At 68.9% G+C, this 115343-nt stretch carries 98 protein-coding genes and 5 pseudogenes (2 of these 103 only partly in view); 63 read left to right on the top strand and 40 right to left on the bottom strand.

The window, feature by feature from the left end; genetic code table 11:
* The 3 genes from FKR81_RS45555 to FKR81_RS01995 form a co-directional block, all read right to left on the bottom strand.
* Window positions 1-11778: the 5' portion of a non-ribosomal peptide synthase/polyketide synthase gene (locus tag FKR81_RS45555; RefSeq protein ID WP_268891514.1), read on the bottom strand. Its footprint begins 5505 nt before the window's first position; 11778 of the gene's 17283 nt are visible here — the first part of the coding sequence; it begins with the start codon at window positions 11776-11778; the stop codon falls past the left edge of the window.
* Window positions 11721-12242 (bottom strand): AMP-binding protein, encoded by a 522-nt coding sequence (locus FKR81_RS44820; protein WP_235921224.1) that lies wholly within the window; start codon window positions 12240-12242, stop codon window positions 11721-11723. Before FKR81_RS44820 ends, FKR81_RS45555 begins: the two co-directional genes overlap by 58 nt.
* A gap of 81 nt (window positions 12243-12323) precedes the next feature.
* A complete protein-coding gene (locus FKR81_RS01995; protein WP_146349125.1) occupies window positions 12324-13625 on the bottom strand; it encodes a serine hydrolase domain-containing protein in 1302 nt (433 codons plus the stop codon).
* A 658-nt stretch (window positions 13626-14283) separates the two neighbouring features.
* Between FKR81_RS01995 and FKR81_RS01990 the strand changes: the two genes are divergently transcribed.
* Together FKR81_RS01990 and FKR81_RS01985 are read left to right on the top strand one after the other, a co-directional pair.
* Complete coding sequence (locus tag FKR81_RS01990; RefSeq protein WP_186762696.1) at window positions 14284-14853, top strand: Clp protease N-terminal domain-containing protein; 570 nt, start codon at window positions 14284-14286, stop codon at window positions 14851-14853.
* A 58-nt stretch (window positions 14854-14911) separates the two neighbouring features.
* The gene (locus FKR81_RS01985) at window positions 14912-15244 is read left to right on the top strand and encodes a fasciclin domain-containing protein (RefSeq protein ID WP_235921204.1); all 333 of its coding nucleotides are present in this window, start codon (window positions 14912-14914) and stop codon (window positions 15242-15244) included.
* A 440-nt stretch (window positions 15245-15684) separates the two neighbouring features.
* Here FKR81_RS01985 and FKR81_RS01980 read toward each other — a convergent pair whose 3' ends face one another.
* On the bottom strand, window positions 15685-17691 hold the full coding sequence (locus FKR81_RS01980) for an NACHT domain-containing protein (RefSeq protein ID WP_146349123.1): 2007 nt from the start codon (window positions 17689-17691) through the stop codon (window positions 15685-15687).
* A 248-nt stretch (window positions 17692-17939) separates the two neighbouring features.
* Window positions 17940-19004: a hypothetical protein gene (locus FKR81_RS01975; protein WP_146349122.1), complete on the bottom strand. Its 1065-nt coding sequence runs from the start codon at window positions 19002-19004 to the stop codon at window positions 17940-17942.
* A gap of 751 nt (window positions 19005-19755) precedes the next feature.
* On the opposite strand from FKR81_RS01975, the gene FKR81_RS01970 reads away from it, so the two are divergent.
* Window positions 19756-20745, top strand: a complete 990-nt coding sequence (locus FKR81_RS01970; RefSeq protein WP_146349121.1) for a BtrH N-terminal domain-containing protein — start codon at window positions 19756-19758, stop codon at window positions 20743-20745.
* Between the two features lie 286 nt (window positions 20746-21031).
* On the opposite strand, the gene FKR81_RS01965 is transcribed toward FKR81_RS01970, so the two are convergent.
* The 3 genes and pseudogenes from FKR81_RS01965 to FKR81_RS45935 all read right to left on the bottom strand — a co-directional run.
* Window positions 21032-21445 carry a winged helix-turn-helix transcriptional regulator gene (locus tag FKR81_RS01965; RefSeq protein ID WP_222598138.1) on the bottom strand — a complete coding sequence of 138 codons (414 nt, stop codon included), beginning with the start codon at window positions 21443-21445 and terminating at the stop codon, window positions 21032-21034.
* 560 nt (window positions 21446-22005) lie between these two features.
* Window positions 22006-22407 carry an integrase core domain-containing protein gene (locus FKR81_RS44280; RefSeq protein ID WP_235921202.1) on the bottom strand — a complete coding sequence of 134 codons (402 nt, stop codon included), beginning with the start codon at window positions 22405-22407 and terminating at the stop codon, window positions 22006-22008.
* Between the two features lie 292 nt (window positions 22408-22699).
* Window positions 22700-22852, bottom strand: a pseudogene (locus FKR81_RS45935) (integrase); the annotation flags it as partial.
* A 209-nt stretch (window positions 22853-23061) separates the two neighbouring features.
* Here FKR81_RS45935 and FKR81_RS01950 point away from each other — a divergent pair.
* Window positions 23062-24060, top strand: coding sequence for an ABC transporter permease (locus tag FKR81_RS01950; RefSeq protein ID WP_146349118.1), 999 nt, complete (start codon window positions 23062-23064; stop codon window positions 24058-24060).
* Here FKR81_RS01950 and FKR81_RS01945 read toward each other — a convergent pair.
* Window positions 24057-24551, bottom strand: a complete 495-nt coding sequence (locus FKR81_RS01945; protein ID WP_235921200.1) for a helix-turn-helix transcriptional regulator — start codon at window positions 24549-24551, stop codon at window positions 24057-24059. The two genes, FKR81_RS01950 and FKR81_RS01945, sit on opposite strands and share 4 nt — an antisense overlap.
* A gap of 495 nt (window positions 24552-25046) precedes the next feature.
* Window positions 25047-25169, bottom strand: coding sequence for a hypothetical protein (locus FKR81_RS45550; protein WP_268891506.1), 123 nt, complete (start codon window positions 25167-25169; stop codon window positions 25047-25049).
* Between the two features lie 62 nt (window positions 25170-25231).
* Here FKR81_RS45550 and FKR81_RS01940 point away from each other — a divergent pair, with 62 nt between their 5' ends.
* From FKR81_RS01940 to FKR81_RS01910, 6 genes are all read left to right on the top strand, one after another.
* The gene (locus FKR81_RS01940; protein WP_222598137.1) at window positions 25232-25744 is read left to right on the top strand and encodes a hypothetical protein; all 513 of its coding nucleotides are present in this window, start codon (window positions 25232-25234) and stop codon (window positions 25742-25744) included.
* A gap of 538 nt (window positions 25745-26282) precedes the next feature.
* Window positions 26283-26627: a hypothetical protein gene (locus tag FKR81_RS01935; protein WP_146349117.1), complete on the top strand. Its 345-nt coding sequence runs from the start codon at window positions 26283-26285 to the stop codon at window positions 26625-26627.
* Between the two features lie 556 nt (window positions 26628-27183).
* Window positions 27184-27891, top strand: a complete 708-nt coding sequence (locus FKR81_RS01930) for a helix-turn-helix transcriptional regulator (protein ID WP_186762695.1) — start codon at window positions 27184-27186, stop codon at window positions 27889-27891.
* 399 nt (window positions 27892-28290) lie between these two features.
* A complete protein-coding gene (locus FKR81_RS01920; RefSeq protein ID WP_146349115.1) occupies window positions 28291-29529 on the top strand; it encodes a vanadium-dependent haloperoxidase in 1239 nt (412 codons plus the stop codon).
* Between the two features lie 921 nt (window positions 29530-30450).
* Window positions 30451-31218 carry a helix-turn-helix transcriptional regulator gene (locus FKR81_RS44275; RefSeq protein WP_222598136.1) on the top strand — a complete coding sequence of 256 codons (768 nt, stop codon included), beginning with the start codon at window positions 30451-30453 and terminating at the stop codon, window positions 31216-31218.
* A gap of 127 nt (window positions 31219-31345) precedes the next feature.
* On the top strand, window positions 31346-31543 hold the full coding sequence (locus tag FKR81_RS01910; RefSeq protein ID WP_146349114.1) for a response regulator transcription factor: 198 nt from the start codon (window positions 31346-31348) through the stop codon (window positions 31541-31543).
* Here the strand turns inward: FKR81_RS01910 and FKR81_RS01905 are convergent.
* Both FKR81_RS01905 and FKR81_RS01900 read right to left on the bottom strand, forming a co-directional pair.
* Window positions 31540-32538 carry an ABC transporter permease gene (locus tag FKR81_RS01905; RefSeq protein WP_146349113.1) on the bottom strand — a complete coding sequence of 333 codons (999 nt, stop codon included), beginning with the start codon at window positions 32536-32538 and terminating at the stop codon, window positions 31540-31542. The two genes, FKR81_RS01910 and FKR81_RS01905, sit on opposite strands and share 4 nt — an antisense overlap.
* A 7-nt stretch (window positions 32539-32545) precedes the next feature.
* On the bottom strand, window positions 32546-32749 hold the full coding sequence (locus FKR81_RS01900) for a hypothetical protein (RefSeq protein ID WP_146349112.1): 204 nt from the start codon (window positions 32747-32749) through the stop codon (window positions 32546-32548).
* Between the two features lie 645 nt (window positions 32750-33394).
* Between FKR81_RS01900 and FKR81_RS44815 the strand changes: the two genes are divergently transcribed.
* Together FKR81_RS44815 and FKR81_RS44810 are read left to right on the top strand one after the other, a co-directional pair.
* On the top strand, window positions 33395-34498 hold the full coding sequence (locus FKR81_RS44815) for a Kelch repeat-containing protein (RefSeq protein WP_146349111.1): 1104 nt from the start codon (window positions 33395-33397) through the stop codon (window positions 34496-34498).
* Between the two features lie 2 nt (window positions 34499-34500).
* A pseudogene (locus FKR81_RS44810) lies at window positions 34501-34587 on the top strand (YegP family protein); the annotation flags it as partial.
* 186 nt (window positions 34588-34773) lie between these two features.
* Here the strand turns inward: FKR81_RS44810 and FKR81_RS01885 are convergent.
* The 4 genes and pseudogenes from FKR81_RS01885 to FKR81_RS01870 form a co-directional block, all read right to left on the bottom strand.
* Entirely contained in the window at window positions 34774-37578 is a 2805-nt protein-coding gene (locus tag FKR81_RS01885) for an AfsR/SARP family transcriptional regulator (protein ID WP_146349110.1), read from the bottom strand.
* A 752-nt stretch (window positions 37579-38330) separates the two neighbouring features.
* Window positions 38331-38516, bottom strand: a complete 186-nt coding sequence (locus FKR81_RS01880; protein ID WP_146349109.1) for a hypothetical protein — start codon at window positions 38514-38516, stop codon at window positions 38331-38333.
* Between the two features lie 212 nt (window positions 38517-38728).
* Window positions 38729-39515, bottom strand: a pseudogene (locus FKR81_RS01875) (lysine 2,3-aminomutase); the annotation flags it as partial.
* A 39-nt stretch (window positions 39516-39554) separates the two neighbouring features.
* Entirely contained in the window at window positions 39555-39905 is a 351-nt protein-coding gene (locus FKR81_RS01870) for a hypothetical protein (protein WP_146349108.1), read from the bottom strand.
* Between the two features lie 122 nt (window positions 39906-40027).
* Here FKR81_RS01870 and FKR81_RS45545 point away from each other — a divergent pair.
* Together FKR81_RS45545 and FKR81_RS45540 are read left to right on the top strand one after the other, a co-directional pair.
* Window positions 40028-40378: pseudogene (locus FKR81_RS45545) on the top strand (ABC transporter substrate-binding protein); the annotation flags it as partial.
* A gap of 94 nt (window positions 40379-40472) precedes the next feature.
* Window positions 40473-40796, top strand: a complete 324-nt coding sequence (locus FKR81_RS45540; RefSeq protein WP_268891504.1) for an ABC transporter substrate-binding protein — start codon at window positions 40473-40475, stop codon at window positions 40794-40796.
* Here the strand turns inward: FKR81_RS45540 and FKR81_RS01860 are convergent.
* A complete protein-coding gene (locus FKR81_RS01860; RefSeq protein WP_146349107.1) occupies window positions 40780-41514 on the bottom strand; it encodes an SDR family oxidoreductase in 735 nt (244 codons plus the stop codon). The genes FKR81_RS45540 and FKR81_RS01860 overlap by 17 nt on opposite strands.
* Window positions 41515-41616: 102 nt before the next feature.
* Between FKR81_RS01860 and FKR81_RS01855 the strand changes: the two genes are divergently transcribed.
* The 7 genes from FKR81_RS01855 to FKR81_RS01825 all read left to right on the top strand — a co-directional run bounded on the left by FKR81_RS01855 (window position 41617) and on the right by FKR81_RS01825 (window position 49079).
* Window positions 41617-43101: an ABC transporter substrate-binding protein gene (locus tag FKR81_RS01855; protein WP_146349106.1), complete on the top strand. Its 1485-nt coding sequence runs from the start codon at window positions 41617-41619 to the stop codon at window positions 43099-43101.
* Entirely contained in the window at window positions 43101-44021 is a 921-nt protein-coding gene (locus tag FKR81_RS01850; protein WP_146349105.1) for an ABC transporter permease, read from the top strand. The genes FKR81_RS01855 and FKR81_RS01850 overlap by 1 nt, the downstream gene beginning before the upstream one ends.
* Window positions 44022-44206: 185 nt before the next feature.
* The gene (locus FKR81_RS01845) at window positions 44207-44935 is read left to right on the top strand and encodes an ABC transporter permease (protein WP_235921198.1); all 729 of its coding nucleotides are present in this window, start codon (window positions 44207-44209) and stop codon (window positions 44933-44935) included.
* A 17-nt stretch (window positions 44936-44952) separates the two neighbouring features.
* Complete coding sequence (locus tag FKR81_RS01840; protein WP_235921196.1) at window positions 44953-46122, top strand: ABC transporter ATP-binding protein; 1170 nt, start codon at window positions 44953-44955, stop codon at window positions 46120-46122.
* Window positions 46123-46145: 23 nt separating this feature from the next.
* Window positions 46146-47153: a pyridoxal-phosphate dependent enzyme gene (locus FKR81_RS01835; RefSeq protein ID WP_146349102.1), complete on the top strand. Its 1008-nt coding sequence runs from the start codon at window positions 46146-46148 to the stop codon at window positions 47151-47153.
* Window positions 47134-47907 carry a Rossmann-like domain-containing protein gene (locus FKR81_RS01830; protein ID WP_146349101.1) on the top strand — a complete coding sequence of 258 codons (774 nt, stop codon included), beginning with the start codon at window positions 47134-47136 and terminating at the stop codon, window positions 47905-47907. Before FKR81_RS01835 ends, FKR81_RS01830 begins: the two co-directional genes overlap by 20 nt.
* Window positions 47904-49079 (top strand): MFS transporter, encoded by a 1176-nt coding sequence (locus tag FKR81_RS01825; RefSeq protein ID WP_235921195.1) that lies wholly within the window; start codon window positions 47904-47906, stop codon window positions 49077-49079. The genes FKR81_RS01830 and FKR81_RS01825 overlap by 4 nt, the downstream gene beginning before the upstream one ends.
* Here FKR81_RS01825 and FKR81_RS01820 read toward each other — a convergent pair.
* Window positions 49036-50187 (bottom strand): MFS transporter, encoded by a 1152-nt coding sequence (locus tag FKR81_RS01820; RefSeq protein WP_146349100.1) that lies wholly within the window; start codon window positions 50185-50187, stop codon window positions 49036-49038. The two genes, FKR81_RS01825 and FKR81_RS01820, sit on opposite strands and share 44 nt — an antisense overlap.
* Before the next feature lie 6 nt (window positions 50188-50193).
* Here FKR81_RS01820 and FKR81_RS45930 point away from each other — a divergent pair.
* The 7 genes and pseudogenes from FKR81_RS45930 to FKR81_RS01795 form a co-directional block, all read left to right on the top strand.
* Window positions 50194-50403: pseudogene (locus FKR81_RS45930) on the top strand (hypothetical protein); the annotation flags it as partial.
* Between the two features lie 53 nt (window positions 50404-50456).
* Complete coding sequence (locus tag FKR81_RS44805) at window positions 50457-50831, top strand: hypothetical protein (protein WP_235921194.1); 375 nt, start codon at window positions 50457-50459, stop codon at window positions 50829-50831.
* A gap of 69 nt (window positions 50832-50900) precedes the next feature.
* Entirely contained in the window at window positions 50901-51062 is a 162-nt protein-coding gene (locus tag FKR81_RS43205; protein WP_186762706.1) for a hypothetical protein, read from the top strand.
* Window positions 51063-51071: 9 nt separating this feature from the next.
* On the top strand, window positions 51072-51398 hold the full coding sequence (locus tag FKR81_RS01810; RefSeq protein WP_146349099.1) for a hypothetical protein: 327 nt from the start codon (window positions 51072-51074) through the stop codon (window positions 51396-51398).
* Window positions 51389-52585 carry an MFS transporter gene (locus FKR81_RS01805; RefSeq protein WP_222598134.1) on the top strand — a complete coding sequence of 399 codons (1197 nt, stop codon included), beginning with the start codon at window positions 51389-51391 and terminating at the stop codon, window positions 52583-52585. Before FKR81_RS01810 ends, FKR81_RS01805 begins: the two co-directional genes overlap by 10 nt.
* A 105-nt stretch (window positions 52586-52690) precedes the next feature.
* A complete protein-coding gene (locus FKR81_RS01800; protein WP_146349183.1) occupies window positions 52691-54868 on the top strand; it encodes a terpene synthase family protein in 2178 nt (725 codons plus the stop codon).
* A 70-nt stretch (window positions 54869-54938) separates the two neighbouring features.
* Window positions 54939-55961 carry a beta propeller repeat protein gene (locus FKR81_RS01795; protein WP_146349098.1) on the top strand — a complete coding sequence of 341 codons (1023 nt, stop codon included), beginning with the start codon at window positions 54939-54941 and terminating at the stop codon, window positions 55959-55961.
* 206 nt (window positions 55962-56167) lie between these two features.
* Here the strand turns inward: FKR81_RS01795 and FKR81_RS01790 are convergent, their stop codons facing one another.
* Complete coding sequence (locus FKR81_RS01790; RefSeq protein ID WP_146349097.1) at window positions 56168-56959, bottom strand: TetR/AcrR family transcriptional regulator; 792 nt, start codon at window positions 56957-56959, stop codon at window positions 56168-56170.
* Between the two features lie 72 nt (window positions 56960-57031).
* Between FKR81_RS01790 and FKR81_RS01785 the strand changes: the two genes are divergently transcribed.
* The 5 genes from FKR81_RS01785 to FKR81_RS01765 all read left to right on the top strand — a co-directional run bounded on the left by FKR81_RS01785 (window position 57032) and on the right by FKR81_RS01765 (window position 61720).
* Entirely contained in the window at window positions 57032-59290 is a 2259-nt protein-coding gene (locus tag FKR81_RS01785; protein ID WP_146349096.1) for an ATP-binding cassette domain-containing protein, read from the top strand.
* The gene (locus FKR81_RS01780; RefSeq protein WP_146349095.1) at window positions 59287-60075 is read left to right on the top strand and encodes a siderophore-interacting protein; all 789 of its coding nucleotides are present in this window, start codon (window positions 59287-59289) and stop codon (window positions 60073-60075) included. Before FKR81_RS01785 ends, FKR81_RS01780 begins: the two co-directional genes overlap by 4 nt.
* 90 nt (window positions 60076-60165) lie before the next feature.
* The gene (locus FKR81_RS01775; protein ID WP_186762693.1) at window positions 60166-60675 is read left to right on the top strand and encodes an RNA polymerase sigma factor; all 510 of its coding nucleotides are present in this window, start codon (window positions 60166-60168) and stop codon (window positions 60673-60675) included.
* A complete protein-coding gene (locus FKR81_RS01770) occupies window positions 60672-61292 on the top strand; it encodes a hypothetical protein (RefSeq protein WP_146349093.1) in 621 nt (206 codons plus the stop codon). Before FKR81_RS01775 ends, FKR81_RS01770 begins: the two co-directional genes overlap by 4 nt.
* Window positions 61293-61312: 20 nt before the next feature.
* Window positions 61313-61720: a DnaJ family domain-containing protein gene (locus FKR81_RS01765; RefSeq protein ID WP_146349092.1), complete on the top strand. Its 408-nt coding sequence runs from the start codon at window positions 61313-61315 to the stop codon at window positions 61718-61720.
* On the opposite strand, the gene FKR81_RS01760 is transcribed toward FKR81_RS01765, so the two are convergent.
* Window positions 61692-62234, bottom strand: a complete 543-nt coding sequence (locus FKR81_RS01760) for a dihydrofolate reductase family protein (protein ID WP_146349091.1) — start codon at window positions 62232-62234, stop codon at window positions 61692-61694. The two genes, FKR81_RS01765 and FKR81_RS01760, sit on opposite strands and share 29 nt — an antisense overlap.
* A 7-nt stretch (window positions 62235-62241) precedes the next feature.
* On the bottom strand, window positions 62242-63045 hold the full coding sequence (locus FKR81_RS01755) for an SDR family oxidoreductase (protein ID WP_222598133.1): 804 nt from the start codon (window positions 63043-63045) through the stop codon (window positions 62242-62244).
* Between the two features lie 80 nt (window positions 63046-63125).
* Between FKR81_RS01755 and FKR81_RS01750 the strand changes: the two genes are divergently transcribed.
* The 3 genes from FKR81_RS01750 to FKR81_RS01740 are packed head-to-tail and all read left to right on the top strand — an operon-like array spanning window position 63126 to window position 66293.
* Complete coding sequence (locus FKR81_RS01750) at window positions 63126-64628, top strand: outer membrane protein assembly factor BamB family protein (RefSeq protein WP_146349090.1); 1503 nt, start codon at window positions 63126-63128, stop codon at window positions 64626-64628.
* A 40-nt stretch (window positions 64629-64668) separates the two neighbouring features.
* Window positions 64669-65550: a hypothetical protein gene (locus FKR81_RS01745; protein ID WP_146349089.1), complete on the top strand. Its 882-nt coding sequence runs from the start codon at window positions 64669-64671 to the stop codon at window positions 65548-65550.
* A complete protein-coding gene (locus tag FKR81_RS01740; protein WP_146349088.1) occupies window positions 65547-66293 on the top strand; it encodes a hypothetical protein in 747 nt (248 codons plus the stop codon). The genes FKR81_RS01745 and FKR81_RS01740 overlap by 4 nt, the downstream gene beginning before the upstream one ends.
* Here the strand turns inward: FKR81_RS01740 and FKR81_RS01735 are convergent.
* From FKR81_RS01735 to FKR81_RS01715, 5 genes are all read right to left on the bottom strand, one after another.
* Complete coding sequence (locus FKR81_RS01735; RefSeq protein ID WP_146349087.1) at window positions 66290-66943, bottom strand: response regulator; 654 nt, start codon at window positions 66941-66943, stop codon at window positions 66290-66292. The two genes, FKR81_RS01740 and FKR81_RS01735, sit on opposite strands and share 4 nt — an antisense overlap.
* The gene (locus FKR81_RS01730) at window positions 66940-69492 is read right to left on the bottom strand and encodes a histidine kinase (RefSeq protein WP_146349086.1); all 2553 of its coding nucleotides are present in this window, start codon (window positions 69490-69492) and stop codon (window positions 66940-66942) included. Before FKR81_RS01730 ends, FKR81_RS01735 begins: the two co-directional genes overlap by 4 nt.
* Window positions 69493-69496: 4 nt before the next feature.
* Window positions 69497-69715, bottom strand: a complete 219-nt coding sequence (locus tag FKR81_RS01725; protein WP_146349085.1) for a hypothetical protein — start codon at window positions 69713-69715, stop codon at window positions 69497-69499.
* Window positions 69716-69857: 142 nt separating this feature from the next.
* Window positions 69858-71081: a glutamyl-tRNA reductase gene (locus tag FKR81_RS01720; RefSeq protein ID WP_146349084.1), complete on the bottom strand. Its 1224-nt coding sequence runs from the start codon at window positions 71079-71081 to the stop codon at window positions 69858-69860.
* A 73-nt stretch (window positions 71082-71154) separates the two neighbouring features.
* The gene (locus tag FKR81_RS01715) at window positions 71155-71622 is read right to left on the bottom strand and encodes a MarR family winged helix-turn-helix transcriptional regulator (protein WP_235921193.1); all 468 of its coding nucleotides are present in this window, start codon (window positions 71620-71622) and stop codon (window positions 71155-71157) included.
* 108 nt (window positions 71623-71730) lie between these two features.
* On the opposite strand from FKR81_RS01715, the gene FKR81_RS01710 reads away from it, so the two are divergent.
* On the top strand, window positions 71731-72513 hold the full coding sequence (locus FKR81_RS01710) for a DUF4142 domain-containing protein (RefSeq protein ID WP_146349082.1): 783 nt from the start codon (window positions 71731-71733) through the stop codon (window positions 72511-72513).
* A 67-nt stretch (window positions 72514-72580) separates the two neighbouring features.
* A complete protein-coding gene (locus FKR81_RS01705) occupies window positions 72581-73531 on the top strand; it encodes a hypothetical protein (protein WP_146349081.1) in 951 nt (316 codons plus the stop codon).
* On the opposite strand, the gene FKR81_RS01700 is transcribed toward FKR81_RS01705, so the two are convergent.
* Window positions 73528-74043, bottom strand: a complete 516-nt coding sequence (locus FKR81_RS01700) for a lytic polysaccharide monooxygenase auxiliary activity family 9 protein (protein ID WP_146349080.1) — start codon at window positions 74041-74043, stop codon at window positions 73528-73530. The genes FKR81_RS01705 and FKR81_RS01700 overlap by 4 nt on opposite strands.
* Window positions 74044-74230: 187 nt before the next feature.
* Window positions 74231-74740 (bottom strand): 2'-5' RNA ligase family protein, encoded by a 510-nt coding sequence (locus FKR81_RS01695; RefSeq protein ID WP_146349079.1) that lies wholly within the window; start codon window positions 74738-74740, stop codon window positions 74231-74233.
* Between the two features lie 149 nt (window positions 74741-74889).
* Here FKR81_RS01695 and FKR81_RS01690 point away from each other — a divergent pair, with 149 nt between their 5' ends.
* The 4 genes from FKR81_RS01690 (at window position 74890) to FKR81_RS01675 (ending at window position 81359) form a co-directional block, all read left to right on the top strand.
* Window positions 74890-75405, top strand: a complete 516-nt coding sequence (locus tag FKR81_RS01690) for a sigma-70 family RNA polymerase sigma factor (protein WP_146349078.1) — start codon at window positions 74890-74892, stop codon at window positions 75403-75405.
* A gap of 114 nt (window positions 75406-75519) precedes the next feature.
* Complete coding sequence (locus FKR81_RS01685) at window positions 75520-78999, top strand: glycoside hydrolase family 2 TIM barrel-domain containing protein (RefSeq protein WP_146349181.1); 3480 nt, start codon at window positions 75520-75522, stop codon at window positions 78997-78999.
* A 60-nt stretch (window positions 79000-79059) separates the two neighbouring features.
* Window positions 79060-80820, top strand: coding sequence for an FAD-dependent oxidoreductase (locus tag FKR81_RS01680; protein WP_146349077.1), 1761 nt, complete (start codon window positions 79060-79062; stop codon window positions 80818-80820).
* A gap of 11 nt (window positions 80821-80831) precedes the next feature.
* Window positions 80832-81359 (top strand): DUF6886 family protein, encoded by a 528-nt coding sequence (locus FKR81_RS01675; RefSeq protein WP_146349076.1) that lies wholly within the window; start codon window positions 80832-80834, stop codon window positions 81357-81359.
* On the opposite strand, the gene FKR81_RS01670 is transcribed toward FKR81_RS01675, so the two are convergent.
* The gene (locus FKR81_RS01670; RefSeq protein WP_146349075.1) at window positions 81319-82311 is read right to left on the bottom strand and encodes an AraC family transcriptional regulator; all 993 of its coding nucleotides are present in this window, start codon (window positions 82309-82311) and stop codon (window positions 81319-81321) included. The two genes, FKR81_RS01675 and FKR81_RS01670, sit on opposite strands and share 41 nt — an antisense overlap.
* Window positions 82312-82432: 121 nt before the next feature.
* Here FKR81_RS01670 and FKR81_RS01665 point away from each other — a divergent pair, with 121 nt between their 5' ends.
* Both FKR81_RS01665 and FKR81_RS01660 read left to right on the top strand, forming a co-directional pair.
* Window positions 82433-83125, top strand: a complete 693-nt coding sequence (locus FKR81_RS01665) for an SDR family oxidoreductase (RefSeq protein WP_328593117.1) — start codon at window positions 82433-82435, stop codon at window positions 83123-83125.
* Window positions 83125-83736: a LuxR C-terminal-related transcriptional regulator gene (locus FKR81_RS01660; RefSeq protein WP_146349073.1), complete on the top strand. Its 612-nt coding sequence runs from the start codon at window positions 83125-83127 to the stop codon at window positions 83734-83736. The genes FKR81_RS01665 and FKR81_RS01660 overlap by 1 nt, the downstream gene beginning before the upstream one ends.
* Here the strand turns inward: FKR81_RS01660 and FKR81_RS01655 are convergent.
* Window positions 83720-84979 (bottom strand): beta-ketoacyl-[acyl-carrier-protein] synthase family protein, encoded by a 1260-nt coding sequence (locus FKR81_RS01655; RefSeq protein ID WP_146349072.1) that lies wholly within the window; start codon window positions 84977-84979, stop codon window positions 83720-83722. The genes FKR81_RS01660 and FKR81_RS01655 overlap by 17 nt on opposite strands.
* A 131-nt stretch (window positions 84980-85110) precedes the next feature.
* Here FKR81_RS01655 and FKR81_RS01650 point away from each other — a divergent pair, with 131 nt between their 5' ends.
* The 3 genes from FKR81_RS01650 (at window position 85111) to FKR81_RS01640 (ending at window position 88758) form a co-directional block, all read left to right on the top strand.
* The gene (locus FKR81_RS01650) at window positions 85111-86739 is read left to right on the top strand and encodes a fatty acyl-AMP ligase (protein ID WP_186762692.1); all 1629 of its coding nucleotides are present in this window, start codon (window positions 85111-85113) and stop codon (window positions 86737-86739) included.
* Window positions 86739-88391 (top strand): fatty acyl-AMP ligase, encoded by a 1653-nt coding sequence (locus tag FKR81_RS01645; RefSeq protein WP_146349070.1) that lies wholly within the window; start codon window positions 86739-86741, stop codon window positions 88389-88391. Before FKR81_RS01650 ends, FKR81_RS01645 begins: the two co-directional genes overlap by 1 nt.
* Before the next feature lie 82 nt (window positions 88392-88473).
* Window positions 88474-88758 (top strand): hypothetical protein, encoded by a 285-nt coding sequence (locus FKR81_RS01640; protein WP_146349069.1) that lies wholly within the window; start codon window positions 88474-88476, stop codon window positions 88756-88758.
* Between the two features lie 12 nt (window positions 88759-88770).
* Here FKR81_RS01640 and FKR81_RS01635 read toward each other — a convergent pair whose 3' ends face one another.
* Window positions 88771-89547: a pentapeptide repeat-containing protein gene (locus tag FKR81_RS01635; RefSeq protein WP_146349068.1), complete on the bottom strand. Its 777-nt coding sequence runs from the start codon at window positions 89545-89547 to the stop codon at window positions 88771-88773.
* Between the two features lie 55 nt (window positions 89548-89602).
* On the opposite strand from FKR81_RS01635, the gene FKR81_RS01630 reads away from it, so the two are divergent.
* Genes FKR81_RS01630 through FKR81_RS01620 form a run of 3 tightly spaced genes read left to right on the top strand, consistent with a single transcriptional unit; the run spans window position 89603 to window position 91733 of the window.
* The gene (locus FKR81_RS01630; RefSeq protein WP_222598132.1) at window positions 89603-90085 is read left to right on the top strand and encodes a redoxin domain-containing protein; all 483 of its coding nucleotides are present in this window, start codon (window positions 89603-89605) and stop codon (window positions 90083-90085) included.
* A gap of 22 nt (window positions 90086-90107) precedes the next feature.
* Entirely contained in the window at window positions 90108-90941 is an 834-nt protein-coding gene (locus FKR81_RS01625; RefSeq protein WP_146349066.1) for a dioxygenase family protein, read from the top strand.
* 54 nt (window positions 90942-90995) lie between these two features.
* Window positions 90996-91733: a pirin family protein gene (locus tag FKR81_RS01620; RefSeq protein WP_146349065.1), complete on the top strand. Its 738-nt coding sequence runs from the start codon at window positions 90996-90998 to the stop codon at window positions 91731-91733.
* Here the strand turns inward: FKR81_RS01620 and FKR81_RS01615 are convergent.
* Complete coding sequence (locus tag FKR81_RS01615; protein WP_146349064.1) at window positions 91730-92365, bottom strand: permease prefix domain 1-containing protein; 636 nt, start codon at window positions 92363-92365, stop codon at window positions 91730-91732. The two genes, FKR81_RS01620 and FKR81_RS01615, sit on opposite strands and share 4 nt — an antisense overlap.
* On the bottom strand, window positions 92350-92685 hold the full coding sequence (locus FKR81_RS01610) for a PadR family transcriptional regulator (RefSeq protein ID WP_146349063.1): 336 nt from the start codon (window positions 92683-92685) through the stop codon (window positions 92350-92352). The genes FKR81_RS01615 and FKR81_RS01610 overlap by 16 nt, the downstream gene beginning before the upstream one ends.
* A 76-nt stretch (window positions 92686-92761) precedes the next feature.
* Here FKR81_RS01610 and FKR81_RS01605 point away from each other — a divergent pair, with 76 nt between their 5' ends.
* Genes FKR81_RS01605 through FKR81_RS01590 form a run of 4 tightly spaced genes read left to right on the top strand, consistent with a single transcriptional unit; the run spans window position 92762 to window position 96719 of the window.
* Complete coding sequence (locus FKR81_RS01605; protein WP_235921192.1) at window positions 92762-93451, top strand: ABC transporter ATP-binding protein; 690 nt, start codon at window positions 92762-92764, stop codon at window positions 93449-93451.
* Window positions 93448-94155, top strand: coding sequence for an ABC transporter permease (locus FKR81_RS01600; protein WP_146349061.1), 708 nt, complete (start codon window positions 93448-93450; stop codon window positions 94153-94155). The genes FKR81_RS01605 and FKR81_RS01600 overlap by 4 nt, the downstream gene beginning before the upstream one ends.
* 53 nt (window positions 94156-94208) lie before the next feature.
* The gene (locus FKR81_RS01595) at window positions 94209-95150 is read left to right on the top strand and encodes an SMP-30/gluconolactonase/LRE family protein (protein WP_146349060.1); all 942 of its coding nucleotides are present in this window, start codon (window positions 94209-94211) and stop codon (window positions 95148-95150) included.
* 18 nt (window positions 95151-95168) lie between these two features.
* Entirely contained in the window at window positions 95169-96719 is a 1551-nt protein-coding gene (locus tag FKR81_RS01590) for a substrate-binding and VWA domain-containing protein (protein WP_235921191.1), read from the top strand.
* Between the two features lie 830 nt (window positions 96720-97549).
* On the opposite strand, the gene FKR81_RS01585 is transcribed toward FKR81_RS01590, so the two are convergent.
* Window positions 97550-98257, bottom strand: coding sequence for a class I SAM-dependent methyltransferase (locus FKR81_RS01585; protein ID WP_146349058.1), 708 nt, complete (start codon window positions 98255-98257; stop codon window positions 97550-97552).
* Between the two features lie 127 nt (window positions 98258-98384).
* Here FKR81_RS01585 and FKR81_RS01580 point away from each other — a divergent pair, with 127 nt between their 5' ends.
* Window positions 98385-102356 (top strand): alpha-(1->3)-arabinofuranosyltransferase, encoded by a 3972-nt coding sequence (locus FKR81_RS01580; RefSeq protein WP_235921190.1) that lies wholly within the window; start codon window positions 98385-98387, stop codon window positions 102354-102356.
* On the opposite strand, the gene FKR81_RS01575 is transcribed toward FKR81_RS01580, so the two are convergent.
* The 3 genes from FKR81_RS01575 to FKR81_RS01565 are packed head-to-tail and all read right to left on the bottom strand — an operon-like array spanning window position 102328 to window position 105277.
* Complete coding sequence (locus tag FKR81_RS01575; RefSeq protein WP_146349056.1) at window positions 102328-103788, bottom strand: class I adenylate-forming enzyme family protein; 1461 nt, start codon at window positions 103786-103788, stop codon at window positions 102328-102330. The two genes, FKR81_RS01580 and FKR81_RS01575, sit on opposite strands and share 29 nt — an antisense overlap.
* The gene (locus FKR81_RS01570) at window positions 103785-104024 is read right to left on the bottom strand and encodes an acyl carrier protein (protein ID WP_146349055.1); all 240 of its coding nucleotides are present in this window, start codon (window positions 104022-104024) and stop codon (window positions 103785-103787) included. The genes FKR81_RS01575 and FKR81_RS01570 overlap by 4 nt, the downstream gene beginning before the upstream one ends.
* Before the next feature lie 8 nt (window positions 104025-104032).
* Entirely contained in the window at window positions 104033-105277 is a 1245-nt protein-coding gene (locus FKR81_RS01565; RefSeq protein WP_146349054.1) for a type III PLP-dependent enzyme domain-containing protein, read from the bottom strand.
* A 152-nt stretch (window positions 105278-105429) separates the two neighbouring features.
* Here FKR81_RS01565 and FKR81_RS01560 point away from each other — a divergent pair, with 152 nt between their 5' ends.
* Window positions 105430-105846 (top strand): DUF4383 domain-containing protein, encoded by a 417-nt coding sequence (locus tag FKR81_RS01560; protein WP_146349053.1) that lies wholly within the window; start codon window positions 105430-105432, stop codon window positions 105844-105846.
* 23 nt (window positions 105847-105869) lie between these two features.
* A complete protein-coding gene (locus tag FKR81_RS01555) occupies window positions 105870-106319 on the top strand; it encodes a DoxX family membrane protein (RefSeq protein WP_146349052.1) in 450 nt (149 codons plus the stop codon).
* Here the strand turns inward: FKR81_RS01555 and FKR81_RS01550 are convergent.
* Complete coding sequence (locus FKR81_RS01550) at window positions 106208-107410, bottom strand: lipopolysaccharide biosynthesis protein (RefSeq protein ID WP_146349051.1); 1203 nt, start codon at window positions 107408-107410, stop codon at window positions 106208-106210. The genes FKR81_RS01555 and FKR81_RS01550 overlap by 112 nt on opposite strands.
* A 129-nt stretch (window positions 107411-107539) precedes the next feature.
* Here FKR81_RS01550 and FKR81_RS01545 point away from each other — a divergent pair, with 129 nt between their 5' ends.
* Genes FKR81_RS01545 through FKR81_RS01540 form a run of 3 tightly spaced genes read left to right on the top strand, consistent with a single transcriptional unit; the run spans window position 107540 to window position 110329 of the window.
* Entirely contained in the window at window positions 107540-109147 is a 1608-nt protein-coding gene (locus tag FKR81_RS01545; RefSeq protein ID WP_146349050.1) for a glycosyltransferase family protein, read from the top strand.
* Between the two features lie 2 nt (window positions 109148-109149).
* Entirely contained in the window at window positions 109150-109302 is a 153-nt protein-coding gene (locus FKR81_RS43200; protein ID WP_186762690.1) for a hypothetical protein, read from the top strand.
* A 4-nt stretch (window positions 109303-109306) separates the two neighbouring features.
* Complete coding sequence (locus FKR81_RS01540) at window positions 109307-110329, top strand: condensation domain-containing protein (protein WP_146349049.1); 1023 nt, start codon at window positions 109307-109309, stop codon at window positions 110327-110329.
* On the opposite strand, the gene FKR81_RS01535 is transcribed toward FKR81_RS01540, so the two are convergent.
* Window positions 110276-111397, bottom strand: coding sequence for a glycosyltransferase family 4 protein (locus FKR81_RS01535; protein WP_235921185.1), 1122 nt, complete (start codon window positions 111395-111397; stop codon window positions 110276-110278). The genes FKR81_RS01540 and FKR81_RS01535 overlap by 54 nt on opposite strands.
* Window positions 111398-111500: 103 nt before the next feature.
* Here FKR81_RS01535 and FKR81_RS01530 point away from each other — a divergent pair, with 103 nt between their 5' ends.
* Complete coding sequence (locus FKR81_RS01530; protein WP_146349047.1) at window positions 111501-112283, top strand: class I SAM-dependent methyltransferase; 783 nt, start codon at window positions 111501-111503, stop codon at window positions 112281-112283.
* On the opposite strand, the gene FKR81_RS01525 is transcribed toward FKR81_RS01530, so the two are convergent.
* Window positions 112246-113253, bottom strand: coding sequence for a DUF3068 domain-containing protein (locus FKR81_RS01525; RefSeq protein WP_186762689.1), 1008 nt, complete (start codon window positions 113251-113253; stop codon window positions 112246-112248). The genes FKR81_RS01530 and FKR81_RS01525 overlap by 38 nt on opposite strands.
* 192 nt (window positions 113254-113445) lie before the next feature.
* On the opposite strand from FKR81_RS01525, the gene FKR81_RS01520 reads away from it, so the two are divergent.
* On the top strand, window positions 113446-114582 hold the full coding sequence (locus FKR81_RS01520; protein ID WP_146349045.1) for an amidase family protein: 1137 nt from the start codon (window positions 113446-113448) through the stop codon (window positions 114580-114582).
* A gap of 5 nt (window positions 114583-114587) precedes the next feature.
* Window positions 114588-115343 carry the beginning of a tetratricopeptide repeat protein gene (locus FKR81_RS01515; protein ID WP_146349044.1) on the top strand. It continues 1806 nt past the right edge of the window, so the window shows 756 of its 2562 coding nt (coding positions 1-756); its start codon is at window positions 114588-114590; its stop codon lies beyond the right edge, outside the window.

Here is a 115343-nt window from a genome sequence, read left to right as displayed (position 1 = left end):
CCGCTCGTGCGCGCCACCGCGGAAGCACCGGTCGTGCGCGAGTGCCGCCACGTCCCGGTGTCGCACGGCGACGCCCTTCGGTGTGCCGGTGGAGCCGGAGGTGTACATGACGTACGCCAGGTTGTCCGGGTGCAGCGATACCAGCGGCGTCTCACCTGACTGTTCCGCGCCGACTACCACGGTCGGTCCACTGTGGACCAGTCGGTCGGGTGTGTCCGTCACCAGCACCGACGCGCCGGCTTCCGCGAGCACCAGGCGCATGCGGTCGGCGGGAGCGCGCACGTCCAGCGGCACGTAGGCGCCACCGGCCTTGACGATCGCCAGCTCCGCCACGACGACGTCGGCGGACCGGTCGAGCAGGAGTCCCACCGGCTGGTCCGGCCGCACGCCCAGCGCCACCAGCAGGTGTGCCAGGTGGTTGGAGCGTTCGTCCAGCTCGCGGTAGGTCAACGACTCGGCGCCGGTCACCGCCGTCGCGCCGGGCGTGCGCCGGACCTGGTCGGCGAACAGGGCGGGCAGCGTCGCGTCGGGCACGTCGTGCGCGGTGTCGTTCCACGCAACGAGCACCTGGTGCTGCTCGGCGTCGGTGAGCAGCGCGAGCTCGTCCACCGGCCGGGTCGGGTCGTCGGCGATGCCGGACAGCAACATCTCCAGGTGCGCGGCGATCCGCTCGACCGTCGCGGTGTCGAACAGATCGGGGTCGTGGTCCAGCGCGATCGACAGCGCGTCGCCGGGGGAGACCACGACGCTGAGCGGGTAGTTGGTCGGCTCCAGGTCCTGCACCTGCCGCAGGTGCAGCCCGTGTGCCGCGAGCACGTCTTCGTCGAACGGGTAGTTCTCGAACACCACGATGCTGTCGAACAGCGTGCCTCCGCACCAGTTCTGCAGCTGTGCCAACGACACGAAGTCGTACCGGCGCGAGCCGGACTGGGTGCCCTGCACGTCGTGCAGCCACGACGCGACGGTCCGCGCACCGTCCACGTGCACCCTGGTCGGCACGGTGTTGATGAACATGCCGACCATGGACTCGACGCCGGGCAGATCGGCCGGACGGCCGGACACGGTTGTGCCGAAGACGACGTCGCGTTCGCCGCTGTACCGGGACAGCAGCAGGCCCCACGCGCCCTGGACCGCCGTGTTCACGGTCAGGCCGTTGCGCGCGGCGACGTCACGCAGTTGCGCGGAAGCCTTGGGGGACAAGGTGATCCGGACCCGCGCGGTGGACCGGGTGCGGTGTGCCTCCACGGGTTGCCGGTCGAACGGCAGTGCGGTCGGTTGCTCGAAGCCGGACAACACGCCGCGCCAGTACTCCTCGGCCGCCCGCTGGTCCTGCGCGGCGAGCCAGCGCAGGTACTCGCGGAACGGCGGCCGGGCCGCCAGCTCCGGGCGGCCGCCGTGGGTGATCGCGTGGTACTGCTCGCACACCTCGCCGAACACCTGCGCGGCGCTCCACCCGTCCAGCAGCACGTGGTGGAACGTCCACACCAGCATGATCTCGTCGTCCGGCAGCCTGATCACGGTCACCCGCATCAGCGGCGCCGTGCCGAGGTCGATGCCCGCGGTGCGGTCGCGTTCCAGCAACGCCGGCAGCTCGTCCTCACCGGTCGCGCGCCAGTCGAGGTGGGCGACCGGCAGCCGGACGTCGCGGCACACCACCTGCAACGGCTCCGGCACGCCCTCCCAGACGAACCGGCTGCGCAGGACCGGCGTCCGCTGCACGACCCGTTCCCACGCGACGCCGAACGCGTCAGGATCACGTACGCCGCAGAGCCTCAGCCGCACCTGGTTGAAGTACGTGCCGCCGCCGTCGACCAGGCCGTGGAACACCATCCCCGCCTGCATGGGCGTCAGCGGGTAGACGTCCTCGACGTCGTCGCCGGTGGAACCGGGGCCGACGAGCCGGTCGACCGCCGCTTGGTCGAGGCGTGCCAAGGGGAAGTCCGACGGCGTGCGGCCGCCCGCGTCCGGCTGGGCGCAGTGCTCGACGATCTCGTGCAACGCTCGCGTCATGTCGTCGGCCAGCCGCCGGATCGTCGTCTCCGCGTGGATCTCGGTGCTGTGGTGCCACGTCAGCTCCAGGCGGCCGTCCTGGACGGCACCCACGACGTCGAGCAGGTGGGCGCGTTCGGTGTCCGGGCTCGCGTCTCCGCCGAGTCCGCTCAGCCTGCCGAGGTAGTTGAAGCTGATCCGCGGTGCCAGGTCGAGGTCGGTGTCCGTCAGGTACCGCAGCGCGCCGTAGCCGAGACCGTGCAGGGGGATGGCGCGAAGGTCTTCCTTCACCGTCTTGAGGGCGGTGCCCCAGTCGTCCGACGTGGTGAGCGTGACCGGGAACATCGTGGTGAACCAGCCGACCGTGCGGGACAGGTCGACGCCGTCGAGGAACTCCTCGCGGCCGTGCCCCTCGAGGTCGACGAGTACGCGCTCGTGTCCCGTCCAGTGCGCCAGCACGCGCCCGAGCGCGGTCAGCAGCACGTCGTTGACCTGCGTCCGGTACACGCCCGGCACGTCATGCAGCAACGCCCGCGTCGTCTCGGCGTCGAGCCGGACGGTGACCGATCCCATCGTGGCGACGGTGTTCGCGCCGTCGCCGTCCGCGGGAAGTGCGGTCTCAGCGCGCACCGAACGCCAGTACTCGACCTGGTCGTCGAACCCGCCCGTGCGCGCGTGCTGGGTCAGCCGGTGTGCCCACTCGCGGAACGACGTGGTCTTCGGCCCGATGTCGTCCCCGCGGTACGCGGTTTCCAGGTCCTCCAGCAGGATGCGCCACGAGACACCGTCGACCACGAGGTGACGGGCGACCAGACGCAGCTCGTCTCCGGCGCGGACGATCTCCAGCAGCGGACCGTCCGCGTCCGGCAGCGACGGGTTGTACTGACGCCAGCCGTTCTCGGTGCGGTCGAAGCGCATCCGCAACGCGTCGTGGTGCGTCAGCAGAGTGGCGACCGCGCGGCGCAACCGGTCCTCGTCGACGTCGTCGAACGGCACCGGCACGGACTGGGTGAACTGCTCCGGGTGCGCGGGCTTCGTGGCGAAGTACCAGTGTTGGATCGGCGTCAGCGGCACCTCGCCGACGACCTCGTCCTGCTGGGCGGCGGTCACCGGACCGCTGTCCGGCAGGTGCGTGACCAGCGCGGCGATGGTGGGCCGCTCGAAGAGGTCGCCGGGCGTCAGGTTCAGCCCCGCCTGCCGGGCACGGGACACGACCTGGATGCTCAGGATGGAGTCGCCGCCGAGCTCGAAGAAGTTGTCTTCCACACCCACGTGCTCGGCACCGAGTACCTCGGTCCAGATGTTCGCCAGCACCGTCTCCGGTGCGCACCGCGGCGCCACGTATCCGGCGCCCGAGCCCCACTCCGGCGAGGGCAGGGCGTTCCGGTCGACCTTGCCGTTCACGTTGAGCGGCAGGCGTTGCACGGCGATGAACAGCGACGGCACCATGTAGTCCGGCAGCGTCCGGCTCAGGAACTCCCGCAGGCCGGCGGTCTCACCGACCACATACGCGACGAGCCGCTTGCGACCCGCGTCGTCGTGCAGCACGACGGCTACGGCCTCGGCCACGTCGTGGTGGCGCGCGAGCGCGGCCTCGACCTCGCCGAGTTCGATCCGGAAGCCGCGGATCTTGACCTGGTCGTCCGTGCGGCCGACGAACTCGAGCTCGCCGTCGTCGGTCCACCGCACCACGTCGCCGGTGCGGTACATGCGCTCACCCGGCGAGAACGGGTTGGCCGGAAACCGTTCCGCGGTGAGGCCCGGCTGACGGAGGTATCCGCGTGCGAGCCCGGCGCCGGCGATGTACAGCTCACCCGGCACACCCGGCGGCACCGGCCGCAGGTCCTGGTCGAGCACGTAGGCACGCGTGTTGTCCAGCGGCCGTCCGATGGGCACCACGTCCGGCACATCGTCCACAGTGGACATTCCGCGCTGGGTGGCGTAGGTCGTGGTCTCGGTCGGCCCGTAGACGTCGACGACCTGCAGACCGGGGCACGCCTCGAGCACGCGGCGCATCGCGTCGGCCGGGACGATCTCACCACCGGTCCACACCTCGCGCGCACCGGTGAGGCAGTCGGGGGCCTCCTGGGCCACCAGGCGGAACAGGCCCGAGGTGAGGAACACACTGGTCACGCCATGCCGCGTGATGGCGTCGCGCAGCACCTGCACATCGAGGTCACCGGGCGGCGCGACGACCACCTGCCCGCCGTTCAGCAGCGGCACCCACAGCTCGTAGGTCGAGGCATCGAACGCCTGCGGTGAGTGCAGCAGCAGCCGGTCGTGCGCACCGCCGCGGAACCGGCGGTCGACCGCGAGCGCCACCACGTCGCGATGCCGTGCCGCGACACCCTTCGGGCGCCCCGTCGAGCCGGAGGTGTAGATGACGTAGGCGATGTTGTCCGGGTGCACGGTCACGCACGGCGCGGCCGTCGACTCGGCGGACAGCGACGGGTCGGCGTCGACCACGACGACGGCCCCGTCGTGCACCTCTCGTGTCGGCGTCTCCCACGCCCGGTCGGTGAGCAACACGGTGGCCCCTGTTTCGCGGAGCAGCAGACGCAGCCGCGGTGCGGGCGCACGCACGTCCAACGGCACGTACGTCCCGCCAGCCTTCAGCACGGCCAGTTCCGCGACCACGAGGTCGACGGAGCGGCCCATCAGCAGCGCGACGGGCTGTTCGGGCCGCACGCCGAGCTCCACGAGGCGGTTGGCCAGCTGGTTGGCACGCCGGTCCAGTTCGGCGTAGCCGAGCTCGCCGTCGTCGGTGATCAGCGCCGGCGCATCGGGGCAGCGCCGGACCTGGTCGGCGAACAGTTCGGGCACGGACGCCTGCGGCAGGTCGTGGGCGGTGTCGTTCCACTCAACGAGGACGCGGCGCAGCTCGTCGTCGGTCAGCATCGGCAGGTCGGCGACCAGGCGCCGCGGGTCGTCGGCGATGCCGCCGAGCAGTCCCAGCAAGTGCTCGGCGAGCCGTTCGACGGTGCCCAGTTCGAACAGCGTCGGGTCGTAGCCGAGCGTGAACGACAGCTGCTCGCCGGGATAGGCGACGACAGCGAGCGGGTAGTTGGTCACCTCGATCCCGCTCAGGTCGCGCACACCGAGTCCGGTGATCGGGTAGTTCTCGAACACCACGATGCTGTCGAACAGGTTGACGCGTTCCGGCAACGCGGTCCACGCCCGCAGCTGGCTGAGCGAGACGTGCTCGAACCGCCGCGCCTCGCTCTGCGCCGCCTGGAGATCGCTCAGCCAGGACGACACGGGCTGTCCACTGTGGACGTCGGTGCGCACCGGGATGGTGTTGATGAACAAGCCGGTGATCGACTCGACACCCGGCAGGTCGGCCGGGCGACCGGAGACCGTGGCGCCGAAGCAGACGTCGCGCTGCCCGCTGTACCGGGACAACAGCACCGCCCAGGCGCCCTGGACGATCGTGTTCAGAGTGAGTCCGTTGCGTTGCGCCACCTCCCGCAACCGCGTGGACTGCTCGGCGGGCAACGCCGCACGCACGGACGCCGAGGACTCCGGGGTGTGGCCGGGCTGCCCGTCGTAGGGCAGGGTGGTGGGCTCGGCGAGGTCGTGCAGGACCTGGCGCCAGTGCTGCTCGGCTTCGTGCTGGTCCTGGCGGCTGAGCCAGTCGACGTAGTCGCGGAACGGGCGTCGTGTCACCGACTCACCCCGCAACACCTCGAGGAGAACGCCGAACAGGCTCCAGCCGTCGAGGGTCACGTGGTCGAACGTCCACAGCACCTGGACCTCGTCGTCAGGGAGCTGGGCCAGCGTGATCCGCATCAGCGGCGCCCGCCCGAGGTCGATGCCCCGTGCCCGGTCGCGGGCGAGCAGCGCGGTCAGCTCCTCGTCCCGGTTCGCGTTCGTCCAGTCGAGTCGGACGATCGGTACGGTCGCCGAGCGCTGGACCACCTGCAGCGGTTCCTCCACGCCTTCCCACACGACGTGCGAGCGCAGCACCGTGGTCCGGTCGACCACGCGTTGCCACGCCTCGGCGAGGTCGTCGATGTGAGCGTCGACGACGAAGGTGATCTGCTGGAAGTACGCCGCCGAGTCCCGGCGCGCCAGCCGGTGGAACACCATGCCTGCCTGCGTGGGGGTGAGCGGGTAGATGTCCTCGACGTCGTCGCCAGTGCAGCTGTGGCCGCACAGCCGGTCCACCGTCGACTGGTCGAGCCGCGCGAGCGGGAAGTCGGACGGCGTACGCCCGCCGGCGCCCGGACTGGTGCAGTGCGCGACGATCTCGCGGACCGCGCCGATCATCTCGTCAGCCAGTCTGCGGACCGTGGCCTCGTCGTGCACCTCGTCGCTGTAGAACCAGGTGAACTCGAGGCACCGGTCGTCAACGCGGCCCACGACGTCGAGCAAGTGGGGGCGTGACTCCGCCGGATCGGCGCTCAGCTCGAGCTGGCCGTGGAGCCTGCGGTACAGCCCGGTGGGCAGGTCGAACCGGCCGAGGTAGTTGAAGCTGACGTGTGGCGTGATCTGCTCGTCCAGCACGCCGTAGCCGACACCCCGGCGCGGCACGGCGCGCAGCTGTTCCTTCACCGACTTCAGCACCGCGTCCCAGCCGTCACCGGACGCGTCCAGCGTGACCGGGAAGATCGCGGTGAACCAGCCGATCGTGCGGGAGACGTCGCCGAGGAACTCCTCCCGCCCGTGGCCTTCGAGGTTGACCTGGACGTGGTCGCGCCCGGTCCAACGGCTCAGTGTCCGGCCGAGTGCACTCAGCAGCACGTCGTTGATCTGCGTGCGGTACGCACCGGGGACGTCCTGCAGCAACGCCTTCGTCTCGGCGGCGTCCAGCCGGACGGTCACGGCGCAGGTCGACGCCACGGTGTTGGCGCCTGCCCTGTCAACCGGCACCGGTAACGACTCCACGTCGGCCCAGTACTCGCGTTCCTCTCGCAGCACCGGCGTCTCGGCGAGGGTGCGCGCCCAGTCGCGGAACGACGTGGTCTTCGGCGGGAGTCGACGGCCCTCATACGCGGTTCGCAGGTCCTCCAGCAGGATGCGCCACGACACGCCGTCAACGACCAGGTGGTGCACCGCGACGAACAGGACGCGGCGATCGGGGAGGTCGAACAGCACGGCCTTGAGCAGCGGGCCGCTGTTGAGGTCGATGCTCGCGTGCGTCTCGTCGGCGATCGTCCGCATCTCGTCCGCAGTGGACACCACGTGTCGTGCGAGCACGGTGGTCGGTTGCGGGGATGCGTTGTGCTGCACCCACTCGCCGTTGATCCGCTCGAACCGCATCCGCAACGCGTCGTGATGCTCGAGCAAGGTGTCCAGCGCCGCCCGGAGAGCGCTCTCGTCCAGGTCGTCGGCGAGTTCCAGCAGCAGTCCCTGGTTGAAGTGGTGCGGCCGCAGGGGGTTGGTCTCGAACCCCCATCGCTGCGCGGGGGTGAGCGGCACCCACCCGGTGACCGCTCCCTGCGGAACCTCCTCGGGAGCGGCTTCGGTCACATGCTCGGCGAGAGCGGCGATGGTCTGGTGCTGGAAGACGTCCTTGGACGTGAGTGCCAACCCGGCCTGCCGGGCCCTGGACACCACCTGGATGCTGAGGATCGAGTCGCCGCCCAGCTCGAAGAAGTTGTCCTCGACCCCGAGAGCGTCCACCCGGAGCACCTCGGCGAAGATCGTCACCAGAACCCGTTCGGTCTCGGTGCGCGGTGCGACGTGACCAGCGCTCGCGCTCCAGTCCGGCGCAGGCAGCGCGTTGCGGTCGAGCTTGCCGTTGGGGTTGAGCGGCAACGCCTCGAGCGTGACGACGGCTGACGGCACCATGTAGTCCGGCAACGTCTGGCCGACGAACTCGCGCAACTCCGGTGTGGAGATCCGCGCTCCTGGCACCGGCACCACGTGTGCGACCAGCCTCTTGTGACCAGACGTCTCCACGACGACGGCCACCGCCTCGGCCACCGCGTCGTGGCGCAGCAGCGCGGACTCGACCTCTCCGAGCTCGATGCGAAACCCGCGGATCTTCACCTGGTGGTCGGTCCTGCCGAGGTACTCGATCTCCCCGGCGGCGTTCCACCGCACCACGTCACCGGTGCGGTAGAGCCGGGATCCGGGTTCGCCGAACGGGTTCGCCACGAACCGTTCCGCGGTCAGCCCCGGCCGATTGAGGTAGCCGCGCGCCAGCCCGCGACCGCCGAGGAACAGCTCACCCGGCACACCGACGGGCACCGGACGCAGCGTCGCGTCGAGGACGTAAGCCCGCATCGTCCGGATCGGCCTGCCGATCGGCGGCGTCCGGTCCTGACCGTCGTCGTACCAAGCCGTGGCGTACACGGTCGCCTCGGTCGGGCCGTAGATGTTCGAGATCCGGCTGCCGGACAGCGTCGCCCGGATCTCGCGCACCGCCCGCGCCGACAGGGCTTCGCCCGCCAGCACCACGTTGTCCGGTTTCACCGACACGTCGCCGATCACCTGGGCGAACGCCGACGGCACCGCGCTGATCAGGCTGACCCGGCCGGCAGGCTGGTCGGCCAGCGCCAGCACGTTGTCGACGACCTCGATGCGGCCGCCCAGCAGGAGCGGGCAGAAGATCTCGAACACCGACACGTCGAAGTTCAACGACGTGGATGCGACGACGTGCGCGAGCCCCTCGGCACCGAAGTCGTGAGCCGCCCAGGTCACCAGGTCTGCGGCGCTCTCGTGCGCGATCACGACACCCTTGGGACGGCCGGTGGAGCCCGACGTGTAGATGCAGTACGCAGGTTGCGACGGCAGCACCGAGCGCTCGACGTCGTCGTCGGGCACGTCGACCGCGGACAGGCGCTGGAGCTCGTCGCTCGTCAGCACGAACACCGGCTCGGCGTCATCGAGCATGAAGGCGATCCGATCCTGCGGATAGGACGGGTCGATCGGCAGGTACGCGGCCCCGGTCTTGAGCACGGCGAGCAGTGCGACGATCATGTTCTCGTCGCGCGGCAACGAGACAGCCACGAACCGCTCCGGTCTTGCACCGCGCTCGGCCAGCAACCGCGCCAGGTGGTTCGCCCGCCGGTTCAGCTCGTCGTAGGTCAGGGTGATGCCGCAGGCCGTGACCGCGATGGCCTCCGGCGTTCGCGCCACCTGGGCCTCGAACAGGTCAGGCAGCACCGCGGGCTCGGTGCCGGAACCGGTGTCGTTCCATCCGTGCAGCACCTGCTGCCGTTCGGCCTCGCCCAGCAACGAGATCTCGGCCAGCGGGCGGTCCGTGCCGGCGACGATGCCGGTGAGCAGCGCCTCCAGGTGCCCGGCCATCCGCTCGATCGTGCCCAGGTCGAAGAGGTCGGTGTTGTACTCGATCGCGAGGTTCAGACCGTTGTCCCTGGGCAAGAACTCCACCACCAGGTCGAACCGGGCGGAGTGCCGCGGCAGGTCGTACTCGCCGATGCGCAGGCCCGCGGTCTCACGCGGCCGGACGATGGCGTTCTGCAGCACCACCAACGCCTGCACGAGCGGTGTGCGGCTGGGGTCGCGTTCCGGCTGCAGCGACTCGACCAGCCGGTCGAACGGGAGCTCGTCGTGCGCGAACGCCTCCAGCACGGTCTCGCGCACGTCGGCGAGGAACTCGGTGAACGTGGCCGAGTTGTCCACGGTGGAGCGCAGCACCACGGTGTTGACGAAGAAGCCGGCGAGTGCCTCCAGTTCGGTGCGGGTGCGGCCCGAGCTCACCGTGCCGATCGCGATGTCGGACTGACCGGTGTATCGGGACAGCAACACCTGCACTGCCGCGGAGAGGGTCATGAACAGCGTTGCGTTGCGCTCGTGGCTCGCGTCGGTCAGTGCGCGAACCAGATCGGCGTTTAGATCGCGGCGGTGCACCGCACCCGCGGTGGTGCGCAGCCGGGGACGTGGCCGGTCGGTCGGGAGGTTGAGCGTTTCGATGCCGGCCAGCTGGCGCTCCCAGTAGGGGAGGTGCTCGGTGACGTCGAGCCGGTTGCTGTGCCACAGGGCGAAGTCCGGGTACTGGATCTCCAGCTCGGGCAGCTCGCCACCCCCGTAGAGCTCCGCGAGCTCGTCGACCAGCAACGACACCGACCAGCCGTCGGTGATGATGTGGTGCTGGCACAGCAGCAACACGTGCTCGGCCGGGGCGACGCGCACGAGCACAGCTCGGGTCAGCGGTCCCTGCCGCAGGTCGAACGGCCGGCGCAGCTCGTCGGCCAGCACGTCGTCCACCTCGGTCGTCTCGACCTCGCGCAACGGGATCTCGCCCGACTCGGCCACGAGCTGCACACCTTCTCCGGCAACGGAGTCGAACGTGGTGCGCAGCGACTCGTGCCTGCGGACGAGTGCGTCGAGCGCCGCGCGCAGGGTCCCGACGTCCAGCGGCCCGGACAGCCGCAGGCCGACGCCGGTGTTGTACTCGACGCCGCCCGCGGTGAGGTCGTCGAGGAACCACAGGCGCTGCTGCGCCGGGGACAGCGGCAGCACCACGCCTCGCGGAGCGCGCGTGACCCGGTCGGTGTCTCCGCTCGAGCGTTGCGACGGCACGAGCGCGGCGAGCCGTCCGACCGTGCGAGCATCGAAGACCGCCCGTGGCGGCAGGTCCACGCCGAAGTGCGTGCGGACGCGGGAGAGCACCCTGACACCGAGGATCGAGTCACCGCCGAGGTGGAAGAAGTCGTCGTCGACGCCGACCTGGTCGACGCCGAGCGTTTCCGCCCAGATGTCCGCGATGACTTGCTCCGCGCTGCTGCCCGATGCCGTGCGGCCGGTGACGCGGACCGGTTCCGGCAATGCCGAGCGGTCCAGCTTTCCGTTGGGGCTCAACGGGAACTGGTCGAGCACGACGAATGCGGACGGCACCATGTGTGCGGGGAGCCGCTCGGCGACGAACGTGCGCAGTTCGTCAGGTAGCGGCCGGTGCCCGTTGCTGGGGACGACGTAGGCGACCAGCCGCTTGTGGCCGTTGTCCTCGCGGGCTACGACCACGGCATCACCGAACCGGCGCAGCACCGCCTCGATCTCACCGGGCTCGATGCGGAAGCCGCGGATCTTGACCTGGTGGTCCGTCCGACCGACGAACTCGAGATCGCCCGCCGCGTTCCAGCGCACCAGGTCACCGGTCCGGTACATGCGTTCGCCGGGAGCGCCGAACGGGTTCGGCACGAACCGTTGCGCGGTGAGGCCCGGCCGGTTGAGGTAGCCGCGGGCGAGGCCGCTGCCGCTGACGTACAGCTCACCGGGCGTGCCGATCGGCACGCGGGTGAGATCGCCGTCGAGGACGTGGACCTTCGTGTTCCAGATCGGCTTGCCGATCGGGGGCGGACCGCCCGGCGACAGCGACTCGCTCCACGTGGTGACCACTGTGGACTCCGTCGGGCCGTAGGCGTTGATGAGGCGGCGGCCCGGCGCCCAGCGTTCGACCAGCTCGGCCGTGCAGGCGTCGCCGCCGACGATCGGGCTGCGGAAGCAAGGGAGTGCGACGTCGGGCACCGTGGCCAGCGCGACCGGCGGGATCAACGCGTGGGTGATCCGCTCCTCGGCGAGAACGTCGGCGAGGTGCTGACCGAGCAACGGCCCCGGCGGAGGCACGACGAGTGCCGCTGCCGCGGGAAGCGACATGCAGAGTTCCAGCACGGAGGCGTCGAAGCTCGGGGAGGAGAACTGCAGGATCCGGTCGCCGGGCTTCACCTGGAAGTGGTGGATCTCGGCCGCGGCGAAGCTGGCGATGCCGCGGTGGGACACGACGACGCCCTTGGGTCTTCCGGTCGAGCCGGAGGTGTAGATCACGTACGCCGGGTGTTCGGGCAGCGGTGTGACCCCTGGCGGCCCGTCCTCGTCCACTGTGGACAAGTCGTCCACGGTGAGGAGGTCCTGACCGGGCAGTCTCTCGGCGATCGAGGCCGGGTGATCACCAGCACGGGCCGGGCGTCGTCGAGCATGAACGTGATGCGGTCGGCCGGGTAGTCCGGGTCGATCGGCAGGAATGCGGCGCCCGCCTTCAGCACGGCGAGCTCCGCCACCACAATGTCCACCGAGCGCGGCAGTGCCACCGCGACGATCCCTTCGGGACCGGCGCCGCGGCGGATCAGCAGGCGGGCCAGCCGGTTCGCGCGCGCGTCGAGTTCGGCGAAGGTCAGCCGGCCGCCGGGGTGGATCACTGCGGTGGCGTCCGGCCTGGTCAGCGCCTGCGCCTCGATCAGACCGGTGAGCGTGGTCCATGCGACGTCGCGGCCGGTGTCGTTCCAGCTGTCCGGCGGCAGCGACGCGGCGCCGGCGGACGGGGTGACGGTGTCGGGAGAAGCCATCGAAGCCACGACCTTTCAGCGCGTGCAGGGGCGCGCGAGGATTGACCACGGCACCGGTGCCGTGATTGAGAAAATTAATGTTTAGCTCGTTCGGGAGGCCAGCCGACCAGTTATCTGGATACCGTCCACGCGTCCAGACGGATTGCCCAGGAAACGCCCGAACTGAACGTGCTGTCCGGTGACGAGGTCGCCGATGGAGAACATCAACCCGTCGTAGACCGTTAATTGTGCGGACAGCTCGCCATCGACGGCGAGGCGCAACCTGTCATCATTCGCGGCGGACACGACCGAATACTCCGTGTCCCCGTTGACGTAACGACCGAGGCACCCAGTTGGTGACGGCATCGGGTGCAGATTGTCGGAGACGGGGTGGTGGTCACCGACTTCGAACCCGATGCCGTGCAGCATTCCGACGAGCTGCTTCCACACTCCGAACCCCGAGCTGGAATTCGATGTCAGTGCGACTACGGTCTCGCTTTCGGGGTGGATTCGCAGGTGGCAGGACGTGCCATCGGCCGTGCCGTCGTGTCCGAGCCACCCGCCTTGGAATGTGGCCAGTCCCAGGCCCCAGCCGTCGGCCAGGCCGAACGGGTCCGCGCCGGGCACCGGCGAGCGCATCATCGCGAGGTTTGCGGCGTCCACGATGTGGACGTCATCAACGAGGTGCATGCGGCCGAACACGACGAGGTCCAGGGCGCTGGTCGCCAGCGCGCCGGTGGCGGCCTCGGCGAGCGCCAGCGACTGCTCCACGGGGCGAACGGCTCCCGTGGCCCGGTTGATCGCGTGACCTGCGGCGATCGGACGGCTCGTCCTGGCTGATCCCGGCGGGCCCACGAACGCGGGCGTGATGCCGAGCGGCTGGAGCACGACGGCGTCGACGGCTTCGTCCCAGGTCATGCCGGTCATGGCCTCGACGAGACGGGCCGCGACGATGTAGCCGACGTTGGAGTAGGAGAACGACGTCCCCGGCGCCCGCACGAGCGGCAGCTCACAGCACTCGAGCGCGTGGCGCCGCAACGAGGTGGTCGCGTCCGGGGAGGAGTCGGAGGTCAGACCGCCGGTGTGGCTGAGCAGATGGCGAAGCGTGAGATCTGGCGGAAGAGCCGCGAGCTCGGGCAACTGGTCGGTGACCGGGACGTCGAGATCGAGGTCGCCGTCGGACACGAGCGACATGGCGAGCGTCGCGGTGAACGCCTTCGTGACGGAGCCGACGGGAACGGCGGTGTCCCGCTGGAGCGTGCGGCCGGTACCGAGCTCCACCTCGCCGAACTCCCAGGTCAGCGTCCTGCCGTGGTGGTGGATGGCGAGTTGAGCGCCGGGAACGTGGTTGTCCCTCGCGAGTCTCGCCAGCTCGCTCGGGATGAGGTCGGTGTCCAACGACATGGTCTTCGAACCCTTCAGGTCGACTCGTCGACGTGCATGACCGGCAAGAGGCACGGCAGCCCTGCTCAGACGTCACGACATCGCGCCCGCGAGACGACTCGTCGGTTCGACGGCTGATTCGCCATTCGTCTCAACTGGCCCCGATTGTCCATTTTCCCTGCCAGGTCCCCCCGGTCGTTCATCCGACAAGTTGCGCGCCGTGCACGTCGACTAATTCCTGTCATCGCCTCCGGGTATGAGGGCGGTGCTTGATTAGACCGTTCGGCCCCCGACATAAGTTGGCAGCAGCCTTCAGTCTTCTACGACCGCCAAACGGAGCATTCAATTGGGATGTAACCAATTGGTATGAGTCTGGTAGATCGAGATGACTCGCTGTTCGGCGACCCGTTCTCGAGGATCACCCGAATGGACCGTTTGGACCCGTCAGTCTCGTATCTCGGTTACCAAGTTGACGTGAGGGTCGCTCAAATGAATATTGTGTTTGGATATTTCATCCATGCTGTTCGCTGTTGTTGACGATGTTCGCCTCGCACGGCGCCCCGGCGTGGGTCCACTGTGGAACGTTCTCGTCGGTCGGCGAGATCCTCCGTGCGGACGCGCCGCGTGTCAGGGTTTCTTGACAACATCGCGGGGTCAGGACATCCTGACAAGGTGGACGTTGAAGACGGTCCGGCTGTGCTGGCGGGACAGATCACTGACGTTCGAGAGGCTGACCGATCCGGCGAGGCATGCCATCTCCTCGGCGCAGGACGAGGCGATCGCTCTCGGACACCGTTGGATCGGCACCGAGCACCTCCTGCTCGGCTTGATCAACGTTCGGGACGGCATGGCCGGCGCGGTGCTCGACGAGCGGGGCGTGAAGGTGGCCGCGGCCCGCGAACAGACTCTCCGGATTGTGCAGGGGATGGGCGAGGACGGAACCGGCGGCCACGATGCGGCCGACGCGTTGGCCGCGATCGGTATCGACGTCGAGGAAGTCCGCCGGCGGGCGGACGAGTCCTTCGGGCCGGGCCGGGTGATGGTCCCGCGCTTGCCCTTCACCCCGAGGGTCAAGGAGGTTCTCGAGCGGGGTCTGCGCGAGTCGGTGTCCCGAAAGCACAGTTGTGTTGGTACGGAACATCTTCTGCTAGGGCTGCTGGCCGAGGGCGAGAGCACGGCGAACCGAGTGCTTGCCAACCTGTCGGTCACCCACCTGCGGCAGACACTGCTCGAGCGGATGGTGCCCTAGGTCTAAAACTGACTGAGGTTGTTGACAGTCTGGGCTCCTAGTGACAAGGAGCCCCCGAGTGTCAGACCGTGTATGGAGCGAAAAGGATCTGGCCAGGCGGGCGGGCCGGCGCCTGGCCGTCCTGCGTCACGCCGAGGAAGTCAGCGGCAATGTGGCCGCGACCTGTCGCTACTACGGCATAAGCCGCAATGTGTTCGCACCGGCGGACTCCGCCTTCGCGCAGATCGACGCGGCCACCCTCAACACTCTCAAGACCGACGACAAGCTGCGGACCAAGATCCTGACCGACCACGTGGTGCCCGGCCAGATCGCGCCGCACAAGATCGTCGGCGACCGGACGACCGTGCGGAACGGCGTCGTCAAGATCACCGGCACCGGCAACGCGCTGTAGGTCAACGACGCCAACGTGATCTGCAGCGGCGTGCACCGCCAACGCCACCGTCTACCTGATCGACTCGGTCTTGAGGCCCTCGTAACCACCGCACCCTTACGGCCGCTGATCGGGAGGATGGTCGCGATGGTTACGACGCCTCCGCGATCGAACTGGCGGGCGACGCCGACCTGTGCCCGCTGCGCGACGCAGCCGACCCAGGATCACCTCGGACTACTTCCTCGGCATGCAAAGGTACATCGCATCAGACTCCGACGGTGGCGACCGTGAGGTGCTCACGCAACGTGCATGTCCACTGTGGACCACAGTGCATCCGGCGCGCCAAACATGCGCAAGAGGTACTCGACTTCATCGCCACCAAGCGATTCGACACCGTAGAAGTCTTCCAATGGTCCGGCGGGATCCTGCGAGTCGCAGATTGGAAGTGCGGAACGAACGAATCACGCCGCATCGACATCGTCCACGTCCACCTTGCGAAGGTGGTCCTGAAGCGCGGCGTGTCGGAACTGGTACACGACACCGGACTGGCGCAGCACCTGCCTGTCGAGTGCCGCCTCGAGGGTCGGCATGAGCCGCTTGGCGCTCCTTCGACCAGCCGGTCTGGTGATGGCCAGCAGCAAGGCCGGTCCCATGCCTCCCATCCAGCCCAGGACGAGCCCGATGCTCACACCCCACAACACACCGGTGGTCACGTCCGCGTCGAACAGCCCGAGCAGTCCGATGAACACGCCGCCCGCCGCCGCGCCGGACAACACGGTGATGACGGTGCGACGGCGATCGGCCCGGTAGGCGTCGTACGGCGTGATCAACGGGGAGTCGGCCAACGGTGTCGTCGCCGCGGCCAGCAGTCCACCGGCGAAGCTCTCGCCGAGCCCGGAGCCCAGCACACCCATGACCACGAACATCCCCACCACCGCGAGCCCCGCCCAGACGCTGTGCTTCGCCGCCACGATCGACCCGAACAGAACTCCGCCCAGTGCGCTGAACGCCATCATCTTGCCGAGATCGCGCAACGTCGGCCTGCGCCACACCAGGGTGGCCGGCGGTTTGCCAATCCTGCGCCCGCACCACCATTCGCTGTTGAGGTAGGCGATCCCGACCGGCAGCAGGGACACCCACCACGGGGCGTCGGTGCCCAGCGTGAACGTACCCGCCATCATGATCACGAGTACGGTCGCGGCGAGCACCCCGCCGCACCGCATACGCACGGCCGAAGCCGGCGCCCACGTCGGAATCTGCCACCAGATCAGGTCCCGGTCCGTTCCCATTTGCCGTGCCAGCCAGGTCATCGTGACTCGCTCACGCGCGGCGCGGCGGCACTCGCGCCGGTCGTCACGCTTGCGGTCCGCACCGCCATCATTCGAGTAGGCCCGGTCCAGGAACTCGCCGATCAACCGCTCCACCACATCGCGAGGTCGTGCTATCCCGGCGAGCTCGATCGGCTTGGTGTCGTGATCGGCGTAGGCGTCCCTGGCCAGGCTGATGGTCAGCGGCGTGGTCAACGCCTCGGCGACGGCGCTGCGGGGGTGGGTGCGGAGGAAGTCCGCCAGCTCCTGCCAGCGCGGGTGGTTCTCCTCGGTCTGATCCCGCAGCAGGAAGTCCGCGGCTGTGGAAGGCGCGACCGGGTTGAGCCTCACGACCACGGGGAAGTCGAACCGGCCGCCGTCCTTCACGCTGCGCTTGGCGGGCCGGGTCGTGACCACGATCCGCATACCCTCCCTCGCCAGCTTGTTGATGTACCGGAACGCCGCGTTGCGCCGCTGCTCCGGCATCTCGTCCAAGCCGTCGAGGAACAGCGCGACCCGGCGCTCGTCGACCAGCCGCCACGCCGGCCCGGTCGGAGACCTGTCAGGTCCGGGAAGCCCGAGCATCGTGGCGACCGTCCGGGCCGCGTACTCGCTCAGCGTTGCACGGTCTGGATCCCAGCTGCCCAAGGTCAACCACACCGGCACGGGAACGCGGTCGCCACGATCATCGACCGGCGCCGTCGCGCGCCTGCGCAGAGCCGCATGAAGCAGCAACAGCATCGCTGTCGTCTTGCCGGTGCCCGCCGCACCGACGAGCACGAGCTGACGCCGCCCCGGCACCTGATACAGGTTGTCGTGCAGCTCTGTGATCAAGCCTTCGGACAGCAGAGAACTGTCAGGTGAGCACAAGGACGCCTTGCCGTCCCGCGTCCAACTCACCAGGACGGGGGCCTCCGGGTTGAGACGCCAAGTCCGGGATGCTTTGTACCAGAGTCGTTCCGTTGCTTCGGCCAGCATGTCCGCGATCGAATCCAGGCCGCCCACCGACGACGCCTGATTCTGGAACTGTCGCGCGGTCGCGTACACCGTGAGCAACGCGGCGACGGCCACCGCGCACCACAGCACCAGTTTGGGCAGGGACAGCGTGTTGGCGAAGACGCTCAGCACGACACTGCACACGATCCCCGACGCAGCCCACAAGACGGCACTCCGCGCCGATCCCGGCCAGCTCGTCACCCAGCACTCACCCCAATCAATGCCGTTGATCACCAGCCTCTCTACATCGCCGCACCACCCGCGAACGTCACAAACGCCTGACCCGCACTCGTTGCCGCGGTTCGGATCCCAGTAGCAATGAAAGCAGCATGTTGGCACGCGGCGGCCGTCGAGGTTGATGACAAGTTGCTGCGACCACGCTGTTCCTTGCTGGTTCCTGTCGTGGCGGCCGCCTAGGGGTGTGCATGCGGTGGTGTCGCTGAAGCGCTCGATGCGCAACGCGCGACAAGCGCCATGACCGCGCGTTGATCAGCGGCGTGATCCGGCACTGCTCGCGAACCCTGTGTAGCAGCAGAAGTATCGGTGCCGAGTCTTCCTGGATCAAAGTCAACGGTGTCACAGGCCCTGGCCCAGCCGGCCAGCCTGTCTCGGCGATCTGCGACGATGCGATCCAGGAAGCCATCGGGGTTTGCCGACGCTGCGGCGGCCGCCGCTTCCATCTCCGTGAGCATGACGCGCTGATTGCCCTGCATGAAGTCGGTGTACCCGAGTCGTCGCAGTTCCGGGATCAACGCGTCGACCAGCGTACCCACGCATCCGCGGACTCGAGGATCTGGATCACCATTCCAGATGCCATGGAGTCGGACAGCGACTGACCGCAGTGCGTGCTCGTGTGAATGTCTTGACAGCGTCATGGCGACGAGCGCGTCGAGCAGCATCAACTTCGTCTTCGGGCCGAAGGTCGGGTCCCAACAGCCGTCAATCGCACTCGGCCGATGCAGCGACTGGCACGAGTCGAGCCGTGACGCGTTGCGGCACAGCAGTTCCGCGGCGACCAGTTGCTCATTGGGCTTTGCCCGCGATCGCAACGCGGCGTCGATGACGAGCACCGCTGTCTCGGTCGAGACTCGTTCCGCGCCCTTGTCCCAGAGATCCACCAGCAGTGCCACCGCAAGATCTGCCTGTTCGAGTCTGGTCAGAGCAAGCAAGTCGGAGGCCGCCGACGCCGGGTCAGCGGGCATATCGCCAGATGGGGAGAACAGCGCTCCGGCACGCATTGCGGCATCAAGCCGAAGGCGTCGTTCCTCGTCGGCATGCTCCTGTACCAGCCGCTGGTGAGCGCGTTCGCTCTCATGAGCAAGCCGAAGACTGGCCTGCCTGTTCAGGAAGTGTCCGGTCAGCGCCACCAAGGCGGTAGCCAGTACACCAACGAAGGCCAGCACGGCGGCCAGCCGAGGGGCATCGGCATTACCCAACTGGAACGGCTTCAGCAGCAACACGATCGGCGTACCGACCACCAGAACAACAACTCCAACGGAGACAACTCCAGGTCCGCCAGGCGCTCGACGACGCGCTCGCCGCAGGCCGGGCCAGCACCAGGCCACCCCACCCTCGTCCGCCTGGCCGGCGCCACCGACCACGAGCGTTCCTTTCCGCCTTTGCCGTGCACGAGCAGCACCCGGTGGGACCGTGGAGGGCTTGAACCGGCGAGCTTCCTGCATCCAGCGCACGTACAGCGATCTGTGTCCGTTGGGCCGCGAGCGGTGGAAGATCACGCTCGGCACACCAGGCGAAGAACAACCGCAGATCCGAGGCCGAGTGCAATCGCGACACACCTGCGTAGCGGCCGAGATGTGCGGGAGGTGCTAACCGCAGCACAACGTCATCAGGGTTCGACGCGTCGGTTTGAGTCATGCCTCGACGACAGGCGAGGTCGCGGTCAGTCAGCTGCTCGATCACGCCCACTGCGGCATGTGCGGATGAGGTTGAGCTGCTGGGCGCGGCCCGCGAGTGCGCTTGGTACGTGTCCGGTCGGGCCTCGCTCCATGATGATGTGTTTCCGCGGCCAGTGCGGCGGGGCCAGGCCGGGGTTGACCCTCTCCCCATGGGAAGGTCGAGGCTGTCGGAGGCGTCGGTGACGGGGGGTGATGCCGATCGGAGTGTTCGCGCGAGCGACCCGGTTGTCCGTTCGAGCGCAACTCCGCACGGAGATCGCCTGGCCGGTCCAACCCCCGTCCGGCCGCCCCGACCAGCAGTCCAGGAAACCACATGATCATCGAGAACGTCTCGTTCCCCACCGGTCAGCACTGCGAGACCACTGCGCTCGGCGCCCTGCTGCGCCCCGAGGGACTCGACCTGTCCGAGCCAATGCTGTTCGGCCTCGGCGAAGGTCTGGGCTTCGTCTACTGGGACGCCAAGAGCATGGACTTTCCGTTCCTCGGCGGTCGCGTCAAGCCGACCACGATCACCCGGACCGTTGCCGACCGGCTGGGCCTGACGCTGCACGTACAGCAGACCGCCTCGCCCCGCAAGGCCTGGCAGAACGTTGTCGCCGCGCTCATCGCCGGACGCCCGGTCGGCCTGCAACTGGACTCCTACCACTTGGACTACTTCACCACGAAGGTCCACTTCGGGGGCCACTTCGTCGCGATGTACGGCTACGACGACACCCATGCCCACCTGATCGACACCGCCCAGCAGGGCGGCACCGTGACGACCACGCTGACGAGCTTGGAACGGGCCCGCAACGAACGCGGACCGATGACCGCCCGCAACCTCTCCTACACCATCGCCAGCCCCGCCGGCCAGCTCGATCTGGGCGAAGCCATCCGGACAGCCATCTCCAACAACGCACACGCCTTCCTCAACCCACCTATCGCCAACCTCGGCCACCGCGGCATCGGCAAGGCGGCCCGACAGGTGGTGCGGTGGCTCGACCGCTCAAATGACCCGTCCCGCGACCTCCCACTAGCTGCGACGCTGATGGAACGCGGCGGGACCGGCGGCGCCCTGTTTCGCGCCATGTACCGCGACTTCCTCGCTGAATCCGCCACGATCGTCGACGACGACACCCTCCGCCTCGGTCACCAGCTGTACGCCGAGATCGCCCCGCTGTGGACCGAGGTCTCCCACCACATCACGGCCGCCGGAGAAACCGGCGACCCAGACCACCTGACCCGTGCCTCGGCGATCCTCACCGAACTCGCAGACAAGGAACGCCACGCCATGCAGGTCCTGACCGGCATTCGCACCGACTAACCACCTCAACGATTGCCTACTGCGCCCCGCTGGAAAGCGCTCACATCGGCATGAGCGTGCGCTCGCAGAGCAACGTGCACTTCAAAGCACGAGCGGATCTCGGGTCTTCAAAGCTCGCGGCCTGACATCGGCACCTCACCGGGACATGGCAGGAGGGGGCGTAACAGGTGCCACCGCTGAGTGCCCGAAGCGCTGCCTCCTGCGCGGCGGGGAGCCTGCGGCGAGGACGGATACCGTCGCCAGCTTCACTCGTTGTCGTTGAGTTCTGCCCGTCCGCGAGTGCTGCTCACCGGGCGAAGATGTGGGGGTAACGGGCCCGGAACGGTGCGCTGGCCGCGGGGCCCGCGGTGAAGATGAACTCCTCCGTGTCGAGCCTGCGCCCGGTGGTGCGGTCGACGATGATGGGATCGACCTCGGCGCCGGTCGTCGCGTCCACGAGGACCATGCTGCGTTCAGCGGGATCGAGGCGGGAGTTGCCCCAGGCGGCCAGTGCGATGATCACCGGCCGCAGGGAGCGCCCGAGGTCGGTGAGCACGTACTCGTAGCGCACCGGGCTGTCCTGGTAGGGCCGTCGCTCCAGCAGCCCGTTGGCCACCAACGCCTTCAGGCGGGCGGTGAGCATGCTGGAGGAGATCCTCAGGTTCTCCTGAAACTGGTCGAAGCGCCGGTACCCGTCGAACACGTCGTGCAAGATCAGCAACGTCCACCACTCACGTCGGACAGCCGACGATCGCACTTCCGAACGCCTCACCGGTTGAGGCGCTCGGATTCCGGAACTGCACCCGAGGCTTGGGCACCAACGAGTCCATGCCTGCTGACACGGCGCGAGCGAAGTCCGGCAAAGCACCAGCCAGAAGCCGCCAGGCTTCGTCGAGCAGCCTGCGCCATTCCCCGATCTCGGTGCGGTCCAGCCGCTGAGGAGTCACCGGTTCGTAGAGCCCTCGATAGGGATCGACATCGTCGAGACAGTGGTTTTGCTCATGAAATTCGGTTCTGGCACGGGAACCGTGACCGTGTGACGGTCGGTGATCATGTGGGTTTGTGTGTGATGTCAAGCTGAGTGAGGTCGTGTTCCCGCATCTGGCGGGGGGCCGTTGTCGACCAGGTCGACACCGAAGACGGCCCCCTGCAGATCCGAGCGCGGCCGTGTGGGACGAGCGCGATGTGCCCGGACTGCGCCACGGTTTCGGTCGCCGTGCACAGCCGCTACGAGCGCCAACTTGCTGACATTGTAGGTGCCGAAAACTACGTCCGTGCAGGTCAGGCGGCGTCGTGGTACTCGTGGAGTATGCCGCCGAGTCGGTCATGCCGTGTGATGTCGAGATGAGCGAGTCTGCCCGGATCGGTGACCGGTAGGGCAGCGGGCGTTGTGGTGCTGCGGCGTTCTAGTGCGCGGTGGGGTCGGTGCTGGTTGTAGGAGGTTTCGTAGTCGCGCAGTGCGTGCAGTAGGTGTGACCGGTTGGGGATGAGGATTCGGTCGAGGAGTTCGGCTCGGCAGGTGCGGATCCAGCGCTCCATGATCGCGTTCATCCGAGTGATGCGGATCCCGGCTTTGATGATCGTGATTTCGTTGTCGGCGAGGACGGTGTCGAAGGGCGTGGTGTACCTGTCGCGATCTCGGATGAAGTACTTCGCGGTGATGCCCGCGTCCTGGAGGTCCATGAGCAGGTTGCGGGCTTGCTGTGTGGTCCAGGCTGCGGTGGTGGGTGGTAGCGCCGAGGACGTGAATGCGGCGGGTGGCGTGTTCGATGACGGTGAGGACGTACAGCCGTGCTCCGGTCAGGGTTCTGGTTTCGAAGAAGTCGGCCGCGAGGATGGTGTGTGCCTGGCTGCGTAGGAAGGCCGCCCAGGTGACCTGATGGCGGCGGGGTGCCGGTTCGATGTCGTTGGTCTTGAGGATCTCCCAGACTGTCGAGGGAGCGACCTTGATCGCGAGTGTGGCGAGTTCGCCGTGGATGCGGCGGTAACCCCAACTGGGGTTCTCACGGGCGAGCCGCAGGACGAGAGCTCGGATGCTGCGGATGGTGGGCGGCCGGCCTGGTCGCTTCGGGCGGGATGCCCGCGCGTATCGGCGATGGAGAAGGTTGCGGTGCCAGAGACTGATCATGGTGCCATCCGCCTGAGACAACGACCAGGCTGCGAACGCGGTTCACGACCCGTGCGGGAGGCACTGCGCTGGCTTCTGAACGGACGCCGAAGCCGCCCCGATCCGTCGGGGCGGCTTCGGCGTCCGTCGCGTGGAATTCGCTAACAATCGGTCAGATCGACTCGAGAACCAAGCTGTGGCGGCACTCGCGGACACATTGGAGTCGCGTCGTGGTCAGGTATCTCGTCCGCCGATTGTTGCTCTCTGTCGGCACGCTCGTGGTCAGCAGCTTCATCAGCTTCTGCGTGGTCGCCGCCTCCGGCAACCCGCTCGCTGAGCTGCGCATGCGGCCGGGTGCCTCGCAGCAACAGATGGACGTGCTCGCGCACGAATTCGGCCTCGACGACCCCGTCCTGGTGCGCTATTGGAACTGGCTGGTGGGATTCATGCAGGGCGACTGGGGTCGCAGCGTCGCGTTGATCGAAGCCCGTGGCGACGTGTTCACGGCGGTTATCGACGCCATGTCGATCACCGTGCGACTGGTTGTCGGTGCCGAGATCTTGGCGCTGCTCATCGGTGTGGTCGTGGGAGTGCTGGCGGCCGTGAAGCCGTACTCGATCTTCGACTACATCGCCACCGGCACGGCATACGTTCTGTTCTCCATGCCAGTGGTGTGCGTCGCTGTGGTGGTCAAGAACTTCGGCGTCCGGTTCAACGACTTCCTCGAGGTCGTCGGCATCGACCGCTGGCTCAGCACGGCCGGCGCGCCCAGCGCGGGATTCACCGGGAGCTTCGGCGAAGTCGTCTTCAAGTACACGGGCACATTCCTGTTGCCCACGTTGAGCCTGGCACTGATCGGCTTCGCGGCGTACAGCCGGTTCCAACGCTCGTCCATGCTCGAAGTCATGAACGACGACCACGTCCGAACCGCGCGGGCGAAAGGCCTGTCACAGAGCCGGGTGATCGTCCGGCACGTGTTCCGGAACTCCTTGATCCCGGTGACGACGGCGTTCTCGCTGGATTTCGGCACCGTGCTGACCGGTGCCTTCCTGGTCGAGACGGTGTTCGGCTGGCCGGGCATGGGCTCGTTGCTGATCAAGTCGATACGCCAGTACGACCCGCACATGCTCATGGGCTGGCTCATGGTGGCCGGTGCGGTGATCCTGCTCTTCAACCTGATGGCCGACGTCTTCTACGGGGTCCTCGACCCGAGGATCAGGATTTCCTAGCGAACGTCCGGCACGCTCAGGTGCGGCAGCACCAGTGCGGCCGCGGCAGCCCGGCTGCGGACCCCGGTGCGGTCGAAGATGTTCTCCATGTGCTTGCGGACGGTGCTGACCGCGACGAAGAGCTCGTGGGCGATCTCCGCGTTGCTCCTACCCTGTGCGGCCAGTTGCAGCACCTCGAGTTCGCGCTTGCTGAGCTTGGGGACCTTGTTCAGGCGTCGTTGCGAATCCAGGTAGACCTCGTACACATGTGGTCGCAACACCCTCATCAGGAGACGATCGCGTTCGTTGAAGTCGCGTCCGTTGTTGCGCCACAGGAGAAGTCGTCGAGTTCGGCCAGGTGCGGTTGGCATGGAGATCAGCATGCAATGCCGTGCATCGCCTTCACAGTTGAACATCTCGGCCCACAGCGGGTGTGCATCCAGTTCCCGCCGCGTGTAGAAGTCCGAGAACTTGATCGCTTCACTCAAGTCGTTCGAGCGTTCGTGATACACGCACGGCAGGAAGTCCTGGTAGTACTGCCAATACGGATCATTTGGGTCGTACGGCTCGTTTATCAGGATTGACCGGTCCTGGTTGTCGCTGTCTTGACCGGTCAGCGTGGCCCGCGCGGGCAGGTCGATCCTTCTCCACCAGCAGGTCTGTCACGAGGCGCCCCTCCGGATCATCTGTTGATGATACGTCCGCAGCCGGGGGCGGAATACGCCTTGATGCGAATACCCCCGACCGGCCCAGCGATGCAGGCTTATGGCACCGCAGAACGATTGGAGGAACGATGGACAGCAAGACGAGGAACCTCGCCGCAGCAACCGCGATTCCAGTCGGTATCGCCATTTACAACGCCTATGCCGCGGCGGCACCGGACGCCCGCAACATCGGCCTGCTTGTGGGGTTCGCCGCGTACCTCGTGGTGGTTGCGGTCGGGTGGGCCCGTGACCGCGTGCGACGTCGGGTCCGGAGACGCCGCACGCGGGTCAGACGGCGGACCTTCAGCAAGCGACCTGGATGACCTGGCGGCACGACGGGGTGGAGAGGAAGCCGCGGCCCGGCCGGTAGTAGCCGGGGACGAGGCCGCTGAGCGGCCCTGGGTCCGCGCCCGTGCCGCTCAGCACCAGGACTGAGGTCTGGACCGGGTTGAAGCGTTGAGGAACGCGTTCGGCTGTGGTTGTGCGGCGTGCCAGAGACAATCCGCGGTGAGGACATCGGCGGATCCACGGTGAGTGGCCCGGCTCGGACATCGTATCGACGCCTCGATCGTCTGGGAGATCCTGCACGCTGCAGGCATCAATCCGGCACCACGTCGCTGCGGCCCACCTGGCGCCAGTTGCTCACCGCCCAAGCCAAAAGCATCATCGCCGCAGACTTCTTCCACATCGACACCGCGCTCGGCAAACGCCTGTATGCACTGGCGTTTCTCGAACACGGCACCAGACGCCTGCACATCACCAGCGTCACCACGCATCCGACGCGCGACTGGACAGTGCAGCAGGCCAGGAATCTCGCGGCCGACCTCGCGCTGCGTATGGAGTCCCCACGTTTCCTGCTGCGCGACCGCGACGGCAAATACGGCGAGACATTCGACACCGTCGTCGAGGCCGAGGACCTGCGGATGATCAAGAGCGCGCCGCAAGCGCCCCGGAGGGTGTGTTCCGCAGCATGTGCGCGCAGGGTTTCGAGCATCCGATAGCGCCCCTCGACACCCTTCTCGTCACCTACGTTACTTGACGGCATGCGGAAATACGCCTTGAAGCGAATAGACCTCTCCATGTCTCTGCATGCACCCTCGTACCGCGGGGAGTGCAACGCAACAACATCAAGAACAACGCCACGAGTGTTGTTCGTCGCCGACACGGACGAGAACGAACCCGCAGGCAATCCGAAGGATCTTCGAGCGTTCCCCGATGTGGTTGAAGCAACGATTCTGGTCTATTCGTCATGTCCAACCGAGGGAATTTCACATGAGAATGCGCATCACGATTGCCGCTGTCGTCGCAACGGCAGCGATCGCCTCGATCGGCCCGGCTACCACGACCTCGGCCGCGGGTACCCCCAATCCAGGATCGACCGCCAGAGCAGATGCTGCTCAGCCTGGGTCGCCGGGCGACCGCAACGTTCGCCGGACGCCCGAAGTGCTGCCAGCTGCATTGAAGTTGAGCCCTGGTTGTTTCGGTGCGACGCTGCCGATCGACTGCACGGTCACTGAACCGGTAGTGAACCAGGCCCAGATGGCGTACCCCTTGACGTTCCTTCGTGGCGACCACGTCACGGTCACCGCGGGAGGCTGCGTGCAGACCGGCGGGCACGGGCGCACCTGGAAGCGATATGTAAATCCTGCCTCTGACAACGACCTCTACCACGGCCTGATCACCATCCCAGGGGCGACCGCGCACCTGGTCCGGTTGCAGAACGTCGTCGGCAGGCAGTTCGTGGTCGGTGGCCGGGGCGGCAGCCTGATCCTGGGCTACGAGGACGACGGCTACTCCGACAACGGCTACTACTCGCACGACGATGGCACCAGCGGTCAGTGCCGGAACTCCGTGAACGCCTTCGTGCACATTGTCATCTCCTGACCTTTGATTCCTGACCGACCGCCGGTCCGACGATCGGGGCGCACCTGGTCTGGTGCGCCCCGATACCTTCGGCGCGCCAGTTGGTGTTGCCTGGTGCTAGCCAACATGGCATCCGCACCTGTGTCTTCTCCGAGCCGAACTGCTCGACGGTCTTGGGCTTACTGTTCGGTCACCTGCAGGGCGGCCACATCGCATTCGGTGGTGGCGAGAGGCGTTCTAGCGCCATCTGCGACCGCGCACGGGATCGCAGTACGTGAAGACGATGAACCCATATCCAGGCCGCATAAGAATCACCGGTACGTCGTCGCATATACAGGAGTCGGTCTGCGGTCGACCCATCGCGGCGGCGATGGTGATCGAACTCCACAGGGCCGGCCCAGCCTCGAGTGAGCCCAGTGTGGGGATCCATGCGCGACCGTGGGCCTACAACTCTCTGGACGCCGACCCGAGTCTTCGCCTTGAGGTGTATTCCTGTGCGATGTCGCGCGGCGTAGCGTTGGTCTAGCAGGAGGCCGTGATGACAGAACTCCTTTCGGACAGGGATCGTCGCTCACTCGTGACGTTCGTCGAGGAAGGGCGGCGCGCCCAACCGGACGGCGTGATGCCGTGGGCGGTGCTCGACGGGTTGAGCAGGTTGATTCCATGCGACTCCGTCGGTTTTGTGGAGGTCGACGCGCCGCAGAAGGTCTTTCTCACTGACCAGTGGGTGCAGGTCGGCGAGCGCGAGCTCGAGCAGAACGTTGGAGACGCCGACAATCCGTACTGGGTGCTGTGGCGCGATTTTCTTCCGTGCGGCTACGCCGACCGCACTGGTGACACGAGAAGTATCGTCATGTACTCGGACTTCTACACCCAGCCACAACTGGCGGCCACGCCGTACGTCATCGACATGCGCTCGCGTCCGGTGCACCGGATGTTGGTGCGACTGGCGACCGCGCCCGGCCGGAAGCGGTGCATCCTGATCGACCGATTCGATGGCGCCGACTTCACCGAGCGCGACCGCATGGTGCTCCAGCTCCTCCGGCCGCACCTGTACGAGATCTACCTGGACGTGCAACGAAAGCGGGGCGGTGTGCCCCAGCTGAGCCGACGGGAGCTCGACGTCCTGCTGCTGGCCGCGCAAGGGCAGAGCAATGCGTCCATCGCAGATGAGTTGTTCATCGCCGTCAGCACGGTCCGCAAGCACCTGAAACACCTCTTCGACCGCACTGGCGCGCGCTCGCGGGCCGCGGCGGCCGCATTGGTGTTGCCGCACGTCAGGTGATGTGGACCGTGGATCGATGGTGACGTGCAGGAGGCAGGCGACTCACAGGACGACCATCGTCGCGGAGACCCTCAGCCAGCCTGTCAGCACGTGCGGGTCGTACTTGATGAACTTGCGATGCCAGCGTGAGAGACCGGGAAGATCTCGTGCTAGCGCGAAAGTGTCTCAGTCGTGACAGGGCTGCGAACCAGAATCGGTCTGCGGGCTCGTAGCAGATCGGGCCGGTCAGCTGTCGGCGAAGCAACGCGCTCTTGTGCCGCAGCGGACACCGCTATGTAACCATCACGGATCTCCGGCACCCTTTGTCCACTGAGGACAGTCTATGGATACGCCTTCAGGCGAATAGCCCTGCTCTTCATGCGGGTGCATGCTGGTGCGCGGACTCTAACTGGAGGAACTATGCCTGTTCGATTATCGAGAATTCTTGCCATCGCCAGCCTCACCGCTGTCGGCTTCTCGGTCGCGCCGAGTCACGCCGAATCACAGGTCACCATGGCCAACCCGGCTGTAATCACCGAGTGGAATACGATCGCCGCTCGCACCATCTTCACCGAGAACGCGACGCCGATTCCGGCGTCAGGGCTGTACTTCGGGTTCGTCTCCATCGCTGTGTACGACGCGGTAGTGACGATCAAGGGCGGTTACGAGCCGTACACGAAACAGCCACGTCCCCACCCCAGAGCCTCGTCCGAGGCCGCGGCGGCCACCGCCGCGTATCGGGTGCTGAGCCACTACTTCCCCGCGTCCGGAGAGAAACTCTCCACCGACTACGCGGCTTCCCTGGCCGGTATTCCACCCGGTGCCGGACTGGAGCAGGGCAAGCGGGTCGGCGAGATCGCGGCGGCCACGTTGATCCGGTTGCGGCAGAACGACGGCCGTGACGCGAACGTGTCACTGGACGTGGCCCCCAACCCAGGCGTGTGGCGCCCAACCCCGGACGCGTTCGCCCCGATGGCCGTGCCCTGGCTGGGTTTCGTCACACCTCTGGCACTTCGCTCCCCGACGCAGATCCGGCTGCCCGGCCCGGACGCGCTCCACACCAAGGCCTACGCGCGGGACCTCGCGGAGGTGAAGGCCTACGGTGCGAAGGAGGGATCGTCGCGCACCGCACAGCAGACCGAAACCGCGCTGTTCTGGAACGCCAATGTGGTGCTGCAGTACCAGGTGGCTCTGCGCGACCAGGTGACTCGTCGTGGACTCGGCATCCTGCACAGCGCGCGGGCCTTCGTCTTGCTCAACACCGCCACGGCAGATGCCTTGGTCTCCTGCTGGCGCGCGAAGTACGACTACGCTTACTGGCGCCCGATCACGGCGATCCGGACGACCGACGCCAGCTGGACGCCACTGGTACAGACTCCGCCATACCCCGACTACACAAGTGGACATGCCTGCATCAGCGGAGCGGCGTCGAACACGTTCGGCCACCTCTTCGGGAGCAGATCCCTTGATCTGGAAGTGTCTTCCTCGGTCACCTCGACGGTCAAGCACTTCCGGACCGCTCGCGAGCTCGACGTGGAGACGATGAACGCCAGGATCTGGCTCGGCATCCACTTCCGCAAAGCGATGATCGACGGGAACAAGTTGGGGCACCAGGTGTCCGACTGGACCATCAGACACCACTTCCGGCCGGCCCGGTAGCAAGCTCACCTCAGTTTGGGAAGCACCGACTTGTTCACGCGAGCACGGCGTTCGCGGCAGGCCATGGCGAGATACTTGACGCCGATATGGGCGCTAGTGGTCACCGGCACCACGTGTTGCTGTGGCCAGAGGTAGACACTGCGACGGTGCGCCCATGCGCGCACCGTCGAACTACCTTGGGCTCACACCATGGCGCTTAACGCTCTCGCATCGCTCGCAGATGACAGTGGTGCAGGGCTGCCATCTGCGCTTGACAGGTCGAGTAGTGGTCGTTGGGCGTTGTGTGCCATGGGATCCCCTGATTGCGAAGGGCTGAGGCGCGAGGCGGTCTCGTGGTCGCCGAGTGCATTGTGGACGGTGTAGGTAGGAATGACGGGTCGCGTCAGAACGGCAACTGCGGCGATCGCCGCGAGGCGGACCGTTTTCCTGTTTCCCATGGAATTTCGCCGGATCATACTGCTTCATGGATCGGTCCTGGCGGCGAAGCGTGACCACCACGGCCATAGAGTCACGTTGGCCTTGCCCAGATGTTCTTCCGGAGCAACACTCGCGAGTGTTGCTCCGACGTTCGCTTCTAGGCGTATTCCTGTCTGGTGCGCTGCGGCGTAACGTCAGGAGAGTTGCCGATGGCCCACACCGCCCACAGGGCCCCTCACCCTCTCTCGTGACGTTCGTAGAGGAAGGAGTCAAGAGCCGAACGACGCGAAGCCATCAGTCGCGCTGCGGTCGACTTCACGGAGTTCGATTCGCCTCGCACGTCGGTTCAACACCGAGAGGCGGAGGGAGGCGAAGACACGTGCTGGATCAGAACGTCCACCAACGCAACGACCCGTACCGGCTGCCTTGGCAGGACTCCCTCACATGTAGTTGTACCGCACTCGAGTGCGGCGATCCGCAGTGGTGGACCGACGGTGAAGCACGATGGCTGATTCCCTGACGGAGAAGGATCTTCGCGCCCTGATGGAGATCATCGACGCGGGCCGCAATGACGAGCCGACGGCTGGGGTGCCTTGGGCGGTACTGGACGGGCTCCGCGACCTGATCGGGTGCGATGCGGTCAACTTCTGCGATCTGGACCTTCGACGACCGAACACGTTGACGTTCCAAGGCGCGGCCGACGGTGACCGCTTCTACGGAGTCGACTTCGACGACGCGGACGATCCTTCTTGGGAGCTATCACGGGGTTTCCTGCCATGCGACTTCCACAACAACGGCGGCAGCCTCAGCGCCGTGGTCAAATGGTCGGACTTCTACACGACGTCCGAGCTGCACGCGACTCCGATATGGACGGAGCTGTACTCCATCGAGGGGGCGAAGCACGGCATGAAAGCCGCGTTGCCCGCCGCACCAGGATGCAGCCGGTTCGTGAAACTCTGGCGTGACGACGGAAGTGACTTCGGAGAACGGGAACGGCTGCTCGTCCAGCTTCTGAGGCCGCACCTCTACGAGGTCTACCTCGACACTCAACGGCGCCGGCGAAACGTCCCGCAACTGAGCCGCCGCGAGCTGGATGTGCTGCGTCTCGCGGCGTCTGGGCGCAGCAATGCGGCCATCGCCCAGGAGCTCTTCGTGGCTGTGAGCACCGTGCGCAAACACCTGGAGCACATCTTCGACCGCACAGGTGTGCGCACGCGGGCCGAAGCCGCGGCGCTCGTTCTGCCGCACCTGAGCGTGATCGACCCTCACTAGACGATCCTGCCCCCTGGGATCGAGGGCGGACTGTTCGATGGGTACTGGTTGGTGGGGAGGATTTCCTACCGTGCACGTACTACTAGAACCGTGACCACCACAGCGGTGCAGGTAGCCCGTTCCTCGGTTGAGCGGCCGCGAGTTGGAAGTGCTCACGCTGGCGGCCCAGGGGCGCGGCAACGCGGACATCGCGCGTGAGCTGTTCATCTCGGTCAGCACCGTCCGCAAGCACATGGAACACATCTTCGACCGCACGGGCGTGCGTACGCGGGCCGAGGTCGCAGCGATTGTCCTGTCCCACCTGAGCGTGGTCGCGCCGCACTAGGTGACGCGGATCCTTGGATCGAGCACGGCGTAGAGCAGGTCCGCCGCCAGGTTGCACAGCACGACCATGGTCGCTGTCACCATCAGCCAGCCCATGAGCATGTGCGGGTCGTACTGCCGCACCGAGTTCACCAGCAGGTTGCCCATACCCGGCCAACCGAACACGGTCTCGACGATGATCGCTCCACCGAGGAACCCGCTGAAGTCCATCGAGAACATCGTGAACACGGGGATCAGCGCGTTGCGCAGCGCGTGCCGCACGACGACCCTCGACTGGGAGATCCCCTTCGCCTTGGCGGTGCGCACGTAGTCGGAGTTCAGCACCTCTAGCATGGACGCGCGCTGGAACCGGCTGTACCCCGCGAAGCTGATCAGCACGAGGCTGACAGTCGGCAGCAGGAGCGTGCCGGTGTACTTGTAGACCATGTCCACCGCGGTCCCGGTGAATCCGGTGTTCGGTGAACCCGCCGTAGTGATCCATCGGCCCATGCCGACGAACTCGAGCAGGTCGTTGACCTTGATCCCGTAGGTCTTGACCACCACTGTGACGCAGAAGAGCGGTATCGAGAACATCATGTATGCGAGCCCGGTCGCGACGTAGTCGAAGATCGAGTACTGGGCGACCGCTTGCAGCACGCCCACCAGCACGCCCAGCAGGAGCGCCAGGACCACCGCGCCGGCGACGAGGCGAGCGGTGATGGACACCGCTTCCATCACCGCAGGGTAGACCTCGGCCCGCGCCTGGGTCAGTGCGATGCTCCGGCCCCAGTCGCCTCGGACGAAGCCAGTCAGCCACGTCCAGTACCGCGTGACGACCGGCCCGTCCGCGCCGAGTTCGGCCTCCAGGGCACGAATCTGCGCCTCGGTAGCTCCCGGCCGCAGGCGCAGTTCGGCGAGTGGGTTGCCCGCGGAGGCGACCAGCAGGAACGACAGGAAACTGCCGACCAGCAACGTGCCGACGGCCAGCAACAGACGACGGATCAGATACGCGACCACGACGTGGTCAGCACGGAACGAGTGGCCGGGAGCAGTTCGGCCCCGGACTCGCTGGTGCGACGGTGACGTGGTCGTCCTGCGGAACCACCTCGGTCGTGCGCTGGACGGCGAAGTAGATCGCCATCGCGGTCGCGGCAGCGAGCGCGACTCCGAGCACCGCCACGAGGAATTGGTAGAACTGCACGGACTTCGACTGCGTGATCGTTGCCATGACGCTCAACTCCCTTTCGACACGATGAGCCTCCGCTCGGTGTGCCGACAGGGGAATTCGCCTCCAGGCGTATTCAGTTGGCTGATGATCCGGGCAGGAGCGTGACATCGCCGAGGTGAGGGGAGTGGCAGTTCCTGATCGCCGCCCAGCACGGGGTAAAGGCGGCTGTCCGCCGGAACGCCAACGCGTCGCGCACGGTCATCTCAGCGTCATGCTGATGACGACGGTCAGCCCCGCCCGGCAGAGTGGCTGACGACGTGACCCGCGGGGGATACCAGGCTGGCTCCGACATCTCAGTGTTCTGGGTGAGCGTCGCAGTCGCCAGCGCGGCGAGGACTGCGCGGGCGACAGAAGCGGCAAATGATTCCACTTGACATGGCTAAGAAGATGCTCGCGTATCTGCGATGCGCAGAGTTTGCAAGCTACAAATATCCCAAGAGGGGTCGAAGGCCCCTAGTGTGGCGGCGACCTGGTGGCGCCAACTTAATTGTTAGACGTCGGCGATTGAGGAAGCAGTTCTCGCGATCGCAGTTGTCCGACTGTTGGCACCGCCTGGCCTGATTCGGTGTGAAAGGCTTGTGCTGTCTGCCTGTCAATCGATGTCACCATTTTGTGCGTCAATGCAGCTTCTGAGGAGTAAGGATCATGCTGAACTGGCCAGGTAGACCTCTCAGCTCGGACACTACGAGGCGACTCCTTGCGCCGGGATTCGCGACCGTGCTCGTCGTCGCTGCACTCGCCGCATCGTCGATATTAGCCGCTCGGCCGGCGCGAGGGGCTGGCACCTCGGACGACCATGCGGGTAGTCCGACCCGGTGGACGTCGCAGCCTCCTCTCCTGAGAGCCCGAGTCGGCCTGGGAGTGGCCACGGTGGGCGGCCAAATTCTCGCCATCGGCGGGTTCGATGCCGGGGACCCTTTGGTCGACGTAGTCGAAGCCCGGCGCAGGACCGGCATCGGGACGTGGCGTGATCTAGCAGCACCCATGCCGACTCCGCGCGCCAACCACGCCACTGCCGAGGTAGGAGGGCTCGTCTACGCGGTCAGTGGGTTCGATCGGACGAACACAGTGGTGAACGTCGTGGAGGTGTTCCACCCGAGGTCAGGTCGTTGGACGAACGGCGTGCCACTTCCCCGGCCACGCGCTGCGGCCGGTGTAGCCGCCCTGGGTGGCTTGCTCTACGTGGCCGGTGGTGGGGTCCTGCTGGCGAACGGCGAAGACGAACTCGCCAACTCGATGATCGTTTACGATCCCAGAAGACGCGTCTGGAGGTCGGCCGCCCCGATGCCCACGGCTCGTGATCGGCACAGACTGGTCGCGTCGGGAGGCTATCTGTACGCCATCGGAGGTCGGGACGAACGCAATCAGACTCTGACCACGGTGGAGCGCTACGACCCCAGGTCCGACAGTTGGCGCACTATGAACCCGATGCGCGAGTCCCGTTACCTGCCCTGTGTCGTCGAGACCGTGGTCGGCAACCAACGTGTTGTCCTCGCCGTCGGCGGTATCGAGCACAACGCGGACGGCGAAATCGTCAAGGTCAGACGTACCTCCGAGGTCTTCAATCTCCACACCGGCCGGTGGACGCTGCTGGATGTCCTGCTGCCGGTCGGGCGAGTTTCACATGACTGCGCCGTCCAACCGAACGGCACGGTTCTCGCGATCGGCGGCGGTAGTCCTGTCGGCGGCACACCCAGATACCTGGCGGATGTAGATGCCTTGTCCCTCAAACCCCGCGATCTCCGGTAGCAGTGGTTGGCAAGTTCGAGGTGTATCGGGATAAGCAGGGGAAGTTCCGTTTCCGGTTCAAGGCAGGGAACGGTGAGATCGTTGCGACTGGCGAGGCCTACGAGACGAAGGCTGCGGCGATCAAGGGCACTGAGGCGGTTAAGGGGCGGCTGAGGGCGCCACGTTGGTTGATCAGACCGCCTGACGTCGGCTCCGGTGTCGTCGCCTACAGACGCCGTGGTGCTAGTACCCCGAGGCAACGCTGTGTTGGCGATCCGTGCACCGAGGCGAAGACGTCAGCTCAGTGGCTTGTGGTCGAGGGCATCGAGTTGCTGTTGGACGCGGTCGGCCTCGTCGGCGCGTTGTTGTGCTCGGTAAAGCTCCAGTGCCTCCTGCCACGCCGACCGCGCCTGGTCGTGCAGGTCGAGGGCGTGGTGGATGTCGCCGAGGTGGTTCAGCGTGTCGGCCGCGTAGTAGGTCTCGCTGAGATCCCGATACAGGGTGAGAGCGTGCTCGTAGTGGCTCAAGGCCGTGGTGTGGTGGCCGGTTTGGTGGGCGATGTAGCCCAGGCTGTCCAGCGTGGCGGCTTCGACTTCGTGATGCAGGCGGTGGGTGCGAGCCACGTCCAGCGCGGCTTCGCAGTGGGCGCGGGCGGGCTCGTAGTCGCCCTGCCGCGCCTGCATCCAGCCCACCGCGTTGAGCGCAATAGCGTGCCACACCGGCTGATCCAGCCCTTGGAACAGGTGCAGGGCGCGGACAGCATGGTGCAGTGCTCTTTGGTCCTGTTCTTGCTCCTCCCAAACCCTGGCGATCACGTGGTGGGTATGGGCTTGGGCCAGACGGTCGTCGATGTGCTCGGCCAGCTCCAGCGCTCGGGTCAGGTTCTCCACCGCCTCGTCGTGCTGTCCGGTGTAGAGGCTGATGCCGCCGAGGAGACGGTGAGCCAGAACGCAGGTCGTGGCGTCGCCGAGGAATTCGGCGGCCGCAAGCCCGGCTCGCCACATCGCGCGTCTGTTGTGGGGCTGCCCCTGTCGGTTGTGGAACGTGTCCAGAGCCCAGGCGAGTTGCCACACAGCCGTGTGCATGCCCTGTTCGACGGCAAGGCGTTGAGCAGCCAGCAGGTTGGGGTGCTCGGCCGTGAGCCACGCCGTCGCGGCGTCCTGGTCGGCCAACAGACGGGGGTGGTAGTCCTGGCAGGGAGGGGCGAGTTCGATCGACTGGCGATGTGGGTCCAGGAGGCGGTCGGCGGCAAACGCGGTGTGCAGGTAGAAGTCCGTCACCCTGCGCAGTGCCGCATCCCGCTGCCCACCGGTGAGGTCGTGGGCCGAGTGGTCGGTGGCGTAGCGGCGGATCAGGTCGTGCATCGTGTACCGGCCATGTGCGTCGCGGCCGAGCAGCGAGGCTTCTTCCAGGCCCCGCAGCACCTTCCCGATCAGCGCCGGGGGTAGGCCGGTGAGGCTGGCGGCGGCGGGCAGGCTGATGTCCGGGCCGGGGGCGATGCCGAGCAGCCCGAACACAACCTGTTGCTCGGTGGTCAATGCTCGGTAGGACCAGGACAACACCGTGGGAAGATCGGTGGCGGGGTCGTCGTCCTCCAATGCACCCAAGCCCAAGTCGCGTAGTTCCGCGGCGAAGACAGCCAACGGGGCTCGAGGGTGAGTGAGGGCGCGGCCGGCGATGATGCCCAGCGCCAGCGGGAATCCGCCGCACAAGTCGACCAGCTGGGCTACCGCCTCTGGTTCGGCTGTCACCCGCGCTGTCCCGAGCCGCTGGGTCAGCAGGGTGCGGGCCTCGTCGCTGCTGAGCGTGTCGAGGGTCAGGTGGTGTGCGCCGTGCCGGGTAACCAGACCGGTCAGGGTTCTGCGGCTGGTCACCACGACCGTGCACGCGTCTCCGCCCGGCAGCAGCGGCATGACCTGTTCGGCGTGGGCGGCGTTGTCCAGCACGATCAGCATCCGCTTGTCCGCGACCAGGCTGCGGAACAACCCGGCCTGCGCCTGCGGCTCGACCGGGATCCGGCCAGGCTCCACGCCCAGAGCGTCGAGGAACCCGCGCACCACCACTGTCGGTGCCATCGGCTCGCTGTCCGGGCTGAAGCCGCGCAGGTCCACGAACAATTGCCCGTCCGGGAACTGAACGCGCTGTTTGTGCGCCCAGTGCACCGCCAGCCACGTCTTGCCGATACCACCGGCGCCGGCGATCGCGGAGATCACCACCATTCGGCCTTGTCTCGCCGTGTCCAGGGTGGCGGTCAGGGCGGCGAGGTCGGTATCACGGCCGGTGAAGTGCGGTGGTGCGGCGGGCAACTGCCGGGCGACAACCACCGGCTCGACCACTTGGCTGCCGGGTGGAGCGGACAACGTGGGGTCGGCAGCGAGGATCCGCTGGTGCAGCTCCTGCAGCGGGGCACCGGGGTCGGCCCCCAGTTCCTCGACCAGCCTTTCGCGTAACCGCTGGTAATGCTCCAAGGCATCCGCTGATCGCCCGGCCCGGTACAGGGCAAGCAGGTACTGCCCGGCCGCCCGCTCGTCCAACGGGTACTGGGCGGTGCGCACCGACAGTTCTGCCACCAACTCCTCGCCGTGGCCGACGCGCAGCCGGGCGTCGACCAGGTCGTGACCGGCGGCCAGCACTTCCTGCCGCATCCGGTCGCGTTCGGCATGTACCCACTCCCCGCTCAAGCCGGTCAGCGGCTCCCCGCGCCACAACGCCAGCGCCTCGGTCAGCAACGCAACCCGTTGCCTGTCGTCGTCGGTGCCGCGGGCGCGAGCGCACAGGTCGTGAAACCGGTGCAGATCCACCGCATGGACCTCCTGGTCCACAACCAAGGCGTAGCCGCCTGAGCGCAGGACGATTTCCACGCCGTCTGCGGCCGGTAGGACTTGCCGCAGCCGCGAGATGTGGCTGTGCAACGTCGCCCGCCCCCGCCGCGGCGTGTCCGCACCCCACACCCGCTGCATCAGCCGTTCCGCCGGTACCACCCGGCCGACGTCCACCGCCAACGCCGCCAACACACACCGCTGCCGGGGCGTCCCCAACTCCACCGCCCGCCCATCCACGTGCGCGGTCACCTCACCCAGCAGACCCAATTCCACTGCCATACCCGCCCCCGCTGGCCACCGCCCTGCCAAGAGGACAGGGCGGGATAGCGGGTTGACCAGCGCGATGCAGAAACCTCGCAAGAGATTCACACGAACGGCCGCGCACCATACGAATCGAGGTGGCGGCCCGATGAACTACAGGGGGCGGGCCGCCGCCTCACCTCAAGACGATCCACCGGCGGCCGCCTGTGAACTCGGTATCCATCCGACTCGACAAGGACTGTGATGAAACACGGATTTGCTTTGCCCACTGGAATCTTGCTGACCATCATCACTTGTGGCGGTGCTGCCAGCGCCGAGTCGCCTGCTGGGCGGCTGGAGAGGTCAGCCTCCAAGGTCGCATCGACTGCCGCCCCGTCCTACGTAGTAGGTGCTGCGTCGAGGAGTTCCACGGGAGCGTTGCCCTGTTCGGCCTTCCGCGATTCGACGTACCGTTGGGCCGCGACAAGTCGTTGCTACTGGGAGCCGACTTGGAATCATCGTGCCTGGATCAGGTGCGAGTACAAGGAAGGCTCTGCCACCAAGACCGGAACCTTCTACGGTCCATGGCGCGGCACCACGTCGGAGTCAACGGCGATCTGCCCGGCCTCCACGAAACGAGTGCTGGCGCTCGACGTCGAGCAGGGCTACTTCGACTGAGCCTCCTTCATCGTGACACCGCAGTTCACGGCGTATGTGGAGTACCGGGCGTGACAAGAAGTCATGCCCGGCTCCGGTCGCCGACTGATCGTCCGGACCGCCACTTCCGGCGCCTATGTGGCGTACTTGTTTCCGACTACGGCGACCGTGGCGGCCAGTTCGTCCTGTTGTTCCGCGATGCGGCGCTGCTCATCATTCAAGTGGCGCCGCAGGTCGCTGACGAGTTCGACATTCGCGACGGCGTGCTCGTGGGCTTCAGCATTGTTCAGCACATGAGTGTTGACGTCGCAGTGGATCACCTCGTGGTACTGCGCTCTCGCATGCGCAGTACCAAAACCTGCCCGTATCTAGAACACAATAGACTGTCCACTGTGGCTTGATCAGGTCGTCTACAGGCCGTCAGAGAAAATCGCAACGGGACGCAATGCGACGTGATGGGCCTGACCTGCGGAAACGGGCATGCGGAGGCCGGTCGTGGAAGCAGCTCCGCGACCGGCCGAAATCGCCCGACTTACTGGTTGGCCCACCAGTTCTGGCCGGTCTCGCCGAGCGTGGAGATCGGGTCGTAGTAGGGGTACTGGCGGTCCAGGGCCTCGGGGTCCTCGAGCTCGATCCCGGTCCGGTAGTTCTTGGTCCAGTACGAAATGCCCAGCTCACGGTCGTACGACGCGAGTTGGTGCACCCAGCGCTTCCCGACGTAGGGCACGTCGCACACGATGCGCGGCGTCGCGTACCCAGGCAGGTAGCCCATGATCGCGTGCTGGAGTTCCTGTGCCTCCCAGACCGCGACGCGCCAGTGTTCGGCGTTGGGGATCATGTCGCACATGTAGAAGTAGTACGGCAGGATGTTCGCTTCCCGCGTACGCCGACTTCGAGTGCGGTGCGCGCGGCCTCGGCGACGAGGGGTGTGACGGACTGGGCGTGGTTGACGTGGGTGTGGATCGCGAGGTTGACGCCGCGGCGTGAGGCGGTGCGGGCGACGCGCTCCAGGCCCTCGACGACGCGGGGCTGGAGCCAGTGCTGGGGGAGGCCGGCGAGTGCCTTGGTGGCGAGGCGGATGTCGCGGACGGTGTCGATGTCCAGCAGGCGCATGAGGAACGACTCGAGTTGCGGCCACGGCACGTTGGCGACGTCGCCGCCGGAGACGACGACGTCGCGGACGCCGGGTGTGCGCTTCAGGTAGTCGATCATCTGGTCCTGGCGGTCGACCGGTTTCAGCGACAGCTTGTGCTTGTCGATCAGCGGCGTCGAGTTGCCGACGAGGTCATGCGGGTGCAATGGCCGCAGCACCGCGGGCAGGAGTGATCAACCGAGGCTGCCGTGACGAAGGTCAAAGGTCACGCGCAGGCGGTGAGCGGGCTGACGCGGCCGGCTTCGACTGCGACGGCTCGCAGGCTCTTGCGGCAGGCTGCGATCAGCCGGGAGGTGGCAGCGCTGCCACCTCCGCCGCACCGGCGGCACATCATGGCGACGTCGCGAGACAACTCGTCGACAACGACGCCCAGTTCGGTGGAGCAGTCGCGGCACCAGCGGTGGCGGGTGATCTGGTTGATGTGCAAGGGGGAGGAGACGCACTGGTGGATCCACCGGCCGTGGACGTGGCAGGTGAGCCGGTCGTCGGGGTCCAGCAGGCCGACGTCCTCTGCGCGGTCTTCGGTGACCAGGCGGTCCGCGAGCGTTGCGTTCATGACGTCCCCTCCAGCTTGTTCTTCCTTCTACTGAGACGTCGAAGCGGGAACCCGCGAATCGACAACGTCGCCGGGGGAATTCTGCAGAAGAAGATGTTCGCGTCGTCGGCACTTTCGGCCCGTTGAAGCGCGAAGACGGCACCGCCGAGGCCGAGGCGGGCAGCATCGATCCGGGCTCGGTCACCGACGTCACCGGCGGCGGCTACGGCGAGCTGGACAGGGAGAAGGTGGCCGGTCTCGCGCCGGACCTGCTGGTGAGCGGCAAGTACGCCGAGTTCGCTGTCCTGTGGCACCTCACCGACGAGCAGGAGAAGGCCGTGCGGCACATCGTGCCGACGGTCGGCGTCCTGCAGTCCGGCAAGGCGCTGCCGGAGACCATCTCCCGCTATCGCGACGTGGCCCGCGCACTTGGTGGTGACGTCGACTCGGCGCGCGTGAAGGCAGACGAGGAGGCGTTCGCCAAGGCGTCCGGCCGCATTCGGGACATCGGTGCGAAGCTCAAGTCGCAGGGACGCTCGGTGCTCGCGGTCCGGCGGGACCACGCAGGGCTACTTCGTCGCGGTGCCCATGCGCGCGCCCGACCTCGACTGCTACGTCAGCCTCGGCCTGCCGATCACCACGCGCGCGAACCCGGACACCGAGGGTTACTTCGAGCGGCTGTCCTGGGAGAACGCCGGCCTCTACAGTCCGGACATCATCATGTGGGACACCCGGCGCGCGTCCAACAAGCCCGCCGAGATGAAGCAGCACCCCGTGTTCGCGGCACTGCCCGCGGCGGGGGACCGGTTCGCCGAGTGGGACGCCGTCGCGCCCATGAGCTGCGCCGGCTACGCGAAGATCATGAACAAGCTGGCCGACCAGCTGGAGGTCGCGCTCACCCGCGTCCGATGAACGGCATGGTCGTGGCCATGACGGTCATGAACTGCACGTTGGCGTTGAGCGGAAGCCCGGCCATGTAGCGCACGGCGTCGGCGACGTTTTGCACGTCCATGGTCGGCTCGGGCGCCTTGGTGCCGTTGGCCTGCATGACGCCCTGGCTCATCCGCTCGGTCATGGGCGTCGCGGCGTTGCCGATGTCGATCTGGCCGCACGCGATGCCGTACCGGCGGCCCTCGAGCGACAGGGACTTCGTGATGCCGGTGACGGCGTGCTTGGTCGCGTTGTAGGCGATCGCGTTCGGGCGCGGCGTGGTCGCGGAGATCGAGCCGTTGTTGATGATGCGGCCGCCCTGCGGGTCCTGGTCGCGCATGACCCGGAACGCCTCGCGGGCACACAGGAACACGCCGGTCAGGTTGGTGTCGACGACCTTCGTCCACTGCTCGACGGTGAAGTCCTCGACCGGCGTCGCGGGGACGTTCGTTCCCGCGTTGTTGAACAGCACGTCGATCCGGCCCCACTCGGCCAGCGTGGCGTCGAAGAGCGCCTTCACCGACGCCTCGTCGGTGACGTCCGTCGGGACCACGAGGACGCCGTCGCCCTTCGCCGTCTCCTCGAGCGTCTCGCGCCGTCGTCCAGCCAGCGCGACCCGGTATCCCGCGTAGAGCAGCGTCTCCGCCACCGCGCGTCCGACGCCCGAGCCCGCACCCGTCACCACCGCCACACCAGTCACGCCGGGCAGCCTACTGGGTCGGTTCTAGGCAAAACCCAGACTTCTTGAAACTGACAATCGTTTTCGTTAGGGTCCTCGGTACACCTACTGGGAGGACCTCTGATGAACCACGCCCTGACCCGCCGCGGCTTCCTCGCGTTGTCGGGTGCCGCCCTGTTGTCGGGGTGCGCTTCGCCGGACAAGGGGCAGGGCGGCGTGTTCCGCGCGGTCTTCGCAGGCGGCGGCGCGAAGGAGACGCTCGACCCGCACGCGCAGAACCTGTACGTCGACCAGGCCAGGCACAAGGCGATGTTCGACAAGCTCTTCGAGCTGGGTGACGACCTCGCGCCCGTGCCGCGGCTCGCGTCGGACTTCGAGTCCACTTCGGACGCGACGGTGTGGCGAATTCGGCTGCGTGAGGCGCTGTTCCACGACGGCGCGACGCTCACCGCGGACGACGTGCTGTTCAGCCTGGCGCGCGTGCTGGATCCGGCGGTGCCCGGCCGCATCGGCCGCGCGTCGCTGTCCGTCCTCGACCTCGGCCGGTGCCGGGCCGTCGATCCCCGCACGGTCGAACTGGTGACCTCGCGACCCGCAGCGGAACTGCCCGCGCTGCTCGCCGTGGCAGGCACCGCCGTCGTCCGCGCGGGTTTCGACCCCGGCTCCCCGGTCGGCACCGGCCCGTTCCGCTTCGGGTCGTTCACGCCCGGCCGCGAGCTCGTCGCGCGCCGGTTCGCCGAGCACTGGGAGGGCGCGCCCCTGGTCGACGAGCTGCACGTGCTGTCGGCCGACACCGACGCGCGCGGCAACGCGGTGCGCGGCGGCCAGGCCGACTACGCCCACGACATGACCCCGACGTTCGCGCGTGCGGCCGGGTCCGTGCAGATCATCGAGACACCCGGCTGCACGACTCACGCCATCGCGGTGAAGACCGACCAGGTCGCGCCGGACGTGATCCGCGCGCTCAAGCTGCTCGCCGACCGGCAGCGCATGGTCGACGTGGTGCTCGCCGGGCGCGGCGTGGTCGGCAACGACCTGTTCGGGAAGGGCTACCGCTACTACCCGGACCTGCCGCAACGCCCGCGCGACGTCGACGAGGCGCGCTCCCTGCTGCGCAAGGCGGGCGCGCTCAACACGCCGCTGGAGCTCTACACCTCGTCCGCCTCACCGGGTTTCGTCGAGGCCGCGACCCTCTTCGCCGAGCAGGCGGGCGAGGCCGGACTGCGGGTCGACGTGGTGAACGGGCCCGCCGAGACGTACTTCAAGGACCAGCTGACGACCGGTGCGCTCGGCAGTCACCGCTCGGGCGCCATGCCCATCCCCGAGTACCTGACGCAACGCCTGCTGTCGTCGTCCGCCTTCAACGCGACGGCGTGGAAGCGCCCCGACTTCGACGCCGCGTTCGCCGCGGCCTCGGCCGTGGTCGACCCGTCGACGCGGACGGCTCAGTACGGCGCACTGCAACGCATCCTGCACGACGAGGGCGGCCTGATCGCGTGGGGCCACCCGAACTGGATCAACGCGGTGGCGCCGTCGGTGCGCGGTGTCGTGCCCGCGCCGCCGAACACCCTGAACTGGGCCCGCTTCGACCGCGTGTCGTTCGCCTGATGTACGTGGTTCGGCGCCTGGCGCTGGGTTTCGTGCAACTGGCCGTGCTCGCGGTGCTGGTGTTCGCGCTGACCGGCCTGCTCCCCGGCGACGCGGCCGACGTCCGGTTCGCCGAGCACGCGTCCGCGGCCGAGGTGTCCGCCCTTCGTGCGCGGTTGGGCCTCGACGCACCACCCGTCGAGCGCTTCGCGGCGTGGCTGGGCGGGGTTGTGCGCGGCGACCTGGGGACGTCACTGGTGAGCGGACGACCCGTCACGTCCGTCATCGGGACCAGCGTCGGCATGACCGCGTTGCTGACGCTGTCCACGCTCCTGGTGGTCATCCCGCTCGCGGTGACGCTGGGCGGCGTGGCGGGCGCGCGGGCAGGCGGTCGCTGGGACCGGCTGATCACCGTGGTGACCGTCGGGCTGAGCGCGATCCCGGACTTCGTGCTCGCGGTGGTCCTGATCGCCGTGTTCTCGCTGTGGCTGGACTGGCTGCCCGCGACCTGGATGTCCGCGTCGCCCGCGGTGCTGGTGCTGCCGGTGCTCGTGCTGCTCGGCCGGTCGGTGTGCCTGCTGTCGCGCCAGGTCCGCGCCGGGATGGTGGCCACCGCGTCCGCCGACTACGTGGTCCAAGCCCGCCGCTTCGGGGTGCGGCCGGTTCCGTTGCTGCTGCGGCACATCCTGCCGAACGCCGCCGTCCCCGCGGTGCAGGAGCTGGCCCGCACCGGCGACGCGCTGCTCGGTGGGGTGCTGGTGGTCGAGGCGCTGTTCGCGATACCCGGCCTGGCCACCGAGCTCGTGGCGGCGGTGCGGTCGCGTGACGTGCCCGTCGTGCAGGGCATCACCCTGTTCTTGGCGGTGGCGGCGCTGCTGATCAACCTGGTCGCCGATCTCGTCTGCGACCGGCTCGTGCCCCGCAGGCAGGTGGCCCGATGATCCGCGAGCCTAAGCCGTCTGAGGCGACGGAGGCGACGGAACTGTCGGTGGTGCCGAGTAGGCTCGATTCGGGGGGTGCTCCTGCCCGAGCGGGAGATCACGACCCCCCGAATCCGAGCCTAGCGGCGACCCCTGACAAGTATGGGCTCCGGAGTGCAGCTCAACCGGCAGTGCGCCTTGGCGCCGTGCTCGCATGGCTGCTGCTGACAGTCCCGGTGTGCGTCGCCGTTTTCGGTCCAGCCGTAGCAACAAACCTGCACCCACCACCGGGCCCGCCCTACGCGGCCGACGGCCTGCTCGGTACCGACGGCCTCGGCCGCGACGTGCTCACCCAACTCCTGCGAGGCGGCGGCACGCTCGGCGTGGCGGTGGGCGCGGTCGCGCTGGCATACCTGGTGGGCGGCGCGATCGGGCTCGCGGCGGCGTCCAACCGCGTCCTCGACGAGGTGCTGATGCGACCGCTGGACGTGCTGCTCCCGATGCCCTCCCTCCTGGTGATCAGCGTGGTCGTCGTGTGGCGTCCCGAAGCGGTCGTGCTGGCGGTGGCGGTGCTGAACGTGCCGACCGTCGCGCGGCTGGTGCGCGCCGCGGCGCTCGACGCCGCCAGCAGTCCGGTGGTCGAAGCCATGTGGCTGCAGGGGGAGTCGCTGGCGCGAGTCGGATTCATCGGCCGGAGCGTGCTCGGACCGCTCAAGGCGGACGTGGGCACGCGGGTGGCGCTGGCGGTGTTCCTGGTGGCGTCGGCCAACTTCCTCGGGCTCGGGCTCAGCCCGGCGGCGGCGGACTGGGCGGTCGCCATCTCGCACAACCGCCAGGGTCTGTTGTTGCAGTCGTGGGCGGTGCTCGCGCCGGCTGGGATGATCGTCGCGTTCACGCTCGGGCTCAGCCTGCTCGCCGATCGGCGGACCCGGTGATCCCCGCACCGGGGACGGTGACCGCGTTGGTGGGGCCGTCCGGCAGCGGTAAGACGACCGCCGCGCTGAGACTCGTGGACGCCACCGACGCCAGGATCGGTTACCTGCCACAACATCCGGGTTCGGTGCTCAACCCCGCGCGCCGCGTCGGGGTGACGCTCCGGGAGCTCGAACGGCTCCACGGTGGTGATGCGGCCGAGGCGCTCGCCAGGGTGCAGCTGCCGCTGGATCGCGAGCAGCTCCGGAGGTTCCCGCACCAGTTCTCCGGCGGGCAACGGCAACGCATCGCGTTGGCCCAGGTCCTCACCACGCGGCCAGAAGTACTGGTGCTCGACGAACCCAGCACCGGTCTCGACCCGGCCAACCGCAAGCGGCTCGCCGACGAGCTCGGTGAGCTGGTGCAGGACGGGCTCGCGATCCTGTTGCTCAGCCACGACCTCGAGCTCGTGCACGCGCTGGCGGATCACGTCATCGTGCTGCGCGACGGGACGGTCGAGCGAGAGGGGCCGCCGAGCATCCTCGAACCGCGCCACGTCCCGCGCACGACCAGGCCGAAGCCGGGACCCGAGCTGCTGGTCGTCGACGGAGTGGGCACCGCGTACTCGCCCGAGGTCGACTTCGTGCTGCCGGAACGCGGCAGGGTCGGCGTCATCGGACCGTCCGGCAGCGGCAAGACCACGCTCGCCCGGTGCATCGCGGGCCTGCACGAGCGCTACCGCGGCACCATCCGGCTCGGCGACGACGTCCTCACGCGCCAGCGCTCCCCCTTGCAGCGCAAGAGGGTCCAGTACGTGTGGCAGGAGGTGCACGCGTCGTTCGACCCGCGCCGCATCGTGCTGGACCAGGTCGCGCGCACCGCGGTCAGGCTGTGCGGCGCACCCGAGTCGCAAGCTCGACGACAAGCGGTGAACACGCTCGAACGCCTCGGCGTCGCCGCGGACACCGCGAGCAGAAGGCCGCGCGAGGTGTCGGGCGGTGAGCTGCAACGGGCGGCGCTCGCGCGGGCCCTGCTCGCCGGACCGGACGTGCTCGTGTGCGACGAGATCACGACCGCGCTCGATGACGAGGCGACGGAGCTGGTGTTGCGCACGCTGTCCGAAATGGACAGCGCGCTGGTGTGGATCAGTCATGACCTGGACGTGGTCGCCGCCGTGGCGGACCACGTGGTCGTTCTGGAGGAACAGTGACAACAAGGACAGGGACAACAACTTTGCACCGGCACGTGGCCGACGCGGCCAAGGAGCCAGATCTGATCGAGCTGCGGCCGGGACTGGTGTGCCTGCGGTTCGAGATCATGAAGATCTACTCGGCGCTCGGGGCGGTGCGGCACCTGCTCGACACCGGCACCGTCGAGCCGGGTGACACGCTCGTCGACAGCTCCAGCGGCATCTACGCGCACGCACTCGCGTTGGCGTGCCACCGCTACGGACTGCGTTGCCACATCGTGGGTTCCACGACCGTGGACCGCACGCTGAAGGTCCAGCTGGAGATCCTCGGCGCGACGCTGGAGCAGATGCCGCCGTCCGAGAACCTCGGGCTCGACCAGAATCGGCGGGTGCGCCGGATCGAGGAGATCCTGCGCGAGAACCCGCGCTACCACTGGATGCGCCAGTACCACGACAGCGTCCACTACCTCGGCTACCACGAGGTCGCGCGGCAGCTGGGCGCGATGATCCCGCTGGGGCCGCTGACGATCGTCGGCGGCGTCGGCACCGGTGCGTCGACCGGGTCGATCGCGTCCTACCTGCGCGAGCACGACCGGGACGTCGAACTCGTTGGCGTGCAACCGTTCGGCAGCGTCACGTTCGGTGCCGAGCACACCAGCGACCCGGAGATGATCATCGCCGGGATCGGGTCGTCGATCGAGTTCCGCAACGTCCGGCACGCGTGCTACGACCGGCTGCACTGGGTGTCCTACGGCCACGCCACCGCCGGTGCGGTCGACCTGCTGCGCACCAGCGGCGTGTTCGCCGGGCTGTCGGCGGGCGCCTCGTACCTGGCCGCGCTGTGGGAGCGGGAACTGGACCGCGACCGCACGTACGTCGTGATCGCCGCCGACACCGGCCACCGGTACGTCGACGCGTTCGCGAAGCACACCACCACCGAGATCGGCGACCTCAGGCCGGCGAAGGCCGCGTCCCAGGACGAGATCGCACTGCCGTGGACCGTGATGGACTGGTGCCGAGGGGAGCACACCGATGCCCGCGACTGTGGCTGAGCTGATGGAATCGGTCACCGCTGACGACGTGGTGACCAGCGCGTTCTGGCTGCACAACACGACCAGGCTGGCGGGGGCGGACGTCACCTACCGCAACCACTACGCGGTCGTGCGCCTGGGAACGTCGTTCGGCGCCTGCGCGTTCGAGGACGGCCAGCTCGATCCGGACGTGTGCGCAAGCATCTCCGGCCGGACCGTCACCGATCTCCTGCGCACCGCGCCGCTCCCGGTGCGCGTCGCTGTGCTGGACGCGCAACTCGCCGAGCGCGCACCGCACCGCGAGTCGGCCGCCGACCACGTCTACTTGCCCGTCGGCACACCCGAGGAGAGGGCCGCCGCGCGGGACGAGGCCATCGCCGGGTTGCTGGGTGAGGAAAAACGCGTCGGCCTGATCGGTGTGGTCAACCCGCTCGTCGCCGCCATCGAGGCGCGCGGCGGCGAGTGCCTGCCGTGCGACCTGAACCTGAGGGAGACCGCGTGGGGCAAGGCGGTCACACCGGACATGCACGAGGTGCTCGACGTCGCCGACGCGATCGTCGCGACCGGCATGACGCTGAGCAACGGCAGCTTCGACACGATCCTCCGCCGATGCCGCGAACGCGAGATCCCGCTGGTGATCTACGCCCAGACGGGCAGCGCGGTGGCGAGGGAGTTCCTCGGCAGCGGCGTGACCGCACTGTGCGCGGAACCCTTCCCGTTCTCCCAGTTCAGCGCCGAACTCACCACCGTCTACTGCTACCGAAGTGAGACATGACCACCCTGACGACCCCGCCGGTTCCCAGCGACCTGCGCATGGTGCGCGCGCTGGGACCCGTCCTCCCCGCCGCGGCCGTGAGCTCGCTGCCGTTCACCGTCTTCAACACGTTCCTCGTGCAGATCGCCGCGGCCGCGGGTGCCGGTGTCGCCGCGCTCGGCAGCCTGCGCGGACTCGGCGGCCTGGCCGCGCTGGCCGTCGGCGTGGCGCTGGCCCCGTTGATCGACCGCGTCCCGAAGCACCTCGCGGCGGCGGGCAGCCTGACCCTGCTCGGACTGTCCGCACTGCTCGGTGCGAGCGGCGACTTCTTCGCGCTGGCCGGGTTCTGCCTGCTCGTCGGGGCGGCAACGGCCGTGCTGAACCCGGCGCTCTCGGCCGCTGCGGCTGACCGGTTCGGTGACGGCCCGGCCGCCGCGCGGGCCGCGACGCTGGTCTCGGCGACCCAGTCGCTCGCCGCGATGCTCGCCGCACCGGTCATCGCACTGCCCGCGCTGTTCTGGGGCTGGCAGGGCGACCTCGTCGCGGTCACCGCGATCGCGCTGCTGATCGCGGTGTTCTTCCTGCGCCGCGAGGTTGATCCGGTGCGCAGCCAGAAGATCGGCTACCTGAAGACGTTCCGCAGGCTTCGTGACGTTCCCGGCGCGCTGCCGCTGCTCGCCGTCGCGATGCTGCGCACCACGGCGTTCATGGGCTACCTGTCCTACCTCGCCGCGTTCTGCGCCGACCGGTTCCACCTCCAGCCGGCGGCCTTCGCGATCGTGTGGTCCGTCTCCGGCGGCGCGTTCTTCGTCGGCAACCTCCTCGCCGGCCGCTACACGAACACGAACGGCAACCCCGAGAAGGTCCTGATCGGAGCGATCGCCGCCGCGCTGGCCGCCATGATCGCCTTCTACACCACGCACAGCCTCCCGATCGCCATCGCGATGATGGTCGTGCTCGGCGCCGGCCACGCCGCGGCGGCGGCCTGCGTCGTCAGCCTGGTCGTGCGCCGGTGCGGGCTCTTGCGCGGCGCGGCGCTGGCGCTGAACGGCGCGGGCATGAGCCTCGGCGTGTTCGCGGGCGCCGCGCTCGGCGGTCTCGGGCTCGCGCTGGGCGGATACGCCGGTGTGGCCGCGGCGCTGGGCGGGGCTACGGCACTGGCACTGGTGTTCGCGTGGCGCGTCCGGCGATGAGGCCGACGGCGACCGCGACGAACTGGCAGGCCACGACGACCAGCACGACCACGTCCGGCCCGAGCGGCAGCAGCGGACCGGCGAGCAGCGCGCCCAGCGAGAACGCGCCGATCTTCAGGCTCGCCCCTGTCGTGGACACCTGGCCCAGCAGGTCCGGCGGGCTGTAGCGCTGCCTGGCGGTGATCAACGAGGTCAGTGTCGGACCCTGCACCAGCCCGGTCAGCAGCGCGAACGCGAACAGCCAGCCGATGTTCCCGGCGAACGCCCACGGCACGAGCGCGACCCCGTACAGGGCGATCGTCACGAACAGGATCCGCTCCGGCAGCCACCGCACCAGGTACGGCCGCAACGCCAGCACCGACAGGAGGCAGCCCAGGTCGAGCACGCCCATCAGCACACCGGCCAGGTTCCGGTCCGACCCGATCGACCCGATCAGCCACGGCAGCGACACGGTCAGCATCCCGAACCCGACGAAGCTGACCACGGACGTGACCGTGGCTGCGCGCAGCGGTGCCGTGCACACGAGGTGCCGCGTCCCGGCCCGCAGCGCACTCGCCAGCGACGCGTGCGACGACGCCGGCGCGGGTGCGAGCACGAGTCCGAGCGTGCACACGCCACCGATCGCACCGAGCGCGCACACCACGACCATCGCGAGCGAAGGAGACCAGGCGAACGCGATCGTGCCCGCCAGCGCGGGACCGGCGATCGCGGTCCCGCTGTACAGCATCGAGTCGTAGGCGGTCACCCGCGGCAGATCGACGCCCAGCCTGGGCAGCATGCTGGTGAACCCGCCGCTCGTCATCGGCAGCGTCAGTCCGGCGAGCAACGCCAGCAGCGGCATGCCGAACGGCGGCACGAAGATCAGCCCGAACGCCGCAACCGAGAGCACGAACTGGTTGCCGGCCAGCGCGACCAATGGCCGTTCGGTGCGGTCCAGCCACGCCCCGAGCACCGGGCCGGTGACGAGCGCGGGCAGCGTGTACCCGGCCGTGGTCAACGCGGTCAGCAACATGCTCTCCGTGCGGTCCGCGACGAGCAGGACCAGCGCGAACAGGACCATCTCGTCAGCGAGCCGGGCCAGTCCGGCTGAGCTCAGGTAGCGCCACACCCGGCCATGCGTATCAGCTGGTCACCCGCGCGGTCGATCGGATTTCGCGACCATTTGGTTCGTGCCGGACGAGTCACTGCCGAGCTGGACCCGCACTACGACGCCGTCGAACGGATGCTGCGGCCCACCGCCATCCCGCTCGGCATCGAGTTCGAGAAGTGCCGCAACTGCGGCGAGTGCAACCTCGGCTGCAACGAGGGCGCCAAGAAGTCCATGGACCGCACGTACCTCGCGGCAGCGGAACGCCACGGCGCCGACGTGCGCACCGAGTGCGAGTCACCCACATCGCGCCGCGCGACCAGGGCGGCTACGGCATCCGGTACCTCGACCACCGCACCGGGCGCACGTCGTTCTTCATCTGCGACCGGCTCGTGCTCGCGGCAGGAGCGCTCGGCACCACCGAACTGCTGCTGCGCAACCGCGACCGCTTCCCGTTGCTGAGTCCTGTGTTGGGCAAGAGGTTCAGCGGCAACGGCGACCTGCTCGGGTTCATGTTCAGCGCCGACCTGCCCGTCCACCCCAGCAAGGGCCCGGTGATCACCGGCACCGTGCGCTTCCGGACGGCCGCGGCTGGTACGTGCAGGACGCGGGCTACCCGGCGTTCGTCGACTGGCTCGTCGAGGGCAGCCAGGTCCGCGGCATGAGCGCGCGGGCCTTGCGACATCCGCGCAGGGACGCTGCACGCGGGCCCGGTCGAGTCCGACGCGCGGTTCGTGTTCCTCGTGGGGGAGCGCAACCGCACGTTCCTGCCGGAGAGCCAGCGGCGCACGCACGCGGTGCGCTCGTTCCCCGCGTACGGGCACCTCGACCTCCTCATCGGACGGGACGCGGCGGTCGACGTGTTTCCGGCCATCGTGGAGGAGCTCGCGTCGTAGGCTGCGCGCGTGGAGGAGCCGTTCCCAGAGAAGTTCAAGGACTTCGTGGACTGGATCCGCGACGAGCACGACGATCTCGCGTACCGGGTCGTGTTCTCGGCGTACTGCACGACGACCTGTCCGTGGGAGAAGACCGCCGGCTACGCGACGCTGCACGTCCTGCCCGAGGGCGGGTTCATCCTCAAGGCCAGCGGTGACGAGGAGCTGCACCTGGTCGACGAGGACGAGCTGAGGGCGTTCCACACCTACCTCGAGCGGCGCTACTGCCGCGACGAGTACCCGGACATGTCGGCCTGGGAACGGCAACAGCACGAGTGGTACATGGAATGGCCGTGATGCCGGGGCCGTTCCGCACCCTGTGGACGGCCCGCATCGTGTCGTTCGTCGGCGACTCGCTGAGCCTCGTCGCGCTGATGCTGCACGTCGAGAGCACGGCGGGGCAGGCCATCGCGTTGTCGATGCTGTTGCTGGCGGGCGACTTCGTGCCCTCGCTGCTCAGCCCGCTCGCCGGTGCGGTGAGCGACCGGTTCGACCTCAAGCGCGTGATGATCACGTGTGAGCTGGTGCAGGCAGGCCTGGTCGCACTCATCGCGTTCTCGTTGCCCGCCTTGCCGTTGCTGCTCGTGCTGGTCGCGCTGCGGGCGATCACCGGGCAGATCTTCCTGCCCGCGTCCCGTGCCGCCGTGCCCGCGCTGGTGCCGGACGCCGACCTGCCGCGCGCGAACTCGTTGCTGGGCTTCGGAACCAACGGCGCCGAGGTCGCCGGGCCGCTGCTCGCGGCGGCGCTGGTGCCGTTCACGAGCATCCGCGGCGTGCTGTTCGTGGACGCCGCGTCGTTCCTGCTGTCCGCGGTGCTGCTGAGCAGGCTCGGGTCGCTGCCGCGGGTGCCGGACGGCGAAACGCTGGTGGGGCAGGCGAAAGCCGGGCTGCGCATGCTGTGGCGGGTGCCCGCGCTGCGGATCATCGCGCTCGGGTTCTGCGCCGTCGTGTTCTTCAACGGCATCGACGACGTCGCACTGGTCAAGCTCGCGAAGGACACCTTCGTGGCGGGCGACTCCGCGGTCGGCCTGCTGCTGGCGGCCGTCGGCATCGGCCTGTTCTCGGGATACCTGCTGCTGGCTCGCTTCTCGCCGCCGATGGCCGCGTTGCTCATCGCCGGGTTCGCGATCAGCAGCGTCGGCAACCTGCTCACCGGGCTCGCCGGCGCGGTGGCGTTCGCGTTCGCCGTGCAGACCGTGCGCGGGCTGGGCATCGCGGGCATGGACGTCGCCAGCAACACGCTGCTCCAGCGGCTCGTGCCGCCCGCGATGCTGGGCCGCGTGTTCGGCAACCTCTACGGGGCCATCGGGATCGCCGCCGCGGGGTCGTACATCGGTGGCGGCTTCCTGCTGGACGCGACGTCGCCGTCGACGACGTTCCTCGTCTCCGGTGGCCTCGGCACGCTGGCCACCGTTGTCGTAGCACTGACCTTGCCTCGTGCAGTGGAATATCACGAGGAGTTGGGTCCGCTGGGCCGGTCGTAGGACAGCTGCGTCTCGTTCGTGTGCAAATGGGTGACGGGTATTGGCCGGGATGGCCGAGCCCTGGTTGCGTTCCCCCGGTTGACGCACCTGAGGAGAGGCCGGTTGATGCAGCCGTTCACGCTGCCGGAGTTCTACATGCCCCATCCGGCTCGGCTGAACCCGAACCTGGAACGCGCCCGCGTGCACACGAGGGCGTGGGCGCGCGAGATGGACATGATCGACGTGCCGCAGGAGGGCGTGGCGGTCTGGGACGCGGACGACCTCGAGTCGCACGACTACGCGTTGCTGTGCGCCTACACGCACCCCGACGCCGACGGCGACATGCTCGACCTGATCACCGACTGGTACGTCTGGGTCTTCTACTTCGACGACCACTTCGTCGAGCTGTACAAGCGAAACCCGGACCTCGCGCGGGCCAAGGCGTACCTCGACCGGCTGCCGCTGTTCATGCCGGTGGACGGTGCCATCGTCGACGAGCCGACCAACCCGGTCGAGAAGGGGCTGGCGGATCTGTGGACGCGGACCGTCGGCTCGCACTCGCTGGACTGGCGGGAACGCTTCGCCTACAACACGAAGCACCTGCTCGACGAGTCGATGTGGGAGCTCGCGAACATCGACGAGGGCAGGCTCTCGAACCCGATCGAGTACGTCGAGATGCGCCGCAAGGTGGGTGGCGCGCCGTGGTCGGCGAACCTCATCGAGCACGCGCACCACATCGAGCTGCCCGCCGTGATCGCCGAGCAGCGGCCGTTGCAGGTGCTGCGCGACACGTTCTCCGACGGCGTGCACCTGCGCAACGACTTGTTCTCCTACGAGCGCGAGGTGCTCGACGAGGGTGAGCTGTCGAACGGTGTGCTGGTGTTCGAGAAGTTCCTCGACATCCCCACGCAGGAGGCAGCGGAGCGGGTGAACGACCTGCTCACGTCGCGGCTGCACCAGTTCGAGCACACCGCGGTGACCGAGGTGCCCGCGCTGCTCGAGGAGAACCTGATCGACCCGGCCGGGCGCGTCGCCGTGCTGCTGTACGTGAAGGGGTTGCAGGACTGGCAGTCCGGCGGCCACGAGTGGCACATGCGGTCCAGCCGGTACATGAACTCCGACGTGCGGGACACGCCCGTGCTGGGCGGACCGGCCGGGCTGGGCACGTCCGCGGCGCGGATGTTCACGTCGCTGGTCTCGACGATGCCGCAGCGCGCGCGGGCGTTCACCAGGCAGCCGGTGCGGGAGGTGACGGTCGAGCGCGCGGAGATCTACATGCCGTTCGAGGTGACCCTGTCGCCGCACCTCGACCAGTGCCGCCGCGACACCGTCGAGTGGGGCCGCGCGATGGGCTTCTTCGGTGAGGTGCCCGGACTCTGGCACGAGGAGAAGCTGAAGGACTACGACTTCCCGCTGTGCTCCGCCGGCCTCGACCCGGACGCGACTCTCGCGGAGCTGAACCTCTCCGCGGCCTGGCTGACGTGGGGCACCTACGCGGACGACTACTACCCGGTGGTGTTCGGGCGCACCGCCAACATGCCCGCGGGCCGGTCGCAGACGCAGCGGCTCAAGGACTGCATGCCCACCGACGGCAGCACGTTCCCGGTTCCGGTGAACTCGATGGAACGCGGCCTGATCGACCTGTGGCGGCGGACCGCTGGCCCGATGACGCGGGAGCAGCGGCAGCGGTTCCGCTGGACCGTCGAGGTGATGCTGGACAGCTGGGTGTGGGAGCTGAAGAACCAGCACGAGAACCGGGTTCCCGACCCGATCGACTACATCGAGATGCGCCGCAGGACGTTCGGCTCCGACCTGACCATGAGCCTGTCGCGCTTCTCGCACGGCTCGGCCGTGCCGCCGGAGATCTACCAGCACCGCACGATCCGCAACATGGAGAACTCGGCCGCCGACCAGGCGGCCATGCTCAATGACATCTTCTCGTTCCGCAAGGAGATCCAGTTCGAGGGCGAGCTGCACAACGCCGTGCTCGTCGTGCGCACGTTCCTCGACTGCGACGACGAACGCGCGATGACCGTCGTCGGTGACCTGGTGAACGCGCGGATGAGGCAGTTCGAGCACACCGTGAACGTCGAGCTGCCCGTGCTGTTCGAGGAGTTCGCACTGAGCCCCGAAGCGCGCGCCGTGCTGACCCGGTACGCCGACGAGCTGAAGGACTGGCTGGCCGGAGTGCTGAACTGGCACGAGGGCACGCACCGGTACGAGCTCGCCGACCTCCTGCGGCACAACGGTCACGCCGCCGTGCCGCTCGGGACGTCCGCCATGCGGCTCAGGCAACCCGTCTGATCGCCCGCCCTCGACTGTCGGTCCTCGGGAGTACGTTCGAAGGCAGGCACTTTCACGAGGGGGAATTGTCATGAAGGGTGCTGCGGTCGCTTTGGCGGCCCTGCTCACGATGGGAGTGGCCGGCCCCGCGCTGGCGGATCCGGTCACCACCTTCCAGGTCTCGTCGACGTCGTGGACCACCAAGTCACGCGGGTGGGCGCTCGGCGTCGACGGGAAGTACTCGGTGCTGATGCGCACCGTCGACGGCGGCGCGTCGTGGAAGCGCACCAACACGCCGGCCATCACGCCGCCCACGGGCGACTCGCGGCTGCGCGTGCACTTCGCGAACGAGATCGCCGGCGTCATCACCGACGGCTCGCGCCTGTTCGTGACGCGCACCGGCGGCACGACGTGGAACGAGGTGTTCTTACCGACGCCCACCCGCGTGTCGTTCGGCGCGATCGCGTCGGACACCAACTCGTTCCTGGTACTCGTGTCGAGCCCGGCGAGCACGCACCTCTACCGCGCGCCGCTCGCGGGCAGCGGCGCCTGGAGTCCGGTCCCCGGCGTCGTCATGACGGGCGCGGCGGACGGCGACATCGCGACCAGCGGCTGGCGCTCGTACGTCGTGCTCTCCCGCGTGCACGAGGAGACCAGGTACTGGGTGAACGGCAGGCTCGGCTGGCAGGAGGCCAAGCCGCCGTGCGACGTCAGCAGCACGACCAAGCTCGGCGCGGCCGACACGCTCGCGTTCGCGCTGTGCAGCTGGAACCCCGGCATGGGCTACATGTTCAAGGAGCTCCGCGCCGCCAAGGAGGGCGGCGAGTTCACCACGGTGAGCCAGGGCCCGAACGAGGGCATCACGGTCGACTTCGCGGCCGCGTCACCGTCCACCGTGGTCGTGTCGGCGGTCGGCATCGGTGCGGGCTGGCTGCACCGCGCCGTCGACGGCAAGTGGACGACACCGTTCGTCCAGGAAGGACCGCCGCTGTTCGACCTGGCGTTCACCGACCCGTTCAACGGCCACGTGGTGCGCGGCGGCCCGCAGTCCGAAGTGGCCGAGCTGTACGGCACTTCGGACGGTGGCGCGACCTGGATCCTCATCCGCGTCTAGTCGCTCGCTCCTCGGTCCTGCGGCCGTGGCGAACCACAGACGGGGCGGTGGTGCTCGCCGCGGCTCAGGAGCCGGTGATGGCCCGTCAGTTCAGCGTGCCGGTGGACACGCCGGCTGTTGTGGCGGCCCGCGATTCGGGCCGGACCGCAGGCACTTCGCCGTGTGTTGGGGGTTGCCGAGCATCGCGCCCGCGACCTACCCGCGACCTAGCTGGACGCGGCCTCGGCCGCGATCGCCGCCTCCACCCCGTCGAGCAACACGTCGAGCCCAGCGGTGAACGTCGTCCGCACCTTGTGCTCGAAGTAGGGAGTGTCATCCTCGGGCGGCGAGTTCCCATCGCTCTCCAGCCACACGAGCGTGGGGAACCGAGCGGCGAAGTCGGGCGCGATCTCCTCGAGCACAGCGGACCGGGCGTACCACCACGTGTCATCGGTCATCCCGGTGGCGGTGGCAGCCTCACGCGCCTCGGCAACCACCTGCGCGGACCCGCGCACGAAGTGGGTCAGCGCGCTGACGACGGGCCGCAACCGGGTAGCGGACAGTCCGGTGGACCGCAGAATCCCGGCAACGGTCTCCAAAGTGGAGAACTCGTTGGGCCCCAGCACGGGCCGCGCCTGCGACACCTGCAGCACCCAGGAGTGGCGCAGGTAGAACTCCCACAGGTCGGAAGCCCACGACGTCACCGCGGTGCGCCATCCTCCGTCAAAGGCGTACGAGGTGGGCAGCTCGGCGAGTGTGCGGTCGTACATGAGGTCGACGAGGTCGCTCTTGTTGGGCACGTACGTGTAGAGGGCCATCGCGGTGCGCCCGAGCCGGTCACCCACGGCGCGCATCGACAGGGCGGCCATGCCGGACGCGTCCGCCACGGCGATCGCGGCGTCGACTATCTCGTCCACGGTCAGGCCCTGTTTGGGGCCCGGCCGCGAGGCGGTGGAGGGAACGCGCCAGAGCAGCGGCAACGAGCGCTGCGGGTCGCCCTGTCCGGCGAAGACCACCAACTTGCCACTCCTTACGGGATAAAGTAACGTCGCGCTGACTCTTTACACCATAAAGTATCAGGGGGATGCAACATGGCGTTCGAGGCGGACAGCCACGACGTGATCGAGGTCCGCGGTGCCAGGGAGAACAACCTGGCCGACGTGTCGCTGGACATCCCCAAGCGCAGGCTGAGCGTGTTCACCGGCGTGTCGGGGTCCGGCAAGTCGTCGCTGGTCTTCGGCACGATCGCCGCCGAGTCGCAGCGCATGATCAACGAGACGTACACGGCTTTCCTGCAGTCGTTCATGCCGAACATCGGCAGGCCGGACGTCGACGGGCTGCGGAACCTGAGTGCCGCGATCGTCGTCGACCAGGAGCGCATGGGCGCGAACTCGCGGTCGACCGTGGGCACCGCGACCGACGCGCACGCCATGCTCCGCATCATCTTCAGCCGGGTCGGCACGCCGCACGTCGGCACGTCCGGCGCGTTCAGCTTCAACCTGCCCGAAGGCATGTGCCCGGCGTGCGAGGGCATCGGCAAGATGTCGGACGTCGACGTCACCGAGCTCGTCGACTTCGAGAAGTCGCTCAACGAGGACGCGATCAGGGTCCCGAACTTCACCAAGGACGGCTGGTACTGGCAGAGCCTCGCGTTCTCCGGCTTCGTCGACCCGGACAAGAAGATCAAGGACTACACGCCGCAGGAGCACGAGGACTTCTTCTTCAAACCTGCCACCAAGGTGAAGCTCGGCACGATGAACACCAACTACGAGGGCCTCGTGGTGAAGGTGCAGCGGCTGTTCCTCAGCAAGGACCGCGAGGCGATGCAGCCGCACATCAGGGCGTTCGTCGACCGGGCCGTCACGTTCACGACCTGCAAGTCCTGCAGGGGCGCTCGGCTGAACGAGGCCGCGCTCGGCTCGAAGATCAACGGCGCGAACATCGCCGAGTGCTCGAACATGCAGATCAGCGACCTCGCCGACTTCATCAGGAAGATCGACGACCCGGCGGTGGCCCCGCTGGTCGCGACGCTCGGCGGCACGCTCGAGTCGCTCGTCGAGATCGGGCTCGGTTACCTGTCGCTCGACCGCGAGTCCGGCACGCTCTCCGGCGGCGAGTCGCAGCGCGTGAAGATGGTGCGGCACCTGGGTTCCAGCCTCACCGACGTGACGTACGTGTTCGACGAGCCGACGGTCGGGCTGCACCCGCACGACATCCAGCGGATGAACGAGCTGCTGATCCGGTTGCGGGACAAGGGGAACACGGTGCTCGTCGTCGAGCACAAGCCGGAGACCATCCAGATCGCCGACCACGTCGTCGACCTCGGGCCCGGCGCGGGCCCGGCGGGCGGGCACCTGTGCTACTCCGGTGACGTGGCGGGCCTGCGCGCGTCGGGCACGCTGACCGGGCGGCACCTCGACCACCGCGTCACGCTCAAGGACGAGTTCCGCACGCCCACCGGCCACGCCGCGATCAAGGGCGCCACCCTGCACAACCTGCGCGACGTGAGCGTGGACGTGCCGCTGGGCGTGCTCACCGTCGTCACCGGTGTCGCGGGGAGCGGCAAGTCGTCGCTGATCCACGGTTCGCTGTCGAAGCGCGACGACGTGGTCGTGGTCGACCAGTCGGCGATCCGCGGCTCGCGGCGCAGCAACCCGGCGACCTACACGGGCCTGCTCGATCCGATCCGCGCGGCCTTCGCCAAGGCCAACGGTGTGAAGGCCGCGCTGTTCAGCGCGAACTCCGAGGGCGCCTGCCCGAAGTGCAAGGGCATCGGGCTCGTCTACACCGATCTCGCGATGATGGCCGGTGTCGCGTCGGTGTGCGAGGAGTGCGACGGCAAGAGGTTCACGCCCGAGGTGCTCGCGTACACGTTGAACGGCAAGAACATCAGCGAGGTGCTGGCGATGCCGATCGCCGAGGCGCGCGAGTTCTTCACCACCGGCCAGGCGCGCGCGATCCTCAACCGGCTGGTCGACGTCGGACTCGGCTACCTCGGACTCGGCCAGCCGCTGACCACGCTGTCCGGCGGCGAGCGGCAGCGCGTGAAGCTCGCGATCAGGATGGCCGAGAAGGCCACGACCTACGTGCTGGACGAGCCGACGTCCGGCCTGCACCTCGCCGACGTCGACCAGCTGCTCGCGCTGCTCGACCGGCTCGTCGACGACGGCAACTCGGTCATCGTCATCGAGCACCACCAGGCCGTGATGGCGCACGCCGACTGGATCATCGACCTCGGGCCCGGCGCGGGCGCCGACGGCGGCCGGGTCGTGTTCACCGGAACACCGGGCGAGCTCGTGAGCGACAGCGACACGCTCACCGCCCAGCACCTGCGGGAGTACCTGAAATGAAGATGCTGACTGTTTCGTCCGCACGGCGGCTGACGCCGCGCATGGCGCGGATCAGCTTCGGCGGCGAAGGCCTCGACGAGTTCGAGACGTGGCCGGACCAGCAGCTGAAGCTGTGCTTCCCGAAGCCGGGGCACGCGGTGCCCCGGCTCGACGACGCGGACGCGATGTCCTGGTACCAGGCATTCATGGCGATCCCGGACTCCGAACGCCCGTGGATGCGCAGCTTCACCGTGCGCGCTCACGACCCGGCGCGCCACGAGATCGACGTCGACTTCGTGCTGCACGGCGACGCCGGTCCCGCCTCGCGGTGGGCGCTGAGCGCGGCACCCGGCGACGTGATCGGCCGGTACGGGCCGGACAAGGTCTACTACCGCCCGCTCGGCGACGCGGACTGGTACCTGTTCGCGGGCGACGAGACGGCGCTGCCGGCGATCGGCTCGCTGCTGGAGTCATTGCCTGAGCGGACGTCCGCGCTCGTGTTCGTCGAAGTCGCCGCCCCAGAAGAAGAACTGCCGTTGCCCGGCGTCCACTGGCTGCACCGGTCGGCCGGTGAGTCCGTTGTGGACGCCGTGTCGTCGGCGACCTTCCCGCCGAGCAACGGCTTCGCGTGGCTCGCCGGTGAGGCGGGCGCGGTCCGGACGATGCGGCGGCACCTGGTGGGGGAGCGCGGCATCGACAAGAAGTCGATCGAGTTCACCGGGTACTGGCGTCGCGCGCTCACCCAGGACGACGCGCCGACACCGGAGGACATGGCCGAGGCCCAGGAGAAGATCGCCACCTGGTGACCTGACTTTCGAAGTCGTGTTGATGGGCCCGCACCCCGTGCGTCTACTGGGGTGTGGGCCTGAAACGGTCCTCGAGGGATGAGGGGGGCCATGGAGCTGATCACCGACCGGCGGTCGGAACCGGACGTGCAAGTGCTCTTCGCCGAGCACTACCTCCACCTGGTGCGCCTCGCCGCGTCGCTCGTCGACGGCCAGGAGGCGGCCGAGGACGTCGTGCAGGACGTCTTCGCGGCGCTGCAGCGCAACCGACGGGCAGACCTGACGCGGCCGGAGCACTACCTCGTCAGGGCCGTGGTCAACCGGTCCAGGTCGGTGCTGCGCCGTCGTCGCGTCGTGCGCTCGGTGGTGGTACCGCCGCAGCGCACCGACGCCGAACCGGCGGACGCGGAGATCGTCAAGCGGGCCGAGAACGACCGGATCCGCACCGCGATCCGCAGGTTGCCGCAGCGGCAGCGTGAGGTCGTGGTGCTGCGGTACTTCGAGGACCTCGAGATCGCCGAGATAGCCCAGTTGCTGGGCATCAAGCCCACTGCGGTGTCGGCATCACTGCACCGCGCCGTGTCGAGCCTTCGTGGTGTTCTGGACGGGAGTGTCGAATGAGGGACGACGTGGAGGACCGGGTGCGCGCCGCGCTGCGGGAGGGCGCCGAGGAGATCACGCCGGAGACGCTGCGCAGGTCGACCCTGCCGGAGCCGCAGCGGTCCGACGGCAGGAAGTGGCTGGTCGCCGCCTGCGTCGCGGCCGTGGTGGCGGTCGCCGCACCGGTGGCCGTTGTTTCGCTCAACGACAGCGCCCCGCCTCCTGGGCCGAGCACGTCGACCGCGCAGCACTACGTCGGGTACCGCTGGCAGGTGGAGTCGATCACCAGGAACGGGCGCACGACCCCGGTTCCCGCTGACGTCGAAGCAACGGCGACTTTCATGAACGACCGCGAGATGACTCTCTACGACTCGGTGAACTGGTTGAGGTGCAACATCAAGATCGACGCGAGCACTGACGTGATCGCGATCAACGGCGGCCTCATGACCGAGATCGGCTACAGCGACGAAGATCCGGTGCGGGTGCTCGTCAGCGACGTGATGGAGGCGCTGGCCTTGGCGAAGCAGGCCACGGTGTCGGCGACCGAGAGCCACCTGACGATCGCCACGGGCGACTTCCGGATCGTGTTCAAGCGGGACGGCGTGGCCACGACCAAGGCCCCGCCCAGGTCCCGCTGACCGTCGGTACGCTCGAGAACATGACCGAGCGCAAGCCACCCGGTGTGAGCTTCGAGTCGTGGATCGACCGGCAGATCCGCGAGGCTCAGGAGCGCGGCGAGTTCGACGACCTGCCCAGCGCCGGCAAGCCGCTCCCCGGTGCGGGCGAGCCGCACGACGAACTGTGGTGGCTCAAGAAGAAGATCCGCGAAGAGGAGGGCACGGCCCTGCCCGCCTCCTTGCAGCTGCGCAAGGAGGCGGCGGACGCCCGCGCGGCGGCGGTGAACGCGAAGACGGAGGAGGAAGCGCGCCGGATCGTCGAGGAGATCAACGCGAGGATTCTCGACGCGCTCCGCAAACCGCTGTCCGGTCCGCCGCTCAACCTCGTGCAGTACGACGCGGAGGCCGTGCTGGCCGAGTTCAGGCGGGCTCGAACTCCAGGACCGTGACGGCGCCGTCGAGCGTCTTCGTGGCGACCTTCTTGAGGTTGACCTGGGAGAGGCCGTCGGCGAAGAGACGCGCTCCACCACCGAGCACGACCGGGTAGACCATGAACCGGTAGAGGTCGATGAGGCCGGCCGCGTGCGCCGCGTTGAACACCTGCGCGCTGCCGGACAGCAGCAGGTCGTTGCCCGGCCGCTGCTTCAGCTCGCGGATCGCCTCGACCGGGTCGCCCTCGAGCAGCACGGACCCTTCCCACTCGACCTTGTCGAGCGTGGCGGAGACGACGTACTTCGGCATCGTGTTCATCTTGACGCCGAAGTCGCCCGTCTCCTCGATCATGTTCGGCCACGCGGCCGCGAAACCCTCGTAGGTCTTGCGCCCCAGCAGCAACGCATCACTCGCCTGCAGCTCGGCGTCCTTGAACTGGCCGCACTCCTCGCCGAACCACGGGCCGGACCACACGCCGGGCTCCTCGAAGACACCGTCGAGCGAGATGTACTCAGTGGCGACAACGCGCATGACTCTCCTACCTCCTGTCGGCCCGGCGTGCACCCGCCGAACCAGGTGTCACCGATCGCACCTTCCGGTCGAACGACCAGTTCAGCACCGGAGCGAGCACACCGCCGAGCCGCGCCAGCAGCTTGGTGCCGGTGTCCGGGCAGATCAGGAACCTGCGCTTGTCGATGCCCAGCACGATCGAGGCCGCGACCGCCTCGGGAGACAACGGCTTGATGGTGCCGCTGATCGCGAACGTCTCCGCGGGCTTGAACCGGTTCTCGTCGGCGAGCTGCGGCGTGTCGACGTCCGGCGGGAACACCACGCCGACGTGCACGCCGTGCGGGGTCAGCTCGGCGCGCAGCGACTCCATCAGGCCGCGCACGGCGAACTTCGCCGGGCCGTACGCGCTGTAGCCGTAGATGCCGAGCAGCCCGGCCGCCGAGGACACGGCCACGATGCTGCCGCGCCCGCGCTCGACCATGCCGGGTGCGACAGCGCGGATCGCGTACAGCGTGCCGAAGTAGTCGACCTCGATCATCTCGCGGAACACCGCGGGCTCGAGCTCGAGGAACCGGCCCGGCCTGGCCAGGCCCGCGCAGCTGATCAGCACGTCGCACGGACCGCCCAGCCCCTCCAACTCCTGCAGAGCCGTGGTGAGCGCGGCCTCGTCGGACACGTCGACGGCGCGGCTGTGCGCGCCGATCTCCTGAGCCGCCGCTTCGAGCCGGGCGGCGCCGCGTGCCAGCAGTGACACCGTCGCGCCGCGTGCCGAGAGCAGGCGGGCCGTCGCGAGGCCGATGCCGCTCGAACCGCCGGTGATGATCGCGTGCATTCGCATCACCTTGCCAGGCACGGCCTGGCAGCGGTAGGAAAGGTTTTCAGCCGCCGCTCGGCACGTGAGTGGAGGCTGACGTGAGACGACTACCCGTGCTCATCGCCGCAGTGGTGTTGACGCTGTCCGGCGCACCGTCCTCGGCCGCGCGGACCAAGTACGACTGGCTCCAGTTCGGCCTCGACCAGACGAAGTCCGCGAACAACACGCTCGAGACCGCGATCGGGCTCGACAACGTGGCCCGGTTGAAGCCGCTCTTCAAGACACCGCTGAACGACGTGCCCGACGGCGCGCCGGTGCTGCTGACCGGGGTTGCCACGTCCGATGGCATGCGCGATCTCGTTTACCTGCAAGGGGAACGCGGCAAGGTCAGCGCGTTCGACGCGCGCACCGGCGCGCACGTGTGGTCGAAGACGTTCACCGGCAGCGGCATCGCCAACGCGAGCCCCGCGCTCGACCCGAACCGCCAGTTCCTCTACGCGAACACCAACGACGGCATGGTGCACAAGCTGAAGGTCGCCGACGGTACCGAGATCATCGGCGGCGGCTGGCCGCAGCAGGCGGGTCCCGGCAAGGCCAGCTCGGCGCTCACCATCGGCACCGCGACCGACGGCACGTCGTACCTCTACGCGTCCAACCAGGGCAACGGCCACGTCACCACGATCAACCTGGCCACCGGCACGCAGCACGTGTTCAGCCTGGCCTGCGCGAACCGGCCGGACACCCACTTCGGCACGCCGGGCGGCCCCACGTGCGACGTGCGCGGCCCGAACCCGTGGGCGCGCGGCCCGTCGTTCGACCCGGTCCTGCAACGGCTCTTCCAGATGGGCGGCTCCAACAACGGCAACACCTGGGTGCCCGGCAAGGTGTGGCGGCAGAGCTGGGTCGCGCTCGCGCCGGACGGCAGCACCCAGCTCCGCGACGGTGGCGGCTACCCGGTCGACAGCTACACGCCGACCGACTGGGAGGCGTCGGTGAAGTCGGACCGCGACATCGGCAGCGGCGGACTGCTGATCCTGCCGAAGAACATCAGCGCCAAGTACCCGCACCTCGGCGTGCAGCCCGGCAAGGACCGCAAGATCAGGCTGCTGAACATCGCCAACCTGTCCGGCAAGGGCGGGCCCGGCCACCTCGGCGGCGAGCTGCAGCTGTTCGACTTCCCGGACATGAGCATGATGCGCTCGCAGGGCGCCGTCTGGACCAACCCGGCCGACGGGAAGGTCTGGGTGTTCGTGCCGGGGGAGAAGGGCATCGCGGGCTTCCAGGTCGAGGTGGACGCGCAGGGCAACCCGCGCATCAGTCTCAAGTGGACGATCTGGAACACCTGGACGACATCGGCTTTCGTCGCGAACGGTGTGCTGTACGCGGCCAACGGCGGTGGCGAGAAGACGCACACCTTCAAGGCGCGCGAGCTCCAGGCCATCAACCCGGTGACCGGAGCGGTCGTGTGGACCGGCGCGATCGGCGAGCACCACTGGTCGAGCCCGATCATGGCCAACGGCGTGCTCTACATGATCGACGGCAACTCGGGCGGCTTCGGCACGGGCACAACGGGCAACCTGATCGCGTGGTCGCTCGGCTGAGATCCGTAACGGCGCTCGGCGTGAGCACGATGACGCCGTCGTGAGTCGGCGCAGGAAGTCCAAGAAGTCCAAGAAGTCCGGCAGGCTGGCGTCCGCGGTCAAGAGCCCGTGGTTCCTGGTCGCGGGCGCGGCCATCGCGGGCGTCAGCCTGGTGGCGGCCGTCGTCGGCCCGGTTCCGGACCTGGTCAAGGACGAGACCGAGGTCTCCAGCCTGAGCGCCGAACCGGTGAACAAGCCCGGTGTCACGGAGTTCGTGCTGCCGCTGGACGTCCGGCTCGAGGACATGCCGCCCGGCGACGACGGCTACTGCACGCCGAAGGTCGTCGAGTGGCTCACGAAGGTCGGCCAGGAAGTCCCGCCGTACCAGCGGATCGCGCTGCGCAGCATCGCCCAGGACGGCGCGATGCTCGCGATCAGCAACGTCCGCGCGGTGGACCTGAAGAAGTACGACCCGCGTCCGGTCATGTTGTTCCGCTGCCCCGACGGTGGAAACGGCGACAACGCCATCCTCCACCTGCGGCTGGACCGTGATCCACAGGCACAGCTGGTCGACCTCGAAACCCAGACCACCGGCCCGTTCGCCTTCAACCTCCAGCCGGGCGAGCAGGGCTCGATCGAGCTGCACCTGCTCGGCGACACCGGCCACAGCTACTCGGGCCGCATCGTCGCGGACGTCGCGACGGGCGAGAAGAAGGCGACGGTCTCCTTGCCGCTCAACGGAAAGGTCGACGGGTTCGACCGAGTCAGCCCCGGCAGGTACGCGCGCCTCGCGGTGCAACCGGGGATGAAACCCGGTGTGTTCCAGTGCCTCCTCTACCCGCCGGGCGTGGCGGCGAGTGACAAGACCAGCGACTGGGACCTGATCGACTGCTCGCCGGAGAAGGTCCGCTCACTGCTGGCCGAGATCGGCGGCGCGCCGTGAACCAGCGCGTCGCGTGGCTCGCGGTGATCGCCGCGCTGGTCCTCGCGGGTGGAATAGTCGTTGCCCGGTCGGTGATGCGCTCGTCGACGACGGGTGTGGCGGTCGTGACCGTGCCCAGCGCCGTGCCCACCCAGGAGCCACCCACGACCACCATCGCCACGAGCACCCTCGCGGATCCCGATCCGGACAGGGCCACCGAGATGGTGCAGCTGATCCCGGTCGACCGCACGGGCACACCGGCCGCCGGCTACACCGTGCTGGCCGGTGAGGAGGTGTCGAACTGCGGCCAGTCCAGCGCGGGGATGGACTCCGACATCGTGATGTGCGTCCCGTCCGCGGCGAGAGCGGACGTCTGCTGGGTGACGCCGAACCGCACCACCCTGTTGTGCGGCACCACGCCGTGGGAGAAGACGCTGAAGCGCATGACGTCGACCGCGCCGGTCGTCCGGGTGGCCGCCCCCACCGACCCGGTGCCGTGGGGCCTGGAACTGGCCGACGGCGCGAAGTGCCAGGTGCGCAACGGCGGCAGCTGGCCGGGCCGCGCGGACGGCCTCAACGGCGCCTACTACTGCGACCGCGACGGAGAGTTCGTGCTCATCGACGACACCCACGGCGTCGTCAACCGCTCACAGGAGGCGTGGACCGCGATAGTCGGCGGGCTGGGCGACAACAACCAGGAGTTCCCACCACCGGTGAAAGTCCGTGTCGTCAAGGCCTACTTCGCCTCCTACGCCACCGGCTAGGGCCCGGTGACCAACCCTTCCCGCACCGCCCACAGAGCGGCCTGGGTCCGGGAAGCCAGCCCGAGCTTGTTCAACACGTTGCTCACGTGGGTCCGCGCGGTCCGCTCGCTGATCACCAGCGCGTCGGCGATGTCCCGATTGGACTTCCCCTGAGCGACGAGCACCAGGATCTCCCGCTCCCGCGGCGTCAACGCGGTGGCTGTTCGTTGCGGAGCGACCAACGACCGGGTGAGCGTCCGGGCGACAGCAGGGTCCAGGTGCACCTGTCCCCGCTTGGCGGCGCGGACAGCGGCTCCCACCTGATCGGCCTCGGCGTCCTTCAGCAGATAACCGGCGGCGCCGGCCTCCAGGGCCACGTGCACCCGTTCAGCCTCGCTGAACGACGTCAGCGCGACCACCTCCACCTGCGGGTAGCGGGCCTTGATGGCTTTGGTGGCACCGATCCCGTCCAGCCGAGGCATCAGGAGGTCCATCAACACGACGTCGGGCAGGTTGTCCTGCGCCGCGAGCACGGCCAACTGGTCCAAAGCGGCCTGGCCGTCCGCGGCCTCGCCCTGCACGTCGATGTCGTCGAGCATTTCGAAGAACGCTCGCATGCCGCGCCGCACGACCGCGTGGTCGTCGACCAGGAACACGCGGATGGGCGTCATCGTGGATCTCCTAGTGACTGGTCGGGCAGCACCGCGCGAACGGTGGTCGACCCCGATGTGCTGCTGTCTATGACGAGCTCGCCGCCGATCCGCGCCATGCGTTCCCGCATCCCGTTGAGGCCCATGCCTCCGGGTGGCGCGTCGAGCGGGTCGAAACCTGTGCCGTCGTCGATCACCTCGACGACGAGGCCGTCCGGGGCCTCGTCGAGGATGATGTCGATGCGTCCGGCGCTGGCGTGCTTCACGCTGTTGTGCACGGCTTCCTGCACGACGCGGAACAGTTCTTCCTCGGCCCGGTCGTCGAGCTCGAGGCGGTACTCGGGTGCTTCGACGGCGATCACCAGGCCCTCGCGGGCGGCGATGGCCGCGGACTGCTTGCGGATCGCCTCGGCGAGGCCGTCCTCGCGCAGCGCGTCCGGGCGGAGCTGGAACAGCGACGCGCGCATCTCGGCCAGCGCGCCCGCGGTCAGCGAGCGCAGCTCGGTGAGTCCACGCGCGACTGGGCCGTTCGGGTCGCCGCCTTCCTTCTGCACGGCCAGTTCGACCGCGCGGGCGTGCAGGGTCATGGAGAACAGCGCCTGCGAGACGGAGTCGTGCAGCTCGCGTGCGAGCCGGTGGCGCTCTTCGAGAGCAGCCACCTGGGACGCCTCGTCGAGCATCTCCATGACTTCCTCGACCCGCAGTTGTTCCTCCCCAGCGATCGACGCGACCATGATCCGTGCCGAGGCGGAGCCGACCGAACCCGCGAGCAACGTCTCGGCGTGGTGTACCAGATCCGGGTCCGCGTCGCCCGTGCTCGGCACCTCAATGCCCCGATCGCGTGCATATTCGGCGAACGCCTCATCTGTCGCGGTCCGGCCGATCGAACGGCGCAGCACCTCGTGCAGATCTTCCACGGGTATGCGGCCGCGCCACAAGCGCGGTCGTTCGGGATCGGCGAGCGCGTCCACGAAGAGCACCGCCTGCGCCTGTTCGCGCGCGCGAGGCCTGCTGAGCAACGAAATTACAACGTAGCCACCGATGTTCACGAGCATGCTCCAGAACATCGAGTGGCTGATGTTGTCCATCCCGCTGATGCCGAACAGCTCTTCCGGGCGCAGCGCCGAGATCCCGAACGGGCCCTCGGTGAGGAACGACTGCGACATCCAGCCGGACCTCGCGAAGTTCGGCAGCAGCAACGTGTACACCCACGCGGCGAAGCCCGCGGACAGACCGACGAGCGCGCCGTTGCGCGTGCCGGCCTTCCAGAACAGTCCGCCGAGGATCGCGGGCGCGAACTGGGCGACCGCCGCGAACGACACGAGTCCCATGGAGACCAACGCCGCGCCTTCGCCCGCGAGGCGGAAGTACGCGTAGCCCAACAGCATCACGACGACGATGCTCACCCTGCGGACACCGAGGATCAGACCGGCGAGCTTGTGACGGTACGACCATCGACGAAGCAGCACCGGCATCACGAGCGAGTTCGAGATCATCGTGCTGAGCGCGACCGTCTCGACGATGATCATGCCGGTGGCAGCGCTGAGCCCGCCGATGAACACCAGCAGTGTCAACGCTTCCTGTCCAGCCGCCATGGGCACACCGAGTACATACGTGTCGGCGTCGACGGTGTTACCGAGCCGCAGCAACCCCGCTGCGGCAATCGGCAGCACGAAGATGCTGATGAGGAACATGTACAGCGGCGTCAGCCACATCGCGCGCTTGAGGTGCCGCTCGTCCACGTTCTCGACGACGGCGATCTGCCACTGGCGCGGAAGCAGGAAGATCGCGAGCATCGACAGCAGGGTGAGCCACACCCATTCACCGGTGTCGTCGCCGAGTGTGAACACCGTCGACAGGCCTGCCTCGGACGCGCGCGCGAACAGGTCGCCGAAACCGTTGTACAGCCCGAAAGTGACGAACACACCCGCGGCGACGAACGCGACGAGCTTCACGATGGACTCGAACGCGATGGCGGTCACCATGCCCTCGTGCCGCTCGGTCGCGTCGAGGTGCCGCGTTCCGAACAGGATCGTGAACGCCGCCAGCAGCAGCGTCACGTACAGGGCGGTGTCCTGGAGCAGCGGCACCTGGCCGAGCTGCGCGGTGGGGATGACGTCCGGGTGCCTGCGGATGAGCTCGAAGGTGTTGGAAACCGCTTTCAGCTGCAGCGCGATGTACGGGACCACGCCGACGGTCGCGACGATCGCGACCAGCGCGCCGAGCGTCGCGCTCTTGCCGTAGCGGGCGGACACGAAGTCCGCGAGCGAGGTGATCCGGTTGCGGCGGCTGATCCGGATGATCCGGCGCAGCACCAGCCAGCCGAGCGCGAGCATCAGCGTCGGGCCGAGGTAGATCGGCAGGAAGCCGACGCCGGAGGTGGCCGCCCGGCCGACGCTGCCGTAGTAGGTCCACGAGGTGGCGTACACGGCGAGTGACAGCGCGTAGATGGTGCCACCGCTGATCAGGCTGCGGCCGGTATCACCGCGGCGGTCGCCGTAGAAGGCGACCGCGAACAGGATCCCCAAATAGGCGAAGGAGACGACGATGACGAACCAGGTCTGGAGCACCGCGTCAACCCGACCGTCGGACGAGCAGCGCGACGAGCCCGATCACGACGGCCCAGGCCGCGAAGAGGTAAGCCCACACGACGGGGACGTTGAAGATCTGCGCTCCCCGGTCGAATGCGGTCAGCAGCGGCGGTAGGAACAGTAAGAATCCGAACAACGCCACGACTGCGGTGAGACCCGTCAGCCGCTCGTCGCCATTGCTGCCATTCGGACCGCGTTTCATGCGTCACCGCCCGCCATACGGCCGCCAGTACGTCCTGGTCCGAGCTCGGGTGGTTGACCTGGGCCGGACCAGATCGGAGCGTAGTACGAATGGAGCAGTTCAAGAAGTGGACATGACGATTATTCGCAGAAATTCGGCCGGTTCAGTGTAAATCAAGCGCTCGTTTGATCCCGTTCGTGTTGTATTCGGGATCGAACAATTCCCGGATGAGGGACGCGTACCGGTCGCCGTCCGGTCCCGCGGCGAGCTCGCGCACGCGCACGGTCGGCTGGTGCAGCAGCTGCCGCACGACCCGCCGCACGGTGCGCGCGACGTCGGCGCGCTGGTCCTCGGTCAGCTCGGGGCGCCGCCTGCGCAACGCGGCCAGCTCGGTGCCGACGAGGTCCTCGGCCCGGTTGCGGAGAGTGGCGACCGTTGGTGCGATCACGGACGCGCGCAGCCACCGCAGGTAGCCGTCGACCTCCTCGGCGACGATCGCGTCCGCGGCGGCGACGTCGGTCGCGCTGTCCGTGAGCGCGGCGCCGAGGCGCGTCATGTCGATCAGCGTGACGCCCGGCGCGTCCGCGACGGCCGGGTCGACGTCGCGCGGCACGGCGAGGTCGAGGATCAGCATCCTCCGCGCGGGCACGCGGGTGATCACCTCGCCGGGCGACGCGGTCGCGGAGACGACGACGTCCACTTCGTCCAGCGCGTCGTGCAGTTCGGACAGCGGCACGGCGACCGCCTCGTGGTCCGCGGCGATCCGCTCGGGCGTGCGCCCGGCGACCATCAGCTCGCCGATGCCCGCGCGGCGCAGCGTCGCGAGCGCGAGCCTGCCCATCGCGCCGGTGCCGACGACGAGTCCCCGGCGCGGCGTGATGCCCGACTGCGCGAGTCCGAGCTCGAGCGCCGCGGTGACCACGCTGCGGCCCGCCTCGTCGACGCGGGTCTCGGTGCGCACCCGCTTGCCGGTCTTCAGCGCCTGCTGCACCAGCTCGTGCAGCGTGCTCCCGACGGTGTCCGCCGCCCGCGCGTAGGCGTCCCTGAGCTGGCCCTGGATCTGCGCCTCGCCGACGACCATCGAGTCGAGTCCTGATGCGACGCGGAAGACGTGCCGCACCGCCTCGTCGTCGTAGGAGACGGTGAGGTGCTCGGCGAGGTCCTGCACGTCCATACCGGCTTGTGCGGCGAGCAGCCCGCCGATCTCGGCGAGCGCGCCGTGGAACCCGTTGACCGCCGCGACGATCTCCACGCGGTTGCACGTCGACAGCACCATCGCCTCGCGGACGTGACCCGACAGGACCAGGTCGTCCGGTCGCACGGCGATCCGTTCCAGCAGTGAAACCGGGGCTGTGCGGTGCGAGACGCCGACGACCAGCAGGTTCATGCGTCCAGTTTTCGCGGCCCCGCTCTCGTTCCACCACCACGCGTTCCGCCGGGCGGCACGGGCGAGAGCCCGGTCAGAGCCAGCTGAGATCGTCGACCGGTGGCTCGCCGCCCGCCTCGGTGAACGCCACGAGCGCGTTGACCAGACCGCGCCGCTTCGACTCGGGCATCCGCGCGACGATCCGGCTGATCTCGGCGCGCCGCCGCCGGAACACGCCGCGCACCACGCGCAGGCCCTCCGCGGTCAGCTCGATGACGACCTCGCGGCGCGACTCCGGGTTCGGCTGCCGCTCGACCATGTCCGCGGCGACGAGCCGGTCGACCATCCGCGTCGCCGTCGACGGGTTGACGCCCAGGTGGTCGGCGAGCGCCGTCAGCTTCATCGAGCCGCGGCCCTCCAGCACCACGAGCAGCCGGAACTGGGGGAGCGTGATGGTGTCCTCGACCGCGGCGATCGATCGGACGGAGACGGCTACGAGCAGCTTGGAGGCGGTCAGCACCGCGTCGGTGAGCGCGTCGACGTCGCTGACGGATCGAGTCACGCGCACAGCCTACCCAGATCACGAAAAGGTAACGCTTGCACTGGGCAATGATCGCGGGACGGTGTGCCGCCCGTACCCCGGAGTGTCCTCGACGCGAAGGGAGACCACGTGTTCACCCGCACAGCCGGTGCCGTACTGGCACTCGTGCTCCTGTTGTCGCCGGTGGCCGCGGCGCAGCCCGGCCTCGGCCCCGACTTCACACCGACCGCGTTCGGGCCGATGGGGCCCGCCGGTCGCGACATGCTGGTGAAGGTGCGACTCGCCGGGCTCTGGGAGGGACCAGCCGGTCGCCTCGGCCTGGAGAAGTCGGCCAACCCGCTCGTGAAGGACGCGGGCAGACACCTCATCGAGGGGCACACCGAGCTGGACGCGAAGGTGCTGGAGCTCGGCCGGACGCTCAACGTCGAGCTGCCCACCGAGGCCAACGCGGACCAGCAGGGCTGGATCGGCGAGATGACCGCGGCACCGGCCCGCAGCGTCGAGTTCGACCGCGTCTTCGCGAACCGGCTGCGCGCCGCGCACGGCTCCGTCTACAAGTTCCTCGCCGAGGTGCGCACGGGCACGCGCAACACGTTGATCCGCGACTTCGCCAAGCGCTGCATGGAGGTCGTGCTCGACCACATCACGGTCATCGAGGCCACCGGCATGGTCGACTTCAGCGACACCACCGCGATCCCCGTCGCGAAGCTCGCCGCGTCGTCCAATGCGGCCAAGCAGCAGCAGGCGCAGCAGCTACCGCCCCAGTTCCCAGCCCCAGGTCAGACGGGTCAGGCCGGTCAGCGGTCCGACGCCACCGGCTGGCTGCCGGGCGTGCTCGTGATCATCGCGGTGGCCGCGGGCGTCGTGTTCTGGAGCGGCGGCGGGCGACGCACGGGCAAGCGCCGGGTCTGAGTCCATTCAGGACGCCTGTAAACCGGCCTGCAGAGGATTTAGAGGTCGGCCTCCTAGCTTTGGCACCATGACCCGGACGATCGCCCTCGCGCTGCTGCTCGTCCTCGCCGTGTGCTCGCCGGTTGCCGCGGCGACCGGCGAGGTCGTCGCCGAACCGGGCGCGAACTGGGTCGGCCGGAACGCGGACGGGTCGTTGCAGGCGTTCGCCGTGCACGAGGGCGAGCTCGTGACCTGGTGGCAGGAGAACGGGGTGTTCGCCCCGCCCGCCGTGCTCTCCGCGCCGGGACCGCTGGCGCCCGCGGTGTCCGTGGTCTCGACGGCGGACGGCACGCTGCGGGTGTTCGCGCGCCGGGCGGACACCGGCGAGATCGTCACCATCGCGCAGAACGACCGCTACGGCGGCTTCCCGCAGACGTGGGAGTCGCTGGGCGTGCAGGCGGGCAGCCCGGTGGCGGCACTGCGGTCCGACGGCCGGGTGCGCGTGGTCGCGCGGAACGCGCACGGGGGAGTGAGCGCACTCGTGCTGGGGGATGGCGGCTGGTTGGACCTCGGTGGCACCGGGGTGCGCGACGGGCTCGCGGTCAGCGGTGACGAGGTCTTCGGGTACGCCGTGGACAACGGCGTCGGCAGGATCAAGCACTGGACGAGCGGCGGGATCGCCGACCTGGACGGGCCTGAGCCCGCCGGTCCGCCCGCGCTGTCGAACGGGAAGCTCTACTACCGGCTCGCCGACGGCACCGTGGTGCGCGTGTCGGACGGCGTGACCGAGAACCTGGGCGGTGCGGGCGAGGGCGCGGTGACCGTGGTCGCCGGGACGCTGATCGCCAACCGCGCGGAGGGGCTCGGCCTGGCGCGGCTCGACGCGCCGGGCTGGACCGAGATCGGGCCGCGCGGTCGTCCCGCTGCCGCGGTCGACGCGAACGGTGTGCTGCAGGTTTTCTCGCTCGCGGACGACGGAACGCTGCGCGTGACCGGGATCGTCCACGAAACGATCCCGGCCACGCGGTCGAGCAACTAGCTGGCCTGCACGTCGATGCAGGAGTAGAACGCCATCGCGGTGTCACCGATGTTCCAGCGCGCGAGCACCTTCAGCTTGCCCTTGGCGCCGAGGTTGACCTTGTGCGAGACCGTGGCCGGCGGCTGCTGGTTGCCACCGTCGAAGGTCGCGACCTTCCGGCCGTTCACGAAGTACTCGTAGTTCGCCGTGCGGTGCCGCGCGGTGAACGTCCAGTTGAACGTCGCCGTCTGGCCGACCGAGGCGACCTTCCACCCCTTGCCGTCGTTGTTCAGCTCGGCGAACCGGGAGCCGCCGCCGTTGCAGGCCGTGGAGCCCTTGGGGGCCTCAACGCTCTGCGGCTCGTACTTGATGTCGCCGCACGACACCTGGCCGCGGGCGCACTGCGCCTGCCTGCTGGCCGGCGAGGACACGTAGCCGTGCGCGGACGCAGGGCTGGTCGGCATGACGACCACGAGCAACGGCGCGACGAGCACACCGGCCAGGGCCGCGGTCAACTTGCGTCGGAAGTTCATGGGCGGTTCCTTCTGCCTTGGTGGAGCGTTGCAGGGTCACCAGGCGGCGGACAGGTCTAGACCATACCGGGCGTGACGAGTCCGTGACAAGAAGTACATACCAAGCCCCATGAATCAGATACACATGGGTATTGACAGGTCTCCGACATGAAGTCACTAGTTAATGAGTGGTCAATAATTGACACAATCAGTCAAGCGTCAGCTCGAAAACTGCCAGGTCGTCGAACCTCGGACGGCCGGGAGCTGATCGGTCGGCAACGAGTGCGACGCGGTTGGTGAGCCATTCACCCTCCACCGCTTCACCCGCGAGCTCCTTCGGCACCCTGCCGCGTGCGATCACCACGTCGGCCTCGAACGGCTGCGGGTGCGTGACCGGCACGATCCCGGCCGTCGCGTCGAACACGACCGCCGAGAGGTCGTCCAGGCCGGCGACGGGGACGCCGAGCCACTGCCCGCCGAGCCGTCGCGTCACCGGGCCGAGCACGCACCGCGCGGGCTCGGCGAAGGTGAGTTCTCCTTGCAGCGCTTCAATCAGCTCCGGGACGAGCCGGTCGGGCACGGTGCCGAGCGGCCGCAGCTTCACGAGCCACTGCGCCGGATCGGACCAGGTCACGAGCGGGTGCGGCGGGCGGGCGAGCCGGGCGATCGTGCGCACGACGCCGGGCGGTGGCCAGGTCGCCACGGAGAGGCGCGTCATGCGCCAAGTGTCCGTCACCCGCCGCCTCTCCGCAGTCGTACGGGTTCCACGGCAGATAACGGAAAGACAGCGGTCATGCGTTGTCAAACGGCGAATTGTGAATTAGCTTCGCGGCGCCAGCACCTCCTGCGGAACCGAGGGGCGAACCGATGTCCGGTTTAGACGTACGGCCGCCTGACACCTTCATCCAGGCTCTCTACGAGGAGCACGGAAGGGTTCTGCTGAACTACGCGCGGAGAGCCACCGGCGACCGTTGCTTCGCCGAGGACGTCGTGCAGGAGACCCTCCTGCGGGCCTGGCGGCACCCCGAGTCCTTCGAGGAGGGAAGGGGCTCTGCGCGCGGCTGGCTGCTGACCGTCGCGCGCAACGTGATCATCGACCACGCCCGCTTCCGGTCCGTGCGGCCGGTCGAGGTCGCGGAGGTGGCGGGCTCGGTGGCGACCACGCCCGTGCAGCGCGACCACGCGCAGGGCGTCGTCGACTCGGTCGTGCTGCACCGCGCGCTCGGCGAGCTGTCCGCCGACCACCGGCGGGTGCTGACCGAGCTCTACTTCCTCGGACGCAGCGACAGCGAGGCCGCGGCCGCGCTCGGACTGCCGGTCGGCACCGTGAAGTCCAGGTCGCACTACGCGCTGGGCCTGCTCCGCAAGTGGTTCGGCTGCTGAGTGACGCCACTTGGCTCTTGAGCGTTTCCGTTTGATTCAGCATGCTCTTGGGCAACTGCGAGTGGTGCGGGGTGCCCAGTGCGTTCGATTGTGGCGTTTTCCCTGTCAATTGTGATGGTTCTCGGCCAGGCGGTGAGCGCGCAGGCGGCACCGGTGCTGGACGTCCACCGCTACCTCGAGGACCCGAGGATGACCGGTGAGGGCCAGCAGCCGCACCACGCCGAGTTGCGTCCCTACTCCTCCGTGCAGCAGGCGTTGCGCGGTGACGAGCGCACTCCGTACACCGCGTCGCTGGACGGCGAGTGGCGAGTGCACATGTCCGATCTGCCGGAGCAGGTGCCCACCGGGTTCTACGAGCCGGACTTCGACGTGCGCTCGTGGCAGGCCGTGCGCGTCCCGCACACGTTGCAGACCGACGGCCTCGACCACCCGATGTTCCGGAACACGGTCGAGGAGATCTGGCCGGACAACCCGCCGAACGTGCCGCGCGACATCAACCCGACCGCCGCCTACGTGCGGTCGTTCGAGGTGCCGCAGCAGTGGGACGGCAGGCGCACGTTCCTGCGGTTCGAGGGCGTGACGGCCGGCTACTTCGTGTGGGTCAACGGGCGCTACGCAGGGTTCGACCAGGGCGGCTACACGCCCGCCGAGTTCGACGTGACCAACCTGCTCGTGCCGGGGCGCAACCGCGTCGCGCTGCAGGTGCACCGCTGGGGCGCGGGCTCGTACCTCGAGGACTACGACCAGTGGCGGTTCAGCGGCATCTTCCGCTCGGTCTGGATGTACTCGACGCCGCGGGACTACATCCAGGACGTCGCCGTCACCACGCAGGGCTCGACGCTGAAGGCCGAGGTCGACGTCGTCGGCTCCGGCTCGGTCTGGGCCGGGTTGTACGACCGCAACGGCAGGCAGGTCGCGACCGCGGCCGGTGGGCCGACGCTGACGATGAACGTCGACAACCCGTTGCGGTGGAACGACGAGACGCCGAACCTCTACACGCTCGTGCTGCGGCTGGGCCAGCACGTGACGCAGGAGAAGGTCGGGTTCCGCGACATCACGATCGCGGACCGGCAGCTGAAGATCGACGGCAAGCGGGTGCTGTTCAAGGGCGTCAACCGGCCCGAGACCGACCCCGACCACGGCAGGCACCAACCGCGCTCGCGGCAGCAGCAGGACGTGAAGCTGATGAAGCAGCTGCACATCAACGCCGTCCGCACCGCGCATTACCCGTCCGACCCGTATTTCTACGACCTCGCCGACTCGCAGGGCCTGTGGATCGACGACGAGATGGACGTCGAGACGCACGCGCACGAGAACTGCCCGCAGGACTGCCTCGCCGACCGTCCTGAGTGGAGCGACGCGTTCCTGGAACGGTTCGTCGCGATGGTCGAGCGGGACAAGAACCACCCCAGCGTCTTCATGTGGGACACCGGGAACGAGGCGGGGCTCGGCGCCGCGCACTTCCGGATGGCCGAGTGGGCCAAGGTCAACGAGCCGTCGCGCCCGCTCTACCACCAGCCGAACAAGCCGAGCGGTGACGCGCCGTTCGCACACGTGTGGGGCCCGCGCTACCCGTCACCGGAGAAGTTCGCGACGCAGGTGGCGCAGACCACGAAACCGCTGATCCTGGGCGAGTACGCGCACGCGATGGGCAACGCGCTCGGCAACTTCCGCGAGTTCTGGGACATCATCAGGGCCAACCCGCAGGCCCAGGGCGGCTTCGTGTGGGACTGGGCCGAGCAGAACATGCGGCAACGGCTGCGCGTCCTGCCCGCGTCGGTGCTCACCCACCTCACCGGCAAGCCGGAGCACGTCGCCGGGCACAGCGGCAAGGCGCTGTACTTCTCCGGGCTGGACGACTTCGTCGAGACCTACCGCGACCCGAAGCTCGACATCACCGGCGCGCTGACGCTCGACGCGTGGGTGAAGCCCGCGCGGCCGTGGAGCAACTTCACGATCGTCACCAAGGGCAACGCCTACGGCCTGCGGATGAAGGACGAGAAGACGCTGGAGTTCTTCGCGGGCAAGGCTGTCTCGGCGCCTGTGCCCGCCGATTTCTTCGACCGCTTCCACCGGGTGACCGGGACCTACGACGGTGCTCAGCTGCGGCTGTACATCGACGACCAGCAGGTCGCCTCGGCCGAGTGGGCCGGCGGGATCCCGTCGAACGCGTGGCCCGTCAACATCGGCCGCAACGCCGAGACCATGCGCGAGAAGTACAACGGGCGGATGGCGCACGGCACGATCGACGACCTGCGGATCTTCGACCGCGCGGTGCCGCCAGCGGCGTCCGGGACGCCGGTGTACTCCGTCGACTTCGACCGGATCGTCGATCGCGGCACGTACCTGTCGCACGGTGTCGCTTTGGCCGGTGTCGACGGTGTGGTCACCTCGGACCGTGAGCTGCAGCCCGAGACCGCGCAGCTCGCCTGGGTGCACCAGCCGTTGCGCTTCGCTTTGCAGGACCGGACTTTGACCGTGACCAGTGAACGGGTTTTCGCCGCCCTGGACGGCGAGCTGCGGTGGTCGTTGGGCTCGCAGCGCGGATCTCAGCCGGTGCGCATCGGACCCGGTGAGACCTTGCGCGTGCCGGTGCCGTCCGGCTCCGGTCTCCTGACCGTCGAGGTGTGGCGCGACGGAGCGGTGTACGCACACGACCAGTTCCAGGTGGGTGCCGCGGAGTCGTTCGAGACGCCCGTGGCTCTTGGTGCTCCGGTCGTCGAGCAGGCCGCTGACGCCGTGGTCGTGCGCGGTCCCGGCTTCCGGTACGAGATCGACAAGCGCACCGGTGGCCTGCGCTCGATGCGCGCGCGTGGCGTGGAACTGTTGCACGACAAGGGCACCGCGCTCGACGTGTGGCGCACGCCGATCAGCAACGAGACCGCGGACTGGGGCAAGGCCGAGCACCTGGACTGGCGTGCCGTCGGGCTCGACAAGCTGCGGGACACCGCGCAGTCCGTCGAGGTCTCCGGCAACACGATCACGGTGAAGTCGACCGCCGGTTCCCCGGACGCCGCGTTCGTGCAGACGTTGACGTACGTGATCGACGGCGCGGGCACGGTGCGGCTCGCGCACTCGGTCGAGCCGACCGGCAAGCTGCGGACGTTGCCGTACCTGCCGCGGATGGGCGTGCAGGTGGCCGTGCCGGACCGGTTCCAGCGCTTCGCCTGGTACGGGCGCGGTCCGGTGGAGAGCTACAACGACCGCAAGGACGGCACCCCGACGGGCGTGTGGCGGTCCACAGTGGACAAGCAGTACGTCGACTACGACTCTCCGCAGGACAACGCCAACCACACCGACGCGAAGTGGGCGTTGCTCACCGACGGGCGCACCGGCGGCCTGCTCGTCACCGGCGCCAACGACGTGTCCGTGAGCCGGTACGACTCGCTGGACCGCGCCACGTACGGTTTCCAGAAGCAGCGCAACGACGGGTGGATCACCCTGCACGCCGACCACGCGGTGACCGGCGTCGGTGACACGCCGAACCCGGTGCGCGAGAAGTACCAGGTGCGCGCGGACCGGTCGTACTCGTACCAGCTGACGCTGCGGCCGTTGTCACCGGTCGAGGTGCTGACGGGGACACCCCGATTTTGATCCCTCACCGATAGATCGACATGATGCTCCCGCAGGTCCGGACGAGTGCGGGAGCACCACATGCTGAGTCGTCGTCAACTGCTCGTCGGCGCGGCCGTCGCCGGGGTGAGCGGCCTGGTCGACCGCACCTGCGACGTGATCGTCGTGGGAGGCGGCGCGGCAGGCCTGTCGGCCGCGCTGGGCGTGAAGAGGGCAGACCCGCGGGCGTCCGTGCTGGTGCTGGAGGCGCAGCCGTTGAACGGTGGCACGTCCATCCGGTCCGGCGGCTGGCTGTGGATCCCGAACAACGCGGACATGCGGGCCGCCGGGCTGGCCGACCCCCGCGACATGGCGCTGCGCTACATGGCACGGCTGGCCCATCCCGCTTCGTATGATCCGGACGCCCCGCTGCTCGGCCTGTCGCCTCGGCACCACGCGCAGCTCAGCGCGTACTACGACAACGGGTCCGACGTGCTGGACTGGTTCCGTTCCACCGGTGCGCTGCCGTGGGACGCTGTTCGCGGTGCCGGTCTACCGCTGACCAGCGATCCGCTGGGCCTGCACGGCGAGTTCGCGCCCGACTACCACCCCGAGCTGGTGGAGAACGTGCCTCGTCGCGGACGCAGCGTCGTCCCGAAGCGCTTCGACCCGACGCACCTGACCGAGGACCTGCAACTGGGCCTGCCCCACTCGGGCTCCGGTCTCGGCGGCGCGTACCTCGTCGCGTGGCTGACCCACGCCTGCGTGACCCGCGGCGTCCGGTTCCTGACCAACCACCGCGTGACTGACCTGGTGTTCTCCCGCGGGCGCGTCACCGGCGTGTCGCTGAACGGCACGGAGCTCTCGGCCCGCCGCGGCGTGATCTTCACGTCCGGCGGCTTCTCCAAGAACGCCGCGCGGGTGGCGGCCAACTTCGCCGGCTCGCGGTCGTTGACCGGCGGTGGGTGCGCGGTGACCAGCGCGCAGGGCGACCTGGTGCACATCGCCGAGCGGCACGGTTTCCAGCTGGAGAGCATGGATCGCGCGTGGTTCATCCAGAACCTGTACGAGCAGTACAAGATCGACCCGGACAGCCGCGTCGCACCGAACTACCTGTTCTTCCAGAACTACTGGTCGAACGGTGACTCGATGTTCATGGTGAACCGGCGCGGGGTGCGGGTGGTGAACGAGAAGACGAACTACCACGATCGCACCCAGGTCCACTTCGCGCCGGACAACCGGTTCCTGGTCAGCGTGTTCGACTCGCACACGCTCGCGCGGTTCGCCGGCATCGGTGGCCACGTCACGCCTCTGGTGAACACGTTCATCGGTCCAGCGTCCACTGTGGAGTCGCTGACCTCGAAGATCCTCGCTCGTTTCGCCACGGATCCGGCTACCGCGGCGTTCGGTCTGGCACCCTCGTTCGCCGCTTCGCTGGCCGCCACCTTGTCGCGGTTCAACGGGTTCGCCGTCAGCGGTCGGGATGTGGACTTCCACCGGGGTGAGCAGCCCATCGACCTGTGGTGGCACGCGTTCTGCCTGACGTTCCAAGGTGTCGACGCGGGCCCGGTGCGGAACTGCGTCAGCGCCAACTCCGACTACCCGAACCCGACCATGCGGCCGTTGCGGCCGCCCTACTACGCGGTGATCCTCAGTTCCGGGTTGCAGGACACCAACGGCGGGCCTGCGATCGACGCGTCCGGGCGGATCCTGGCCGATGATCGGCCTGTTCCCGGGTTGTACGGGGCCGGGAACTGCGTCGCTTCGCCTGCCGGGCACGGGTACTGGGGTGCGGGCGGGACGCTCGGGCCCGCCGTGGTGTTCGGGCACGTGGCCGGTCGCCACTGCGCGTCCCGGTCCTGAATGCTGGAGGCATGCGACCACGGCCCGGTGAGGTGCTGCACTTCTCGGAGGACCCGACGATCACGCGGTTCGTCCCGCACGTGGCGGCGACCGCGCAGCAGCCGGAGGCGTACGTCTGGGCGGTGGACCACGACCGGGCGCCGGACTACTGGTTCCCCCGCGACTGCCCGCGCGGCATGGCGTGGACCGCGGACGGCACCACGCGGGAGGACCGGGACAGGATCATCGGACCGGGTTGCGGAACCAGGGTCCACGCCGTCGAGTACGCCTGGCTCGACCGGATCGCGTCGGTGGAGCTCTACGCGTACCGCCTGCCGGCCACCGAGTTCGAGAGGTTCCAGAAGCACGCGATGGTGGCGACTGAGCCGGTGGCACCGCTGGGCCCGCCGGAGAGCGTCGGGAACCTGCTCGAGCTGCACGAAGAAGCGGGGATCGGTCTGCGGGTCCTGCCCAACCTGTGGGGCTTCTGGGACGCCGTGCGCAGCAGCACACTCGCGTTCAGCGGTATTCGGCTGCGCAACGCCAGGCCCCGGGAGTAGTTCCGGTCCACCGCCGGAACGCCCGGATGAACGTGGCCGCGTCGGTGTAACCGAGGCGCGACGACACCTGTTCCACCGTGCACCCCTTGACCAGCAACGAAAAGGCCGCCGCCCGCCGGGTCTCGGAGACGAGGGCGCGCAACGACGTGTGCTCCAGAGCGAGACGTCTGCGCAGGGTGCGGGCGGAGAGGTGCAGCCGGAGGGCGATGGCGTCGGCGTCTGTGACGCCTGAGGCCACCAGCGCGCGAACAGCGCCGGACAACGACGCGGGCACGCGTTGGGTGACCAGGGTGCGGCACGCCTGTTCGCACGCGGCCATGGTGACCGGATCTGCCTGGGGGAGCGGTTGTTCCAGCACGGAGGCGTCCGCGACGAGTGCGTTGTGGGGTGCGTCGAAGACCACCGGCACGCCCAGCATCGACGAGTACACCGGTGACGGCGGCAGGCGCAGTTCGACGCGCATCGAAGGGGATGCGCCGAGCAGTGAGCGCACCAGGCCGGCGATGGTCGCGATCTCGCGTTCCACCAGGAACGGCGCGTCGGACGACACCACCAGCGACACCTCGGACGCGGTGACGCCCATGCGGAGCGAGGTCAGCGCGTAGGTCAGTGGCAGGTAGCGAAGTCCCAGGTCGGACGCGTGCCGCAGGGTGGGGCTCGTCAGCAGCGCGAAGCCCCACACGCCGTAGGCGCGCAGGCCCATGCGCTGACCGACGGTGATGCCGAGGCCGGGTGCGTGGCCGACGGCGTCGACCAGGTTCCGGGCCACCCGGAGCTCCTGCGAGACGCAGATCTCGCTCTCCTGCAAGGAGATTCCGGCACCGTCCAGACACGTCGAGGCGGGAACTCCACGTGAGGCACCGACCGAGAGCATCGCGTGCACGCCCGCGAGGCCACGCCGGAACTGGCCGGAAACATCAACCTGTCGGCCGTTGAGGCACGAGGCGCACACGGCGGCTCTCCCTAGTCTCGGATCAAGGGGCGCCGGTGCCCGGACAACCCTCAACGATAGGGCAGCGAAGCGCTGGTACCGGCGGTATCACCCGGACGGCATGCGGTCGAAAGGAGCATTCGTGACTGTGCTGGTGACCGGAGGGAACCGGGGAATCGGGCGCGCCGTGGCGGAGGCGTTCCTCGCCGACGGCGCGTCGGTGGCCGTGACACATCGAGGTGGTCCGCTGCCGGACGGCGTGTTCGGCGTGAAGTGCGACGTGACGTCCAAGACGGAGGTCGACGCCGCGTTCGACGTCGTCGAGGCCGAGCTGGGGCCGATCGACGTGCTCGTCGCCAACGCGGGCATCACCGACAGCACGGTGATCACCCGCATGACCGAGGCGCAGTTCGTGTCCGTTGTGGACACCAACCTGACCGGTGCGTGGCGGTGTGCTCGCAGAGCGGCGAGCGGCATGGTGCGTCGTCGAACCGGGCGGATGATCTTCATCTCGTCGGTCGTCGGGATGTACGGCAGCGCCGGGCTCGCGAACTACGCGGCCAGCAAGGCCGGGCTGATCGGGCTCGCCCGGTCGCTGGCCAGGGAACTGGGCAGCCGAGGTGTGACGGCCAACGTCGTCGCGCCGGGGTACGTCAACACCGACATGACGGCCGCGTTGCCCGCGCAGTACGGCAAGCAGTACCGGGAGGCGATCCCGTTGCGGCGGTTCGCGCAACCCGAGGAGATCGCGTCAGCGGTGGTGTGGCTCGCCGGTGCGGACTACGTGACGGGCGCCGTCATCCCGGTCGACGGCGGGCTCGGGATGGGGCACTGATGGCCCGCGTGCTGCTCGTCGACGACGAGGACCTGGTCCGGAGAGGGGTCCGCACGGCGCTCGACGACACACCGGACCTCCTGGTCGTCGCCGAGGCGCGCACCCAGCACGAGGCCATCAGAAAGGCGGACGAACACCGCCCGGACGTCGTGCTCACCGCTGACATCGCCGGCCTGGACGTGTTCGACGCACCGGTGATCGTGCTGGCCGCGACCGACCGCGACGACCAACTGCACCGCGCGATCCGAAGCGGGGCAAGGGGTTTTGTGCTCAAGCGCGTGTCGCACGACGAGCTGGTGAGCGCGGTGCGGGCCGTCGCGCGCGGGCACGCGTTCATCTGCTCGGAGATGACCGCGCACCTGGTCGACCGGTTCGAGATCGTGCCGCCGGTCGACCCGGTGTCGCTGTGCCGGTTGAGCAGACGGGAGCTGGAGGTGCTCGCGTTCCTGGCGCGGGGGAGCAGCAACGACGAGATCGCGCGGGAGCTGTTCCTCACCTGCGCCACGGTGAAGTCGCACGTGTCCCACATCCTCACGAAGCTGCACCAGCCCAACCGCATGCACGCCGCGCTCTACGCGCAGCGGATGGGACTCGTCAGCCGGACCGGGTGAAGGCGAGCACGACGTTGTGGCCGCCGAAGCCGAACGAGTTGGAGATCGCGGCGCCGATGCGGGCCCGCCGCGGACTCGTCACGATCTCCAGCTTCACGTCCGGGTCCTGCTCGTCGAGGTTGCGCGTCGGCGGCACCACGCCGCCCTGCACGGCGAGCACCGTGAAGATCGCCTCGACCGCACCCGCACCGCCGATCAGGTGGCCGGTCACCGACTTCGTCGCGCTGACCAGCGGGTGCGGGCCGAGTGCGTCGAGTATCGCGGCCGCCTCCACCCGGTCGCCGACCGGCGTGCCGGGCGCGTGCGCGTTGACGTGCGCGATGTCGTACGCGCTCAGCCCGGCCGCGCGGATCGCCTGCTGCATCGCCTGGATCTGGCCTGCTGGCGACGGCGCGGTCATGTCGTGCGCGTCGGAGCTCATGCCGGTGCCCGCGAGCCGTGCGTACACCCTCGCCCCACGCGCCCGCGCGAACGGACCGCGTTCCAGCACCAGCGCCCCGGCGCCCTCGGCCATCACGAACCCGTCGCGCGAGGCCTCGAACGGACGTGACGCGCCCGCGGGATCGCTGTGCCGCTTGGAAAGCGCGCCCATCCGCGCGAACGCGGCGATCGACAGCTTGCCGAGGCACGCCTCGGTGCCGCCGGTGACCACGACGTCCGCCAGCCCGCGCCGCAGCAGCGCCGACCCCAGCGCGATCGCCTCGGCACCGGATGCGCAGGCGCTCGTCGGCGCGTGCGCACCGCCCCGCGCGCCGAGGTCCATGCTGACCACCGCGGCCGGGCCGTTCGGCATGAGCATCGTGACGGTGAACGGCGACACCCGGTCCGGACCGAGGTCGCGGCACCGGTCGTACTGCTCGACCAGCGTGGATCCGCCGCCGAGCCCGGTGCCGAAGACGACCGCGAGCCGCGCCGGTTCGACCTCCGGGGTGCCCGCATCGGCCCACGCCTGACGGGCGACCACGACGGCCAGCTGCTGGCAGCGGTCCATCCGGCGCTTCGCCACGCGGTCGAGCGATGGTTCGGAGAACAGCGGGGCGCCCAGCCGGACCGGCAGGTCGGCCGACCACGGTTCGTCCAGCACCCGCACGCCTGATGTGCCTGCGAGCAGCGCGGACCAGGTGGACGCGACGTCGCCACCCTGTGGGGTGGACATGCCGAGCCCGGTGACGACGACGTCTGAGTCGTCGTGTCCCGGCAGCGGCGGCAGCGATGGGTGGAGCAGTGAGAAGTCGACTGGCATGGTTCAAGAGCAGCACTCGGCGGACGCGGGCAACAGTCGTCGCGGGACTGATCCGGGAATCCGTCGCGCGACCGATTACACCCGTGAATCCCTTCCGTAGCTTCGAAATCCGCATCGGAAGGGGAGACGCAATGCTGGGAACAGAAGTGGCGAGCCTGGTGGACCTCTGCCGGCGGCAGGCCGAGGTCCGGCCGCACGAACGGGCGTTCGTCTTCCTCGACAGCGGGGTCGTCGAACAGGATTCGCTGACCTACCAACAACTCGACCGCCGCGCGCGCAGCATCGCCGTGTGGCTGCGGGAACGGGTGAGACCCGGCGCGCGAGTCCTGCTGTGCCATCCACCGGGCCTGGACTTCGTCACCGCGTTCCTCGGCTGCCTCTACGCCGACGTGGTCGCCGTCCCCGCGCCACCCGTGCGGCGGGCCAGCGGTGACGCCAGGCACACCAGGCTCCTCGGGATCGTCGACGACTGCGATCCCGACCTGATCCTGTCCACTGAGGACACCGTGCTGGACGTCGGCGCACTGGCGACCCAGAACCTGGACGACCGGTCGGACGAGTGGCGTCCGGCCAGCCCGAGCGGTGTCGCCTACCTCCAGTACACCTCAGGCACGACAGGCAAGCCGCGCGGTGTCGTGCTGACGCACCGCAACGTGCTGCGCAACCTGTCGCTGATCGTCAGCGCCGGATCGCGTCCGGACGAGCGCTACGAGCGGTCGACCACGGTGTGCTGGCTGCCGGTGTTCCACGACATGGGCCTGATCAGCGGTGTGCTGCAACCGTTGTTCCTCGGTCACGAGTCGGTGCTGATGTCGGCGCAGTCGTTCGCTCGCACCCCGGCGAACTGGCTGCGCGCGATCTCCCGCTACGGCGCCGAGATCGTCGCCGCGCCGAGCCTCGGCTACGACCTGTGCCTGCGCCGCGTCACCGACGAGCAGCGCGACGACCTCGACCTGAGCCGCTGGCGGATCGCCGCGATCAGCGACGAACCGCTGCGGGCCCGCACGATCGACGCGTTCGCCCGCCGGTTCCGGCCGTGCGGGTTCCGCCGCGAGGCGTTCTTCCCCTGCTACGGCATGGCCGAGTCGACCGTCCTGATCAGCGGTGGACCGGTCGAGGGTGAGCCGGTGGTCGCGGAGTTCGACGCGACCGCGCTGGAACGCGGGCTCGTGCGGGAAGCGCGTCCCGGCAAGCAGCTCGTCGCGTGCGGTGACCCGGACCCGTCGCTGCGGGTCGTGATCACCAGGCCGGGCACGGACGTGCCGTGCGAACCGGACGAGGTCGGCGAGGTGCTGGTGTCCGGACCCAGCATCGGCGAGGGCTACTGGGCCGACCCGGAGGGCACCAGGACGACGTTCGGCGCGACCGTGCTCGGCCACGGCGACCGCCGGTTCCTGCGCACCGGCAACCTCGGTTTCCTGTGGCGGGGCCAGCTCTTCGTCACCTGCCGCGTCACCGACCTGCTGGAGGTCGACGGCCGCCAGCTCTACCCCTACGACGTCGAGGCCACGGCCGAGGCCGCGCACCCGGCCGTCAAGGCCGCGTGCGCCGTCGCGGGCACCGTGCTCGTCGAGATCGACCGGCGCTCCCGCACCACGCCGCCCGACGAGATCAGGAACGCGGTGCGCGCCGCGGTGTGGGCCGAGCACGACTGGAACGTGCCCACCGTCGTGCTGCTCTCACCGGGCGCGTTGCCCTACACGACCAGCGGCAAGCTGCGCCGCGCGGACTGCCGCTCACTGCACCCCGGAGGCTACTGATGAGCACCAGAACGCGGCTCCACACGCTGCTCGACCTGTGCGACCCTGAGGACGGCAGGCGGGCGTTCGCCTTCTTCGCCGACGGCCGCACCGAATGGGACGCGGTCACCGTGTCCGAAGTGGACAAACGGGCGCGTGCGATCGCCGTGGTGCTCGCCGACGTCGCGTCACCGGGCACGCGGGCGCTGCTGTGCTTCGAACCGGGACTCGACTTCCACGCGGCGTTCCTCGGCTGTCTCTACGCGGGCATCATCGCCGTGCCGGTCGCGCCGCTCGACGGTACCCGCACGAGCCTCAAGGTGGGCCGGATCGAGTCGGTGGTGGCGAGCTGCGACCCGGAACTGCTGCTGTCCAACGGGATGACGTTCGCGAAATGCCTGCCGATCATCGAGGAGACGCCGCCGCTCGCCGCGCTCGTGCGGGTGGCCGTCGACGAGGTCGACCCGAGCCACGCGACCAGGTGGCGCAGGCCGGACATCAAGCCGGAGACCGTCGCGTACCTGCAGTACTCGTCCGGATCGACCGGCGAACCCAAGGGCGTCGCGCTGACGCACGACAACGTGCTGCACAACCTGGCGCTGATCCACGAGAACCTGCGCCGTCCGTCCGACGGGGACGGCCTGCCGCGCCCGCCGAGCGTGTCGTGGTTGCCGTCGCACTACAACATGGGGCTCATCGGCGGCGTGCTCGACCCGCTCTACTCGGGGCGCACCGCCCACCTGTTCCCCGCCGCGGTGTTCGTGCGCAGCCCGCTCAGCTGGCTGCGGATGATCTCCCAGCTCGGCAGGGCGGACAGCTGCGCGCCGAACTTCGCGCTCGACCTGTGCGCGCGGCGGGTGTCCGACGCCCAGCTGACCGGGCTCGACCTGAGCGGCTGGGAGGTCGCGCTGATCGGCGGCGAACCCGTGCGCGCGGCGACGCTCGACCGCTTCTGCGAGGTGTTCGGCCGGGCCGGTTTCCGTCGCGAGGCACTGGTTCCCGGCTACGGCCTCGCCGAGTCGACGGTCATGGTCACCTGCGCGCCCGTCGGCGAAGGCCCGGCCGTGCTGCGCGTCGACCCCGGCGAGCTGGCGCGCGGCCGCGCGGTGCCGGTCGAACCGCCGGGCGGACGGAGGCTGGTGAGCAGCGGGCCGTTGCCGGAGTCGGTGGTGATCGCCGGCGCCGCGGAGGGCGAGGTCGGCGAGATCCTGGTGTCCGGCCCGTCCGTCGGCCTCGGCTACTGGGAGCGCGACGATCCGGCGTTCCACGCGGGCGTGCTGCGCACCGGTGACCTCGGCTTCGCGTTCGACGGCGAGCTGTTCGTCACCGGCCGCGCCAAGGAGGTGATCATCGTCGCGGGCGCCAACCACCACCCGCACGACCTGGAGGCCACGGCCGAGGCGGCGCACCTGGCCATCCGGCCGCTCGGCTGTTGCGTGCTGGGCATCGACGACGGCACGGAGGAACGCGTGGTCGTGCTCGCCGAGGTCATGCCGGACGCACCCGCCGAGGAGGTCGAGATGGCCGTGCGACGGGCCGTGCACACCGGCCACGGCGTGCGCGTGCACGAAGTCGTCCAACTCCCGCCGGGCACGCTCCCGCTCACCGCGAGCGGAAAGCTGCAACGCCAGGCATGCCGTGCGACGTACCTCGGAGTGGGCCAAAGGCCCTAATACCCGGGACCTATGCCTGGTTCGTCGGCCTCGTCAGATTCGTACGGTCTAGCGCGGGGAACCGTCGAGGAGGCAGTTGGCGATGGACTACATCCAGGTCACGCTCGCGGACAAGATGTCCGAGCAGACCAGGGAATACGCGTCCGCCAGGATCGGAGAGCTGGACCGGTACGCGCCGGCTCCGGTGGACTTCGCCTGGATCGGTCTGACGACCGCGAGCGGACCGACCAAGTCCGTCATGGCCCACGCGCGCCTGGACCTGAAGTGGGTCGAGGTTCAGGCGTACGCGGAGGCGGGCACCAGCACCGAGGTGATCGACCTGCTCCGGGAGCGACTGCGGCGCCAGCTCGTGATGATGCACAACTAGAAGTCGATGAGGTCAGTTCCAGTGCGCGGGGTGCTCGAGTGACGCGGGCAGGGTGGTCGCCCGATCGCCCCGAGCTGAGTCGAGCTGCGCCTGGATCAGGAAGATCGTCTCGCTGAGGTCCGCTCCCGACAGGTCCGCTCCCCGCAGGTCGGCGCCGATGACGTCGGCCAGCCGCAGGTCCGCTCCCCGCAGGTTCGCCCCGATGAGGTACGCCCCGCGCAGGTTCGCGCGCCGCAGGTCGGCGTTGCGGAAGTCCTTCCCGATCAGGTCGGCTCCCCGCAGGTCCCGCTTCTTCTTCCCCGCGCGCACCCGGTTGCTCACCCTGGTCAGCAGCTCGTTGACCTGTGAGCGCAACACCGGGACGTCGACCTTCGCCAGCGCGGCCGGATCACCCATCGTGATCCGGTCGATCTCCTCGTACGCCGACTCGACGTCCGCGTCGGGGGAGAGGCCGATCGCCTCGTCGAGGTACCGGAGCAGCTCGTGCAGGTTCCGCATCACCGGGAACACGTCGAACATGCCGGGCTGCGCGCGCCAGTCCGCGCCGCCGAACGTCACCTGCACGACCTTCTGACCCGCGCCGAAGCAGTCGTACACCGTGCAGCCGGTGAAACCCTTCTGCCGCAACGAGGTGTGCACCGTGCAGCGGAAGTCGCCGCCGAGGTTGGGGCACGGGGTCCTGGCCGGCTTGTCGATCGCGAAGTCCGACGACTTGGCGAACGCGGGGATGACGCAGCACAGGCCCGCGCACCGCGAGCAGTCCGCGCGCAGCTCCTGGCGGGTCGGCATCGATACAGGCTACTTGAACCCCGTGCGAGCCGGGCGCGTAGTCCATGACGTGCGCGTGCTGCTGATCCTCCTGTCTGTGCTGCTGGTCGGCTGCGGCTCCGCGGCCCCTGCGGCCGACCAGCTGAAGTTCGACGCCAAGACGCTCACCGGCGAGGACTTCTCGGGAGCGAGCCTGGCTGGCAAGCCGGTCGCGTTGTGGTTCTGGGCGCCGTGGTGCCCGAGCTGCCGCGCCGAGGCGGAGACCGTCGCCGCGGTCGCGCGCGACCACACCGACGTCACGTTCGTCGGTGTCGCGTCGCGGGACAAGATCGAGCCGATGAAGCAGTTCGTCGCCGAGCGCGGCATGGACGGGTTCTCGCACATCGCGGACCTCGACGGCGCCGTGTGGAAGCGCTTCGGCGTCACCGCGCAGCCCGCGTTCGCGTTCATCTCCGCCAAGGGCAAGGTCGACGTGATCATCGGCGCGCCCCTCGCCGACGACCTCGACCGCAGGCTCGACGCACTCGCGAAGGGCGAGCCGCAGCCCGGTCTGGGGTAGGTCCCGGTCGTAGGCTGGCCGGATGACGGAGAAGCCGCTGACCGACCGCGTCGTCGAGAGCTTCGCGGGTGACGACCGGCTGTCCGAGATCATGCGCGGCCTCGTGCGGCATCTGCACGACTTCGCCCGCGACGTCCGGCTCAGCCAGGCCGAGTGGGACGCCGCGATCACGTTCCTCACCCGCGTCGGGCACTTCACCGACGACCGGCGCCAGGAGTTCATCCTGCTCTCGGACGTGCTCGGGCTGTCGATGCTCACGGTCGGCATCAACGCCCCCGCGGACCCGGACGCGACCGAGTCGACGGTGTTCGGGCCGTTCTTCGTCGCCGACTCACCCGAGGTGCCGCTCGGCGGTGACATCACCGGTGGTGCGAAGGGCACGCCGTGCTGGGTGAGCGGGACGGTCCGGTCGACGTCCGGCGAGCCGATCGAGGGTGCGCGGATCGACGTGTGGGAGGCCGATGACGACGGGCTCTACGACGTGCAGCGCTCGTCCGGTGTCGCCGGCCGGGGTTGGCTGCGGTCAGGCGCTCGAGGCGAGTACCGCTTCTGGTCGGTGCGGCCGTCGCCCTACCCGATCCCGATCGACGGCCCGGTCGGCGACCTGCTGACCGCGGCCGGCCGCGGGCCGATGCGGCCCGCGCACATCCACTTCAAGGTCGAAGCCCCTGGTCACCGCACGCTCATCACGCACGTTTTCGCAGCTGGCGACCCCTATCTGGCCGAGGACGCCGTGTTCGGGGTGCGGGACAGCCTGGTCGCGGAGTTCGCCGAGGAGGAGCCGGGTACCGCTCCGGACGGCCGTGCGGGACCGTGGGTGAGCCTGGAGTTCGACCTCGTGCTGCAGGCGGAATAGTTGACGTGTCCACCAAGTTAATAGATGATAGTTCAACTACTTGAGGGAGCTGTCATGACTGTGGACGTCAGGCGGGCGGACGACCGCTTCAAGACCAAGATCTCGTGGCTCGACTCGAAGCACTCGTTCTCGTTCGGCGGGCACTGGGACGACGCCAACACCCACCACGGCGTGCTGCTGGTGAACAACGACGACGCCGTGAAGCCGGGCAGCGGGTTCGAGACGCATCCCCACCAGGACATGGAGATCGTGACCTGGGTGCTGAACGGCTCGCTGGTGCACCAGGACTCCACCGGTCACTCCGGCGTGATCTACCCCGGACTCGCGCAGCGGATGAGCGCGGGCACCGGCATCCTGCACTCCGAGAAGAACGACTCGTGGCGCCTCCGGGGTGACACGCACACCGACCCCGTTCACTTCGTGCAGATGTGGGTCGTGCCGGACGAGCCGGGCATCACGCCGGGCTACGAGCAGCTGGAGATCGACGACGAGCTGCTCAAGGGCGGGCTCGTGCCGGTGGCGTCCGGAATGGACGGTCACGAGTCGGCGATCCGCATCAAGAACCGTTACGCCGCACTGCACGCGTCGCGCATGCAGCCGGGCATGAGCGTGGAACTGCCGGAAGCGCCGTTCCTGCACCTGTTCGTGGCACGCGGTGAGGTGTCGCTCGAAGGCGCCGGTGTGCTGAAGGAGGGCGACGCCGTGCGGTTCACCGCCACCGGTGGGCAGCGCGTCACCGCCACCTCGCCCGCCGAGATCCTCGTCTGGGAGATGCACGCGACCATCTCCTAGACCAGCGCGGCCCTCGTTCCCCGCAACGCCAGCGCTCCCCGCGTCGCCATGACGAGCCGGGTGGCGCTGGCGACGCCCGCGATGACCGCCGGAATGACGGCGATGGTGGTCGTCGTCGCGAGCAGCGTGGTGAGCACCGCGATCGCGGTGAGGTCGACGATGATCGCCGTATATGCGGTGACGGACAGGACCGTGACGACCGACCTGATCCGCACCCGGAGCGGCCCGCTGGTCGCCACCACGGAGAACACGGCACAGGGTGCCGCTACCAGCACGAGTGCGAGCAGCAGCCCGCCGACGATCCGGGTGAACTCGGGGAGCTCGGCGGTGAGCGCGATGGCCGTGACCCACAGGCCGCCGATCAGCGGGCCGGTCGTCATGAACGCCAGGCCGTAGCGGTGCGCCTGTGCCGTCGCCGCGACGGGCGCGTACTCGTCGGCGATCGCTTCCGGTGCGCCGAACTCCTCGATTGCCGCTCGTTGCGAGTCTACTTCGGACAGTCCGGTCGAGCGGTGGTGCTCGACGGCGTCCTCCAGCCCGCCCGCGATCTCCGCGACCAGCGCGGCGCGGCCGGTGCGGGGGAGTCGCGCGGCCAGCTCGTCGAGATAGCGCGTGATCAGGTCGCCGGGCACGGCTTGCCCTCCAGCAGTGCGACGACGGCCGTGGAGAACTCGCGCCACGACGAGCGCTCGTCGTTGAGCTGGCGCTTGCCCGCCGCGGTGAGCTCGTAGGTCCTGCGCTGCCGCCCGGTGTCGTCCGACCACGTCCCGCGCACGAGCCCGGCCTGTTCCAGCCGGTGCAGCGCCGGGTAGATCGTGCCCTTCGGCAGGTCGAACCGGCCACCGCTGCCGGTGCGCAACGCCTCGATCACCCCGTAGCCGTGCCGCGGCCCGCCGGCGAGCACCGCCAGCAGCAACGCGTCGAGATGCCCCTTCAACCGCTCCGCCCTCATGGGTAGCAACCCTACCCTTCCGGCGACTTCCGAGCTACCGTTTGAAGGGTAGTAATGCTACCCATAGGTGGGGATGATGATCGAGATTTCCGAGCTCGTCGTCGACCGGGACGGGACACGGGTCCTGGACGACGTGACGGCCGTGGTGCGCAAGGGGAGCGTCACCGGGCTGCTCGGCCCGAGCGGGTCGGGCAAGACGACGCTGCTGCGCGCGATCGTGGGAGTGCAGCGCATCACCGGCGGCTCGGTGCGGGTGGCTGGCCTGCCCGCCGGGCATCCCGAGCTGCGGGCGTTGATCGGCTACCAGACGCAGGCGCCGTCGGTGTACGCCGACCTGACCGTGGCCGAGAACCTGCGCTACTTCGCGTCGATCGCCCGGTGCGACCGGCGGCGGGTGGCGGCGGTGCTGGAGGACGTGCGGATGTCCGAGCTCGCCGGGCAGCTGGTGTCGCGGCTGTCCGGTGGTCAGCGCGCGCGGGTGTCGCTCGCGACCGCGATGATCGCCCGACCGCCGCTGCTCGTGCTGGACGAGCCGACAGTCGGGCTGGATCCGTTGCTGCGCAGGGATCTCTGGCGCACGTTCCACCGGCTGGCCGCCGAGGGGACGACGTTGCTGGTGTCGAGTCACGTGATGGACGAGGCACGGCGGTGCACGGATCTGTTGCTGCTGCGGGAAGGCGGGCTGCTCGCGGCGTGCACCCCCGCGGAGCTCGGTGACGATCTCGAGGACGCGTTCTGCCGTCTGGTGGAAGGGGTGCCGGCATGATCGCGACGGCGTTGCGCGTGGCGAACCAGCTGCGCCGTGATCCGGGCACGCTCGCACTGCTGCTGGTGGTGCCCGCGGTGCTGATGACGTTGTTCCGCTACCTGTTCTCCGAATTCTTGTTCACCCTGGTCGGGCCGTCGATGCTCGGGGTGTTCCCGTTCATCGTCATGTTCGCCGTGACCGCGGTGACGATGCTGCGCGAACGCACCGCGGGCACGCTGGAGCGGTTGCTGGCCATGCCGATGCGCAAGGTCGACCTGCTGCTGGGCTACGCGCTGACGTTCGGCGTGATCGCGACCGTGCAGTCGGGCGTGCTGATCGCGTGGTCGGTGTTCCTCGGGCTCGACGCGCCGAGCGGGCTGCTGGTGCTCGTCGCGGTGCTCGACGGCGTGCTGGGCATGGCGTTGGGGCTCTTCGTGTCCGTGTTCGCGCGGACGGAATTCCAGGTGGGGCAGATGATGCCCGCGTTCGTGCTGCCGCAACTGCTGCTGTCCGGCGTGTTCGGGCCGCGCGAGGAGATGGCCGACGTGCTGCGCTGGATCTCCGACGCGCTGCCGATGACGTACGCGGTCGACGCGAGCAGCAGGCTCGTGCGCGACGAGGGCCTGAGCGGTGAGGTGGTGCGCGACCTGGTGGTTCTCGGCGGCGCGACGCTGCTGGCACTGGTTTTGGGCGCGGCGACGTTGAGGCGGCAGACGCGATAACCCGCCGACCGACGGGTTACGGGGTGCGCGCGGACGTGGCCAGGATCGAGGTCATGCGAATCCTGATCGCTTGCCTCACCTCGGCGCTCGCGTTGAGCGGCGCCGCCCCGGCCGTCGCGTCACCGGATCCCTGCCCGCCCGTGATCAAGGGCAGCGCTCCCAAGCTGCATCCCGAAGGCGTCACCTACGACCCGATCCGCGACCGCTTCCTGGTGGGGTCGGTCGTGCACGGCACGGTGTCCGTGGTCCAGCCCGACGGCTCGGCCCGGACGCTCGTCGACGAGCCAGCCCTGATCACGACCATGGGCCTGGCCGTCGACGTCCGGCGTGGCCGCCTGCTCGTGGTGAACGGCGACGTCGGCATCAGCAAGAAGTCCACGCCGGAGACCATCGGCAAGATCGCCGGTCTCGGCGTCTACGACCTGCGCACCGGCCGCCGCATCGCCTACCACGACCTCGGCGCGCTGGACCCGTCCCGCAAGCACTTCGGCAACGACGTGGCGATCGCACCGGACGGCACCGCCTACGTCACCGACTCCCACAGCGGCACGATCTACCGCGTCCCGCTGCGCGGCAAGGCGACCATCGCGTTCCGCGACGACCGCCTGCTGCCCGTCGGCGCGGGCAACGGCGCCAATGGCATCGTTCGCCTGCCCACCGGGCAGTTCCTGATCGCGCACTCGTCCGGCCGGGCGTTGTACAAGCTGTCCGGGTCGGTGCTGACGCAGGTCACCGCCGCCGCGCCGGTCGGTGCCCCCGACGGTCTGCTGCTGCGCGGCGGTGCCCTGCTGGCCATCGACAACACGCGCGCCAACCGCGTGATCACGCTGCGCTCGCCGGACAACTGGAAGACCGCGTCCGTGACCGCGTCGGTGGCGTGGCCGGAGCCCGCGCCGACCACCATGGCGCACAGCCGCTGCGGGGTATACGTGCTGAGCGGCCGTTTGGATCAATTGAATCCCGGAACCGACGAGTTCTGGTTGCGCCGGTTGTAGTTGTCTATGGTGTCCGCCATGGTGCGACAGCGGCGTTTGACCTCGCCCGTCGTCGGGCTCAGCGTGCTGCTCGTCCTGTCGGTCATCGGCTGGATAGTCGGTGACCAGGTCATCGACCGTCTCCGCGCGACCCGCTGCACGTCCCCCGCGACGGTAGTCATCACGGCCGCCCCGGAGGTGGCCCCGGCGCTCTCGGACGTCGCGGCCACCCAGGACACCTCGGCGGACTGCTACCGCGTCGAGGTGCGCGCCGAGACGGCCAAGCAGACCATGGACCGCCTGGCCGACCAGAACTCCCAGGACCGTCCCGCGGTGTGGGTGCCGGAGTCGACGATGTGGCTCCGGCAGGCCCGCGACTCGGGCGCGTGGCGCGTGCCCGAGTCCGGTACCTCGATCGCCCAGTCACCCGTGGTGCTGGCGGTCAAGGATCCGGCCAAGGGCAAGACGTGGCGCGACCTGATCGGCCCCGGTGCCAAGGCGGTGGCCGGAATCGCCGATCCGGCGAAGGACCCGGCCTCCCTCTCCGCCCTGCTGGCCGTGCGCGGCTTCGCTTCGGGCGAGAAGGACCCGGCCGCGGCCACCGTCGCCGCGCTGCGTCCCGTGTCGGGCAACCCGGCCGAGCAGGCCGCGGAGCTGTTCACCCGGCCACTGGACGTGTTCCCCACGTCCGAGCAGGCGCTGGAACGGCACAACTCCACCCCCGGCGCGACCCGGCTGACCGCCGTCGCGGCCGAGACCCCCGTGCCGCCGTTGGACTTCCCGTACGTCGTGCTGCCCGACGCCGGCGAGGCGCAGCGGCGCGGGGCCGAGCGGTTCCTCGCTTCCTTGCGCTCGGGCGGGTCGTTCAACAAGTTCGGCCTGCGCGCGCCCGACGACAAGGCGGTTGTGCTGGACCAGAACGTCGTGGACGAGTCGTTGCGCACCTGGGCCGGGCTGACCCTGTCCGCGCGGGTGCTCGCTTTGATGGACGTGTCCGGGTCGATGAACCAGATCGTGCCGCGGACCGGCACCACCCGGATGGCACTCGCCGTGGCCGCCGCCGAGCGCGGCGTGGGGTTGTTCAAGCCCGCCACGCAGCTCGGGCTGTGGAAGTTCTCCACCAACCTCGACGGCGACAAGGACTACAAGGAGATCCTGCCCGTCGCGTCCATCAAGGACCACCTGGCCGGTGGCGCTCTTCAGCAGGTGAGTGCCATCCGTGCCACCGCTGCGGGTGCTACCGGTATGTACGACAGCACGCTCGCCGCCTATCGCGAGGCGCGGCAGAAGTGGGAGCTCGGGAAGATCAATATCGTCGTCATCATGACCGATGGGCGCAACGAGGACCCCAAGTCCATCACGCAGCCGCAGTTGCTCGACGAACTGGGGAAGTTGCAGGACAAGCGGCGGCCGTTGCCTGTGATCGCTATCGGGATGGGGCCCGATGTTGATGTCGACGAGTTGACGAAGATCGCTGACGCTACCGGTGGGCGGGCGTTCACCACCGCCGATCCCGCTGGGATCAGTGACATCTTCGCTCAGGCGTTGAGCACCATGTTGTGTCAGCCGCCTGTTTGTCGTCCACAGTAGAGCTGGGGTTGGGTTTCGTGGTGGGGTGGGGAGAGGTTCGCGGATCACCAGAGGTGGCCATATTTTCAGGTCGGGGTCAAGACAAAAAGACGTCTTGACCCCGACCTGAAAATATGGCAAGGCTTCGCCTGATCCGCGAACCTCTCCCCACCCCTGCCCTCCGGGAAAGTTTGGTCTGGTCGTTCGGCTGCCGGTTTGTGCTCGGGGGCCGCGCCCGGTGGGCAGTGCGGGGGTTGGGAGTGCGGCGGCCGCTCTTTCTTTTGGTATCTGCCGGTTTCGCTGGGCTCTCTTGGTGCCTGCCGGTTGGGGCGGTGCTCCCTTGGTACCTGTGGGTTTGGCGGGGGCTTGCTTGGTGTCCACCGGTGTGGGTGGTGCTCGCTTGGTTCGTGCCGGTCGGGCTGGCGCTCGCTGCGCATCAGCCGGTTGGTGTGTGGCCCGCCGTCGTTTCCGCCAGGTACGTGGTGGGTCGCCTGGTGTGTTGGCTTCGCCTTGCTCGCGGGGTGTCCGCCGCGCCGCAGAAAGTGCAGGCTGTCGCACCCCGGTTTCGCGGCTGGCGCGTCTGCGGCGCCGGGAATTGTCGGTGCTGGCTGCGAGCACGGAATCGGGGGGGTCTCGCGTGCGGGGACGCCCGCGTGAACGCGGGCTGTGGCCGCGAGCGGCGGCCCGGCAGGGCCGAGGTGTGTGGCATGGGGCGGAAAGTGGGCCCGGCCGCAGGTGGGCAGGTTGGTGGGCCCGGCGGCAGCCGAAGCCGTACCCCGGAGCCCCGCATCAGGCCCCGTGGGCCACACCCCAAGCTCGAGCCAGGCATGCCCAAGCTCGAGCAGCAGGGGCTAGTAGGGGTCGTAGGGGCTGTCGTGCCCGAACAGCCGCGCCACGGGCCGCAGTCGCAACCGCAGCAGCACCTTGATCCACACGTTGCGCAGGAACCAGGGCATCTCGGCCAGCACGCGCCTCCGGTCGGCCCAAGTGGGTGCGGCCAAACGGAAGCGGGCCATGGAGCCTGCTCGGTCCACGTAAACGAAGCGGTTGCCGCACAACACCTTCACCAGAATGCCGCTGGTGACCCCGATGGACGAGAAAGCGTCGTGCACGAGGATCTCGCCGTTGGGCACCAGGAACTCGGACCACCGCATGTCGTCGGTGTAGGTCCAGTAGTCGTGCTTGCCGTCGATGTAGAGCAGGTCAATGCGCTGGTCCCAGCGTCGCCGCAGCTTGGTGCTGTACTCGGCCTGCAGGGAAACCACGTCGCCCAGACCGGCCCTGGCCACGTGCTTCTCGAAGCGGTCGCGGGTGGGGGTTCCGCCGAACAGTTTGCCCTCGACGAACGGGTCGACTGCCACTACCGTCGCGCCGACGGAACGGGCCGCTATTCCCAGCACCGTGGTCGATCGGCCCTGGTGGCTGCCGATCTCGACGATTCGCGCGCCTGGGCCCAGCCGCAGTGCGGCCTGCCACAGCGCGGTCGCCTGGTCGACGGTCAACCAGCCCGGTACCTGGTCGCCCAGTTCCCACGCTTGTTCGAAACCAACCGATGTCATTGCCACCTGCCTGAGTGCGCCCCAGAGAGATCGTGGAGGCCCCAAGATAGCGACACTCGCCTTTCGGCACTACCCAGTGGTAACTTCCCGCGCCATCAAGACCCTGCACCGGAATCCGACGACGTGGGTGCTGATCGCACTCACCGTGCTGTCGTTCGCGCAGCGCTTCGGGCGCGCGACGTTCGACACGAAACTGGACCTCGCGGTCAACCCGCTGGGGTTTCTTGACCGTGCCCTGCACCTGTGGAATCCGATGGCCACGGCCGGGGAGCTGCAGAACCAGGCGTACGGCTACTTCTTCCCGATGGGGCCGTTCTTCGCGATCGGCCAGCTGTTCGGGTTGCCCGCGTGGGTCACGCAACGGCTGTGGTGCGCGTTGCTGTTGTGCCTGGCGTTCTACGGGGTGCTGAGGCTGTCGCGTGCGCTGGGCATCGGCACCGAACCCACGCGGTACGTCGGAGCGCTCGCGTACGCGCTGGCGCCGCGGGTGTTGACCGAGGTCGGGCCGCTGAGTGCCGAGATGCTGCCGGCGGTGATGTTGCCGTGGGTGTTGCTGCCGCTCGTGAGCGCGGACCGCATCGGGTCGCCGCGCCGGGCCGCCGCGTTGTCGGCGCTGGCCGTGTTGTGCATGGGCGGTGTGAACGGCGCGATGGTCGTCATGGCGCTGGTGCTGCCGGGTATCTGGCTGCTCACTCGCAAGTGGAACCGCGAGCACCTGAAGCTGGTGCTGTGGTGGTGCGGGTGCGTCATCGCGTGCGCGTTGTGGTGGATTCTGCCGTTGCTGCTGCTCGGCCGGTACAGCCTGCCGTTCCTCGACTACATCGAGTCGGCGTCGAACACCACCGCGCCGATGTCGCTGTTCCAGGTGTTGCGCGGCACGAACCAGTGGGTCGCGTACGTGCTCCAGGGCGAGCCGTGGTGGCCGAACGGGTTCGTGCTCGTCGACAACCCCGTGCTGATGGCGGGCACGGCGCTGGTCGCGTTGATCGGTGTCGTCGGGCTCGCGCGGCTCGGGCTGCCCGAGCGGCGGTTCCTCGTGCTGGGCACGCTGGTCGGGCTCACGCTCCTGACCGTCGGCTACGTCGGGTCGCTCGACTCGCCGCTCGCCGAGATCGTCCGCGACCTGCTCGACGGGCCGCTCGCTCCACTGCGGAACGTCCACAAGTTCGAACCCGTGCTGCGGCTGTGCCTGGTGCTGGGGTTCATCCACGGGCTGCACCTCAGCCGTCCGCACGGCCTGCGCGCGGCGCCCGAGCACTGGCGACGGCGCGGGCGGGTGGCGTTCGCGCTGGTGCTCATCGCGGTGATCGCGGCACCCGCGTGGCTGCTGACGCTGCGGCCCGGCCTCGGCTGGTCGGACGTGCCGGACCACTGGCGCGAAGCGACGTCCTGGCTGGCCGAACAGGACAGTCGGGCGCGCACGCTCCTGTTGCCCTCCACCGGGTTCGGCCAGTACACGTGGGGCCGGACCGTGGACGAGCCCATGCAGTCGCTCGCCGAGGCGCCGTGGGCGGTGCGCAACCAGGTGCCGCTCGGCTCCGAGGGCAACACGCGGTTCATGGACGCGGTCAACGACGCGTTGGCGGACGGCAGGGGCTCGGCGGGGCTCGCGGACTTCCTCGCCCGGTCCGGGTACCGGTTCCTGTTGATGCGCAACGACGTCGACCGCGCGGCGACCGAGTCGACGCCGCTGGCCGTGCTGCGCCAGGGACTGCTCGGGTCGCCCGGCATCGAACGCGTCGCCGAGTTCGGGCCCGAGGTCCGGCTGCGCGACCAGAAGCTCACCAGCTCGGTCGACTTGTCCGTCAGCGGCAAGTCGCTGGAGGTCTACGAGGTCAAGCGCACGGTCCCGGTCGTGAGCGCGGTCAACACGGCCGACGTGCCGATCGTCAGCGGTGGCCCCGAGTCCCTGCTCCCGTTGCTGTCGCAGGGACTCCTGCGCGCCGACCAACCGACCGTGCTCGGCGGTGACGCCCGCGAGGAGCAGGAGAACCTGCTCGTCACCGACGGGCTGCGCCGCCGCGAGCGCAACGTCGGGCGGGTCGGCGACAACCTCAGCCAGACCATGTCCGCCGGCGAGGCCAGCAGGCAGGGCCGCGTCGCGCTGGACGTCTCACCGTTCCAGGACGTCGCCCAGCAGACCGTCGCCGAGTACCGCGGCATCCGCGAGGTGCGCGCGTCCACGTCGACCGCCTACGCGGACGCGGTCGGCACGATCGACCCGGCCAACTCGCCGTTCGCGGCCGTCGACGGCGACGGCGGGTCGGCGTGGCACTCGTCGAGCTTCACCGGGCCGGTGGGGCAGTGGCTGGAGATCCAGCTCGACACCCCGCGCGCGGTCAGCGAGGTCAGCATCGACCTGCTCGACGACCTGCGCGTCGGGTGGACGATCAACAAGATCCAGATCACCACCGACGTCGGCGAGAGCGAGCACGCCGTGCCGTCCGGTGGCGGCGCGAAGAAGTACACCGTGCCCGGCGGGCTCACCAGCAAGGTGCGGGTGACCGTGCTCGGCGTCGCGGCCGACCGGCAGGACGGCAACGTCGGCATCAAGGAGCTGACCGTCCCCGGCCTGACCGCCCAGCGAGCGCTGCGCGTGCCGCACGACCACGCCTCGCCGAAGCCGTCGTTCTCGTTCACGCGCGGCAGCCAGGCGCGGCCCGCCTGCTACCGGGCGGGCGACACGGTGCACTGCGACGCCGGGCTCGCCCGGCTCGGCGAGGAGACCAACGGCCTGACCCGGCTGTTCCGCACGTCCGTCGACGGCAAGTTCGCGGTCGACGCCACGGTCGTCCCGGCCGCCGGTGGCCGCAACCCGCTGACGCCCAACGGTTTCACGGTCACCGGCACGACCTCGCTCGCCGGTGACGTCGCCGCGGGCGCGTTGTCCGCTGTGGACGGTGACCCCGGCACCTCGTGGGTCCCGGACGTCACGGACCTGCGCCCGTCGCTGAGCCTGAGCTGGAAGGGCGCCCGCACGCTGTCGGAGTTCCGCGTCGAGTCACGACCCGACGCGCGGCGCCCGGTCGAGATGGAGGTGCGCACGACCGCGGGCAACGAGGTGGTGCGCGTCAACAAGGAAGGCCTGGTCAAGTTCAACCCGGTCAGCACGGACAAGCTGGAGCTGGTGATCCGCGAGGTCGCGGGCCCCGGCGTCGGGCCTGCCGAGATCGGCGAGCTGCGGGTGCCGGTGCTGGACGACGTGCTGCAGAAGGTCCCGCCCACGACGCAGTTCACCGTGCCGTGCGGCAAGGGTCCGGTGATCGAGGTCGACGGCAAGAAGATCACCAGCTCGGTGACCGGCACGCTCGGCGACGTCGTCGGCAACCGGCCGCTCAAGGCGACGCTGTGCGACGACGACCTCGCCACCGCGCTCGAGCTCCCCGCGGGCGACCACGTGCTCACGACCACGCGCTCGGAGTCGTTCGTCGTGCAGGACGTGTCGGTGCAGCATCTCGACAGCAAGAAACCGGTCGCGACACATCGCGATATATCGGTGACGACGTGGGAAAGCACCGAACGTGAAGTGACAGTCGGCGCCGGCGCGCGCGCATTGCTCGTCGTGCCGGAGAACGTCAACGACGGCTGGCAGGCCACCCTCGACGGAACCGTGCTCGAGAAGACGCGCGTCGACGGCTGGCAGCAGGCGTGGGTCCTGCCCGAGGGCGGGGGCGGCGTGGTGAAGCTCGACTTCACGCCGGACACCCAGTACCGAGCCGCGCTGCTGATCGGCGTGCTGTTCGTGTTCGGCGTCGGCGTGCTCGCGGTCGTCCCGTCGCGCAGGCGGGTCGCGTTCGTGACGCCGTCCGCCGGCCGGTGGCTCGTGTTCGCCATGATCCTGCTGCTCGGCGTGCTCGGCGGGATGCTGCCGATCGTCGCGCTCATCGCGTGCCTGCTGGCCCGCGAGCTGTGGCCGCCCGCGCCGAAGGTGATCGCGTTGAGCGGCGTCGCGCTCGGTGGCGGTGTCGCGGTGCTGGGCAGGATCCTCGGCAACGGGCAGGACTGGGCCTACATCCCGCTGGTGCAGGCCGCGCTGCTGATCGCCGTCGCGGCGGTCGTGGCGGCCGCGTTCAAACCGTTCGCCTCCCGAGCAACGTGACGAGCGCCTTCTTGTCCACCTTCCCGTTGTGGTTCAACGGGATCTCGTCGACGACGAGGCAGCGGCGCGGGATCTTGTAGGGCTCGATCCCGCGCCGCAACCCGTCGACCACGCTCTCGGCGGTGACTTCCCCGACCACGAAGAGCACCGCCTCGTGGTCGTCGCGCGGCGGGACGACCGCCGCTTGCCGCACGCCGTCGACACCGTGTGCCGCGGCCTCGATCTCGGTCGCGCTGACCCGGAAGCCGCGCTCCTTGTAGACGTCGTCGCGACGGCCCTCGACGTACAGGTAGCCGTCGGAGTCCTTCCAGCCGAAGTCACCGGTGCGCAGCACGCCAGGCCGGGGGAACCGCTCGCGGGTCAGCTCCGGCCGGCGCCAGTACCCGGCCATCACGTTGCGCCCGTGCACCACGAACTCGCCGACGTGGCCGGGCGGCAGCGGCACGCCGCTCTCGTCGACCACCACGACCTGCGTGCCGGGCAACGGGATCCCGCACGAGCCCGGCCTGCGCAGGTCCTCGTCGGCCGGCATGATCGACACCCGCTTGCACTCGGTCAGCCCGTACATCAGCTGCACCCTGAGCCCCGGAATCGCCTGCCTGAGCATTGTCAGGGTCTCCTGCGGCATGGCCGCGCCGGTGTTGGTGAGCAGCCGCAGCGAGGGAACAGCCGAGGTGCGGCGGCGCGAGAGCAGCCACGCCAGCGCCTCGGCGAGCGCGGGCAACGCGGGCAGCACGGTCGCGCCCGACCGCTCCAGGCTGCGCAGCAACGCCGGCCCGGTGTCGCTCGACGAGCCCAGCCACACGTGCGAACCACCGAGCGCGCCCAGGAACAGCTGGTACAGCCCGTAGTCGAAGGCGAGCGACAGCGGCACGTAGACGACGTCGTCCATGCGGTAGCGCAGCCGGGCGTTGATCGCGCGGGCCGCGAACACGGTCTGCTCGTGCGTGCTCACCACGGCTTTGGGCCGCGACGTGCTGCCGGAGGTGTAGATCAACGACACCAGGTCGCCCGGTTCCGGTGCGGGGACCGGTGCGAGCCGTTCGTGCGTTGCCGCCGCGGCCACCTCCTCGGTGGTGGCGACGCGAATGCCGCGCCGCACGGCGAGATCCGCCTGGTCGTCGGTGACCAGCAGGCTCGGCTCGGCGTCGTCCAGCACGTGCTCCAGCGCGGCACCGGTGACCTGCTCGTGCACCACGCAGAACACCGCGCCCGCACGGGAGGCGGCGTAGATCAGCGCGGGGTTCGGCCGGGTGATCACGACACGCCCGCCGCGCGGGACGCCGATGCGGCGCAGCCAGACCGCGAGCCGGTAGCTCGCGTCGTGCAGGCCGCCGTAGGAGAACTGCTCGTCGTCGAGCGTGATGGCGGGCAGGCCGGGCGTGTGCGTCGCCCGGTCGTCCAGCACGTGGTGCAGCAGCTCGGTGGTCATGCGAGGTTCTTGGTGACGTAGTCGGTGATCGTCCCGACCGTGTGGAAGACGCAGTCGTTGAGCTCGTCCGGGTCGACCCGCACGCCCATCCGGTCCTCCAGCTGCACCAGCAGCTCGATGATGGACGTCGAGTCGAACGCCAGGTCGTCGAACAGCCGGGCGTGGTCGGGGATGTCGGGCAGCTCGCGTCGCAGCACGGTCGCGATCGCCTCGCGCACCGAGATGGCCGGGTCCATGGTTCTCCTCACAGGTCCACGACGATCTGACGGTCGAGCAGGTCCTCCGGCGTGTCCCTGCGCCGCACGAGCAGCGCCTTCCCCTGGTGGACCAGCACTTCGGCCGGGTAGCCCTGCCCGTTCATGTAGGCGATGGACGCCGTCGGGCCGTACGCACCGCACCGCTGCACGCCGATGAGGTCGCCGGGGGAGACCTCCGGCAGCTCGACGTCCTTGCCGAGCAGGTCGGTCGGCGTGAGCAGCGGCCCGGTGACGTGGCACGGGCCGAGCACCGGACGGTCCACATCGGACAGCAGGTGCATCGGGAAGTTGCGCTTCAGGTACGTTCCCGTGCCGACGGCGGACATGTTCTGGTGCGTGCCGCCGTCCGTGACGACGTACCGCTCGCCCCTGGACTGCTTGACGTAGCGGACCTTCACCACGTAGATCCCGGCGCGGCCGACCAGGTACCGGCCGGGTTCCAGCGCGACCTGCGCCTGCGGGAACCGGTCGCGGAACGCGGCGACGGCCTTGTTGACGCCGTCGGTCAGCACCTGGGGGTCGGGGTCGGTCTCGCCGGGGTAGTAGGCGAGCCCGATGCCGCCGCCGACGTCGACCAGCTCGGGCGTGAACCCGAGCGCCTCGGCCACCTTGCCCGCCAGGTCGAAGACGCGCCAGGTGTTCTCGACGATCACGTCCGCGTCGAGGATCCGGGTGCCGGTGTAGACGTGGATGCCGATCAGCCGCACGCGAGGGTGGTGCAGCTTCGCCGACAGCACCTGGTCCTCGTCGATGCCGAACTGCCTCGGCTTGCCCGCCATCGTCAATCGTCCACCTTGGACGCCGAACGACGGGTTCACCCGCAGCAGCACGTCCACCGGCCTCGTCGCCAGCTCGTTGATCAGGTCGAGCTCGGCGAACGACTCGCAGATGATCGCCCGCACGCCGAGCCCGATCAACGCCCGCAACTCGTCGACGCTCTTGCCGGGCCCGGTGAACAGGATGTCCTCCGGCTTCGCCCCGGCCACCAGCGCGGTGTGCAGCTCGCCCATCGAGCACACCTCGACGCCGGTGCCGAGGCTCAGCAGCAGCTTCACCACGCTGACGTTGGGGTTCGGTTTGAGCGAGTAGAACAACCGCACGGCGTCGTCGAGACCCGCGCGCAGCTCGGCGTGGGCCCGCTCGATCCCCGCCGCGTCGTAGACGTAGCAGGGGGTGCCGAACTGCTCGGCGATGGCGGAGACCGGAATCCCCTGGACGGTGTACTCGCTCATGCCCGAAATGTTCGCGCTGCTCGCACCTGTCGGATAAGTGGTCATGCGGTTAATGGGTGGGCGCATGCGAGAACCGGGTTGCGGGTAGATCTTGACACTCCCCGGCCGGGATCGGGAGTTTCAGAAACAGTCCCATTCGCAAGGGAGGAACAATGTCCCCCACACCAAACCAACTGGCCGGTTACGTGTTCGGAGCGACGTTCATCGCGCTCGGAATACTCGGCTTCACGGTGTCAGGAGAGCATGACTTCGCAGGTCAGCATGGCGGTCAGCTACTCGGCGTGTTCGAGGTGAACACACTTCACAACATTATTCACCTGATTGCCGGATCCACGCTCATCGCCGGAGCCGCAGCCGGAGCGACGGTGTCCAGGAAAGTGAACCTGACATTGGGTGTAATTTATCTGGTGGTCGGTGTGCTGGGATTGTTCATCGGCTCCACTTCGCTCAACCTGCTCGCGTTGAACGGTGCCGATAATTTCGTGCATCTGGCGGAGTCGGTCACGCTCATCGGGCTCGGACTGGTCGGTGACCGGTATCACAGCAAGCGCATGGTGACCTCCACATAACTGGAGGTACCAGGCTGATCACCATGAACATCAACCGCTTCCTCACCGCCGCCGCACGGGCCCTGCTCGGGCTGCTCTTCACCTTCTCCGGCCTCAACGGGTTCCTGCAGTTCGCGCCGATGTCCACCGAAGGCATGCCGGCCGGGGCGATGGCGTTCAGCACCGCACTCGGCGAGACCGGGTACATGATGCAGCTGACGATGGGCGTCGAGCTCGTCGTCGGAGTCCTGTTGCTGGTCAACAGGTTCGTGCCGCTCGCACTGGCGCTGCTCGCGCCGGTCGTGGTGAACATCGTGGCGTTCCACGTGTTCCTGGCGCCTGCGGGCACCGGGATGTCGCTCGTGATCGCCGCGTTCGAGGTCTACCTGGCCTGGGCGTACCGCGCCGCGTTCCGTCCCATGCTGCGGCCCTCGATCACCGCGCCCGCACCGGCCAGTCCCGCGGTGGCGAGCAGCGCACCGGTCACCACCTGACCGGTGGACCCGTTGAGCCACATCGTGATCAGGGTGATCTCGACGGCGACCGCGATCCACACCGCACCGGTGGATCGGCGGTCGCCGCTGGCGATGCGGGCGAACAGCAGCAGCTGCACCAGTGCCAGGCACGAGCCGACGAGCGCGAACTCCCACAGCGGTACGGCGTCACCGCGGTAGCCGTCGCCGCCGATCAGTCCCACGCCGAGCGGCGCGAACAAGGCGCACCCCGCGACGACGATCGCGTCGAGTCCCGCGCACACGGCCAGCGCGACCGGCAGCGTGCGGCGTCGTTCGTCGGGGTCGGCCATGCGCGGCAGCACCAGGACGCCGACCGCCTGCGGCAGCCAGTACGCGATCTTCGTGACGACCGCGCCGACGGCGTACTCGCCCGCCTCGTGGCCGAGCAGCTGGTGGCGCGCCAGCACGAGGTCGAGGTTCACCAGCAGCACGAGTGCGAGCATGGCCTGCGACGCGTGCAGCACCTCCGCGCCGCCCGACGGGCGGGTGGGGCGCGGGCGGCCGCACAGCGTCCAGCCGGTCAGCACCACGAGCAGCGACCCGACGGCCGTCCCGGCGAGCACCGAGGTGGACGTGGGGTGGATCAGCAGGCCGGCGAGTCCGCCGCCGACCTTTCCCAGGCCCTCCAACGCGACCAGCAGCGCCAGTGCGCCGAACCGGTGGTTGCCCTGGAGCAGGCCGTGGCAGACGCCGAGCACGGTCATCGGCGCCAGCGACAGGGCGAGCCACACGATCGGCCACGGGCCGTCGAGGTGCAGCAGCCTGCTCAGCAGCGGGGCGAGCGACAGCGTCAGCACGGTCATGCCCGCGCTGACGCTGAGCCCGAGTCCGAACAACGGGCGCGGGCCGAGCGTCGTCACGCGCAGCGCGGCGACGGTCTGCAGGCTCATCGCGGGCACGACACCGATGACGACCAGTGCCAGCAACGCGCTCAGCTCACCGAAAACCGCTGGTGCGAGAGCGCGTGCGGCAGCGATCGTCAGCACGTAGCTCGCCGCGTTGGCGCCCAGGAGAGCGCCGGTGATCAGCAGTGCATCCAGGCGAGCGGTGGTCGTTGCCGGAGCGGCCACGCCGTGTCCTTCCGCTGCGGGGGGTGTCGCGAGAGGTCATCTTTGTGATGGCCTTCAAACGGCACTCGCCGGTCCTACTGGCCGGTAGTTTCGGCGACTGTAGCGGCAGGACGACCGGAGAGGCAGGAAGTGCGTCCGAACGGACTCAAGCTCTACGCCACGTGCGCGGGGCTGACGCTCGCGGTGCTCGCGCCGGTGCTGATGCCCGGCTACGTCCTCGTCTACGACATGGTCTTCACGCCGCGCCAGCCGTTGAACGCGGTCGCGTTCGGGCTCAGCGAGGCACTGCCCAGGGCCGTTCCGGTCGACGCAGTGGTCGCGCTCGCGACGCTGGTCGTGCCGGGTCAGCTCGTGCAGAAGCTCGCGCTGGCCGCGATCTTCTTCGTCGGCGCGCTCGGTGCGGGGAAGCTCGTGCCGACGGACAAGACCGGCGTCCGGATCGTCGCGGCCGTCGCGTACACGTGGAACGCCTACGTCGCCGAACGGCTCTTCCTCGGCCACTGGACCCTGCTGCTGGGCTACGCCGCGCTGCCGTGGGTCGCGATGGCGGGCCTGCGCATGCGGGCGAACGAGCCGAGGGCGTGGACGCGGCTGGTGCTCACGATGCTGCCCGCCGTTCTGTCCGCGCCGGGCGGCCTGCTCGCGCTCGGCACCGCGCTCGCGACGGCCGGACGGCGGAAAGTGCTGCCGGTGCTGGGCATCGGGGTCGTGCTCAACGCCCCGTGGTGGGTGCCCTCGTTGCTGCACAGCGGTCTGTCCGATCCGGCGGGCGTCACGGCGTTCAGCGCCCGCGCGGAGAACTGGGGCGGCCCGGTGCTCAGCGTGCTCGGGCTGGGCGGTGTGTGGAACGGCGAGGTGGTCCCGATCAGCCGGACCAACCCGGTGCTGCCGGTGATCACCGTCGTGCTGACCGTCGCGGCACTGCTCGGACTCCGCGAACTGGCCCGCCGCATGCCCGCCACGCGCAACCTGACGATCCTCGGCGCGATCGGGGTGCTGCTGGCGGTCATCGCGACGCTTCCCGGCGGTGCGACGGCGATGACGGCCGCGATCGAGCACGTGCCGGGCGCCGGCCTGCTGCGGGACGGCCAGAAGTGGGTCGCGTGGTGGGCGCTGCCGTTCGCCATCGGGCTGGCCGTCATCACCGAACGGCTGAACGCCCGGATGCTGGTGGCGGTCCTGCTGATGGGCCTGCTGCCCGACCTCGCGTGGGGCGGCTTCGGGCGGCTCGAGCCGGTCGACTACCCGGCCGACTGGGCGCGGGTGCGCGAGCTGCTCGACGACCAGCCCGGCGACGTGGCCGTGCTGCCGCTGTCGGCGTTCCGGCGGTTCGACTGGAACGACCGGCGCACCCAGCTCGACCCCGCACCCCGCTACCTGCCGGGCACGACCGTGGCGGACGACGCGCTGTCGGTCGGCGGCAGGCTGATCGCGGGGGAGGACCCGCGGGCGGCCAGGCTGCGCGCGCACGACTACACCGGCATCAGCTGGGTGCTCGTCGAGTACGGCACGCCCGGCCGGGCCGACGAGAACCTGTTGAAGCGGCTGGAGAAGGTCTACGACGGGCCGGAGCTGGCGCTCTACAAGGTGCCGGGAGTGCCTCCGGCTGCGCCGAACGGCCCACCCGTTGCACCCGTTGTGCTCGCCTGGATCGCAGCTGGGTCACTGATCTGCGTCAGCCTGTTGTGGAGACGGTTACTCGTCGGTAGATTCGCGCCACCCCAACGTGAGGAGTAGTCGTGGGCGTGGTTGTTGTCCTGCTCGTGGTACTCGCCGGAGTCGGCGTCGCGGGCGGTGTCGGCGCGATCGTGGTGAACCAGAACCACCCGGACCGCGTCGTCGAGCTCCAGCAGCAGGCTGAGCCGGAGGTCATCGACTACGGCTCCCGGTGACTGGGTGACGGTCGGCTTCTCCGGTGACCCGGAGGCCTCCTGGAGCATCCTGCTGGAGGCGGACCTCGACGAGGCGCCGGACCCCGCGGCAGTAGCCGCGCGGATGTCCGGCGCCTCGGTCAGTTTTCCGAACATCGGGCCGGCACCCTCGGTCGTCGCGCCGTCCACCTGGGACGAGACGCGCGCCGGTTTCGCCGATTCCCGTTACACCGAAGGCGATCCGCTCGTCCGGGTCGCGCTCGCCCACAAGCGGCTGATGATCGCCGCGCACCACGGCGCGGTCGACGGGCTCGGCCTGGTCGCGCTGCTCGGCATCGCGCTCGGCGAACCCGTCAGCAGCTCGGCGACCGGTGTCGCGCAACGGGCTCCGGACCGCTCGTACCTCCTCAACGCGGCGGATCGCCTGCGGGAGGCCGTTTTCACGCCTCCTACGCGCGTCCAGCCCACCCGCAGCGGCCACGAGACCGGGGACCACCTGGTGTCGCGCGAGCTCCGCAGGACGAAGCTGGGCAGCACCCGGCTCACCGCCGCGGCACTGCACGCGACCCGTGCGTGGAACGCCGCGCACGGTGCGGCGCACGACCGCGTCGTGGCGGCCATCGGCGCGTCCTGGCGCGGGGGAGCGGACCCGCTTCCCGAGGCCGCCAGCGCCCTGCTGAGGCTGCGGATGCCCGTCGGCGCGGATGAGAACGCCGTGCGCGTGCTGCTGGCGAACGCGGCGCCGGAAGCCGGGTTCCCCAGCGCGCAGAACCTGGTGGCGCGTCTGGGGATGAGGCTGCTGGCGCCGCGTCTGGGTTCGACCTTCCTCGCGTCGAACCTCGGCGTCGTCAAGGCCGGCGTCCGCGCGGTGCGCTTCTACCCGTCGGCCAGCGGCCGCTCGGGCGTCGCGTTCGGCGTGGTGACGACAGGGGAGTTCACCACGGTCACGCTGCGGGCGCGCCGCAGGGACTTCGGTGCCGACGCCGCCGCCGAGCTACTCGACCTGCTGTGCGACCGGGCTGTTGTCGAGGATGGGACGCCGCGGTAGCCCTAGCGCGCTGTGCAGGACGCTCTCGAACGCGTCGAGGCTCTCGTCCCAGCTGAACTGCGCCGCCCGCACCCGCCCGGCCGCGCCCATCGCCTTGCGCAGCGGGTGGTCGCGCAGCAACGCCTCGGTGTGCGCGACGAAGTCGTCGAAGTCCTCGGCCAGCAGACCGGTCCGGCCCTCGACGATCGCCTCCGCGACACCGCCCGCGGACCGGTACGCGACCGTGGGGACGCCGTGCGCGGCCGACTCCATGATCACGATGCCCCAGCCCTCCTTGACCGACGGGCACACGTGCACCCACGACCCGGCCAGGATCTCGTGCTTGCGGTGCTCGTCGACCCAGCCGTGGATCACGACGCTGTCCGCGACGCCGCGGTCGATCGCGTGCTGGCGCAGCACTTCCTTCCACGGGCCTTCGCCGACGAGTTCCAGCCGGAGGTTCGGCCACGTCGGACGCAGCCGCGCGACGAGGTCGATCGCGTGCTCCAGCCGCTTGTGCGGCACCAGCCTGCTCACCGCGACCAGCACCGGTTCCTGGGCCTGTCGCACGGGAACAGCGGGCACGGCGTCGAGCCCGTTCGGGATGACGACCGTGCGGCGCAGCTCGACGCCCAATGCGGCCAGCTCGTCGCGGGTCACGTTGGACACCGTGACGTACCGGCACTTCCGGTACAGCCGCGGTGCGAGCCACGACTCGATCCACCAGCCGATCCGGCCGAAGAACGGCCCGAGCGCGCTGTGCCACTGCTCGCGGTGCACGTGGTGCACCAGCACGAGGACGGGGCAGCGGGCGACCAGCCTGCTGAAGAACGGCATGCCGTTCTGCACGTCGACGATGACGTCCGCGTCGGAGCGCAGGATCGCCAGCAGCGCGTACAGGTAGACCGTGAACTTGTTGCCACGCCTGCGGAACCGGACACCGGCGACCCAGTTGCCGAGGGGCGCGCGACCGTGGTCCGCGCACTGGATCGCGACCCGGTAGCCGAGCTGCGCCAGTCCTTCGGCGATGCGCTCGACGTACCGCTCGGAACCGCCGCCCTCGGGGTGTCTGGTGTCGCGCCAATTCACCAGCAGAACACTCGGCCGGTTATCGGGACAACGCGACATCTGCCTCTCCCGGATGCTAGGTTACTGCCAGGTAGCCATATTAGACGGAATATGGGGCAAGGCAATGGTCGAGATCGATTCAGTTCAGAGCCGAGAAACTTGTCGCAGGCCAACCATCGGTCGGTCTGTTCGCCTTTTTCGCGCGTTTCTGAAAGAACAGACCGATCCCGATCACTTTTATCAAATTCTGGCTGACGACTCAGTCAACCAGCTGTCCGCGTACGCCCCGTTGAACGGCGCCACCGTGCTCGACGTCGGCGGCGGGCCCGGCTACTTCGCCGAGGCGTTCCGCGGTGCCGGCGCGCGCTACGTCGGGCTCGACCCGGACGTCGGCGAGCTCTCCGCACGCGGTGAGCCCGACCCCGGAATGATCAGGGCGAGCGGTACCGCGCTGCCGGTGCGGACCGGTTCGGTCGACGTCTGCTACTCCTCCAACGTCCTGGAGCACGTCGGCGACCCGTGGCTGATGCTGTCCGAGATGGTCCGCGTGACCAGGCCGGGAGGCATCGTCTTCATGTCCTACACGCCCTGGTACTCGCCCTGGGGCGGTCACGAGACCGCGCCGTGGCACTTCCTGGGCGGGTACTACGCGGCGCGCCGTTACGAGCGCCGGATGGGCAAGCCGCCGAAGAACAGCTTCGGCACGAGCCTGTTCCCGGTGACGGTCGCGGCCGCACAGCGCTGGGCGCACCGCTGTTCCGACGCCGAGGTGGTCGAGACGTTCCCCCGGTACCACCCGTGGTGGGCGAAGTGGATCGCCCGCGTTCCGGTGGTCCGGGAGGTCGCCTCGTGGAACTTCGTGGTCGTGCTCAGGCGATGTGACGTGCCGCTTTCCGGCGCCCGCTGACGCCGAGAAGAATTCCGCCGAGCAACATGACAACACCGAGCGAACCCAGCACGACCGGACCGGTCGAGCTGATCAGCTTCAATTTGTCGTGCGCCTCGGTGGCACGTTCAGTGGATTCCTTGACGGTTTTGTCGTTGAACGTCAAGGTGCCGTCGAGCAGTACGGTTCCTTCTTTGCCGTCCGGGCCGATCAGCATCTGGCGTTGCTTTTCCGAACCTTTGACGATGATGCCGCTGACCGGTTCCACCCACATGGTCCGGGTGTTCTGGTAGTAGCGGCCGGCCATGACCGACGGCGCCGTGCTGTTGACCAGCTGGCCGGGCACCTCCTGGTCGCGGAGCTTCACCGGCGTGATCTGCTGGACGAACTTGTAGACCTCCAGCCCGCCGAGCTGCTCCGTGCCCTCGTAGCGCGCGGTGCTGGCCTTGCGCATGGTCGTGTCGAAGTACGGGTAGTCCTTCGCCTCGGTGCCGAACGGGAACTTGTAGTTCAGCCCCTCCTGGTGGACGGCCTTGTCGTCCGGCGTCGGACCTTCCTTGTTGTCGGTGACGTACTGCTCGCTGCACTTGTCCAGCGCCATGTTCGTCCGACGGTCAAGGCACACCTGGTGTTCCAGCGCCGACACGATCTGGTTGTCGCCGTCGGTCACCAGCAGACCCTGGTCCCACACCATGACATTCCCGCCCGACTCGACCTCGGGGCGGGTGCGGTTGCTCTCGACCTTGCGCGTCGCGGTGAGCTGGGCCTCCTTGACCACGAGCTCCTTCGGGTAGAAGACCCTTGCGACACCTTCCGCAACGGATTCGGTCTTCTGGTCGAGCGGCACGACGGCGAGCTCGGGGTAGACGTAGAACCGGAGCACCGCTCCGAGCGCCAGCGTGAAGATGCCAAGGCCGATCAGCACGAGGCTCGCGACACGTCGCAACCTTCCTCCTTTTAGGCGTGAGATGGACGTCACAGTGGCGAGCAAACTACCGGACAGTAACCTCGGCGCAACCTCCCATCGGGGTGACACAGGTCATCTTGATCGGTCCGCGTGGAGAAAGCCGCTACTCGGCCGCCGTGACGTACTTCCGTTCGGCGGCATCCCTGCTGTGAGTCGGGTGGCGGCCGAAGAGACCAACAGGAGCTCATCGGCCCGAGCGCCGGAGGAACGAGACACGTGGAAGACACGCCAATGTGCTATCCCGGAGCAGCCGCCCAGGCCCGGTTGCTCGGTAGCGGTGCGACCACCGCTGCAGAACTCCTTGCTACCTCTGTTGACCAGCTCAACCCCCTGCGACACGTCTTCACGGACGTCGACCTGTCCGGCGCCCGGCACAGCGCCGACGAGGCCGATCGGCGCCTGGCGCTCGGCGAGCGCGGCGCGCTGCTCGGGTTGCCGATGGCCGTCGAGGACTCCTTGCCGCGTACGGCATTCGGCCTACTGCAGGCCGCGGGCGCGATCGTTATCGGACGGACATCCGCGGCGGAGCGCCATCGCAACCCCGCGCCGGACTTCCCGGCCACCTCGCTGGACCCGCTCGTCAGCGGGACGGCGATCGCGGTGGCGTCCGGCGTCGTGAGCGCGGTGCTGGCCCGCAGAGCACCTGGCGCGGGACAGGTCCCGGCAGGCGCGGTGGGCGTCGTCGGCTACCAGTCCGGCGGCGGATCCGGTGTGCTGGCCCGAGATGTCTCGGATGTCGAGCACGTGCTGTCCGGCCTCGGCTGGCGCGCCGAACGCTCGGAGCGTCCACTCCGGATCGGGGTGTCGCTGCGCGGCGTGGCCGTGCACACCCGCACCCGCGCGCCGATGCGACGCGTGGTCGAGGACGTGGCGGCGCTGCTCTCGTTGCACGCCAACGAGGTCGTCGACCACGACCCGCACCTCGCCGAGCACGGCCGGATCCTGCTGGCACCACATCTGACGGCGAGCCCGCGCGAGCTGGCGCTGCTCGGCAAGCTGGTGCCCACCCCGTTCCGCGGCCTGTGCCGTGCGCTGGTGTCCGCGGAACGCGCGATGCTCGACGACATGTTCGGCGGTATCGACCTGCTGGTCACGCCCGGCTACACCGGTCCGGCGGAGGCGACGTCGCTGCCGGGCGCGGTGCTCGTGCGCAACGGCGCCACGTCGCCGTTCTCACCGCTGTGGCGGGTGAGCGGCTATCCGGCGGTGTCCGTGCTCGCGGGCTGGGACGCCGACGGCTACCCGTTGCCCGTCACGCTCGTCGCGGTGCCGTCGGCGGAGGGCGCGTTGCTCGAGGTGGCCCGAATCATCGAGGAGGAACGGGACCGGACGTACGGAAGTGCGGTTGCATAGAAAGCATGGCCGCGGTGCATCGGATGCTCGTCCTGGTGGACGTCGCGGGGTTCGGTGACCCCAGGCGCACCGACATCCACCAGGTCGCTGTCCGGGACGCCCTGTACGAGTTGCTCGTGCGGGTGTTCTCACGCTGCGGCGTGCCGTGGGACTCGTGCGACCACGAGGACCGCGGCGACGGTGTGCTGGTGCTCGTGCCACCGCGCGTGCCGAAGAGCGTGTTCGCCGAGACCCTGCCGCGCGAGCTCGTGGCGGCGTTGCGCGAGCACAACGACGCGTGCGGCGACGAGGAGCAGATCCGGCTGCGGCTCGCGCTGCACGCTGGTGAGATCCACTACGACGCGCACGGCGTGGCGGGCACGGCGGTGAACCTCGCCTTCCGGCTGCTGGACGCGCCGGTGCTCAAACGCGCACTGGCGTCGTCGTCCAGCTCGCTGGCGGTGATCACCTCGGCGTGGTTCCACGACGAGGTGGTGTGGCACAGCCTGTCCGCGGACCGCGACCGCTACCTGCGCGTCCGGGTGCGCGCCAAGGAAACCGACGCGACGGCGTGGATCTGCCTGCCGGACTGCGACCTGCCTGCCGACCTCGGCGTCGCGGACGGGTCGGTGCCGCGACAGCTCCCGGTCGTGGTCAGCCGGTTCGTCGGCCGGTCGTCCGAGCTGGACCGGTTGTGCCGGCTGCTGGACTCCGGCGTGCCGTCCGGGACGGTGGTGATCACCGCGATCGATGGCAGCGCGGGCATCGGCAAGACGACACTG

This window comes from Lentzea tibetensis (assembly GCF_007845675.1).
Classification (GTDB): domain Bacteria; phylum Actinomycetota; class Actinomycetes; order Mycobacteriales; family Pseudonocardiaceae; genus Lentzea; species Lentzea tibetensis.
This window is presented reverse-complemented; position numbering and strand designations above follow the sequence as displayed.

What these genes read in the sequence shown, in the direction of transcription:
- FKR81_RS01675 (WP_146349076.1), top strand. Translation starts at nt 80,832, where the DNA reads ATGCGACCACGGCCCGGTGAGGTGCTGCACTTCTCGGAGGACCCGACG.
- FKR81_RS01885 (WP_146349110.1), bottom strand. Translation starts at nt 37,578, where the DNA reads ATGGCAGTGGAATTGGGTCTGCTGGGTGAGGTGACCGCGCACGTGGAT.
- FKR81_RS01760 (WP_146349091.1), bottom strand. Translation starts at nt 62,234, where the DNA reads ATGCGCGTTGTCGCCACTGAGTACATCTCGCTCGACGGTGTCTTCGAG.
- FKR81_RS01635 (WP_146349068.1), bottom strand. Translation starts at nt 89,547, where the DNA reads ATGCCGACCCGCCAGGAGCTGCGCGCGGACTGCTCGCGGTGCGCGGGC.
- FKR81_RS44815 (WP_146349111.1), top strand. Translation starts at nt 33,395, where the DNA reads ATGCTGAACTGGCCAGGTAGACCTCTCAGCTCGGACACTACGAGGCGA.
- FKR81_RS01585 (WP_146349058.1), bottom strand. Translation starts at nt 98,257, where the DNA reads ATGACATCGGTTGGTTTCGAACAAGCGTGGGAACTGGGCGACCAGGTA.
- FKR81_RS01805 (WP_222598134.1), top strand. Translation starts at nt 51,389, where the DNA reads ATGGCCGTGATGCCGGGGCCGTTCCGCACCCTGTGGACGGCCCGCATC.
- FKR81_RS01725 (WP_146349085.1), bottom strand. Translation starts at nt 69,715, where the DNA reads ATGAAACGCGGTCCGAATGGCAGCAATGGCGACGAGCGGCTGACGGGT.
- FKR81_RS01920 (WP_146349115.1), top strand. Translation starts at nt 28,291, where the DNA reads ATGCCTGTTCGATTATCGAGAATTCTTGCCATCGCCAGCCTCACCGCT.
- FKR81_RS01800 (WP_146349183.1), top strand. Translation starts at nt 52,691, where the DNA reads ATGCAGCCGTTCACGCTGCCGGAGTTCTACATGCCCCATCCGGCTCGG.
- FKR81_RS01565 (WP_146349054.1), bottom strand. Translation starts at nt 105,277, where the DNA reads ATGAGCGAGTACACCGTCCAGGGGATTCCGGTCTCCGCCATCGCCGAG.
- FKR81_RS44275 (WP_222598136.1), top strand. Translation starts at nt 30,451, where the DNA reads ATGGCTGATTCCCTGACGGAGAAGGATCTTCGCGCCCTGATGGAGATC.
- FKR81_RS01780 (WP_146349095.1), top strand. Translation starts at nt 59,287, where the DNA reads ATGAAGATGCTGACTGTTTCGTCCGCACGGCGGCTGACGCCGCGCATG.
- FKR81_RS01695 (WP_146349079.1), bottom strand. Translation starts at nt 74,740, where the DNA reads ATGACGCGCCTCTCCGTGGCGACCTGGCCACCGCCCGGCGTCGTGCGC.
- FKR81_RS01570 (WP_146349055.1), bottom strand. Translation starts at nt 104,024, where the DNA reads ATGGACCCGGCCATCTCGGTGCGCGAGGCGATCGCGACCGTGCTGCGA.
- FKR81_RS01705 (WP_146349081.1), top strand. Translation starts at nt 72,581, where the DNA reads ATGACCCGGACGATCGCCCTCGCGCTGCTGCTCGTCCTCGCCGTGTGC.
- FKR81_RS01765 (WP_146349092.1), top strand. Translation starts at nt 61,313, where the DNA reads ATGACCGAGCGCAAGCCACCCGGTGTGAGCTTCGAGTCGTGGATCGAC.
- FKR81_RS01755 (WP_222598133.1), bottom strand. Translation starts at nt 63,045, where the DNA reads ATGCACGCGATCATCACCGGCGGTTCGAGCGGCATCGGCCTCGCGACG.
- FKR81_RS01680 (WP_146349077.1), top strand. Translation starts at nt 79,060, where the DNA reads ATGCTGAGTCGTCGTCAACTGCTCGTCGGCGCGGCCGTCGCCGGGGTG.
- FKR81_RS01770 (WP_146349093.1), top strand. Translation starts at nt 60,672, where the DNA reads ATGAGGGACGACGTGGAGGACCGGGTGCGCGCCGCGCTGCGGGAGGGC.
- FKR81_RS01530 (WP_146349047.1), top strand. Translation starts at nt 111,501, where the DNA reads ATGGTCGAGATCGATTCAGTTCAGAGCCGAGAAACTTGTCGCAGGCCA.
- FKR81_RS01795 (WP_146349098.1), top strand. Translation starts at nt 54,939, where the DNA reads ATGAAGGGTGCTGCGGTCGCTTTGGCGGCCCTGCTCACGATGGGAGTG.
- FKR81_RS01645 (WP_146349070.1), top strand. Translation starts at nt 86,739, where the DNA reads ATGAGCACCAGAACGCGGCTCCACACGCTGCTCGACCTGTGCGACCCT.
- FKR81_RS01870 (WP_146349108.1), bottom strand. Translation starts at nt 39,905, where the DNA reads ATGAACGCAACGCTCGCGGACCGCCTGGTCACCGAAGACCGCGCAGAG.
- FKR81_RS01560 (WP_146349053.1), top strand. Translation starts at nt 105,430, where the DNA reads ATGTCCCCCACACCAAACCAACTGGCCGGTTACGTGTTCGGAGCGACG.
- FKR81_RS44820 (WP_235921224.1), bottom strand. Translation starts at nt 12,242, where the DNA reads ATGGCTTCTCCCGACACCGTCACCCCGTCCGCCGGCGCCGCGTCGCTG.
- FKR81_RS45540 (WP_268891504.1), top strand. Translation starts at nt 40,473, where the DNA reads ATGCGCGCGCCCGACCTCGACTGCTACGTCAGCCTCGGCCTGCCGATC.
- FKR81_RS01900 (WP_146349112.1), bottom strand. Translation starts at nt 32,749, where the DNA reads ATGGCAACGATCACGCAGTCGAAGTCCGTGCAGTTCTACCAATTCCTC.
- FKR81_RS01855 (WP_146349106.1), top strand. Translation starts at nt 41,617, where the DNA reads ATGAACCACGCCCTGACCCGCCGCGGCTTCCTCGCGTTGTCGGGTGCC.
- FKR81_RS01590 (WP_235921191.1), top strand. Translation starts at nt 95,169, where the DNA reads ATGGTGCGACAGCGGCGTTTGACCTCGCCCGTCGTCGGGCTCAGCGTG.
- FKR81_RS01575 (WP_146349056.1), bottom strand. Translation starts at nt 103,788, where the DNA reads ATGACCACCGAGCTGCTGCACCACGTGCTGGACGACCGGGCGACGCAC.
- FKR81_RS01600 (WP_146349061.1), top strand. Translation starts at nt 93,448, where the DNA reads ATGATCGCGACGGCGTTGCGCGTGGCGAACCAGCTGCGCCGTGATCCG.
- FKR81_RS01620 (WP_146349065.1), top strand. Translation starts at nt 90,996, where the DNA reads ATGACTGTGGACGTCAGGCGGGCGGACGACCGCTTCAAGACCAAGATC.
- FKR81_RS01700 (WP_146349080.1), bottom strand. Translation starts at nt 74,043, where the DNA reads ATGAACTTCCGACGCAAGTTGACCGCGGCCCTGGCCGGTGTGCTCGTC.
- FKR81_RS01995 (WP_146349125.1), bottom strand. Translation starts at nt 13,625, where the DNA reads ATGTCGTTGGACACCGACCTCATCCCGAGCGAGCTGGCGAGACTCGCG.
- FKR81_RS01610 (WP_146349063.1), bottom strand. Translation starts at nt 92,685, where the DNA reads ATGAGGGCGGAGCGGTTGAAGGGGCATCTCGACGCGTTGCTGCTGGCG.
- FKR81_RS01555 (WP_146349052.1), top strand. Translation starts at nt 105,870, where the DNA reads ATGAACATCAACCGCTTCCTCACCGCCGCCGCACGGGCCCTGCTCGGG.
- FKR81_RS01685 (WP_146349181.1), top strand. Translation starts at nt 75,520, where the DNA reads ATGGTTCTCGGCCAGGCGGTGAGCGCGCAGGCGGCACCGGTGCTGGAC.
- FKR81_RS01650 (WP_186762692.1), top strand. Translation starts at nt 85,111, where the DNA reads ATGCTGGGAACAGAAGTGGCGAGCCTGGTGGACCTCTGCCGGCGGCAG.
- FKR81_RS01935 (WP_146349117.1), top strand. Translation starts at nt 26,283, where the DNA reads ATGGCGTACCCCTTGACGTTCCTTCGTGGCGACCACGTCACGGTCACC.
- FKR81_RS01625 (WP_146349066.1), top strand. Translation starts at nt 90,108, where the DNA reads ATGACGGAGAAGCCGCTGACCGACCGCGTCGTCGAGAGCTTCGCGGGT.
- FKR81_RS01720 (WP_146349084.1), bottom strand. Translation starts at nt 71,081, where the DNA reads ATGAACCTGCTGGTCGTCGGCGTCTCGCACCGCACAGCCCCGGTTTCA.
- FKR81_RS01825 (WP_235921195.1), top strand. Translation starts at nt 47,904, where the DNA reads ATGACCACCCTGACGACCCCGCCGGTTCCCAGCGACCTGCGCATGGTG.
- FKR81_RS01830 (WP_146349101.1), top strand. Translation starts at nt 47,134, where the DNA reads ATGCCCGCGACTGTGGCTGAGCTGATGGAATCGGTCACCGCTGACGAC.
- FKR81_RS44280 (WP_235921202.1), bottom strand. Translation starts at nt 22,407, where the DNA reads ATGGACCTCCAGGACGCGGGCATCACCGCGAAGTACTTCATCCGAGAT.
- FKR81_RS01595 (WP_146349060.1), top strand. Translation starts at nt 94,209, where the DNA reads ATGCGAATCCTGATCGCTTGCCTCACCTCGGCGCTCGCGTTGAGCGGC.
- FKR81_RS01785 (WP_146349096.1), top strand. Translation starts at nt 57,032, where the DNA reads ATGGCGTTCGAGGCGGACAGCCACGACGTGATCGAGGTCCGCGGTGCC.
- FKR81_RS01850 (WP_146349105.1), top strand. Translation starts at nt 43,101, where the DNA reads ATGTACGTGGTTCGGCGCCTGGCGCTGGGTTTCGTGCAACTGGCCGTG.
- FKR81_RS01735 (WP_146349087.1), bottom strand. Translation starts at nt 66,943, where the DNA reads ATGACGCCCATCCGCGTGTTCCTGGTCGACGACCACGCGGTCGTGCGG.
- FKR81_RS01970 (WP_146349121.1), top strand. Translation starts at nt 19,756, where the DNA reads ATGATCATCGAGAACGTCTCGTTCCCCACCGGTCAGCACTGCGAGACC.
- FKR81_RS01605 (WP_235921192.1), top strand. Translation starts at nt 92,762, where the DNA reads ATGATCGAGATTTCCGAGCTCGTCGTCGACCGGGACGGGACACGGGTC.
- FKR81_RS01660 (WP_146349073.1), top strand. Translation starts at nt 83,125, where the DNA reads ATGGCCCGCGTGCTGCTCGTCGACGACGAGGACCTGGTCCGGAGAGGG.
- FKR81_RS01655 (WP_146349072.1), bottom strand. Translation starts at nt 84,979, where the DNA reads ATGCCAGTCGACTTCTCACTGCTCCACCCATCGCTGCCGCCGCTGCCG.
- FKR81_RS01775 (WP_186762693.1), top strand. Translation starts at nt 60,166, where the DNA reads ATGGAGCTGATCACCGACCGGCGGTCGGAACCGGACGTGCAAGTGCTC.
- FKR81_RS01690 (WP_146349078.1), top strand. Translation starts at nt 74,890, where the DNA reads ATGTCCGGTTTAGACGTACGGCCGCCTGACACCTTCATCCAGGCTCTC.
- FKR81_RS01640 (WP_146349069.1), top strand. Translation starts at nt 88,474, where the DNA reads ATGGACTACATCCAGGTCACGCTCGCGGACAAGATGTCCGAGCAGACC.